This window comes from Peribacillus sedimenti (assembly GCF_046237635.1).
Taxonomy (GTDB): domain Bacteria; phylum Bacillota; class Bacilli; order Bacillales; family DSM-1321; genus Peribacillus; species Peribacillus sedimenti.
In genome coordinates, this window is the sequence record NZ_CP143547.1 from 1,925,515 (window position 1) to 2,040,857 (window position 115,343).

At 44.2% G+C, this 115,343-nt stretch carries 108 protein-coding genes and 1 other annotated feature (2 of these 109 only partly in view); of the genes, 102 read left to right on the forward strand and 6 right to left on the reverse strand.

Annotated elements, in window-relative coordinates:
- Positions 1-617 carry the 5' portion of a sporulation integral membrane protein YlbJ gene (gene ylbJ / locus V1500_RS09485; RefSeq protein ID WP_409305313.1) on the reverse strand. The gene continues 595 nt to the left of window position 1, outside the view, so 617 of the gene's 1,212 nt are visible here — the first part of the coding sequence; it begins with the start codon at positions 615-617; the stop codon falls past the left edge of the window.
- 436 nt (positions 618-1,053) lie between these two features.
- Between ylbJ and V1500_RS09490 the strand changes: the two genes are divergently transcribed.
- Together V1500_RS09490 and V1500_RS09495 are read left to right on the forward strand one after the other, a co-directional pair.
- Positions 1,054-1,851, forward strand: coding sequence for a patatin-like phospholipase family protein (locus tag V1500_RS09490; RefSeq protein WP_409305959.1), 798 nt, complete (start codon positions 1,054-1,056; stop codon positions 1,849-1,851).
- Complete coding sequence (locus V1500_RS09495; RefSeq protein WP_409305314.1) at positions 1,841-2,863, forward strand: SepM family pheromone-processing serine protease; 1,023 nt, start codon at positions 1,841-1,843, stop codon at positions 2,861-2,863. The genes V1500_RS09490 and V1500_RS09495 overlap by 11 nt, the downstream gene beginning before the upstream one ends.
- A 64-nt stretch (positions 2,864-2,927) precedes the next feature.
- On the opposite strand, the gene V1500_RS09500 is transcribed toward V1500_RS09495, so the two are convergent.
- Positions 2,928-4,139 (reverse strand): nucleotidyltransferase, encoded by a 1,212-nt coding sequence (locus V1500_RS09500; RefSeq protein WP_409305315.1) that lies wholly within the window; start codon positions 4,137-4,139, stop codon positions 2,928-2,930.
- 235 nt (positions 4,140-4,374) lie between these two features.
- On the opposite strand from V1500_RS09500, the gene V1500_RS09505 reads away from it, so the two are divergent.
- From V1500_RS09505 to V1500_RS09520, 4 genes are all read left to right on the forward strand, one after another.
- Complete coding sequence (locus tag V1500_RS09505) at positions 4,375-4,896, forward strand: YceD family protein (RefSeq protein ID WP_409305316.1); 522 nt, start codon at positions 4,375-4,377, stop codon at positions 4,894-4,896.
- Positions 4,897-4,947: 51 nt separating this feature from the next.
- Complete coding sequence (rpmF, locus tag V1500_RS09510) at positions 4,948-5,121, forward strand: 50S ribosomal protein L32 (RefSeq protein ID WP_409305317.1); 174 nt, start codon at positions 4,948-4,950, stop codon at positions 5,119-5,121.
- A 278-nt stretch (positions 5,122-5,399) separates the two neighbouring features.
- Positions 5,400-6,185 carry an enoyl-CoA hydratase/isomerase family protein gene (locus tag V1500_RS09515; protein ID WP_409305318.1) on the forward strand — a complete coding sequence of 262 codons (786 nt, stop codon included), beginning with the start codon at positions 5,400-5,402 and terminating at the stop codon, positions 6,183-6,185.
- Positions 6,186-6,339: 154 nt separating this feature from the next.
- Complete coding sequence (locus tag V1500_RS09520) at positions 6,340-7,008, forward strand: RsfA family transcriptional regulator (RefSeq protein WP_409305319.1); 669 nt, start codon at positions 6,340-6,342, stop codon at positions 7,006-7,008.
- A gap of 186 nt (positions 7,009-7,194) precedes the next feature.
- Here the strand turns inward: V1500_RS09520 and V1500_RS09525 are convergent, their stop codons facing one another.
- Positions 7,195-7,683 carry an N-acetyltransferase gene (locus V1500_RS09525; protein WP_409305320.1) on the reverse strand — a complete coding sequence of 163 codons (489 nt, stop codon included), beginning with the start codon at positions 7,681-7,683 and terminating at the stop codon, positions 7,195-7,197.
- A gap of 255 nt (positions 7,684-7,938) precedes the next feature.
- Here V1500_RS09525 and V1500_RS09530 point away from each other — a divergent pair, with 255 nt between their 5' ends.
- The 43 genes from V1500_RS09530 to pyrE all read left to right on the forward strand — a co-directional run bounded on the left by V1500_RS09530 (position 7,939) and on the right by pyrE (position 56,128).
- Complete coding sequence (locus V1500_RS09530) at positions 7,939-8,823, forward strand: 2-dehydropantoate 2-reductase (RefSeq protein WP_409305321.1); 885 nt, start codon at positions 7,939-7,941, stop codon at positions 8,821-8,823.
- 3 nt (positions 8,824-8,826) lie between these two features.
- Positions 8,827-9,219 (forward strand): DUF3397 domain-containing protein, encoded by a 393-nt coding sequence (locus V1500_RS09535; protein ID WP_409305322.1) that lies wholly within the window; start codon positions 8,827-8,829, stop codon positions 9,217-9,219.
- A gap of 116 nt (positions 9,220-9,335) precedes the next feature.
- Positions 9,336-10,964 (forward strand): bacillithiol biosynthesis cysteine-adding enzyme BshC, encoded by a 1,629-nt coding sequence (gene bshC, locus V1500_RS09540; RefSeq protein WP_409305323.1) that lies wholly within the window; start codon positions 9,336-9,338, stop codon positions 10,962-10,964.
- A gap of 535 nt (positions 10,965-11,499) precedes the next feature.
- Complete coding sequence (gene mraZ, locus V1500_RS09545) at positions 11,500-11,931, forward strand: division/cell wall cluster transcriptional repressor MraZ (RefSeq protein ID WP_409305324.1); 432 nt, start codon at positions 11,500-11,502, stop codon at positions 11,929-11,931.
- A 53-nt stretch (positions 11,932-11,984) separates the two neighbouring features.
- The gene (gene rsmH / locus V1500_RS09550) at positions 11,985-12,917 is read left to right on the forward strand and encodes a 16S rRNA (cytosine(1402)-N(4))-methyltransferase RsmH (protein WP_409305325.1); all 933 of its coding nucleotides are present in this window, start codon (positions 11,985-11,987) and stop codon (positions 12,915-12,917) included.
- 41 nt (positions 12,918-12,958) lie between these two features.
- On the forward strand, positions 12,959-13,315 hold the full coding sequence (gene ftsL / locus V1500_RS09555) for a cell division protein FtsL (protein WP_409305326.1): 357 nt from the start codon (positions 12,959-12,961) through the stop codon (positions 13,313-13,315).
- Positions 13,315-15,504, forward strand: a complete 2,190-nt coding sequence (locus V1500_RS09560) for a penicillin-binding protein (protein ID WP_409305327.1) — start codon at positions 13,315-13,317, stop codon at positions 15,502-15,504. Before ftsL ends, V1500_RS09560 begins: the two co-directional genes overlap by 1 nt.
- Positions 15,505-16,082: 578 nt before the next feature.
- The gene (locus V1500_RS09565) at positions 16,083-18,008 is read left to right on the forward strand and encodes a stage V sporulation protein D (protein ID WP_409305328.1); all 1,926 of its coding nucleotides are present in this window, start codon (positions 16,083-16,085) and stop codon (positions 18,006-18,008) included.
- 268 nt (positions 18,009-18,276) lie between these two features.
- A complete protein-coding gene (locus tag V1500_RS09570) occupies positions 18,277-19,749 on the forward strand; it encodes a UDP-N-acetylmuramoyl-L-alanyl-D-glutamate--2,6-diaminopimelate ligase (RefSeq protein ID WP_409305329.1) in 1,473 nt (490 codons plus the stop codon).
- Between the two features lie 141 nt (positions 19,750-19,890).
- Entirely contained in the window at positions 19,891-20,868 is a 978-nt protein-coding gene (gene mraY, locus V1500_RS09575; protein WP_409305330.1) for a phospho-N-acetylmuramoyl-pentapeptide-transferase, read from the forward strand.
- Positions 20,869-22,221, forward strand: coding sequence for a UDP-N-acetylmuramoyl-L-alanine--D-glutamate ligase (gene murD, locus V1500_RS09580; RefSeq protein ID WP_409305331.1), 1,353 nt, complete (start codon positions 20,869-20,871; stop codon positions 22,219-22,221).
- Positions 22,222-22,382: 161 nt separating this feature from the next.
- The gene (gene spoVE / locus V1500_RS09585) at positions 22,383-23,483 is read left to right on the forward strand and encodes a stage V sporulation protein E (RefSeq protein WP_409305332.1); all 1,101 of its coding nucleotides are present in this window, start codon (positions 22,383-22,385) and stop codon (positions 23,481-23,483) included.
- A gap of 734 nt (positions 23,484-24,217) precedes the next feature.
- The gene (murG, locus tag V1500_RS09590; protein ID WP_409305333.1) at positions 24,218-25,315 is read left to right on the forward strand and encodes an undecaprenyldiphospho-muramoylpentapeptide beta-N-acetylglucosaminyltransferase; all 1,098 of its coding nucleotides are present in this window, start codon (positions 24,218-24,220) and stop codon (positions 25,313-25,315) included.
- A gap of 59 nt (positions 25,316-25,374) precedes the next feature.
- Positions 25,375-26,283 carry a UDP-N-acetylmuramate dehydrogenase gene (gene murB, locus V1500_RS09595; RefSeq protein WP_409305334.1) on the forward strand — a complete coding sequence of 303 codons (909 nt, stop codon included), beginning with the start codon at positions 25,375-25,377 and terminating at the stop codon, positions 26,281-26,283.
- Between the two features lie 278 nt (positions 26,284-26,561).
- Positions 26,562-27,347 carry a cell division protein FtsQ/DivIB gene (locus V1500_RS09600; protein ID WP_409305335.1) on the forward strand — a complete coding sequence of 262 codons (786 nt, stop codon included), beginning with the start codon at positions 26,562-26,564 and terminating at the stop codon, positions 27,345-27,347.
- Entirely contained in the window at positions 27,347-28,042 is a 696-nt protein-coding gene (locus V1500_RS09605; protein WP_409305336.1) for a DUF881 domain-containing protein, read from the forward strand. The genes V1500_RS09600 and V1500_RS09605 overlap by 1 nt, the downstream gene beginning before the upstream one ends.
- Before the next feature lie 33 nt (positions 28,043-28,075).
- Complete coding sequence (locus V1500_RS09610; protein WP_409305337.1) at positions 28,076-28,795, forward strand: DUF881 domain-containing protein; 720 nt, start codon at positions 28,076-28,078, stop codon at positions 28,793-28,795.
- Positions 28,795-29,157 carry a small basic family protein gene (locus V1500_RS09615; RefSeq protein WP_409305960.1) on the forward strand — a complete coding sequence of 121 codons (363 nt, stop codon included), beginning with the start codon at positions 28,795-28,797 and terminating at the stop codon, positions 29,155-29,157. The genes V1500_RS09610 and V1500_RS09615 overlap by 1 nt, the downstream gene beginning before the upstream one ends.
- A 225-nt stretch (positions 29,158-29,382) precedes the next feature.
- A complete protein-coding gene (ftsA, locus tag V1500_RS09620) occupies positions 29,383-30,678 on the forward strand; it encodes a cell division protein FtsA (protein ID WP_409305338.1) in 1,296 nt (431 codons plus the stop codon).
- A gap of 42 nt (positions 30,679-30,720) precedes the next feature.
- Positions 30,721-31,860 (forward strand): cell division protein FtsZ, encoded by a 1,140-nt coding sequence (ftsZ, locus tag V1500_RS09625; RefSeq protein WP_409305339.1) that lies wholly within the window; start codon positions 30,721-30,723, stop codon positions 31,858-31,860.
- 363 nt (positions 31,861-32,223) lie between these two features.
- Positions 32,224-33,150, forward strand: a complete 927-nt coding sequence (gene spoIIGA, locus V1500_RS09630) for a sigma-E processing peptidase SpoIIGA (RefSeq protein ID WP_409305340.1) — start codon at positions 32,224-32,226, stop codon at positions 33,148-33,150.
- Positions 33,151-33,205: 55 nt separating this feature from the next.
- Positions 33,206-33,925 (forward strand): RNA polymerase sporulation sigma factor SigE, encoded by a 720-nt coding sequence (sigE, locus tag V1500_RS09635; protein ID WP_409305341.1) that lies wholly within the window; start codon positions 33,206-33,208, stop codon positions 33,923-33,925.
- A 152-nt stretch (positions 33,926-34,077) separates the two neighbouring features.
- Entirely contained in the window at positions 34,078-34,857 is a 780-nt protein-coding gene (sigG, locus tag V1500_RS09640) for an RNA polymerase sporulation sigma factor SigG (RefSeq protein ID WP_409305342.1), read from the forward strand.
- Between the two features lie 207 nt (positions 34,858-35,064).
- Positions 35,065-35,328, forward strand: a complete 264-nt coding sequence (locus V1500_RS09645; RefSeq protein ID WP_409305343.1) for a YlmC/YmxH family sporulation protein — start codon at positions 35,065-35,067, stop codon at positions 35,326-35,328.
- 257 nt (positions 35,329-35,585) lie between these two features.
- On the forward strand, positions 35,586-36,407 hold the full coding sequence (pgeF, locus tag V1500_RS09650) for a peptidoglycan editing factor PgeF (protein WP_409305344.1): 822 nt from the start codon (positions 35,586-35,588) through the stop codon (positions 36,405-36,407).
- A gap of 7 nt (positions 36,408-36,414) precedes the next feature.
- Positions 36,415-37,092: a YggS family pyridoxal phosphate-dependent enzyme gene (locus tag V1500_RS09655; protein ID WP_409305345.1), complete on the forward strand. Its 678-nt coding sequence runs from the start codon at positions 36,415-36,417 to the stop codon at positions 37,090-37,092.
- Between the two features lie 12 nt (positions 37,093-37,104).
- Entirely contained in the window at positions 37,105-37,560 is a 456-nt protein-coding gene (locus V1500_RS09660; RefSeq protein WP_409305346.1) for a cell division protein SepF, read from the forward strand.
- A gap of 6 nt (positions 37,561-37,566) precedes the next feature.
- On the forward strand, positions 37,567-37,830 hold the full coding sequence (locus tag V1500_RS09665; RefSeq protein ID WP_409305347.1) for a YggT family protein: 264 nt from the start codon (positions 37,567-37,569) through the stop codon (positions 37,828-37,830).
- Between the two features lie 201 nt (positions 37,831-38,031).
- Complete coding sequence (locus V1500_RS09670; RefSeq protein ID WP_409305348.1) at positions 38,032-38,805, forward strand: RNA-binding protein; 774 nt, start codon at positions 38,032-38,034, stop codon at positions 38,803-38,805.
- A gap of 84 nt (positions 38,806-38,889) precedes the next feature.
- On the forward strand, positions 38,890-39,384 hold the full coding sequence (locus tag V1500_RS09675) for a DivIVA domain-containing protein (RefSeq protein ID WP_409305349.1): 495 nt from the start codon (positions 38,890-38,892) through the stop codon (positions 39,382-39,384).
- Positions 39,385-39,451: 67 nt separating this feature from the next.
- Positions 39,452-39,683: a binding site (T-box leader), on the forward strand.
- A gap of 148 nt (positions 39,684-39,831) precedes the next feature.
- On the forward strand, positions 39,832-42,603 hold the full coding sequence (gene ileS / locus V1500_RS09680) for an isoleucine--tRNA ligase (protein ID WP_409305350.1): 2,772 nt from the start codon (positions 39,832-39,834) through the stop codon (positions 42,601-42,603).
- Between the two features lie 185 nt (positions 42,604-42,788).
- Complete coding sequence (gene lspA, locus V1500_RS09685) at positions 42,789-43,298, forward strand: signal peptidase II (protein WP_409305351.1); 510 nt, start codon at positions 42,789-42,791, stop codon at positions 43,296-43,298.
- Positions 43,291-44,202, forward strand: coding sequence for an RluA family pseudouridine synthase (locus V1500_RS09690; protein WP_409305352.1), 912 nt, complete (start codon positions 43,291-43,293; stop codon positions 44,200-44,202). The genes lspA and V1500_RS09690 overlap by 8 nt, the downstream gene beginning before the upstream one ends.
- 228 nt (positions 44,203-44,430) lie before the next feature.
- Positions 44,431-44,973, forward strand: a complete 543-nt coding sequence (gene pyrR / locus V1500_RS09695; protein WP_409305353.1) for a bifunctional pyr operon transcriptional regulator/uracil phosphoribosyltransferase PyrR — start codon at positions 44,431-44,433, stop codon at positions 44,971-44,973.
- A gap of 117 nt (positions 44,974-45,090) precedes the next feature.
- Positions 45,091-46,413 carry a solute carrier family 23 protein gene (locus V1500_RS09700; RefSeq protein ID WP_409305354.1) on the forward strand — a complete coding sequence of 441 codons (1,323 nt, stop codon included), beginning with the start codon at positions 45,091-45,093 and terminating at the stop codon, positions 46,411-46,413.
- A 205-nt stretch (positions 46,414-46,618) separates the two neighbouring features.
- Positions 46,619-47,554, forward strand: coding sequence for an aspartate carbamoyltransferase catalytic subunit (locus tag V1500_RS09705; RefSeq protein WP_409305355.1), 936 nt, complete (start codon positions 46,619-46,621; stop codon positions 47,552-47,554).
- Positions 47,517-48,803: a dihydroorotase gene (locus tag V1500_RS09710; RefSeq protein WP_409305356.1), complete on the forward strand. Its 1,287-nt coding sequence runs from the start codon at positions 47,517-47,519 to the stop codon at positions 48,801-48,803. The genes V1500_RS09705 and V1500_RS09710 overlap by 38 nt, the downstream gene beginning before the upstream one ends.
- Positions 48,800-49,906: a carbamoyl phosphate synthase small subunit gene (locus V1500_RS09715; RefSeq protein ID WP_409305357.1), complete on the forward strand. Its 1,107-nt coding sequence runs from the start codon at positions 48,800-48,802 to the stop codon at positions 49,904-49,906. Before V1500_RS09710 ends, V1500_RS09715 begins: the two co-directional genes overlap by 4 nt.
- On the forward strand, positions 49,885-53,091 hold the full coding sequence (gene carB, locus V1500_RS09720; RefSeq protein WP_409305358.1) for a carbamoyl-phosphate synthase large subunit: 3,207 nt from the start codon (positions 49,885-49,887) through the stop codon (positions 53,089-53,091). The genes V1500_RS09715 and carB overlap by 22 nt, the downstream gene beginning before the upstream one ends.
- A complete protein-coding gene (locus tag V1500_RS09725; RefSeq protein WP_409305359.1) occupies positions 53,088-53,867 on the forward strand; it encodes a dihydroorotate dehydrogenase electron transfer subunit in 780 nt (259 codons plus the stop codon). Before carB ends, V1500_RS09725 begins: the two co-directional genes overlap by 4 nt.
- The gene (locus V1500_RS09730) at positions 53,864-54,808 is read left to right on the forward strand and encodes a dihydroorotate dehydrogenase (protein WP_409305360.1); all 945 of its coding nucleotides are present in this window, start codon (positions 53,864-53,866) and stop codon (positions 54,806-54,808) included. The genes V1500_RS09725 and V1500_RS09730 overlap by 4 nt, the downstream gene beginning before the upstream one ends.
- Complete coding sequence (gene pyrF / locus V1500_RS09735; RefSeq protein WP_409305361.1) at positions 54,780-55,496, forward strand: orotidine-5'-phosphate decarboxylase; 717 nt, start codon at positions 54,780-54,782, stop codon at positions 55,494-55,496. The genes V1500_RS09730 and pyrF overlap by 29 nt, the downstream gene beginning before the upstream one ends.
- On the forward strand, positions 55,493-56,128 hold the full coding sequence (gene pyrE, locus V1500_RS09740) for an orotate phosphoribosyltransferase (RefSeq protein WP_409305362.1): 636 nt from the start codon (positions 55,493-55,495) through the stop codon (positions 56,126-56,128). Before pyrF ends, pyrE begins: the two co-directional genes overlap by 4 nt.
- A 465-nt stretch (positions 56,129-56,593) precedes the next feature.
- On the opposite strand, the gene V1500_RS09745 is transcribed toward pyrE, so the two are convergent.
- Complete coding sequence (locus V1500_RS09745; protein ID WP_409305363.1) at positions 56,594-58,321, reverse strand: NFACT family protein; 1,728 nt, start codon at positions 58,319-58,321, stop codon at positions 56,594-56,596.
- A 244-nt stretch (positions 58,322-58,565) separates the two neighbouring features.
- On the opposite strand from V1500_RS09745, the gene V1500_RS09750 reads away from it, so the two are divergent.
- From V1500_RS09750 to spoVM, 17 genes are all read left to right on the forward strand, one after another.
- Positions 58,566-61,244 carry a calcium-translocating P-type ATPase, SERCA-type gene (locus tag V1500_RS09750; RefSeq protein ID WP_409305364.1) on the forward strand — a complete coding sequence of 893 codons (2,679 nt, stop codon included), beginning with the start codon at positions 58,566-58,568 and terminating at the stop codon, positions 61,242-61,244.
- 267 nt (positions 61,245-61,511) lie between these two features.
- Positions 61,512-62,387 carry a YicC/YloC family endoribonuclease gene (locus V1500_RS09755; RefSeq protein WP_409305365.1) on the forward strand — a complete coding sequence of 292 codons (876 nt, stop codon included), beginning with the start codon at positions 61,512-61,514 and terminating at the stop codon, positions 62,385-62,387.
- 49 nt (positions 62,388-62,436) lie between these two features.
- A complete protein-coding gene (gene remA / locus V1500_RS09760; RefSeq protein WP_071349446.1) occupies positions 62,437-62,700 on the forward strand; it encodes an extracellular matrix/biofilm regulator RemA in 264 nt (87 codons plus the stop codon).
- 9 nt (positions 62,701-62,709) lie between these two features.
- Positions 62,710-63,324 carry a guanylate kinase gene (gene gmk, locus V1500_RS09765; protein WP_409305366.1) on the forward strand — a complete coding sequence of 205 codons (615 nt, stop codon included), beginning with the start codon at positions 62,710-62,712 and terminating at the stop codon, positions 63,322-63,324.
- Position 63,325: 1 nt separating this feature from the next.
- Positions 63,326-63,532: a DNA-directed RNA polymerase subunit omega gene (gene rpoZ / locus V1500_RS09770; RefSeq protein WP_409305367.1), complete on the forward strand. Its 207-nt coding sequence runs from the start codon at positions 63,326-63,328 to the stop codon at positions 63,530-63,532.
- 286 nt (positions 63,533-63,818) lie between these two features.
- Entirely contained in the window at positions 63,819-65,030 is a 1,212-nt protein-coding gene (gene coaBC / locus V1500_RS09775; protein ID WP_409305368.1) for a bifunctional phosphopantothenoylcysteine decarboxylase/phosphopantothenate--cysteine ligase CoaBC, read from the forward strand.
- Positions 65,027-67,438 (forward strand): primosomal protein N', encoded by a 2,412-nt coding sequence (gene priA / locus V1500_RS09780; RefSeq protein WP_409305369.1) that lies wholly within the window; start codon positions 65,027-65,029, stop codon positions 67,436-67,438. The genes coaBC and priA overlap by 4 nt, the downstream gene beginning before the upstream one ends.
- 1,291 nt (positions 67,439-68,729) lie before the next feature.
- Entirely contained in the window at positions 68,730-69,218 is a 489-nt protein-coding gene (def, locus tag V1500_RS09785; protein WP_409305370.1) for a peptide deformylase, read from the forward strand.
- Positions 69,211-70,170 carry a methionyl-tRNA formyltransferase gene (fmt, locus tag V1500_RS09790; protein ID WP_409305371.1) on the forward strand — a complete coding sequence of 320 codons (960 nt, stop codon included), beginning with the start codon at positions 69,211-69,213 and terminating at the stop codon, positions 70,168-70,170. Before def ends, fmt begins: the two co-directional genes overlap by 8 nt.
- A complete protein-coding gene (gene rsmB, locus V1500_RS09795; RefSeq protein ID WP_409305372.1) occupies positions 70,157-71,506 on the forward strand; it encodes a 16S rRNA (cytosine(967)-C(5))-methyltransferase RsmB in 1,350 nt (449 codons plus the stop codon). The genes fmt and rsmB overlap by 14 nt, the downstream gene beginning before the upstream one ends.
- On the forward strand, positions 71,506-72,597 hold the full coding sequence (gene rlmN, locus V1500_RS09800) for a 23S rRNA (adenine(2503)-C(2))-methyltransferase RlmN (protein WP_409305373.1): 1,092 nt from the start codon (positions 71,506-71,508) through the stop codon (positions 72,595-72,597). The genes rsmB and rlmN overlap by 1 nt, the downstream gene beginning before the upstream one ends.
- Before the next feature lie 5 nt (positions 72,598-72,602).
- On the forward strand, positions 72,603-73,352 hold the full coding sequence (locus tag V1500_RS09805) for a Stp1/IreP family PP2C-type Ser/Thr phosphatase (protein WP_409305374.1): 750 nt from the start codon (positions 72,603-72,605) through the stop codon (positions 73,350-73,352).
- A 5-nt stretch (positions 73,353-73,357) separates the two neighbouring features.
- Positions 73,358-75,352 carry a Stk1 family PASTA domain-containing Ser/Thr kinase gene (gene pknB / locus V1500_RS09810; RefSeq protein WP_409305375.1) on the forward strand — a complete coding sequence of 665 codons (1,995 nt, stop codon included), beginning with the start codon at positions 73,358-73,360 and terminating at the stop codon, positions 75,350-75,352.
- A gap of 20 nt (positions 75,353-75,372) precedes the next feature.
- The gene (rsgA, locus tag V1500_RS09815) at positions 75,373-76,254 is read left to right on the forward strand and encodes a ribosome small subunit-dependent GTPase A (RefSeq protein WP_409305376.1); all 882 of its coding nucleotides are present in this window, start codon (positions 75,373-75,375) and stop codon (positions 76,252-76,254) included.
- A 1-nt stretch (position 76,255) separates the two neighbouring features.
- Positions 76,256-76,900, forward strand: coding sequence for a ribulose-phosphate 3-epimerase (rpe, locus tag V1500_RS09820; protein WP_409305377.1), 645 nt, complete (start codon positions 76,256-76,258; stop codon positions 76,898-76,900).
- Positions 76,901-77,044: 144 nt separating this feature from the next.
- Positions 77,045-77,698 carry a thiamine diphosphokinase gene (locus tag V1500_RS09825; protein WP_409305378.1) on the forward strand — a complete coding sequence of 218 codons (654 nt, stop codon included), beginning with the start codon at positions 77,045-77,047 and terminating at the stop codon, positions 77,696-77,698.
- Between the two features lie 115 nt (positions 77,699-77,813).
- Positions 77,814-77,894, forward strand: coding sequence for a stage V sporulation protein SpoVM (gene spoVM, locus V1500_RS09830; RefSeq protein WP_003348972.1), 81 nt, complete (start codon positions 77,814-77,816; stop codon positions 77,892-77,894).
- Positions 77,895-78,008: 114 nt separating this feature from the next.
- Here the strand turns inward: spoVM and rpmB are convergent, their stop codons facing one another.
- Entirely contained in the window at positions 78,009-78,197 is a 189-nt protein-coding gene (gene rpmB / locus V1500_RS09835) for a 50S ribosomal protein L28 (protein ID WP_409305379.1), read from the reverse strand.
- A 255-nt stretch (positions 78,198-78,452) separates the two neighbouring features.
- On the opposite strand from rpmB, the gene V1500_RS09840 reads away from it, so the two are divergent.
- From V1500_RS09840 to V1500_RS09965, 26 genes are all read left to right on the forward strand, one after another.
- Positions 78,453-78,815, forward strand: a complete 363-nt coding sequence (locus tag V1500_RS09840) for an Asp23/Gls24 family envelope stress response protein (protein ID WP_409305380.1) — start codon at positions 78,453-78,455, stop codon at positions 78,813-78,815.
- 18 nt (positions 78,816-78,833) lie between these two features.
- Positions 78,834-80,516, forward strand: a complete 1,683-nt coding sequence (locus tag V1500_RS09845) for a DAK2 domain-containing protein (RefSeq protein ID WP_409305381.1) — start codon at positions 78,834-78,836, stop codon at positions 80,514-80,516.
- Positions 80,517-80,669: 153 nt separating this feature from the next.
- Positions 80,670-81,332, forward strand: coding sequence for an L-serine ammonia-lyase, iron-sulfur-dependent subunit beta (gene sdaAB, locus V1500_RS09850; RefSeq protein ID WP_409305382.1), 663 nt, complete (start codon positions 80,670-80,672; stop codon positions 81,330-81,332).
- A gap of 250 nt (positions 81,333-81,582) precedes the next feature.
- The gene (gene sdaAA / locus V1500_RS09855; protein ID WP_409305383.1) at positions 81,583-82,467 is read left to right on the forward strand and encodes an L-serine ammonia-lyase, iron-sulfur-dependent, subunit alpha; all 885 of its coding nucleotides are present in this window, start codon (positions 81,583-81,585) and stop codon (positions 82,465-82,467) included.
- Positions 82,464-84,512: an ATP-dependent DNA helicase RecG gene (gene recG / locus V1500_RS09860; RefSeq protein ID WP_409305384.1), complete on the forward strand. Its 2,049-nt coding sequence runs from the start codon at positions 82,464-82,466 to the stop codon at positions 84,510-84,512. Before sdaAA ends, recG begins: the two co-directional genes overlap by 4 nt.
- Before the next feature lie 131 nt (positions 84,513-84,643).
- Positions 84,644-85,240, forward strand: a complete 597-nt coding sequence (gene fapR / locus V1500_RS09865; RefSeq protein ID WP_409305385.1) for a transcription factor FapR — start codon at positions 84,644-84,646, stop codon at positions 85,238-85,240.
- Complete coding sequence (gene plsX, locus V1500_RS09870) at positions 85,224-86,213, forward strand: phosphate acyltransferase PlsX (RefSeq protein WP_409305386.1); 990 nt, start codon at positions 85,224-85,226, stop codon at positions 86,211-86,213. Before fapR ends, plsX begins: the two co-directional genes overlap by 17 nt.
- An 11-nt stretch (positions 86,214-86,224) precedes the next feature.
- The gene (fabD, locus tag V1500_RS09875; protein WP_409305387.1) at positions 86,225-87,169 is read left to right on the forward strand and encodes an ACP S-malonyltransferase; all 945 of its coding nucleotides are present in this window, start codon (positions 86,225-86,227) and stop codon (positions 87,167-87,169) included.
- Positions 87,169-87,912: a 3-oxoacyl-[acyl-carrier-protein] reductase gene (gene fabG, locus V1500_RS09880; RefSeq protein WP_409305961.1), complete on the forward strand. Its 744-nt coding sequence runs from the start codon at positions 87,169-87,171 to the stop codon at positions 87,910-87,912. The genes fabD and fabG overlap by 1 nt, the downstream gene beginning before the upstream one ends.
- Positions 87,913-88,006: 94 nt before the next feature.
- Positions 88,007-88,240: an acyl carrier protein gene (locus V1500_RS09885; protein WP_409305388.1), complete on the forward strand. Its 234-nt coding sequence runs from the start codon at positions 88,007-88,009 to the stop codon at positions 88,238-88,240.
- A 261-nt stretch (positions 88,241-88,501) separates the two neighbouring features.
- Complete coding sequence (gene rnc / locus V1500_RS09890) at positions 88,502-89,227, forward strand: ribonuclease III (RefSeq protein ID WP_409305389.1); 726 nt, start codon at positions 88,502-88,504, stop codon at positions 89,225-89,227.
- A 77-nt stretch (positions 89,228-89,304) separates the two neighbouring features.
- Positions 89,305-92,865, forward strand: a complete 3,561-nt coding sequence (gene smc / locus V1500_RS09895) for a chromosome segregation protein SMC (RefSeq protein ID WP_409305390.1) — start codon at positions 89,305-89,307, stop codon at positions 92,863-92,865.
- Between the two features lie 32 nt (positions 92,866-92,897).
- Complete coding sequence (gene ftsY / locus V1500_RS09900) at positions 92,898-93,887, forward strand: signal recognition particle-docking protein FtsY (RefSeq protein ID WP_409305391.1); 990 nt, start codon at positions 92,898-92,900, stop codon at positions 93,885-93,887.
- Between the two features lie 205 nt (positions 93,888-94,092).
- Positions 94,093-94,425: a putative DNA-binding protein gene (locus V1500_RS09905; protein WP_409305392.1), complete on the forward strand. Its 333-nt coding sequence runs from the start codon at positions 94,093-94,095 to the stop codon at positions 94,423-94,425.
- A gap of 12 nt (positions 94,426-94,437) precedes the next feature.
- Entirely contained in the window at positions 94,438-95,781 is a 1,344-nt protein-coding gene (gene ffh, locus V1500_RS09910; RefSeq protein WP_409305393.1) for a signal recognition particle protein, read from the forward strand.
- A 243-nt stretch (positions 95,782-96,024) separates the two neighbouring features.
- The gene (gene rpsP, locus V1500_RS09915) at positions 96,025-96,297 is read left to right on the forward strand and encodes a 30S ribosomal protein S16 (protein WP_409305394.1); all 273 of its coding nucleotides are present in this window, start codon (positions 96,025-96,027) and stop codon (positions 96,295-96,297) included.
- 13 nt (positions 96,298-96,310) lie between these two features.
- Positions 96,311-96,541 (forward strand): KH domain-containing protein, encoded by a 231-nt coding sequence (locus tag V1500_RS09920; RefSeq protein ID WP_409305395.1) that lies wholly within the window; start codon positions 96,311-96,313, stop codon positions 96,539-96,541.
- A gap of 374 nt (positions 96,542-96,915) precedes the next feature.
- Positions 96,916-97,302: a YlqD family protein gene (locus tag V1500_RS09925; protein WP_409305396.1), complete on the forward strand. Its 387-nt coding sequence runs from the start codon at positions 96,916-96,918 to the stop codon at positions 97,300-97,302.
- A 12-nt stretch (positions 97,303-97,314) separates the two neighbouring features.
- Positions 97,315-97,833, forward strand: coding sequence for a ribosome maturation factor RimM (rimM, locus tag V1500_RS09930; protein ID WP_409305397.1), 519 nt, complete (start codon positions 97,315-97,317; stop codon positions 97,831-97,833).
- Complete coding sequence (gene trmD / locus V1500_RS09935; protein WP_409305398.1) at positions 97,833-98,567, forward strand: tRNA (guanosine(37)-N1)-methyltransferase TrmD; 735 nt, start codon at positions 97,833-97,835, stop codon at positions 98,565-98,567. The genes rimM and trmD overlap by 1 nt, the downstream gene beginning before the upstream one ends.
- Before the next feature lie 127 nt (positions 98,568-98,694).
- A complete protein-coding gene (gene rplS / locus V1500_RS09940) occupies positions 98,695-99,042 on the forward strand; it encodes a 50S ribosomal protein L19 (protein WP_409305399.1) in 348 nt (115 codons plus the stop codon).
- 392 nt (positions 99,043-99,434) lie between these two features.
- Positions 99,435-99,989 (forward strand): signal peptidase I, encoded by a 555-nt coding sequence (gene lepB, locus V1500_RS09945; protein WP_409305400.1) that lies wholly within the window; start codon positions 99,435-99,437, stop codon positions 99,987-99,989.
- 52 nt (positions 99,990-100,041) lie between these two features.
- The gene (gene ylqF, locus V1500_RS09950) at positions 100,042-100,953 is read left to right on the forward strand and encodes a ribosome biogenesis GTPase YlqF (protein WP_409305401.1); all 912 of its coding nucleotides are present in this window, start codon (positions 100,042-100,044) and stop codon (positions 100,951-100,953) included.
- Positions 100,954-101,118: 165 nt separating this feature from the next.
- Complete coding sequence (locus tag V1500_RS09955) at positions 101,119-101,901, forward strand: ribonuclease HII (RefSeq protein WP_409305402.1); 783 nt, start codon at positions 101,119-101,121, stop codon at positions 101,899-101,901.
- Between the two features lie 9 nt (positions 101,902-101,910).
- Complete coding sequence (locus V1500_RS09960; protein WP_409305403.1) at positions 101,911-103,770, forward strand: hypothetical protein; 1,860 nt, start codon at positions 101,911-101,913, stop codon at positions 103,768-103,770.
- Positions 103,767-104,054, forward strand: a complete 288-nt coding sequence (locus tag V1500_RS09965) for an EscU/YscU/HrcU family type III secretion system export apparatus switch protein (RefSeq protein WP_409305404.1) — start codon at positions 103,767-103,769, stop codon at positions 104,052-104,054. Before V1500_RS09960 ends, V1500_RS09965 begins: the two co-directional genes overlap by 4 nt.
- A 37-nt stretch (positions 104,055-104,091) precedes the next feature.
- On the opposite strand, the gene V1500_RS09970 is transcribed toward V1500_RS09965, so the two are convergent.
- Positions 104,092-104,358: a hypothetical protein gene (locus V1500_RS09970; RefSeq protein WP_409305405.1), complete on the reverse strand. Its 267-nt coding sequence runs from the start codon at positions 104,356-104,358 to the stop codon at positions 104,092-104,094.
- A 654-nt stretch (positions 104,359-105,012) separates the two neighbouring features.
- On the opposite strand from V1500_RS09970, the gene V1500_RS09975 reads away from it, so the two are divergent.
- The 10 genes from V1500_RS09975 to hslU all read left to right on the forward strand — a co-directional run.
- The gene (locus tag V1500_RS09975) at positions 105,013-105,378 is read left to right on the forward strand and encodes an SIS domain-containing protein (RefSeq protein ID WP_409305406.1); all 366 of its coding nucleotides are present in this window, start codon (positions 105,013-105,015) and stop codon (positions 105,376-105,378) included.
- A gap of 106 nt (positions 105,379-105,484) precedes the next feature.
- Positions 105,485-105,886 carry a MupG family TIM beta-alpha barrel fold protein gene (locus tag V1500_RS09980; protein WP_409305407.1) on the forward strand — a complete coding sequence of 134 codons (402 nt, stop codon included), beginning with the start codon at positions 105,485-105,487 and terminating at the stop codon, positions 105,884-105,886.
- A gap of 255 nt (positions 105,887-106,141) precedes the next feature.
- Positions 106,142-107,302 carry an ADP-forming succinate--CoA ligase subunit beta gene (gene sucC, locus V1500_RS09985; protein ID WP_409305408.1) on the forward strand — a complete coding sequence of 387 codons (1,161 nt, stop codon included), beginning with the start codon at positions 106,142-106,144 and terminating at the stop codon, positions 107,300-107,302.
- 19 nt (positions 107,303-107,321) lie between these two features.
- Positions 107,322-108,224 (forward strand): succinate--CoA ligase subunit alpha, encoded by a 903-nt coding sequence (gene sucD / locus V1500_RS09990; RefSeq protein WP_409305409.1) that lies wholly within the window; start codon positions 107,322-107,324, stop codon positions 108,222-108,224.
- A gap of 146 nt (positions 108,225-108,370) precedes the next feature.
- Positions 108,371-109,255, forward strand: a complete 885-nt coding sequence (gene dprA, locus V1500_RS09995; protein ID WP_409305410.1) for a DNA-processing protein DprA — start codon at positions 108,371-108,373, stop codon at positions 109,253-109,255.
- Between the two features lie 243 nt (positions 109,256-109,498).
- Positions 109,499-111,577, forward strand: a complete 2,079-nt coding sequence (topA, locus tag V1500_RS10000) for a type I DNA topoisomerase (protein ID WP_409305411.1) — start codon at positions 109,499-109,501, stop codon at positions 111,575-111,577.
- 355 nt (positions 111,578-111,932) lie between these two features.
- Positions 111,933-113,243, forward strand: coding sequence for an FADH(2)-oxidizing methylenetetrahydrofolate--tRNA-(uracil(54)-C(5))-methyltransferase TrmFO (gene trmFO / locus V1500_RS10005; protein WP_409305412.1), 1,311 nt, complete (start codon positions 111,933-111,935; stop codon positions 113,241-113,243).
- Between the two features lie 61 nt (positions 113,244-113,304).
- A complete protein-coding gene (gene xerC / locus V1500_RS10010; protein ID WP_409305413.1) occupies positions 113,305-114,213 on the forward strand; it encodes a tyrosine recombinase XerC in 909 nt (302 codons plus the stop codon).
- Positions 114,214-114,296: 83 nt separating this feature from the next.
- Positions 114,297-114,839 (forward strand): ATP-dependent protease subunit HslV, encoded by a 543-nt coding sequence (gene hslV / locus V1500_RS10015; protein ID WP_409305414.1) that lies wholly within the window; start codon positions 114,297-114,299, stop codon positions 114,837-114,839.
- A 19-nt stretch (positions 114,840-114,858) separates the two neighbouring features.
- Positions 114,859-115,343, forward strand: the 5' portion of a protein-coding gene (gene hslU / locus V1500_RS10020; RefSeq protein WP_409305415.1) for an HslU--HslV peptidase ATPase subunit. Its footprint extends 925 nt past the window's final position; the window shows 485 of its 1,410 coding nt (coding positions 1-485); its start codon is at positions 114,859-114,861; the stop codon falls past the right edge of the window.

The following is a 115,343-nucleotide window of genomic DNA, read 5'->3' on the forward strand; positions in this document are numbered from 1 at the left end:
AATAGTTTTCCGATCGGTCTTTTTTCTTTCAGCCTTGTACGGTGCATTTCGGCCAGGGCCATTTTTAACGATACAGGATCCCTCTTTTGCTTTTTGGCATCCGACTTGCCATGAAAACGCATGATCAACCCTACGCAAATATTACTTAAATAATGTGACAGCGCGAGGATCACTCCAAGGTTCTTGTTATGAAAAAATCCCCATGATACGGCACCGAAAATAAATAAAGGATTTGAACAATTGGTGAAAGATACCAGTCTTTCCGCTTCGATTTGTGAAATTTGTCCTTCTTGACGTATTCTGGCAGTCAATTTAGCACCTGAAGGAAATCCGGATGCCAGCCCCATGGCCCATACAAACCCGCCTGCACCAGGTACCTTGAAGAGCGGACGCATTAGCGGTTCCAGCAAGACTCCCAGGAACCTGACTACTCCAAATCCAATCATCATTTCAGATATGATAAAAAAAGGAAGAAGAGACGGGAAAACAATTTCCCACCACATATTCAATCCGCGGATGGATGCTTCAAAGGATTGCTCAGGATATGATATAAGCGCGCCTGCCAAGACAGTTACAGAAAAGGCAAGAACAATAGATTTCACTTTGGATTTAAACAACTGTATTGCCTCCTCCTCATTCTACAAGCCCCTGAACGGCAAAGCCTTATGCAAATAGCAAGATGCCCATTATTGTTTCATGCCTGCACATTATAATCAGCCAGTTTTTTTATGGAAGCCCACTTATTCAATATTTTCTTTAGTTGATGTAAATACAAAGAATCCAGGGGAATTTATTCTTAAGTTAGGAAAATCTTAATTGGCAAGGAACAAACTTTCAATGTTGAAATAAGAAAAAGTAAAATTACTACGGCTAATATATGTTCTTGATAACGGCCAATTCATGCTTCATCCAGTCATTTGCAATCACCTGAATGGTTTCCGCGGCCTTGTCCTGCTATACCACAATATGCTCATACATTTCGCTTTTAGACCATAAGTTTATAGGAGAACATGAATCATGAATAGGACTGCTTATTTAAAAGGAGGATTTCTTTTGCAGGAGCCAAAAATAGGCCTGGCGCTAGGTTCGGGAGGAGCCAGGGGGTTTGCCCACCTCGGCGTGATCAAGGTTTTAAGGCAGGAAGGAATCTCGATTGATATGATTGCCGGGAGCAGCATGGGAGCGCTGGTAGGGGCCTTTTATGGAGCAGGGTTGGATGTAGAAAGGCTCTATAAGTTATCGTCTGTGTTTAAAAGGAAGTATTATCTTGACTTCACAGTACCCAAGATGGGATTCATTTCCGGCAAGCGAGTCAAAGATCTAATACGGGTATTCACTTATGGCAGAAAGCTGGAGGAACTGGATATTCCGGTTGCTGTCGTCGCAACAGATATAAAAAATGGGGAGAAAGTGATTTTTCGGGACGGCCCCATCTCTGATGCAGTCAGGGCAAGCATCTCGATTCCAGGAATTTTCGTGCCGGAAAAGGTAGGGGGAAGGCTTTTGGTTGATGGCGGGGTGGTTGACCGGGTGCCAGTGTCTGTCGTTAAGGATATGGGAGCTGACATTGTCATTGCTGTCGATGTAGCCCAGCTGAAACAGGACCAGGAAATTACCTCAATTTATGATGTGATCATGCAAAGTATCGATATCATGCAAATGGAGCTGATTGCAGCCAGGGAAATAGCATCTGACATCATGCTGCGTCCCAGTGTTGCTAATTTCAATTCAAAATCATTTACAAATATCAGTGAAATAATTACTATTGGTGAGGAAGAAGCTAAAAATAAAATGAGTCAGATCAAAAAATGTATCGTGAATTGGAAGGAGTCCCATATAGATGAGACGTAGAGCTTACTGGCGCTCTTTCCTTATAGCTGTAATCCTGTTAGCGGCTTCGTCCTTTTATTATCTGCCGTATTATGTAACGAAACCGGGTATGGCCAAGGAGCTTGAACCGATTGTAGATGTGGAGGGCGGCGACAAAGCCGAAGGCAGCTTTATGTTGACGACTGTAAGGATGGGCAGAGCAAATATTTATTCCTATCTTCTTGCTAAATGGAATAAGTATATGGAGTTGTATCCCGAAGATATGATCCGGAACGAAGGAGAAACAGACCAACAGTATAATGTAAGGCAGCTCCACATGATGGATGACTCAAAGAATAGTGCCATTAAGGTAGCCTACGAAAAGGCGGGAAGACCGATATCATTCCAGTACCTGGGTGTTTATGTGCTGGGTGTCGTTGAAGGCATGCCGGCCTCAGGTGTCCTTCAGCAGGGCGACGAAATCGTTCAGGTGGACAACCTTGAGTTCAAATCTTCAAAGGAATTCATAGATTATGTAGGAGCAAAAAAGGCAGGGGATAAGATCAGATTAAAATATGTAAGGGATGAAAAGAAAAAGCAAGCTGTCCTGACGCTGAAGCAATTTAAGGACGACCCGTACAAAGTGGGTATAGGCATTTCCTTGGAGGATTATAAAAAGCCGAAAATGAAACCTGCTGTTTCCGTTAACAGCGAACAAATAGGCGGACCATCTGCTGGGTTGATGTTTACGCTGGAGATCTACAACCAGCTGACCGCCGGAGATATCACCAAGGGATATGACATCGCGGGAACAGGCACAATGTCTGAAGATGGCACTGTCGGACCGATCGGCGGGATCCAGCAAAAAATTGTGGCTGCAGATCGTTCAGGGGCTGAAATCTTTTTTGCGCCAAATGAGAATGGCAAAAAAAGTTCCAATTATCAGGATGCCATGATTGCGGCTCGTGATATCGAAACAAAGATGAAGATTGTTCCTGTAGATAACGTGGATGATGCACTCGAATATCTGAAGGGTCTTAAGGAGCATGAATAATAGAAAGCCGGCATCTCATTTGAATGCCGGCTTTCCATTATTTAATCTGTGCCGAAAACTTCCTTCAAGTCATAATGATGGGTGGTTCATATTCCCGTTTCATTAATGTAGTCCGAAAAGGTTCCTTCAATCCCATTGCATACACTTGTGAAGCGCGGATGTCAGGCTGTATGGATGGAGATTGGAAGGACGCCAATCTGGATACAAGAGGCAGTGTCAATTTTTTTTTCAAATCATTCAAGTACGTTCTCCCGTTTTGCGTCATTCCGAGAAGCCGTAAATAGGAAGGGCGGTCCTGGAGCGGCTGCAATTCATTGCCGGTGGAATTGGTCAAGATATGGACACACATTCTTTGGAGCCTTGTCCAAGTGTATCGTTTCGTTTTTAATGAAAGCATGTAGTCCTGGAAGGCTGCAGATTTTATGGCTGCCTCCTTCATCCGGTGATGGATGCCTTCTTCAATATCGTAAATTTGCTCCAGCTGCTCGGCACTTGCAGATAGCAGTATAAATTTGAGATATGGCCAGTACATTTCCCACCAATGAAGGGAGCCATTCTCCCGTTTGTAGGCAGCCAGTTCCTTGCTGGTTGACTCAGGCAGGAATCCTGAAACTGTAGACAGGTTTTCTCCCTGTTCCTGCAGAGCCTTTCTTATGCCTGTAGCACTGGCGATTGAACCTGCTTTTAATTCGGTCTCATGGTACCCCGCCTGTATCCGCTTAATCGTTAGGGGTGTAATCGAAAAATGATTCGATAATGCAGTATGTACATATTCCATCCCCAAGATATTGTTAGGCTTTGACAAATCCAGGACATCAAGCCCGCTGGAAATGGACTGGAATGCCAATGAGGCAGCTTTTGGATAGCTGTTCCCTTCATTCATGTAAGTCTGGATGGCGTAGTTGTATTCTACTTTATGCGTCTGCATGTATGCGTATGTCCTGATAAAAGGTTCGATCCTTCCATTTTCACTGCCAAAGCAGAAGGACTCACATCGGAGTTCTTCCAATATGGATACCGCTCCCCTGGCGAATATTTCTGCCTTCTGGGTTGCAAATGCATACGGCAGCTCAATAACGAGGTCCGCGCCAGCTTGGAGTGCCATAGCAGTTCGTGCCCATTTACTCACTAGGGCAGGTTCTCCGCGCTGCAGGAATGGACCGCTGATCACAGCGATGACTATATCTGCCTCGGCAGCTTTCCGGCTCTCCTGCAGGTGGTGCGCGTGGCCGTTATGAAATGGATTGTATTCAACTATTACTCCGACAGCCTTCATTGTCTGCCCTCCTGTCAAATTCTTTGTATTTTTTTCTGTACATGCTAAAATAAAATTTATCCCGGTTTCGAGCCCGTCTAAAATCGTGACTGGCCACTTGGAAATAGCCTTCATGACACGGCGGATTGCCAAGTATGAAATAGGTTATAATGACTACATTATAGTGTAAAGAAAAAATATTGACAAACGGTAGATTGAAAGCTATAATTACCTTTGTTGCCTTGAGGTGATTCATTTGAAATGGACAATTAGTCAACTTCAAAAATTTCGGGATAGAGATTTACAGATTGATGAAACCGTTGATGTTTCGGGAATTAAAGAGAGAGACAAGCAAATTCGTGATGTTTCTCCCATAAATGTGACCGGCCGTGCTGATATCAGTGCTGCAAAGGTGACCTTCCATTTACATCTTGCGGGACATTTCATTCTGCCTTGTTCCCGGACACTGGTAGATGTAAAATATCCGATTGATATTGACACGACTGAAACCTTTCTACTTAAAGCGGATCAATTCGACCAGGAAGATGATGATGTAACAGTAGTTAAAGGGGATGTTGTGGATCTTATACCGGTAATACAGGAAAATTTATTGCTTGAAATTCCAATGCAGGTTTTTTGTGAGGATGTTAGCACTGATGAGGCGGCTCCTCAATCGGGGAAAGACTGGGCGGTTGTTACAGAGGAAGAAAACAAGCGTAAGGTTGATCCGAGATTGGCAAAGCTTGCGAACTTTTTTGATGACAATAAGGAATCGTAATCAGAAATGGAAGCTCACAGCTTCTGACTTATTTTTAAGGAGGTGGGAATAATGGCTGTACCTTTTAGAAGAACGTCCAAAACTGCAAAAAGAAAGCGTCGTACACACTTCAAACTTCAAGTACCAGGTATGGTAGCATGCCCAAACTGCGGTGAAATGAAATTGGCACACCGTGTATGTAAAGAATGTGGAACATACAAAGGAAAAGAAGTTGTAAGCAAGTAATTTCTTTTATACTTAGAAAAGCACAGGGACTGCGGGTCCCTGTGCTTTTTTTCATTTGAGGGGAGGAAAAGCTCGCTTTTTGCAGAATTTTTGAATATGAATCTGTCTGAATGGTGCAAGTTTAACAGGAAATAACCGTTTGTAGAAAGGTGAAAGGAGTCTATTACGTAAAGTAATTACTGGGAAATTGGCATGCAGCCTGGGGTGACCAAGAGATTATTTAACATACATATGGCAGTATTGGGCTTTTTCACTGCTTAGATTCTGGTGTGGGTCTTATGGAAAGAGAAGGTGAGATTTTGGAAGAAATCGTAAAGTCAGAAAATAAAGAGGGCTGTTTGTTGATCACACTCAACCGGCCTGATAGAAGAAATGCCATCAATTATGACACGATGGACCGGCTGAAAGAATTGCTTGAGAAAGCAGCAGCTGATGATAGGGTCAAGGCCCTTGCGATTACAGGGGCAGGGAATCATGCATTTTGTTCAGGAGGGGATTTGAAGGAGTTTCAGAATCTAAAAACAGAGCAGGAAGCATATGGGATGCTTTCGAAGATGGGAATGGTTGTCTACCAATTGGCTACTTTTCCTAAACCTACAGTTGCGGTGCTAAACGGAACTGCAATAGGCGGGGGATGTGAAATTGCGGCTGCATGTGATTTCAGGCTCGCTTACAGCCAGGCAAAGATCGGTTTCATCCAGGGCAATCTCGGGATCACGACCGGCTGGGGAGGAGCATCCATCCTTCTGGAGAAAATGCCATACCAGACAGCAATGAGGTTGCTCCTTTCAGCGCAAAAAATGACGGCCGAAGAAGCCAAGTCGGCAGGGTTTGTTGACGCGATCATAGATTCGTTCCCGGAAGGTTTGAATCAGTTTATCCAATCATTTTTGGATAAGGAAGCGCAAGTTCTTTCTGCATACAAATCGGCAGCGGTACGAAAATGGGTGAATAATAATCTTCAGGAAAGAATAAACAAGGAAATCAGGGAGTGTGCACGCCTATGGGCAACGGATTCACATGAGCAAGCGGTCCAGCGCTTCATCCAGAAAGCAGGGAAATGATTTCTTCCACCTATAGCATCCCATGTCTCTCTATTTGTCCTATGAAATGCGGCGATGGCGTTAGGAAAAATTATTTGTTCAAAGGTCTAGCTTCCCAGTCTATCTTTTCTAGCAAGTGCATATTATGAATTAAAACTTGCTTGGAGGTATAAATATGTCAATTGCCAGACAGGATGCATGGACCCAGGATGAGGATTTGCTATTGGCTGAATTGGTTTTGCGTCATATTCGTGAAGGCAGCACACAGCTAAGGGCTTTTGAAGAAGTAGGCAGAAGGCTTACCAGAACTCCAGCAGCGTGCGGATTTAGATGGAATTCTTTTGTCAGGAAGCAATATAAATCAGGAATTGAACTGGCGAAAAAACAAAGAAAAGAAAATAAGAAGGCCTCAGGCGAAGAATTCGATTTTGAGCCTGCAGAATCATACTATATAGAAGACTCCGATTTAAACATAGAGGAAACCGCGGCAGATGAAGGTGAAAACCTTAAAGACGATCAAGCTGCTGCCGCTCAAGTTTCATCTGTGACCATGGAAGAGGTCATACAATACTTAAAAAACCTTGATGAATTATCCAGAATGTTTGGCAGAGAGAGGGATAAGCTTTTAATTGATTATGAAATCATTAAAAGAGAAAATGCAAGGCTCCTCGAAGAAAACTCCCGTCTAAAGGAATCATTGCAGAATGTAGAAAGTGACTATCATGGCCTCTTGCAAATCATGGACCGGGCACGTAAGCTAGTAGTTCACGAGGAAGACTCCAAGAATCATAAGGTCAAGTTTCAAATGGATAAGAACGGTAATCTGGAAAGAGTGAAAAAGTGAAAGAAGGGTGTGCACCCAAGCGTGCACCCCCTTCATTGTTTATAGGTGCTTTTAAATGCTTGTTGTTATTATAGATAAAAAAGCTTGAAATGAGTCCTCCCTTTCGTGAGGTGCTTTTCGATATTGTAAGTTCAAGCCCTCAAGAAACGGGTGAGTCTTTTATTCAACAATGAGGTTTCAGTGTATTCATGAGGTATGGATGTTCGGAAGGTTTACCTTTGGATCTTTAGGGTTCCATATTAAAGGGTTTTCCCCAAGGTCACGTTCCATATTATATTCTACTGCCTTGAAGCCCATCTTGTACCAGAAAGCGTGGGATTGGACGCGCGGATTAGTTTTTATAGGAAGACCAAAACTTTTTGCAAAATCCACCAGGGCCCTGCCATATCCCTTTTTCTGATGGTCTGGGAGAACCTCTAATTTCCAAAGCTCCAGGAAGTCCTGGCGGGGTTCGAAATAACGGTCAAACTTTGCTTTTCTTTCGTACAGGCTCATTCTTGCTACAAGCTTATCCCCGAAATAAATCCCGTAGAACGGAGATTCGCTGTCATTTTCAATGATGTTTGCTTGCAGGTCTTCCAGCATGGATAGTTCCTGGAGGCCGTATTCCCTGAATTTTTTGAACTCCTCCAAAGTTTGATAATTAACAAGCAATCTTTCCACTTTGTATTCCATGGTTAATCCTCCTTTACAGCAGTATAACTGTTCTTGAAAAGTGAGTATTCTCACTTTTCATTATATAATAATTCATCAGCAAATTCTGATGGAAAACTCTTTTAAAACAACATATTTTTTGGAAGTTTATATGAGTTCAAGCGCTCCGTCAGCGCTTATATCAAATGAATTAAACAATATTTTACATGAAGTATTATTTAAACGTATGAAAATCTTTGTTAGAATAAAGTAATTACAGACATAGAAGAGGTAGCTATGAATATTGGAATCATTGGCGGCGGGGCAGTAGGTATGCTTTTTGCCGGTTTTTTGAGTGATAGGCATGAAGTTACATTATATACACGAACGAAAGAACAGGCATCAGCTATAAATGGGAAGGGCCTGCAAATTTTGCGCGGGCATCATAAGAAAAAAAAGAATGTAAAGGCTGTACATATTCAGGAAAGAATTGAAGAAGAAGATTTATTGATTGTGGCTGTTAAACAATACGATCTGGGCAGCGCTCTTTCATACATTCAAACAAATAAATCTCCCTTATTATTTGTGCAAAACGGGTTTGCGCATGTAGAACGGGTCAGCAGGCTCCATAATGAATATATCTATTTAGGAGTGGTGGAGCACGGTGCCAGACGACATGATCTTCATACAGTGGAACATACAGGAACCGGACTAACCAAGATTGCTGCATACAGGGGATCCATCGATAAACTTGATTTTCTTATGGAACACAGCGAGGAGTTTCCTTTTTCATTCCTGGAGGATTATCATAAAATGCTGATAGAAAAGCTTGTTGTCAATGCAGTAATCAATCCATTGACAGCAATATTGGGTGTGAAGAACGGAGATCTGCTGAGCAACCCTTATTTTCATGAGCTTTTTCAGAGGCTATTTAATGAAATCGCTATTATTCTTGAGCTTGAACCAGCTTCTCTATATCAAGAGCATATAGAACATGTGTGCAGGGCAACCTCAAACAATCAATCTTCCATGCTTAAGGATCTTGAACGCGGCAAACAAACAGAAATAGATTCAATATTGGGATACATTCTCTCAGCAGCACGAACAGAAGGGAAACCGCATCAGCTGACACATACATTATATACGATGGTGAAGGGCCGGGAAAAACGGGGGGAGGATTGAAAAGTGGGTACCATTTTTTCAGGCGTTGCTGCAACATTCATTACAGTGCCGATAGCAGCCTATATCCTATTATTTATAGCGGCGAAAGTGCTGACTAAGAATCATAGACGGTCTGTACGTCTTTCGATGGATATTAGCACAATTTTTTTTATCTTGTCCGTATATTATTTAATTCACGCCATTTGGGGTCATTTTCTGATATGGGTAATCCTGCTGGTTATGATCGCTATTGCCGCAACCGTTGTCATTGTTCATTACAAAATAAAGCAGGAAATAGACATTCGGCGTGTTTTAAAAGGCTTTTGGAGACTAAATTTTGCTTTCTTCCTTTGCGCATATTTTGTACTTCTCTTTATTGGGATGGTATGGAGGCTCACCAATGTTTTGACAGTCTGATTTGATAGCCGCGCTCATGTTAAAAGGTACTTTAACCTCCGCCGGGCAACATTTTTTGTTTTCTTCACACACAATGATATACTCAGATTGAAATAGCTGAGAAAGGGAGTACATAAATGGAGATTAAAGATCTCGAGATACCATCTTTAAATCAGTTCGCTTCAGATTATTCTCAGGGGAACCTTGAAGCGGAGGATTATTTTCATTATAGCTTGTCAGATCCTGACCTTTTTCAGAAGAGATACAGCGATTTAATGACTCGTTCTTTTATGCGTGCTGAATTGGCAGATTACATATATGGTTACATGGCTAAGTTTACTCTTAGTGATAAAGTATTAACGAATATAAAAGACCTTCAGAAGGAAGACTCTGTAGTTGTGATAGGCGGACAGCAGGCAGGGTTGCTTTCCGGGCCTTTATATACCATACACAAGGTAATTTCAATCATAAAATTGGCTAAACAACAGGAAAAGGCACTGAACAAAAAAGTTATCCCTGTTTTCTGGATAGCTGGTGAGGACCACGATTTAGCTGAGGTGAACCATGTTTATGCGTTGAAAGGGGAAAAGCCTGAAAAGGTGGCGTTCCCCTTATACCATCCATTTAAAACGATGGTAAGCGACCTGGCTTTAGACCCTGAATCGGCAGTAAAATGGATAGAGGAGATCATGGAAACCTACGGTGAGACGGATTTCACCCAGGAGCTGCTGGATAAGTCCAAATCCTTCCTGAGAAAGGGAGGATCTTTTGTTGACTTTTTTGCATCCCTCATAAATGATTGGTTCGCCGAATACGGATTATTGCTGCTTGATGCGGCAGATCCAAAACTTCGGAAAATCGAATCCGGCTACTTTTTAAAGCTGATCGATCAAGCCGGCCCTATAACGGAAGCCGTTCTGGAACAGCAGGCCTTCATGAGGGAGAAAGGCTATAAAAGGATCATTGAAATGGAAAGTGATGCAGCCAATATATTCTATTGTGATCCCGAGAAAAATGAGCGGATTCTTCTGCAGCAATCTGCATCCAATTTCAAAGGAAAAGACGGCATACCTGCGTTTTCAAAATCGGAATTGCTTGCCATTGCCGACCGGTCTCCTGAAAGGCTGAGCAATAATGTGGTGACGCGCCCAATCATGCAGGAAATGCTTTTTCCTGTCCTGGCCTTTATTTCAGGGCCTGGAGAAATCGCATACTGGGCGGAATTAAAGCGAGCGTTTGAGCTTTTTGATATCAAAATGCCTCCGATCATCCCCAGATTGAACATTTCCATCCTGGAAAGAGGGATTGCGACCGATATAGAAGAAACAGGAGTCGGACTCATTGAGGTTTTGACTGCCGGAACAGCTGAAGCGGAGAAGAGATACTTGGAGGAAGTAAAGGATGACACAGTGGAAAGCCTTTTTGCGCAAACACGGGCCAACCTTGAAGAAAATCACCTGAAATTCTCTTCTAAGGCTGGAGAATTCGATAAGGGATTGCAGCCGTTGCTTGAAAAGAACAGAAAAATATTGCTGGGGCAGCTGGATTTTGCCCATTCACGATTCATCAAGAGCACCCGGGAAAGGCATTCCATTGTACTTGAGAAATATAATCGGATTGAAACATCATTGCACCCACTTGGCTCCCCGCAGGAACGAATTTGGACTGTCTTTTATTACCTGAACAAGTACGGCCCGGATTTCATTGCAGATCTAATGCAGCTCGATTATGAATTTAACAACAAGCATAAGGTAATATATATATAGGAAGAATGTAGTCAGGCATGGGAACGATTCCCATGTCTTTTTTATTGGATAAGTATGTATAATTTCTTCACTAGACTGATGTCTATTAATTAACGTGCACGATGAAAAAGTGCCGACGTCCCTAGGCCCCAAACGCTTTAGGTCAGCCAACCTTGCCAGGCCTCACACTAAGTGGGGTCAGTCAGCGTTGCCAGGCCTCACACTAAGTGGGGTCAGTCAGCGTTGCCAGGCCCCGCACGAAGTGGGGTCAGTCAGCTTTGCCAGGCCTCACAGGAAGTGAGGTCAGTCAGCGTTGCCACAGGACGTGGCGCCCTTAGCTGACCTTCCACATGTTGCGCTTTATTGGCCAAAGGACCCATATGCAAGCAGGTTGAACCAAGTGCCCTTCAGCGGTACAAAACCTATAAGTATCAGGCGTTGCCAATGCTTATTAAATAAATTTATCATTGCCATATCATTTATATAACAAAACAAAAATTTTGTGGTGAAAAGTGGGGGATTGTGGTACATTTGAAATAGAAAGTGGGGTAGTGGCATGTTCATGGGTGAATTCCATCATAACATTGATAGTAAAGGCCGAATTATCGTACCCGCAAAATTCCGGGACAGCCTTGGAGACGAATTCGTATTGACACGAGGTCTTGATCAATGTTTATTTGGATACCCGATGGATGAGTGGAGGCAGCTGGAAGAGAAATTGAAAGCTCTGCCTTTGACCAAAAAAGATGCCCGTGCATTTACCCGATTTTTCTTTTCTGGTGCTACAGAATGTGAATTGGACAAGCAGGGGAGAATTAATATTCCTGCGCCTCTCACCTCTTACGCAGCATTGGAAAAAGAATGTGTTATTCTCGGAGTTTCCAATCGAATAGAGATTTGGAGCAAGTCCCTTTGGGAAGACTATTTCTCAACATCAGAAGATTCTTTCGCTGAAATTGCCGAAAATATGATTGGCTTTGATATTTAAGCATTGGATGCGAAAGGTATGGCATCACAAAACGATTGGAAGGATTTGTTTGCATGTTTCAGCATACGACTGTGTTATTAAAAGAAACTGTTGATGGATTAAATATTAAGCCGGATGGCATATATGTGGATTGCACCCTTGGAGGGGCAGGACATAGTGAATATCTATTATCCAAGCTATCGGAGGAAGGAAGGTTATACGCCTTTGACCAGGATGTAACAGCCATTCGCCATGCAGAAGAAAAATTAAGCAAATACGGAAACCGTGTCACCCTAATCCAAAATAATTTCAAACATATAAAGGAAGAATTGGAGATTCGCGGAATACATAAGGTAGACGGAATCCTATATGATTTAGGTGTTTCGTCCCCGCAGCTTGACACGCCGGAAAGAGGGTTCAGCTATCAGCACGATGCACCCCTTGATATGAGAATGGACCAAGATGCCGGCATTTCAGCCTTTGATGTGGTGAATAACTGGTCTTTCCAGGAATTAACCAAGATTTTCTATCAATATGGTGAAGAAAAGTTTTCAAAGCAAATTGCCAGGAAGATTGAAGCTGCAAGGGAGAAGAAACCAATAGAGACCACCTATGAATTAGTGGAGCTGATCAAGGAAGGAATCCCCGCACCTGCAAGAAGGACAGGCGGACACCCCGCCAAGAGAGTATTCCAGGCCATTAGAATTGCTGTCAACGATGAACTTGGGGTATTTGAGGACTCCTTGCATCAGGCTATCTCATTGCTTAATCCAGAAGGAAGAATATCTGTCATCACGTTCCATTCTTTAGAAGATAGAATGTGCAAAACGGTTTTTAAAAAATACAGTGACTTGCCGAACCTGCCGCCAGGACTTCCGGTCATACCAGACGAATTTAAACCTACTTTAAAGCTAATTACAAGAAAACCGATTGTTGCCAGTGAAGAAGAATTGGAAGGGAATAATCGCTCTAGATCAGCAAAATTGAGGATAGCTGAAAAAATATAAAAAATATAAAAATATAAAAAGAATTTTAGGGGGGAACTTCAGTGAGCTCTATTGCCAAACGTTTACAGGAACAGCAGGAAGCTGTCAAGCAGGAGACCGTCCAGACTACCGTCATGGTTCGAAAAGGTAAGATTACGTTCGGGGAACTCGTATTATTGTGTGTCATTGCGCTAATGGTCACAGCATTCAGTATCAAGATTGTTTCAAATCAATCGGCCATTTATGAAACAAACAAGGAAATCCAGAAGGTCGAAGCGTCTATTGACAACCAAACAAAGGTGAACAACGATCTTAGCGTTCAAGTCAGTGAACTTAGCACATATGAGAGAATATGGAAAAAAGCTGCGGAACTAGGACTAATGCTCAATGAAAATAACGTTAAGGTTGTGCAGGAATAATGCAGAAGAAGAAAAATATGAAGTCAGGAGCAGCGATATTATTTCTAATATTCGGCCTGCTCTTTTTTGTCTTAATTGGCCGCTTCTTTTATATTCAGGTATCAGGAAAAGCTGGCGGCGAGGTGCTTGCTGCGAGACTGGACAATAAATATCAAAAACAGCGGGTCCTTGAAGCGAACCGCGGCAGCATTCTTGATAGAAAGGGCGAGGTCATTGCAGAAGACACCTCTTCCTACTCGCTGGTTGCGATTTTGTCCAAAACTGTCACAACAAATCCCAAAAAACCCAATCATGTGGTAGATCCGGAAAAGACCGCCGAAAAGTTGGCCAAGTATCTGGATATGGACGAAGAGGATATCTATAAAAGGCTGACCAAAAAAGGTGCTTTCCAGGTGGAATTCGGAACAGCGGGAAGGGATTTGTCCCACGAAGTAAAACAGAAGATTGAAGAACTGAAGCTGCCTGGGCTAAAGTTTGATCGTGATACAAAGAGGTTCTATCCTAATGGAATCTTTGCCTCTCATTTGATTGGCTATGTAGAAAAGGATGGAAGCCAGACAGTAGGCAAGCTTGGGCTGGAAAGATATTTGAACAGCTACTTAAAAGAGACGGACGGCCTTTTGAAATACGATAGTGATTCTTGGGGGCTATTGCTTCCAAATACAAAAGAAAAAGTCAAACCACAGAAAAATGGAAACGATGTAATGCTTTCCCTGGATAAAAAAATACAGACCTTCCTTGAGGACTCTGTCAGCAAGGTACAGGAAAAATATGATCCAGAAGAAATCATTGCCATTGTCTCCAATCCAAAAACCGGTGAAATACTTGCAATGGCACAGCGGCCGACATTCCATCCGCAAACCAAGGAAGGCCTGACGAACACCTGGCATAACCTGGCTGTGGAAGAAAGCTTTGAACCGGGATCGACAATGAAGATTTTTACACTGGCAGCGGCGGTACAGGAGGGGAAATTTGATCCTAATGCCACCTATGTGACGGGGACATATCCTGTTGTCGGCACAAAGCCGGTAAAGGATCACAGTGGAATCGAACCTGGAAAGACAGTTACATTTCTCGAAGGCGTGCAGATGTCTTCCAATGTAGCCTTTGCGACACTTGCGATGAACCGCATCGGAGCGGACCGTTTTAGAGAATATTTAACCAGCTTTGGCTTTGAAAAGAAGACAGGCATTGACCTGCCTAATGAAGTTGTGGGTAAAATCCAATATAAATATCAGCGGGATAAAGTTTCTACCTCTTTCGGCCAAGGGAGTGCCATTACACCAATCCAGCAGATTCAAGCTGTCTCTGCGGTCGCGAATAATGGGAAAATGATGCGTCCGTATGTGGTAAGAGAAATACGGGATGCGAATACACACAAGCTGATCAAGGAAACAAAACCGCTGGTGGCCGGGCAGCCGATTTCTGCAGAGACCGCCAAAAAAGTCCGCGAGTATCTTGGAACGGTCATTACGGCGGAGCATGGAACGGGCAAAAAATATAAGATTGATGGCTATGAGGTGGCCGGAAAAACAGGGACCGCGCAAATAGCAGGGCCAGGCGGTTTCTATCTGCCGGGAGCCAAAAACAATTATCTATATTCCTTTATGGGAATGGCGCCAAAGGATGACCCGCAGCTGGTCATATATGTCGCGGTAAAACAGCCAAAGCTATCCGCTACGGAAGTGGGGGCGGATCCGTTGTCTGAAATCTTTAACCCTGTCATGAAAAGCAGCCTCCAATATTTAGACATTAAGCCGACCAACTTAAAAACGAAAGAAGTTGAACAGGTTTCAGATTATAGAGGCGAAACTGTTCAGGCTGCCGTACAGGAGCTCAAAAACCTTGGCTATAAGTCAGTTGTGATTGGAAAAGGAAGCACTGTTGCTGACCAGTCCCCGAAAACGGGCAGTGTAATGATTGCGGGTGAGCGGGTTATCATTAAAACAGACGGCGATATGACAGCACCAGATATGTCTGGCTGGTCCCTTAGAGACGTGATGAAGGCAGCTACCCTGACAGGCCTTGACCTTAATACTGCGGGCAGCGGATATGTCACAAAGCAAAATCTAAAACCAGGTAAAGTAATAAAGCCTGGTGATTACTGCATAGTTGAATTAACCGAACCTGCAGAGATTGCAAAGCAACAAAACGAGCTGAAACAAAAAGAAGAAGAAGTACACGATTGAAATATGACAATTCGAAATGACGTTTAGCAATATCATTATCAAAAAAGACTACTGAGGCTCCGGGATCCACCGGAGCCTTGTTTGGTTTGGCCTTTATCAGGCTTGACCAATAAATTTGTGAAACTATATAGCAGTCTTTATAAAATAACGATAAAACTAAAGCCTGGAATTAATGTGTAGGCGGAAGATTAAATGGAGGTAGAATATAGTGTCATTGAAAGACAGGACCGGATCATGTAGCGATCATGATTCGGAACGTTAAACTAGGTGATTATAGAAAGCGAACACATAACTAACAATCAGATAGGAATATAGTTTAATAGCCGCATACCAACGAAATCTTAGTCCCATGACGTTTCTTTTTCTGTGAAACTGCGATGTTTTTTCTTACATATCAGGGAGGGCCCGACTAAGGGGGATTGCATTTGCTACTCTACAACCGCTTTAAATGCATTAAAAATTTATGTACCAGATGAGATGCATCAATTCATTCCATGATGCCGCCTCCATCTAGAGCCATGTTCTAGCAGCGGATGTACAAGCATATAGTAGAACATGCCTAAAATGGAGGTGTCTATTTGCGTGTATCTAACGTTACTGTAAGGAAAAGGCTGGCGGTTGCTCTTCTTGCAGGGTTACTTATATTTTTTGTGATTGATATCAGGCTTGGCATCGTCCAATTTTATTTTGGCAATAAATTGACCGGGCTTGCGAAAAATTCTTGGAGCAGGGATATTCCTTTCGAGCCAAAGCGAGGCGAGATTCAGGACAGAAATGGGGTCCCCCTTGCAACAAATAAATCCGCGCCAACCGTATATGTAATCCCAAGACAGATTGAAAACCCGGCGGAGGCAGCTGAAAAAATGGCAGGAATATTGGAGATGCCCAAAGAGGATCTATATAAGGAGCTAACAAAGAAGGAAATGAATGTCCGCCTGTCAAAAGGAAGGAAAATTTCCAATGAAAAGGCACAGCAAATAAGAGCCCTTGAATTAAAAGGGGTTTATATTGCCGAGGATTCGCTTAGGCATTATCCGTTTGGAGCATATCTTTCACATGTACTTGGATTTACCGGGATCGATAATCAAGGGCTTATGGGAATTGAGCTTCAGTATGATAAAGAACTAAAAGGAAAAAAAGGCTTTGTCCAATTTTATTCTGATGCCAAGGGAAAAAGGATGAAAAATATGGCAGATGAATACAAACCCCCTCAAAACGGGCTCGATTTGAATCTGACGATCGACAGCAGGATCCAGACCATCATAGAGCGTGAGCTTGATATTGCAGAGGCAACCTATAATCCGGACGGCATCATAGCCATAGCGATGAATCCCAATGATGGTGAAATACTTGCCATGTCCAGCAGGCCATCCTTCGATCCAGCGAACTTCAGGAATGTGCCGCCCGAAATATATAATAGGAACTTACCAGTTTGGAGTTCCTATGAGCCAGGTTCTACATTTAAGATCATCACATTGGCCGCGGCCCTCGAGGAAAAAAAGGTAGACTTGAAGAATGAGCATTTTTACGATTCTGGCCATGTTGAAGTAGCAGGTTCGACACTGCATTGCTGGAAGAGGGGAGGCCACGGGTCGCAAACCTTTCTGGAGGTAGTTGAAAATTCATGCAACCCTGGCTTTGTAGAGCTAGGGAACCGGCTTGGCAAAGAAAAGCTGTTTAGCTATATTCGCAATTTTGGATTTGGGCAGAAAACCGGCATAGACCTTCAGGGAGAAGGAACGGGCATCATGTTTAATATGGCTCGTGTCGGTCCTGTTGAGCAGGCAACAACAGCGTTTGGGCAGGGGCCATCAGTAACGCCGATCCAGCAGGTGGCAGCAGTTGCTGCAGCGGTGAATGGAGGAACCCTTTATACTCCTTATATAGCGAAGGAATTGATAGATCCGGAAACAGGAAAGGTTGTTATGAAAAAGTCTCCAAACCCCAAAAGGAAGGTGATCTCAGAGGAGACGTCGAAACAGGTACGCGAAGCCCTTGAATCGGTGGTTGCCAGGGGCAGCGGCGGCGGAGCCTTTGTAGAATCCTACCGGGTAGGCGGGAAGACAGGAACAGCCCAAAAGGCCCAGAATGGAAGATATCTTGAAAATAATCATATCGTTTCCTTTATCGGATTTGCACCTGCTGATAAACCTGAAATAGTCGTATATATCGCTGTTGACAATCCGAAGGGGACTGTCCAATTCGGGGGCGTGGTTTCCGCTCCAATCGTGGGAAAGATTATGGAGGATTCCTTGCGAACACTGAATGTAAAGCCTCGGGAAAACCAAATAGAGAAGAAGAAAAAGCTCTATACCGATCCCGTGATGGTTAAAGTCCCTGATTTGGTAGGGATGACTAAAAAAGACCTGCAAACCCAGCTAGACAAGTTAAAGCTGGATGTCGCAGGCACTGGGGATATAGTCATTAAGCAGGCTCCCGGACCAGGAGTAAAGGTGAAAGAAGGCTCAACTATACGAATTTTCCTTGGCGAAAAGCAAGAATAAGTATAAAATAATACATGGCACAAAAGCGGCTGGCGAAAATCAGCCGCTTTATTTACTGGGGAAAAGCAGCACCTCTATGACTTCCAGTAAGCTTCAATTTTTAATTTTGTATGTTGAATGGCAGCACCTGGGCTCTCGTCCATGCGCTCCCTCGCTATAGGTGAATAAAGCGCGCGGCCGAAAGCTTTCTAGACCTGCCGGGTGCTTCTCCTGTAATAAAGAGCTAAATAAAAATGCCTCAAGTTAGGCCTTGAGAGGAATGGAACAAATGAAGCTACAAACATTGCTTTCCTATCTGCACACATTATCCAAAGATTTCGGAAGCGATAATCCTGAAATTACATCAATCGAGCATGATAATCGAAAGGTGAAGAAAGGCAGCCTGTTTATCTGTATAAAAGGATATACAGTAGATGGCCATGATTTTGCCGAGGCCGCAGTTCAGAAGGGGGCAAGTGCCGTTATTGCAGAAAAGCCCCTGAATCTTGATGTGCCTGTAATCATTGTAAGGGACACACAACGGGCTATGTCGGTCCTTGCGGATGCCTTTTATGGCCATCCTACCCAAAAACTGCGCTTAATCGGGATTACCGGAACTAACGGTAAAACGACGACATCCCATCTTCTGGAAAAAATCTTCCATGATGCCAATCAGAGAACAGGACTTATTGGGACCATGTATACTAAAATAGGAGATACAATCTACGAAACGAAAAATACTACTCCTGATAGTGCCACTCTACAAAAGGCTTTTCACGAAATGGTAGAAAGCAAGGTTGACACAGCGATCATGGAGGTATCTTCGCACGCGCTAGAGCAGGGACGGGTACATGGATGTGATTATGATGTGGCCGTTTTTACAAATTTGACTCAGGATCATCTTGATTTTCACGGAACGATGGAGCGCTATAAGGTTGCAAAGTCGCTGTTTTTCTCGCAATTGGGGAACGCATATGTGGAAAATCGCCCTAAATTCGCTGTGCTGAATGCAGATGACGAAGCTTCAGAGGACTACATCAAATGGACGGCTGCGCATGTCATTACCTATGGCATCGATAATGAAGCGGATCTTATGGCCAAGGACATTCACATTTCATCCAAAGGTACGGAATTTTCCCTTGTGTCCACTGCATTTTCTCGGAAGGTTACTTTAAATCTTGTCGGAAAGTTCAGCGTGTATAACGTTCTGGCAGCCATATCCGCTGCTCTTTGCAGTGGCCTTGAACTGGAGAACATCCTATCTTCCATCGAAGCGGTGGAAGGAGTTTCAGGCCGGTTCGAGCTTGTAAATGCAGGCCAGGACTTCTCCGTCATCGTCGATTATGCCCATACGCCGGACAGCCTGGAAAACGTCTTGAAGACCATTGGGGAGTTTGCCAGAAAGAAGGTTTATGTCGTGGTCGGCTGCGGGGGTGACCGGGATAAAACCAAGAGGCCGATTATGGCGAAGATTGCGTGCGAATTCGCTACGAATCCTATCTTCACTTCCGATAATCCTAGATCTGAAGACCCTGCGGAAATTCTGAAGGATATGGAACGGGGTGTCACGCACAAAGAATACAAAGTGATCCAGGACAGGAAAGAAGCCATTGAATTTGCAGTGTCACAGGCAGAGGCGGGGGATGTGGTCTTGATAGCGGGCAAAGGACATGAGACATATCAGATTGTCGGTGACAATGTTCTTGATTTCGATGACCGCCTTGCTGCAAAAGAGGCCATCGCCAATAAACTATCTTTATAGTTATTTAAAAAAACAAGCGTAAGCAATTATATGAAATAAGGTGAAAATTGCATTCTGAAACAAACATCGGTAACATATCATGAAAGTGATGAAAAAATGCTTCTGCATGCATTTCACTAGTGTCAGGACAAGGAGTAGGCTATGGAACAACAAATGATTCTCTATACTATTTTAATGGGCTTTTTAATAACTGTACTTCTTTCTCCAATTTTTATCCCTTTTTTAAGAAGGCTGAAATTTGGACAAAGTATCCGTGAAGAAGGGCCTAAATCCCATCAAAAGAAAACAGGTACGCCGACAATGGGCGGAGTCATGATTATACTGTCGATTGTCGTCACTACTTTGGTCATGATCTACAAGATTTCCAGCCCTTCCAAGGAAATCCTGCTTTTGATGCTGGTAACGGTAGGCTTTGGTATCCTTGGCTTCCTGGACGATTTTATCAAAGTCGTCATGAAACGGAACCTCGGGCTTACATCACGCCAAAAGCTGCTGGGACAGATTGTCATTTCTGTCATCTTCTATTTTGTTTATAAGAGCACGGACAATTTTGTTCCGGATATCTCAATCCCGGGCACGGATATTACTTTTAATGTAGGCTGGTTTTATATATTTATCATCATTTTCTGGCTGGTAGGCTTTTCAAATGCCGTTAACTTGACAGATGGACTCGACGGACTGGTGTCAGGAACTGCAGCAATCGCATTCGGGGCTTATGGAGTGCTTGCCTGGAATCAGGACCAGTTCGATGTTGCTATTTTCTCAGTTGCGGTTGTCGGCGCAGTATTAGGCTTCCTGGTGTTCAATGCACATCCGGCAAAAGTTTTCATGGGGGATACAGGCTCACTTGCTCTCGGTGGAGCCTTGGCGACGGTGGCTCTTTTAACCAAGCTGGAATTGCTTCTGGTGATCATCGGTCTTGTGTTTGTCATTGAAACCTTATCCGTCATCCTTCAAGTGGCCTCCTTTAAAACGACAGGGAAGCGAATTTTTAAGATGAGTCCCTTGCATCATCATTATGAGCTTGTCGGCTGGTCAGAATGGAGAGTCGTGGTGACTTTTTGGTCTGTAGGCCTTCTTAGCGCAATACTCGGAATCTATTTAGAGGTGTGGTTATAATTGAAGCAGACAACAAAATACACAAATAAAAAAATATTGGTTCTAGGGCTGGCTAAAAGCGGCGTTACCGCAGCTTCCCTTCTACATAAACTAGGGGCCTTTGTAACAGTGAACGATATGAAGCCACTGTCTGAAAATCCGGCGGCACAAGGTTTGCTGGAGCAAGGGATAAAAGTCATTTGCGGAAGCCATCCAATCGACCTGCTTGATGAAGGTTTTGAGCTGATCGTCAAAAATCCAGGTATTCCTTACCGAAACCCAATGGTACAGGGAGCAATGGAGAAGGGCATACCTGTTATAACTGAAGTGGAGCTGGCGTACCAAATAAGCGAAGCTCCATTTGTTGCGATCACTGGAACGAACGGGAAAACTACAACGACTACCTTAATCTATGAGATGCTAAAGGAAGGCGGCAAGCTTCCTTTGATTGCCGGGAACATTGGAACGGTGGCATCCGGCGTGGCCGAGGAGGCAACTGGCGATAATACGATCGTGATTGAGCTATCTTCGTTCCAGCTCATGGGAATAGATGAGTTCACACCGGAAATCGCCGTGATGACGAATCTGTTTGATGCCCATCTCGATTATCATAGTTCAAGGGATGAATATAAATGGGCCAAGGCAAACATCACCAAAAACCAGACGGAAGGCCAGTATTTCATTTACAATGCAGACCAGGAGGAAGTAGCGGATATGGCTCGCCAAAGCCGAGCCGAGCTAGTGCCGTTTTCTTCGTTGAATAAGCATGAAAGTGGTGCCTGCGTCGAGGATGGACAGGTTATGTTCCGCGGTGAGCCAATTGTGGCGACAGTGGATATAGCGCTGCCAGGCCAGCATAATCTTGAAAACATACTTGCTGCCGTGTCAGCGGCTAAGTTAAAAGGTGTATCAAATCAAGCTATCCGATCGGTTCTGGCAACCTTCCATGGTGTCAAGCATCGCCTGCAATATGTGGCCACAATTGAAAACCGAAGATTTTTTAATGATTCTAAAGCGACCAATATCCTGGCCGCATCGAAAGCCCTGTCTTCTTTTAACGAACCAGTGATCCTTCTTGCAGGCGGACTGGACCGAGGGAATGAATTCGATGAACTGAAACCATTCCTGAAAAAGGTCAAAGCACTTATATCCTTTGGCCAGACTGCAGAAAAAATTGAACGGGTTGCAAAAGAAGCAGGAATAACTCAAATAAAACGTGTCGATAATGTGGAAAAGGCAGTTCCAGAAGCGTTCGCCCTCTCTGAAGAAGGCGACTGCATTCTCCTCTCTCCGGCCTGTGCAAGCTGGGACCAGTATAAAACTTTCGAGGTAAGAGGAGACATGTTTATGGATGCTGTGCATAGACTGAAATAAGAGCTTTTTCAGACAAGCATCCCTTGCTTTTCAAGGTGAAAGGCAATGTTTCCAACGACACCCGAAAAAAGCGATAAGTTTTTTATCGCTTTTTTTGATGGCTGCACACGGGGACGGACAGGCTTTCGCAAGGCTCTAATTTCTTCCTAGAGGTGTTATACGTGCCATTAAAAAAATCCAATCCCGACCTCGTTCTCATTATCGTAACATTAAGCCTGCTTTCAATAGGCCTGATCATGGTCTATAGCGCGAGCGCCATCTGGGCAGACTATAAATTCGACGATTCCTTTTTCTTTGCCAAAAGGCAGATGCTTTTTGCCGGAGTTGGAGTAGCAGCGATGTTTTTCATCATGAATATCGATTATTGGACCTGGAGGACCTGGGCAAAGGTTTTTATCATTACCTGTTTTGTACTGCTGGTTGCCGTTCTCATTCCTGGAATAGGTCTTGAGAGGAATGGTTCGAGAAGCTGGATCGGGGTTGGCGCGTTTTCCATCCAGCCTTCGGAATTCATGAAGATTGCGATGATTATGTTTTTAGCTAAATATCTTTCAGAGCGGCAGAAGCTGATTACCTCATTCAAAAAAGGGCTGGTGCCTTCCCTTTCACTTGTCTTTCTGGCCTTTGGCATCATCATGCTCCAGCCGGATCTTGGGACGGGGACTGTAATGGTTGGCACCTGTATAGTAATGATTTTTATTTCCGGAGCAAGAATCAGCCATTTTGCAGGCCTTGGCTTACTGGGGGCAGCTGGTTTTGTCGGCCTGATCCTGTCTGCGCCATACCGGATGGAGAGGATTACATCCTTTTTGGATCCATGGGCAGATCCGCGGGGAAGCGGCTTTCAGATGATTCAATCATTATTTGCGATCGGGCCGGGAGGATTGTTTGGACTTGGACTTGGGCAGAGCCGGCAAAAATTCTTTTATCTGCCGGAACCCCAAACGGATTTCATTTTTGCTATCCTTGCTGAAGAACTTGGCTTTATCGGAGGGTCATTGGTATTGCTGCTTTTTGCGTTATTGCTCTGGAGAGGGATACGAATTGCCTTGGGAGCTCCGGATTTATACGGAAGCTTCCTGGCTGTAGGGATCATCGCCATGGTCGCCATCCAGGTCATGATTAATATAGGGGTCGTGACCGGGTTGATGCCTGTAACCGGGATCACCCTGCCATTTTTGAGCTATGGCGGTTCATCTCTTACCTTAATGCTAATGGCCATCGGGGTGTTGCTTAATATCAGCCGATACTCCAGGTACTAAAATAGAAAAAAATACTGTAACTCCCCATAGAGCAGCGGGAGCCAGACAGTCTGCAAAAAGGGTTCAGAATGGAAACATTCCGAACCCCTTTTGTTTTTGGCAAAAAGGCCCGTGAATATAAACTTTTGGGTCAAAACCATTCTGGTCCCTGTACGTCCATGGAAACCAAAACTTATTAACCAGCGATAGGGCATTTCCGGTTCACCCATTGTATGGAGAATTGCGGATGCATGGAGAGTATTACATGAAGGGAATTTTAATCAATATGGCAGGGTCTATCCGGCCGGCTCATCACCCGCTAAAAATCAATAACCCCCGTTAACAGGCCAAATAAAAAAAGCTGCAGGCGAGCTTCCTTTTTCATTGCGTTTGTCTATAGCGCCGACAGCAGGGCAAATTTTCCTGAAACTGGACGACCGGCTACAATCACTCTTTGGTAATGTCATTTGTTCGATTATAGTAAATATTGTAATTCTTTCTAAAAGGTAATAATGGCTGGCATTACGCCTCTGTTTAGAATATAGTATAAGAGGGTAAAGCGACACGGTGCTTTACTTTTTCTCATTGTAAAGGCAGGCGCATGCTTTATATGGCATTTTGGCAGTATGATCGTCAAATCTGATTTGTCTGGCCTGCATCAGGCATTCCTGGAGAGCATTAGACTAAATATGAGGTGGATGCCGCTTTTTCCACTCGCTTCAGGAATCCTAGTATAGAAATTTTGGGGTGACAGAATGAATATAGTAGTAAGCGGCGGAGGCACAGGGGGACATATCTATCCGGCTCTCGCTTTAGTACGTGAAATAAAAGAGAAACATAAAGGCACATCTTTTTTATATATTGGTACTGAAAACGGTTTGGAGAAAGAAATTGTTCCCAGAGAGAACATTCCATTTAAATCTATACATATAACAGGGTTTAAGCGTAAGATTTCCTTTGAAAATGTAAAAACTGTTGCCAGGTTTCTAAAAGGGGTCCGGGACAGCAAAAAGATGCTGAAAGAGTTTAAAGCCGATGTAGTCATTGGCACAGGAGGGTATGTGAGCGGCCCGGTCGTTTATGCCGCGGCGAAGCTGGGCATTCCCTGCATAGTCCATGAACAGAATAGTGTTCCGGGCCTGACAAACAAATTTTTAAGCAGATATGCAAACAAAGTAGCCGTCTGCTTTGAAGATGCCGTACAATATTTTCCGAAAGAGAAGACTGTTTTAACCGGCAATCCTCGCGCCTCTGAAGTGCTGCACCATGAAGGTAAGGAAGGGATTCAGAAGCTTGGATTAAATCCGTCGGTCCCAACCGTGCTCATTTTTGGTGGAAGCCGCGGAGCCAGGCCTATTAATGAAGCGGTTCTTAAGGTTATGACCGAGCTGCGCGAACGGCCCTATCAAGTGCTTTATGTCACAGGCGATGTTCATTATGAACAAGTGAAGAATGAAGCACAATTGGCCGGCAATCCTGATAATGTCATCATTAAGCCGTTTCTTCATAACATGCCGGAAATATTATCAGGTGTTGACCTTGCCATCACGCGGGCTGGAGCAACCACGCTTGCGGAATTAACAGTACTGGGCATTCCGAGCATACTCATTCCTAGCCCATATGTCACGAATAACCATCAGGAGAAGAATGCCAGATCATTGAGTGATGCAGGTGCTGCAACACTGATCATTGAAAAGGACTTGTCCGGCAATAAACTATTGGCGGCCATTGACTCCATCATTTCGGACAAAGAAAAACACACAGCCATGAAGGAAGCGGCCAGGACACTTGGTGTCCCTGATGCAGCAGAAAGGCTGTATAACGTTATCACGGAAATAACCGGAAAGAACTGATACGAAAATAGACGCATACTATGAAGTAATGTAATTTGGGAACAATCGGGAGGTTTATAATGAAGGAAGCTGTTGAGAAACTTAAAAGCATGGATGTGGGGAAGGTTATTGAAAATGAACCTCTCGCCAATCATACAACGATGAAAATCGGCGGCCCTGCAGATTTATTTATAGAGCCATCTTCTATAGAAAATCTTGAAAAGACAATGAAGGTCATCAACGAGTACGGGATAAAATGGCGTGCAATTGGCCGGGGTTCTAATCTGCTGGTTTCAGATAAGGGAATTGAAGGAGCTGTCATTAAACTGGGCAAAGGCCTGGACCATCTCTCAATCAACGGGACGGAGCTAACAGTAGGCGCCGGTTATTCCCTGGTAAGCCTGTCTGTACAAATAAGCAAACAAGGGCTTTCAGGATTGGAGTTTGCGAGCGGGATTCCTGGTTCAGTAGGAGGTGCCGTTTACATGAACGCGGGTGCCCATGGCTCGGATATCTCCAATATCCTGAAAAAAGCTCATATCCTATTTGAAGACGGGACCATCGATTGGCTGGACAAGGAACAGATGAAATTTTCTTATAGAACTTCCATCCTTCAGAATGATAGGCCTGGAATCGTATTGGAGGCAGTATTTGACCTTAAAGAAGGCAATAAACAGGATATTGTCGCACAGATGCAAAACAACAAAAATTACCGCAAGGAAACACAGCCATACAATCTGCCTTGCGCGGGGAGCATTTTCCGCAATCCTCTGCCAAATTATGCAGGTCGCCTCGTTGAAGATGCAGGGTTGAAGGGCCACACAATTGGAGGAGCGAAGATTTCGGAGATGCACGGCAACTTCATTGTCAATGCAGGCGACGGCAAGGCGGAAGATGTCCTTGCACTCATCCAGCATGTGAAAGACACCGTGTTTGAAAGATATGGAATCCACATAGAAACAGAAGTTGAAATAATCGGCAGAAAATAAGGAATAACCGCTTTTACATCCAAATATTGTGATATAATAACCAGAAAATAGATTTGATTTCTTGATTTTTTCCTTTGTCTCGGTTTATGTCTTACGTCACTTAATTTGTTTTGTACAGGCCCCGCAGATGTGGGGCTGATTATTTTGCCAGGGAGCTGCAATTAATAAAATCCCGGCAAATGGTTCAACTTGGGAAAAAATCACAGCCGCCAGGTTTTTTTATGATACATAACAGCCAGGAATTACATCCACTTTTTTGGAAAAAGAGGTGAACAGGGATGGAGAAAGGGAATGTCGTTTCCATTGAGGACCGTATACCGAAGTTGAAACAATTAAGAAAAAGAAAAGCTAATCGGCGCCTGATTCTCTTGCTTTCCTTGTTTTTTATTCTCGTCATTTGTGTCATGTATTTTCTTTCTCCCTTAAGCCGCATTAAGACAATAAAGGTAGAAGGGAATCGCTACCTCTCATCTGCACAGATCATCGGTTTAAGCGGATTAACGAGCGAGACCAGCATATGGAAGGTCAATAAAGAAGAAAGTACCCAGAATATTAAAACAAACCCGGAAATAAAGAAAGTCACGATCAAAACACAATTTCCGAATACGGTACTCATTACTGTAGAAGAAAATACCCGTACGGCATACCTTGTCAAGGAGGACCGGTTCCTGCCCATACTTGAAAATGGAAAGATTCTGCCGCCATTAAAAAAAGGCAGCATTCCGGTGTATGCCCCTGTCTTAGTCGATTTTAAGGAGGGGAATGCATTGCATCAGCTCATGTCGGAACTGGATAAGCTCCCTCCCGAAATCGTAAATTCTATATCCGAGATTCATAGAGACCCCACAAAGTCAGATGTGTACCATATCAGGCTGTTTATGAATGACGGCTTTGAAGTGAGTGCCTCCAGCAGCACTTTATCAGACAAGCTCGTCCATTATCCATCGATCATAAGCCAGCTCAATCCTAATGTAAAAGGTGTGATTGATCTGGAGGTAGGCTCATATTTTAAGGCCTATAACCCACCGAATTCCAAAAAGAAACCGGATGGAGCCGATGAGTAATGAAAGTGAGAGGCAGGCATGTTGTCTTGTCACTTGTTTGCCTGGTACTGGGATTTATTACTGCCTATTCATATAACCTGACCAAAAAGCAATACGGACATGCAGGACAATCCGAGCAGGTTTGGAACAGGGACTATCAATTAAGGCAGCAAATGATTCAGCAGGAGGAAAGGAACAGGGAGCTCCAGGAAGAGCTCTTAAACAAACAGGAGCAGGTCGCCTCCATCGAGAAGGAATTAACAGGAAACGCCAAAGTATTCTTCAACCTCGCCGAAGACGCAGAAAAATACCGTCTTTATCTAGGGAAGGTAAAGGTCAAAGGGAAAGGGCTGAAAGTCACGCTGCAGGATGGGAGCGTCTCTGATAAATCTGCTAATCCAAATGATTATTTAGTGCATGAACAGCATGTTTTAAGTGTTGTGAATGAGTTATATATATCGGGTGCTGAAGCGGTGGCCATAAACGGCCAAAGGCTTAGCCATAGCTCTTATATTGTGTGCGATGGTCCCGTCATTACTGTTGATGGCACTCCGTATCCAGCCCCTTTTGTCATTTCGGCAATCGGGGAACCTGAGACATTGGAGGCGGCATTTGATATTACTGGCGGGCTTAAGGAACGGCTCATACAGGAAAATATTTCAGTCAAGCTTGAGAAAGTGGATTCTATCGTGCTTGATCCGGTTCTTGGAAGCTAAGGCACCATCCGAACAAAAAGGGTGATGGAAGAATTGAATTTTAGAGATAAGCTGGCTTTTACCGGAGTGGCTGTAATAATAGGAATTATGGCTGCTATTCAATTTCGATCACATCAGGAACCGATTGTTCAAGAAACCAGGGATCCGTGGGAGCTGCGCCATGCCCTATTGGAACAGCAGCAAAAGCAGTCCAAGCTTTTAAAGGAAATTACCGTTATTGAAGGTCAGATTGCCGAATATGAAACCGAAAGAAGCATCAACAAGGAACAGGCATTGCGGGCGGCAGTTGCCAAGCTTAAAGAAGAGGCCGGCCTGACAGAAATAAAGGGAAAAGGAATAATTTTGACCATTACGCCATCACGCGAAGCTGCCCTGATTGGTAATATTGCCGGAAATATTCCTCCAGATCTGCTTACAAGGCTCATCAATGAATTGAATATGTACGAAGCTAAGGAAATCTCAATCAATGGCCAAAGAATTAGGAATACTACAGTCATCAGGGATATTAGCGGGCAAACGAAAATAGATGGATTGCCGCTTCGTTCATACCCAATAGAAATCAAGGTGATTGGTCCGGATGCCAATAAGCTGAAGGATAGGATGAGAGTTTCACAGTCCATGGATGATTTTTTTCTGGAAAACCTGGAAATTAAGGTTTCCGCTGTAACCCAGCTGAGCATTCCTGCGAATGAAAAATCCATGAGGATAAGATATATGGAGCCAGTAAATAAAGGAAATGGAGACAATGAATGATGTGGCTTCCTATTTTTGGACTGTTGATTGGAATAGCATTCGGCCTGCTTACCGATTTGAGGATCCCTGAAGAATATTCAAACTATTTGTCGATTGCTGTCCTTGCTGCACTGGATACTCTTTGCGGCGGAATAAGGGCCCAGCTGCAAGATGCCTATGACGAACTCGTTTTTGTCTCAGGGTTTTTCTTTAATATTGTTTTGGCTGCAAGTTTAGCTTTTCTAGGCGTCCATCTTGGTGTAGACTTGTATTTAGCCGCAGTTTTTGCATTCGGTGTAAGGCTGTTTCAGAATATAGCGGTCATAAGAAGAATATTGTTATCAAAATGGGCTGATTCGCGCAAAAAGACGGAAAAAATTTGAGTTTTTTAAAGGGAATAAGCCTTTATTGACGAATAGATTAGAAGAGTATAACGTAAAGAGAAGTCAAGCGTTTTGCTAAATGGCTAAAGATCACGCGACATTATTCGACGGCATTCTCTTCCTGCAAAAGAGATATACTTTCAATTGAAATCGTCTCTCAATATAATAAAATTAGTTTTTTAAAAAAGCTGTATTCGTTCAATTCTAAAAAGGAGGTGCCATGGAATGAACAGCAATGAAATTTACGTAAGTCTTGACATCGGTACATCCAGTGTAAAAGTTATCATTGGGGAAATGGTCAATGACACATTAAACATTATTGGCGTAGGAAATGTTAAGTCAGAAGGATTAAAAAAAGGTTCTATCGTGGATATCGATGAAACCGTTCATTCCATCCAGAAAGCTGTACAACAAGCTGAGAGAATGATCGGTATGGATATCAAGAAAGCCGTTGTAGGGATTAGCGGGAGCCATGTAATGCTACAGGCATGCCACGGAGTTGTAGCAGTGTCAAGTGAAAACAAGGAAATAACCGATCATGATGTGCAACGAGTACGCGAGGCTGCCGAATTGATTACAATCCCTTCTGACAGGGAGATCATCGATGTGCTTCCCATTCATTATAAGGTAGACGAATTGGACGGCATCAGCGATCCAAGGGGAATGATTGGAGTCCGCCTTGAGATGCGCGGCATTTTGATTACCGGCTTGCGCACCATCTTACATAATACATTGCGCTGCGTGGAACGCGCAGGGCTTGAAATTACAGATATAGCATTGCAGCCGCTGGCAGCAGGTGCGCTGGTACTTTCAAAGGACGAAAAGGAACTTGGTGTAGCGCTTCTTGACATCGGTGGAGGTTCTACTACTCTGGCAATCTTTGAAGAAGGCCATATGAAATATACCTCTGTTATACCGATAGGCGGGGAAACCATAACAAAGGACCTTTCCATTGTATTGAGAACGACTATGGATGACGCTGAAAAAATTAAGATCCAGCATGGACATGCATTTTATGATGATGCATCCGAAGATGATGTATTTAATGTTCCCATTATTGGAAGTGACCAGCAGCAGCCATGCAATCAGCTGATGATTGCCGAAATAGTGGAAGCACGGCTTATTGAGATTTTTGAACTTGTGCAGGATGACCTCAAGCGGCTTGGCTATCAGGACGTCCCTGGAGGCTTTGTCCTTACGGGCGGCGTAGTGAAGATGCCTGGCGTGCTGGAACTTGCCCAGTATATTTTCCAAAACCGTGTAAGGACTGCTGAGCCAAATTATATCGGTGTCCGCGAGCCTCAATATACGACAGCGGTCGGCTTGATTAAGCATGCCTGCAAAAAAGGCACACCGCAAATGAATGTAACACCGGCACCTGCAGCTGCTCAGCAAGGATTCACTAAAAATGAGTCCAGGAGCCAAAAGCAGCCTCAGCAGCCGAAAGAAAAACCTGAGAAAGCCCCGGCTGAAAAAGGTGAATCTAAATTTAAAAAAATCCTTGGTTACTTCTTCGAATAAGGATTGGAATATCAGGAATCTCGTCAAATTAGGAGGATTGTCATGTTAGAGTTTGATTCTAATTTAGATCAATTAGCTACAATAAAAGTCATTGGAGTCGGCGGCGGAGGCAATAACGCGGTAAACCGCATGATCGAGCACGGTGTACAGGGTGTCGAGTTCATCTCTGTCAATACTGATGCCCAGGCGTTGAACTTATCAAAAGCAGAAATTAAGATGCAAATCGGCGGCAAGCTAACCCGCGGTCTTGGTGCAGGTGCAAATCCTGAAGTGGGAAAGAAGGCTGCAGAAGAGAGCAAGGAACAGATTGAGGAAGCCCTTCGCGGAGCTGATATGGTTTTCGTTACTGCCGGCATGGGCGGCGGTACTGGTACAGGGGCTGCCCCGGTAATTGCCCAGATTGCGAAAGACCTTGGCGCACTTACAGTCGGAGTAGTCACACGTCCATTCACATTTGAAGGCAGAAAGCGTGCTACCCAGGCGCAGGGCGGAATCTCTTCAATGAAGGAAAGTGTAGATACACTGATTGTCATTCCAAATGACCGTTTGCTTGAGATTGTTGATAAAAGCACTCCAATGCTTGAAGCATTCCGTGAGGCGGATAACGTGCTTCGACAGGGTGTCCAGGGTATTTCTGACCTGATTGCCGTTCCTGGATTGATTAACCTTGACTTCGCCGATGTGAAAACAATCATGTCCAATAAAGGTTCTGCCCTTATGGGTATCGGTATTTCTTCAGGGGAAAACCGTGCGGCTGAAGCAGCTAAAAAGGCCATCTCAAGCCCATTGCTTGAGACTTCCATCGATGGGGCGCAGGGCGTGTTGATGAACATTACTGGCGGCACAAACCTGAGCTTGTTTGAGGTACAGGAAGCTGCGGATATCGTTGCAACTGCATCTGACCAGGATGTGAATATGATTTTTGGTTCTGTCATTAACGAAAGCCTGAAGGATGAAATCGTCGTGACGGTCATCGCCACCGGCTTCAATGAAGTGGAATCTTCTCAACGCCCGGCACGTCCTTCATTCGGCCAGGCAAGGCCGCAAACTCCAACCACTGGGGTGAAGAGAGAAGCAAAACGTGAGGAAGTTAGTGAGCAGCCGGTAAGAAGCAACAATAACCAGGCGGAAGAAGCATTGGATATACCTACATTCCTCAGAAACCGCAATAGAAGAAGATAATAGGAAGTCAGCCGCAATGGAAAACCCTCTCTGTCAGGCTAAAATAGCAATCAGGCGGGCAGGGGAGCTGCTAAGGAGTTCCATAGCTCCTTCTATTCCGGATTTCTGGACTTATTATATAGTTTAATAGAGTAAAAAGGCTGTCCCAGGGTGGGCAGCCTTTTTGCATGCAGAAATTAAGGCAAATGGTTTATTTTCCTTGCTAGAGAGGTCCCCATGTCAAGGAAGCCTATTCTACAAATACCTTAAAAAACACAGAAAAACTCTTAAAAATTCGATACAAAAAGTGACACACTTTCAAATGAAAGGTACGGTATACTTTTCCCTAATAGATAAATGAACAGTTATTTGGGAGGGGAGTGCTTGACGTTATATTTGGACGTTATTTGGCTCTTGAATTGGCTATTTGACTGCCTTCTCTTATATTGGACAGCAATCCTTTTAAAAAGGAGGGCCATACCCTGGAGGATTATTCTCGGCGGGCTTATGGGTTCATTGATTGTTGTGTTCGCTTTTACCCCTTATAGCCAGTTGGTTGATAATCTCTATGTAAAATTGCTTTTCTCCATTTTTATGATTCTTATTGCATTCGGATACGGGAGATGGAAGGTTTTCATTAAGAATACCGGGGCTTTATATTTTATTACATTCTTGTCGGGAGGGATATTGCTTGGGATGCATTTTTTATTCAATTATCATATTCGCTCCCTTCATCCAGGGATGGCAGCAGGAGTAAATAGATTCGGAGATCCTGTCAGCTGGCTCTATATCATGATTGGCTTTCCGCTTGCCTGGCACTTTTCCAAAAGAACACTTGATGATCTTGAAATGGCGAAGGTTACCTTCGACCAAATGGTGCTGGTATGCATAAATGTAGACCAATACCACTATAAGCTGAACGGGTTGGTCGACAGCGGCAACCAGCTGTACGACCCATTATCCAAAATGCCCGTCATGATCGTGTCTATAGCTGGCCAAGAGGACAATATCCCTCCTGATGTTCTCCCCTTGTTTAAGGACCCAGATTTAATCTTAGCGCAGAATGGACAATTTGATTACTCATGGGCGGATAAAATGAGGATCGTTCCCTGTAAGGTTGTGGGAAATGACCATCAGCTGCTAACCGCGATAAAACCTGATTCCATCATCATTTATCACGAAAGCAAGATGTTTGAGGTTGAGAGAGGACTTGTATCGTTTACCTCACAGCAGCTTTCTCCGGACAATGCCTATCACTGTATTGTCCATCCAAAAATGCTGACTGGAATACCCGTAGAATCAGCGTCATGAAATCGATTACTAAATCTATACTCAACAATAGCTCAATTTAGAAGGGAGAATCGTTTTGAAAAAACTAATCCTCCGTTTCACATACTATTGGTATAAGCTGTTAATCAAACTGGGTTTAAAATCAGATGAAGTTTTCTATATTGGCGGAAGTGAAGCATTGCCGCCGCCCCTGTCAAAAGAAGAGGAAGAAATTCTGATCAATAAGCTGCCAAAAGGTGATCAAGCCGCACGTTCTATCCTGATTGAAAGAAATCTTCGCCTGGTTGTATACATTGCACGGAAATTTGAGAACACAGGCATCAATATAGAGGATTTAATCAGCATTGGAACAATAGGATTAATCAAGGCCGTGAATACCTTTAATCCGGAAAAAAAGATCAAGCTGGCTACATACGCTTCCCGCTGTATTGAAAATGAGATTTTAATGTATTTGCGCAGAAACAATAAAATACGTTCAGAAGTATCATTTGATGAACCATTAAACATTGATTGGGATGGAAATGAGCTGCTTCTTTCCGATGTTCTGGGGACAGATGAAGACATTATTACAAAGGATTTAGAGGCAAATGTCGACAGGAAACTCCTTACTAAAGCACTTACCCAGCTGACAGACCGTGAAAAACAGATTATGGAGCTCCGTTTCGGGCTGACGGGAGGGGAAGAAAAAACACAAAAAGATGTAGCGGATATGCTTGGCATTTCTCAATCCTATATTTCCCGTCTAGAAAAGAGAATCATTAAAAGGCTCAGAAAAGAATTCAACAAGATGGTCTAAAAATTTTTTTGAAGCGACCAATCCACAGCTATCAACGATTTGATAAATTTATCCCTATGCTTTCAATGTTTTCGAAAAGACGCAGGTGCATATTTTTCCCCCTCAGGGAGATACTGTTTTTTGTACAGCAGCTCCTGTGAGGAGGGAATATTTTGTCTCGAAACAAAGTTGAAATCTGCGGTGTAGATACATCTAAATTACCGGTTTTGAAAAATGACGAAATGAGAACACTCTTTAAAGAAATGCAGGCAGGTGATATTTCAGCAAGAGAAAAACTGGTGAACGGGAACCTAAGACTCGTGTTGAGCGTGATTCAGCGTTTTAACAACCGGGGAGAATTTGTGGATGATTTGTTTCAGGTCGGCTGTATCGGCTTGATGAAGTCCATAGATAATTTTGATTTAAGCCAGAATGTTAAATTTTCTACGTATGCTGTACCCATGATTATTGGTGAAATTAGAAGGTATTTACGGGATAATAACCCGATAAGAGTATCCCGTTCGTTAAGAGACATTGCTTATAAAGCACTGCAGGTAAAGGAAAGACTCATGAGCCAGACCTCTAAAGAACCTACAGCCCAGGAAATTGCCAAAGTTATGGGAGTGGCACATGAAGAAATCGTATTCGCACTGGACGCCATTCAAGATCCAGTATCCCTCTTTGAACCGATTTATAATGATGGAGGGGACCCAATCTATGTATTGGACCAGCTCAGTGATGAGAAAAATAGGGACAGCCAGTGGATCGATGAAATAGCACTGAACGAAGGCATGAGACGCCTTAATGAACGGGAAAAAATGATTTTGCGCAAGAGGTTTTTCCAGGGCAAGACCCAAATGGAAGTTGCCGAGGAAATCGGCATATCCCAGGCGCAGGTATCAAGGCTGGAAAAAGCAGCAATTAAACAAATGAACAAAAATATTCAACAGTAAAGCTGGTTGGCGAAAAGCGGACGGAATCCTGTTTTGGTTTCCTGAAGCTATCGCGGCCAGCTTTTTTAGATTTTACAGCTCCGCTAAGTTAGAAACATCCCAATAATATACAGAGTTTTTTCGGATAGGATTTACATGGTTCTGCCTTCGTTAACATATATATGTATGGATGGAGCCTGCGCACCAAGAAAAATGGGAGATGAGAAAATGGTGAAAATATCGGAATTCCAGGTGAAGGATATTGTGAATATACATGATGGGAAAAAGCTAGGCAACATGTCAGATTTAAGCATAAATGTAACTACCGGAAATATTGAGGCAATTATCGTATCAGGAGGGGGAAGGGTCATGGGACTGTTCGGCAGGGAAGAGGAAATGATCATTCCCTGGAATAAAATCAAGAAAATTGGTGCTGATGTCATTCTTGTGGAGCACCAGACAGCTATGAAGGGGGCTTATAGTGACAAATGAAGCCTTAAAAGAAAGCGGCATCACGCATACATGGAAGTCGTACTGCAAGATGGGCTCTAATCCTTTCTAATACGTAACTGACCATATTAGGAACAACTCTATGACAATACTCGCTTGAAGTGCATGTGATAAAAGTTATCAGGAAGTATTTCAGGATGGTTCATGTATAAAAGCAAAAAATAGACGGCACGGTGGTCAAACAGGCGCTGTGCCCCTAGATGTGGTAAAATTATAAAAAAAACGAAGAGGAAACTGGAATGAAAGAAACGTTTGTCCTGAAAGAAGAACAATTTTTAGTGATAGAAGAATGGCAGAATAAATTCAGCGGTGTAACAGCAGGATTTACGACCAAAAACGGCGGAATCGGAAAGGATAGCTATGAAAGCCTAAATACAGGTTTCCATGTTGGCGATGATGCTGATATTGTGAAGGGTAACAGGGCCATCATCGCGAAGGCTCTTGGTTTTCCTCTAGACAAATGGGTCGGTGCGGAACAGACTCACGAAACAAAAATCATAAAAGCAGTAAATGAAGATATGGGAAAAGGCGCAGCGGATTACGGCTCCAGTTTCAAGGGGACTGATGGTATTTATACGAAACAAAGGGATTTGCTGATCACCCTTTGTTTTGCAGACTGTGTGCCGTTATTCTTTATCTCTCCGAAGCACGGATATATAGGTGCGGCCCATGCCGGCTGGAAGGGCACAGTTGGTGAAATAGCGCGGAAAATGATCAATAAATGGGAGAGCGAAGGAATCTCGCCGGATGAGATATACGCTGCCATCGGGCCCTCGATTTGTAAAGAATGTTATATAGTGGATGACAAAGTTATAAAAATGGTGCAGAATTTGCTGGAAGAATATGACGAAAAGCCATATAATACAATAAGTAAGGGGCAATATCAATTGGACTTGAGGCGCTTGAACGCGATGCTCATACAAAAATCAGGTGTACCTGCATCCCAAATACTTACAACCCAGCTTTGTACAAGCTGTGACAGCGATTTGTTTTTTTCACATCGGCGGGATCATGGCCGAACAGGACGTCTGATGAGCTTCATCGGCTGGAAGGAGGATTAGGACGGCAATGAAGGTATCAGAGAAATTAACAGCTATCAAAGAAAAGATATCAGAGGCCTGCGAAAGAAGCGGCCGCAACCCAGAGGATATTACCATTGTCGCCGTGACAAAATATGTCACAACTGACCGGGCCCGTGAGGCAGTTGATGCAGGCATACTTCATTTAGGCGAGAACAGGGATGAAGGATTGCTTGAAAAATACTCTTTTTTAGGGGACAAGCCAGTCTGGCATTTCATTGGAAGCCTGCAAACGAGAAAAGTAAAAAATATAATTGATAAAGTCACATACATCCATTCGCTCGATCGCATCGCACTTGCAGAAGAAATTCAAAAAAGAGCCCGTGAAACTGTTCAATGCTTTGTTCAGGTCAATGTTTCCGGGGAAGCCTCCAAGCATGGACTGGAACCAGGGGAGACACTGCAATTCATCCGGAGCATAGAAGGCCTGGATAAGATTAAAATCGTGGGACTAATGGCAATGGCGCCATTTTCCGATAATGAGGAAATTCTTCGAAACTGTTTCAGAACACTGAAAACATTACAAACGGAGATTCAACAAGCTGGCATGGGCCATGCACCGTGCAATGAGCTTTCCATGGGGATGTCAAATGATTATCCTGTTGCCATCGAAGAAGGGGCCACTATCATCAGAATAGGAACGGCACTAGTTGGCGAAGATTCATAAGGAGGCATAATTATGTCATTCGTATCAAAATTCAAATCATTTTTCGCACTGGATGATGAATATGAATACAAAGAGGAAGCAGTAGAACAGGATATTCCTGAACCTAAGTTTGTAAAGCAAAATGCCAGGCAAACACCAAGTGGACAACCGCCCCAGAATGTTGTGAGTCTTCACAGCATACAGAAATCCTCAAAAGTGGTATTATTGGAACCAAGGGTTTATGCGGAGGCACAGGAAGTGGCGGACAATTTGAAGAATCACCGGGCGGTAGTGGTGAACCTGCAGCGAATCCAGCATGACCAGGCAAAAAGGATTGTGGACTTCCTAAGCGGAACTGTCTATGCAATTAGCGGAGATATACAAAAAATAGGAACCGATATTTTCTTATGCACCCCTGAAAATGTGGATGTGTCAGGGAATATTACAGGGTTCACAGCAGATGAAGAGAATGATAATACGAGGTGGTAGGATTTAATGGCAATTTTGTTTGAGATTCTGCAAAGGCTTCTGACATATTACTCCTGGGCCTTGATTATATACATATTTATGTCTTGGTTCCCTAATGCTTACGGAACAGCAATCGGCCGGTTCTTAACCAAAATATGCGAGCCTTTTTTAGAGCCTTTTCGCAGAATTATCCCGCCACTGGGGATGATCGACATCTCCCCGATTGTGGCATTTTTAGTGCTGAGATTTGCAGGCTACGGACTGGTTTATTTGGAAAATATGTTCAGATAAAGGATGTCAGGTCCTTGAGTTTTGGCATTGGGTGATTGGTGAAATCGCATAGGTACACATTCAGTCACACCATATGCCCAATCAATTTTACGACACGTAAAAAGAGACCCGGTTAACAAAGACTTTCCGGCAATGGCAACGGATTTCTTTGCAGACCGAGTTTCTTTTATTTCTACACTAAGAAGGATAGAGGCAGGTAACATGAGCATTTATCAGCATTTCCGTCCGGAAGAGAAGGAATTTATCGACCAGTCTCTCCAATGGATTGGAAGAGTGAAAGAAACCTATTCCCAAAAGCTTACCGATTTTCTTGATCCTCGTGAACAGCAGATCCTGGTCGCTTTGCTGGGACATGACCAGGAGGTAAAGCTTGAATTATTTGGCGGCCATCCGCAGGCCGAAAGAAAAAGGGCATTGCTATACCCGGATTACATAACACCGGAGCAGGAGGATTTCTCTATCAGCCTGATTGAAATAAAATATCCTGTCAAATTCGTGACCATCGAGCATAGACAGGTACTGGGCACGTTGATGTCTCTAGGTATTAAACGCGAAAAATTCGGGGACATTCTCGTTTCCGGGCAGCGAGTTCAATTTCTTGCGGCCGGGGAAATCGAAAGCTATCTGTTTGCCAATCTCGAAAAAATTGGAAAAGCTACGGTCTCCATGAAAAAAGTTGCGCTTGAAGAGGCAATTGTTGCTGAAGAAGTCTGGGATGAATCTACCTTTACCGTAAGTTCGATGAGGTTGGACACCGTCATTTCATCCATCCTTAACCTTTCACGGCAGAAGGCTCAGACATTAATTACGTCCGGCAAAGTCAAGCTGAATCATAAGCAGACTGAACATATTTCAGAAGAGTGCCGGGAAGGGGATACCATTTCGGTTCGCGGTTTTGGAAGATGCAGTATACTGTCGATAGAAGGCAAAACAAAAAAAGAAAAATGGCGAATTACGGCAGGACGCAGAAAATAATATGACCTTAAGAAGGATTTACAAAATTCCTGTCGAAACGTAGAATAAGATATAAGAGAGTAGAAACTGTTATGGAGGTGTCTTATGCCCTTAACCCCATTAGATATACATAATAAGGAATTCAGCAAAGTTTTCCGTGGGTATGATGAAGATGAAGTAAATGAATTTCTGGACCAGATTATAAAAGATTATGAACTAATCCTTCGTGAAAAAAAGGAATTGGAAGGCAAGCTGAATGAAGTGTTTGACCGCCTTGGCCATTTCACCAATATCGAGGAGACACTGAACAAATCAATCATTGTTGCCCAAGAGGCCGCAGAGGACGTAAAAAGGAATGCTCAGAAGGAAGCGAAGCTGATTATCAGGGAGGCAGAGAAAAATGCCGACAGGATCGTCAATGATTCTTTATCGAAGGCGAGGAAAATCGCCATGGATATCGAAGAGCTGAAAAAGCAGTCCAAGGTGTTCAGGACCCGGTTTAAGATGCTTGTGGAAGCGCAGCTGGACTTATTGGACAACGATGATTGGGATAAGCTCCTTGAATACGAAGTGGATGCAACGGAGCTGGATCAGGATTAATTATCTTGGTGCCTTGACTTATTGCAATCCTTTCGCATATAATTTTCTATTATAGCAATTATACTGAAACGACACGATGAGAGGGAAAGTATATTTCTCAAGACTTTTAAAAGCGAGCCGGGGCTGGTGGAAGCCTGGCAAAAGCGGAGAAGTGGAAGATCACCCTTGAGTTCCAAGCTGAAACCTTTAGGAAATAAGCGAGGCGTTACATTCACGTTACGAATGCTTAAAGCGGATCGGGCTTTTTTAGCCTGTCTATCAGGGTGGTACCGCGGGAACCAAGCTTTCTCGTCCCTTTTTGGGATGAGGAGGCTTTTTTTATTTTCATGATGGTTTTTGTAAATCCCATATATGGCCTTTACTAATCGTCTTCGGGAAGAATTGGCGTTCAGAGGTCAGCCGGGGAACCCGCCTTGCGTTTTAAATTATAAATGGAGGAATGGAAAGATGGAGTACAAAGATACACTATTGATGCCTAAAACGGAGTTTCCAATGCGCGGAAATCTGCCGAATCGCGAGCCTGAAATTCAAGCGGCATGGGAAGAGATGAACATTTATCAAAAGGTACAGGAAAACAGTAAAGGCCGCCCTTTATTCATCCTGCATGACGGACCTCCATATGCAAATGGTGACATCCATATGGGGCACGCACTGAATAAAATTTTAAAGGACTTTATCGTCCGCTATAAATCACTAAGCGGCTTTAATGCACCGTATGTGCCAGGCTGGGATACTCACGGCCTGCCAATCGAAACTGCATTGACCAAGAATAAGAAGGTCAAGCGCAAGGAAATGTCCGTTGCCGAGTTCCGTAAACTTTGTGAGGAATATGCTTACGAGCAAGTCGATAACCAGCGTGAGCAATTCAAGCGCCTGGGTGTAAGGGGAGACTGGGAAAACCCTTATATTACATTAAAGCCTGAATACGAGGCACAGCAAATCCGTGTATTCGGCGAGATGGCCAAGAAGGGATATATCTATAAAGGCCTGAAGCCTGTATATTGGTCTCCTTCAAGCGAATCTGCGCTCGCAGAGGCTGAAATTGAATATCATGATAAACGTTCTGCATCCATCTATGTTGCGTTCGAAGTAGTCGATGGCAAAGGTGCAATAGAAGAAGGCGTCAAGATTGTCATCTGGACTACAACACCATGGACAATTCCGGCCAACCTTGGAATCTCCGTCCATCCTGACCTTAATTATGTAGTTGCTGAAGTAGATGGCACGAAATACCTTGTTGCAGAAGCGTTGCTGCAATCAGTGGCTGCAACTATGCCATGGGAAAATTACAATGTTGTAAAAACAGTAAAAGGAAGCGAACTTGAAAGAGTGATTGCAAAGCATCCATTATTCGACCGTGAATCACTGGTGATGCTGGGCGAGCATGTTACGACTGATGCTGGTACCGGCTGTGTACACACTGCTCCCGGACACGGGGAGGACGACTTCATCGTAGGGCAGAAATATGGTCTTGATGTTCTTTGCCCGGTTGATGAAAAAGGGTATATGACAAAGGAAGCTGGAGAATTTGAAGGCTTGTTCTATGATGAAGCAAATAAGCCGATTACAGAAAGGCTTGAGCAGGCTGGTGCGCTTTTAAAGCTTAATTTCATCACCCATTCCTACCCGCATGATTGGCGTACCAAGAAGCCGACAATCTTCCGTGCTACTGCACAATGGTTCGCTTCAATCAAGGATTTCCGTCAAGACTTGCTGAAAGCTGTGGAAGAAACAAAATGGGTACCGGCATGGGGAGAAACCCGCCTTCATAATATGGTCCGTGACCGTGGCGACTGGTGTATCTCACGCCAGCGGGCATGGGGAGTACCAATCCCTGTTTTCTATGGGGAAGACGGCCAGCCAATCATCACGGACGAAACAATTGATCATGTATCCAATTTGTTCCGCGAGCATGGATCAAATGTCTGGTTCGAACGCGATGCCAAGGACCTGCTGCCGGAAGGCTTTACCCATGAAAGCAGCCCGAATGGCAAGTTTACAAAAGAAACAGATATCATGGATGTATGGTTCGATTCCGGTTCCTCCCATCAGGCAGTCCTTCTGGAACGCGATGATTTACAGCGGCCGGCAGACCTCTATTTGGAAGGATCGGACCAATACCGCGGATGGTTCAATTCATCATTATCCACCAGTGTCGCTGTAACAGGAAAAGCTCCTTACAAAGGTGTCCTGAGCCATGGTTTCGCACTTGATGGAGAAGGCCGCAAGATGAGTAAATCCATTGGGAATGTAGTCGTCCCTGCCAAGGTCATGAACCAGCTGGGTGCAGACATCCTTCGCCTATGGGTGGCATCAGTGGATTATCAATCAGATGTTAGGGTATCAGACGCAATCCTTAAGCAGGTTGCAGAGGTATACCGTAAAATCCGGAACACTTTCCGCTTCTTATTGGGGAATCTTGACGGATTCAATCCTGAAACAGATAAACTTGGTTACGATGAACTTCGTGAAGTGGACCAATATATCATGATCAAGCTTAACAAGCTGATTACTAATACCAAAAAAGCTTACGATAACTATGAGTTTGCGAATATCTACCATCAGGTGAACAATTTCTGTACGCTTGACCTTAGTGCATTCTATCTGGATTACGCGAAGGATATTCTATACTGCGAAGCTCCTGACAGCCACGAAAGACGGGCTATTCAAAGCGTGCTTTATGATTCGCTTCTTGTGCTGACAAAGCTTGTCGCGCCGATTCTTGCACATACTGCGGATGAAGTATGGAAGTTTATTCCTGGCGTTACCGAAGAAAGCGTCCAGCTGACACTTATGCCGGAAGCAGCAACCTTCGAGAACGAAAAGGAAATTGAAGAGAAATGGAATGCATTCATGTCCCTTCGCGATGATGTCCTTAAGGCATTGGAGGAGGCAAGGAACAATAAAGTAATCGGTAAGTCCCTTAATGCGAAGGTTTCCGTCTATGTAGATGGCAAAACAAAGCAGCTGCTTGACAGTATTGATGAAAGCTTCGAGCAGTTGTTTATCGTCTCCGCTTTCGAGGTTGCTGGCTCAGTCGATTCAGCTCCGGCCGGTGCGCTGAAATTGGATAAAGCTGCAATCGAAGTCACCAAAGCAGAAGGGGATACGTGTGAACGCTGCTGGAATGTGACCGAGGATGTAGGCCTGGTCGAAGAACATCCAACATTATGCGTACGCTGTGCCACAGTCGTTAAAGAACACTATGTAAATCAATAATTACACCTTGAACAGGGGAGGGCCCGTATCTTGAAAGGTACGGGCTCTTTTACTTGTTGGAAATACAAATAAAGATTGATCAAATAGACTAATTTGGAAGCGGGCGCTTTCACTTTCTTATTGCCAGGGGGTAACATGATTAGTCAATCCTGACAGATTATGCTACAATTTGATAGGAATATTTTATGGCCATATCATCAGGCCGTGTTTGGGGGATTATGCTGGTGCTGTATTATGTGGTGGCAATGTTTGTATTTGCCCTTGATCAAATAACAAAATGGCTGATTGTAAAAAATATGGAGCTTGGAGAGAGTATCGAAGTCATTCAGGATTTTCTCTACATAACTTCGCATAGGAACCGCGGTGCTGCATGGGGAATCCTTCAGGGCCAGATGTGGTTTTTTTACCTGATCACAACCGCTGTGATCATAGCGCTTATTTACTATATTCAAAAAATGGGCAGGCAGAGCAAACTGCTTGGTATATCGCTTGCTTTGATGCTCGGCGGTGCGATTGGTAATTTTATCGACCGTATAGTACGTAAAGAAGTGGTCGATTTTATTAATACGTACATATTTACTTATAATTTTCCGATCTTCAACGTTGCAGATTCAGCGCTCTGCATCGGTGTTGGACTTATGATTATTTATATGCTGCTGGAAGAAAAGCTCGCTAAGGAGAAAAACAATGGATAAATACAGCTACACTATAGAAGAAGCCCAAAAAGGGGAAAGGATTGACAAGGCTCTTTCGACGCTGAATCAAGAGTGGTCACGTTCCCAGGTACAGCCATGGATCAAGGAAGGGCATGTGCTGGTTAATGGGACACCTGTTAAAACCAATTATAAATGCAGCATCGGGGATAAGGTGGAAATCCTCATACCGGAGCTGGAGGTACTTGATGCCATGCCTGAGGAAATGGACCTTGATATTTATTATGAAGACGAGGATGTCCTTGTAGTGAACAAACCGCGGGGCATGGTGGTGCATCCCGCTCCCGGCCATACTACAGGAACACTTGTAAACGGGCTGATGGCCCATTGCAAAGACTTGTCCGGAATAAATGGTGTCATGCGCCCCGGAATTGTGCATAGGATTGATAAAGATACATCAGGGCTCCTGATGGTCGCCAAGAACGATATGGCCCATGAAAACCTCGTTCAGCAGCTTGTTGATAAGACTGTAACAAGAAAATATAAAGCGATAGTCCATGGCAATATCCCTCACGATTTCGGAACGATCGATGCCCCGATTGGCAGGGACAAAAAGGATCGCCAGAGCATGACTGTTACGGAGGAGAATTCCAAGCATGCAGTTACGCATTTCAGGGTGCTGGAAAGATTTAAGGATTTTACATTCGTGGAATGTCAGCTGGAAACAGGACGGACACATCAAATCAGGGTCCATATGAAATATATAGGCTATCCGCTTGCCGGCGACCCGAAATACGGGCCCAGGAAGACGCTGGAAATAGACGGCCAGGCACTCCATGCGGGCGTCCTTGGATTCATTCACCCAAGAACCAAGGAATACAAGGAATTTGAGGCACCGCTGCCAAAGGTAATGGAAGATTTGGTAGACTATTTAAGAAAAAAATAATTGACAACAAACGACATGAAGAATAAGATTAACCTAGTTGAATAAGAGCCCTTTAAAACAGTCCAGAGAGGCTGAGAAGGAAGCGGAACAGGATCAAATATGCCTTTTGATTGTACCGAACCCTCATCCCCTCATGGATGAGGGTTTTTTTGGAAAAAATAAAACCATGCTTATAATATCTCTTAAAAATATGGCAGGTGCCAAAGATAAGAAGGAGTGATTCAACAGATGAATGAAAAAGCAGTTGTCCTGGATGAACAGGCGATCCGCAGAGCTTTGACCAGAATTGCTCATGAAATTATTGAAAAGAATAAGGGTATTGAAGATTGCGTATTGATTGGAATTAAAACAAGAGGGATCTTTATCGCAAACCGCCTTGCAGAAAGAATTAATCAGATTGAGGGCAAGGAAATTCAGGTTGGAGAATTGGATATTACGCTCTATCGCGACGATTTGTCTACCAAGACACAGGACGGAGATCCTTTGGTGAAAGGTTCGGACATTCCGGTAGCTATTACTGATAAAAAGGTAGTGCTTGTAGATGACGTCCTGTTTACAGGACGGACAGTGAGGGCTGCGATGGATGCTCTTGTGGACCTGGGCAGACCTTCTCAGATACAGCTGGCGGTTCTGGTGGATCGTGGACACAGGGAACTGCCTATCCGAGCCGATTTTGTTGGAAAAAACGTTCCTACCTCACTTTCGGAAAAGATAGCAGTTACCTTAAAGGAAGTAGACGGTTCAGACAAGGTCAGCATTTTTGAAAAATAAATGGGATTGCTTTTAACAGGATGAAGCAACAGGGAGGCAGGGGTTCCTGAAGCCAGGGACCCGCAAATATCTTCTTCTATACATAAGAAGGTATTGTCTAGACAGGGGAGGATATAAATGGAAGAAGTTAAACGAAATGTAGTACTGGATATTCAGGAGGTCCCCAAACCGTTTCAATGGTTTACACTCAGCCTCCAACACTTATTTGCAATGTTCGGGGCAACCGTTCTGGTACCGTTCCTTGTGGGGTTGAGCCCCAGTATTGCACTGATTTCAAGCGGCCTGGGAACACTTTCGTATTTATTAATCACTAAAGGACAGATACCGGCATATCTTGGTTCATCATTTGCATTCATCGCGCCGATTGGCGTAGCCAGCCAGTTTGGCGGCCCGCATGCAGCTATGATTGGCTGCTTCTTTGCCGGAATAGTATATGGTATTGTGGCTCTGATCATAAAAAAAGCAGGGTTAAGATGGCTAATGAACCTTCTGCCTCCTGTCGTGGTAGGGCCGGTGATCATTGTAATCGGGCTTAGCCTTGCAGGAACAGCAGTGAACATGGCAATGTACGAAAACCCGGGAGCACCGGCTGATAAGCTGGTATACAGTACCACGCACTTTACTATAGCTTTGATTACACTTGCCGTTACGATCATTTGTTCAGTCTTCCTTAAAGGATTCCTGGGAATCATTCCGATCTTGATAGGAATAATCGCAGGATATGTGTCAGCGGTAATCGCAGGAATAGTAGATTTCAGCGGGATTCAAAAAGCATCCTGGTTCGCCCTTCCAGATTTCATGGTGCCTTTTGTAACGTATGATCCGGTTTTCTCCTGGGAAATCATCTTCATCATGGTTCCGGTGGCAATCGTGACACTATCCGAACATATTGGCCACCAGATGGTTCTCAGTAAAGTTGTGGAAAGGAACCTGATTGAAAAGCCCGGTTTGCACCGTTCCATTACAGGGGATGGAGTTGGAATCATGATTGGTTCGATCATCGGCGGGCCGCCATTAACTTCGTATGGTGAAAACATCGGTGTACTTGCGATTACGCGAGCGTTCAGTGTCTATGTAATCGGAGGAGCCGCTGTGATTGCAACAGTATTTGGTTTTGTCGGAAAGGTAGCAGCAGTCATCAGTTCAATCCCGCAGGCGGTAATGGGGGGAATTTCCATCCTGTTATTCGGTATCATTGCCTCCAGTGGATTAAGAATGTTAATTGACAATAAAGTGGATTTTGGGAATAACCGGAATTTAATCATTTCTTCGGTCATCCTCGTAATCGGAATAGGCGGAGCATTCATCAAGCTTTCTGATAAAATCTCGCTGACCGGTATGGCGCTTGCTGCGATTATCGGTGTACTATTGAACCTTGGTTTGCCTGGCAGGAAAAAAATATCAGGCGACATGTTTGGAGAAGAAAACAACCCAGCTTAAAGTTGAAAATCATATAACCACCTTTTAAAAGAAGTCCAGAGAGGCTAATAAGGGTGAAACAGTACAGTAGGATATATGGCGAATAAGGCATTTTAGGATGCGGATAGTCGTGCATTGATCTGCTGTATTTAAAACACCCTGTTTTTCTGAACAGGGTGTTTTTTTGCCCTGAAAAATTGAAAAAATCAAAAGGGGGCATTAGCATATGCGGAATGTGTTAACCATGAATGAATTAAAAATCACTGAAATCGGAGAGATTCTTGAACAGGCAGAAGCGTTTAAAAAGGGCGAACGCTGGTATCCCGAAACACAGGTGATGGTTGCCAATCTGTTTTTCGAACCGAGCACAAGGACAAAAACGAGCTTTGAGGTGGCGGAAAGGAAACTGGGACTTGAGGTCGTACACTTTGATGCAGGCACCTCAAGCATCAAAAAGGGAGAATCCCTTTATGACACGGCTCGGACCCTGGAGGCAATTGGAATCAAGGCGCTTGTCATAAGGCATGAAGAAGAGAATTACTGGCAGGAATTAAGAGGTAGGCTCAGTATCCCGATCATTAATGCTGGTGACGGCTGCGGACAGCATCCCACTCAATCGCTTCTCGATCTTTTGACCATCAAACAGGAGTTTACAAGTTTCGAGGGTTTAAAGATTGCGATTATTGGAGATATCCGCCACAGCAGGGTGGCCCGTTCAAATGCAGATGCTTTGACAAGGCTTGGTGCAGAGGTCGTATTTTCCGGGCCGAGGGAATGGTTCGATGAAGAGATTGGCTCCTATCAGGATATAGACGGAGCAATTGAAACATCAGATGTAGTAATGCTGCTTAGAATTCAGCATGAAAGGCATATAGACGGAGAATCCCAAACTTCACATGCTGATAGCTATTTACATCTATATGGATTAACGAAGGAAAGAGAGAGAAGGATGAAGCGGAATGCAATCATCATGCATCCGGCGCCCATCAACCGCGGTATCGAAATTGACAGTGATCTTGTGGAATGCAAGCGTTCGAGAATTTTTAAGCAGATGGAAAATGGTGTCTATATAAGGATGGCCGTACTGAAAAAGGCTCTAGAACAAACTAAGGGAGGAACCAAGTATGAAAACAGTCATCAAAAATGGAGTATTGCTCGATAAAGACGGAAATCAGGTTAGCAGGGATGTTACTTTCGAAGGTGGCATAATTACTGAAATTGCAGAGAATAGCGCTGTTGATGGCTGTCAGGTAATCGACGCAGAAGGAAAGCTGGTTTCCCCTGGTTTCGTTGACTTGCATGTTCACCTCAGGGAGCCAGGCGGCGAAAAAAAAGAGACCATTGAAACAGGGACTCTGTCCGCTGCCAAAGGCGGTTTTACAACCATTGCTGCCATGCCAAATACAAGGCCAGTACCGGATACCCAGGAACAAATGGCATGGCTAATGAACAGGATTGCAGAAAAAGCAGCAGTGCGTGTCCTGCCGTATGCCTCTATTACTATAAGGGAATTGGGACGTGAATTGACAGACTTCCAAGGGTTGAAGGATGCGGGTGCGTTCGCTTTTACAGATGACGGAGTCGGCATCCAGGAGGCAGGCATGATGCTTGCTGCCATGAAAAAAGCAGCGTTAATAAATATGCCGATCGTTGCCCACTGCGAAGATAATTCATTGATCAATAAGGGTTCTGTACATGAAGGCAATTTTTCAAGAGAAATGGGTATAAACGGAATTCCTTCTGTATGTGAATCCGTTCATATCGCAAGGGATGTCCTGCTCGCTGAAGCATCAGGCTGCCATTATCATGTATGCCATATAAGCACGAAAGAATCAGTCCGGGTAGTGCGGGACGCCAAAAGAGCCGGCATAAAAGTAACGGCTGAGGTAACCCCCCACCATCTGCTGCTATGCGAGGACGATATCCCTGGACTGGACCCTAACTTTAAAATGAATCCTCCATTAAGAGGGCGTGGGGATCGGGAAGCATTGATAGAAGGACTGCTTGACGGGACAATTGATTTCATAGCGACGGACCATGCGCCGCACACACAGGCTGAAAAAGAAGCGGGAATGGAGCTTGCCCCGTTTGGGATTGTAGGCCTTGAGACAGCATTTCCGCTTCTTTATACACATTTTGTAAAAAAAGGAATCCTGTCCTTGAAACGATTAATCGAACTACTGACGATCAAGCCTGCTGAAAGTTTTTCACTGCCATACGGAGAATTGGCTCCGGGCCAGCCAGCTGATATCGTTTTACTGGATTTAGCGGCGGAACATAAAATTGACAGCAACACATTTTTGTCCAAGGGAAGAAATACTCCGTTTGATGGTGAATCATGCTTTGGATGGCCTGTTTTGACGATAAGCCAAGGAAAAGTAGTATGGGAAAAAGGACGTGTTGGAATATGAAAAGACAGCTGATACTGGAAGACGGAACGGTTTTCGTTGGAGAAGGCTTTGGCAGCGATATTGAAAGGTCTGGGGAAGTGGTATTCAATACTGGGATGACCGGATATCAGGAAATATTGTCAGATCCTTCCTACTGCGGACAAATCATAACGCTCACTTATCCGCTTATTGGAAACTATGGCATCAACCGAGACGATTTTGAATCCATAGCTCCGGCCATATCAGGTTTTGTAGTAAAGGAAGCAGCCGATTTTCCTTCCAATTGGCGAAATGAAATGTCGCTGGATGAATTTTTCAAAGAAAAGAATATTCCTGGAATCAGCGGGATTGATACAAGGAAATTAACAAGGATTATACGAAAGCATGGAACTCTAAGGGGGATGATCTGCAGCATTGAAAGGGCTGAGGAAGACGTACTGCAGCAGCTCAAGGCTACTGTGCTGCCAAACGACCAGGTAAAAAGGGTATCTACAAAAACGGCGTATCCTAGTCCTGGAAGGGGGAGAAGGGTAGTGCTTGTCGATTATGGAATGAAGCACGGTATCCTTAGGGAACTGAATGAACGGGACTGCGATGTCATTGTAGCACCTTGCAATATTACCGCTCCAGAGATTCTGAGCCTTCATCCGGATGGGGTCATGCTGTCGAATGGACCTGGCGACCCGAAGGACGTTCCGGAGGCTCTTGAGATGATCCGCGGGATACAGGGGAAAATCCCAATGTTCGGAATATGCCTTGGACACCAGCTTTTTGCGCTCGCAAACGGAGCAAACACAGAAAAAATGAAATTCGGGCATAGGGGTTCCAACCATCCTGTCAGAGATTTGCAGACAGGAAAAGTTGCACTGACGTCCCAGAATCACGGCTACACGGTTGCGGAGGGTTCTATCAATGGCACGGATCTAAAAGTCACTCACATAGCCATAAATGATGGCACGATCGAAGGGCTTAAGCACAATAAATATCCTGCATTCACAGTACAATACCATCCGGAAGCATCGCCGGGACCAGAGGATGCGAACTATTTGTTTGATCAATTCATGCAGATGATTGAAGCAGTGAAATCAGAGGGGGAAACAACATGCCAAAACGTAGAGATATAAAAAGTATCCTGGTAATCGGATCAGGTCCCATCATCATCGGCCAGGCAGCAGAGTTTGATTATGCAGGAACCCAGGCTTGCATCGCCCTGAAGGAAGAGGGCTACCGGGTCATCCTTGTCAACTCCAATCCAGCAACGATTATGACGGATACAGAAATTGCGGATGCAGTGTATATCGAACCTATAACCCTCGAATTTGTCAGCAAAATTATCCGTAAGGAGCGGCCGGATGCCCTCCTGCCGACTCTTGGAGGGCAAACCGGGCTGAATATGGCTGTTGAACTTGCCAACTCTGGTGTCCTTGAGGAATGCGGCGTACAGATTCTTGGTACGAAGCTATCGGCAATCGAACAGGCTGAAGACAGAGATTTATTCAGGACGCTTATGAATGAACTTGGTGAACCGGTTCCTGACAGCGCCATTATCCATAATATCGATGAAGCTCTTTCATTCACTGGAGAGATTGGCTATCCAATCATTGTCCGACCTGCTTTTACACTTGGGGGAACAGGAGGAGGCATCTGTGAAAACGAGGAACAGCTTCTAGAGACTGTCGCAAGCGGCTTGAAACACAGTCCGGTCCATCAGTGCCTGCTTGAGAAAAGCATTGCAGGCTTCAAAGAAATAGAATATGAGGTTATGAGGGATTCGAATGATAATGCAATCGTCGTTTGCAATATGGAGAATTTCGATCCTGTCGGTGTCCATACTGGCGACTCCATTGTGGTTGCACCAAGCCAGACATTGAGTGACCGTGAATATCAGATGCTAAGGAACACCTCCCTTAAAATCATCAGGGCTCTAAAGATCGAAGGGGGCTGTAATGTCCAGCTTGCTCTTGACCCGGACAGTTTCAGCTATTATGTGATCGAGGTCAATCCTCGCGTCAGCCGTTCCTCGGCACTTGCTTCCAAGGCAACAGGATACCCGATAGCCAAGCTTGCAGCGAAAATAGCCGTTGGACTGACCCTTGATGAAATGATGAACCCGGTAACGGGAAAAACATATGCAAGCTTTGAACCAGCGCTAGACTATGTGGTTGCCAAGATTCCGCGCTGGCCATTTGACAAGTTTGAGTCAGCCAACCGTACATTGGGAACGCAGATGAAAGCGACTGGAGAGGTAATGGCAATTGGCAGGACATTTGAAGAATCCATTCTAAAGGCTATCCGCTCGCTTGAGACCGGCCATTTCCACTTGAGCCTAGGAGAGATGGTCAGCCAGGAATTAATGGAGAAGCGTATCCGTAAAGCAGGGGATGAAAGATTGTTTTATATAGGAGAAGCCCTCCGCTCAGGAATAAGCATCGAACAGATCCATGAATGGAGCAAAATCGATTTATTCTTCCTCCATAAGCTGAAAAAAATCATAGACTTAGAAGAAAGCCTGGCAGAATCGCCCTTTGACTTAGAATTAGCTGATAAGGCAAAGAGGATGGGATTCTCAGACGCGGCACTTTCGGAATTATGGAAAGTAGAGGAAAAGGCAGTATATGATTGGCGCTCGGAAAATGGCATCATGCCAGTATATAAAATGGTGGATACTTGTGCTGCAGAATTCGAATCAGAAACACCATACTTTTACGGGACATATGAGGACGAAAATGAATCCATCGTAACTGATCGAAAGAGTGTCGTTGTTTTGGGTTCGGGGCCGATCAGGATCGGGCAGGGTGTCGAATTCGATTATGCCACTGTACATTCGGTCTGGGCGATTAAAGAAGCCGGATATGAAGCGATCATAATCAACAATAATCCGGAAACGGTCTCCACTGATTTCAGTATTTCAGACAAGCTATACTTTGAACCGCTAACGATTGAAGATGTTATGCATATCATCGACCTCGAAAAGCCTATTGGGGCAGTCGTACAATTTGGCGGGCAGACTGCCATTAATCTGGCTGGAAAACTGGTGGAAAGAGGAGTCAAGATCCTCGGAACCACTCTTGAGGATTTGGACCGTGCAGAAAACAGGGATAAATTCGAACAAGCCCTAACTGAATTGGGAATCCCGCAGCCAAAGGGAAAAACAGCTACCTCTATAGACGAGGCGGTCCGAATTGCCGAAGCAATCGGTTATCCGGTACTTGTAAGGCCTTCATATGTGCTTGGAGGCCGCGCCATGGAAATCGTTTATCAGCAGGAGGAGCTGCTCCACTACATGGAAAACGCCGTGAAAATCAATCCTGAACATCCTGTTTTGATCGATCGCTATTTGACAGGTAAAGAAATCGAAGTAGACGCAATTTCTGACGGAGAAACGGTGTTGATCCCTGGCATCATGGAACATATTGAACGCGCAGGTGTCCATTCAGGGGACTCGATTGCTGTGTATCCCCCGCAAAGCCTGTCAGCTGAACTGAAGGGCACAATCGTCGATTATACGGAAAAACTTGCTAAAGGCCTCAATATCATAGGTTTATTGAACATCCAGTATGTGGTGAGCGACAACAAGGTATATGTGATCGAGGTGAATCCACGTTCAAGCCGGACGGTGCCGTTCCTGAGCAAGATTACCAATGTCGCCATGGCCAATTTAGCCACAAAGGTGATTCTGGGCCAAACATTGAACTCAATGGGCTACCATAGCGGATTGGTGGAAGAGAGGCATGGTGTTTATGTAAAGGTTCCAGTTTTCTCATTTGCCAAGCTTAGGAGAGTTGATATCACATTGGGGCCTGAAATGAAATCAACCGGTGAAGTGATGGGCAAGGATCTTACACTTGAGAAGGCTTTATATAAAGGGCTTGTCGCTTCTGGAATAAAGATAAAGGACCATGGTTCTGTGCTCTTGACAGTTGCGGATAAAGACAAAAAAGAAGCGCTTCATATTGCACGAAGATTCCATAAGATTGGGTATCAGCTGATCGCTACAAGCGGTACGGCATCTACTCTTAAGGAAGCAGGAATCCCTGTGAAAGTTGTGGAAAAAATCGGGGACCCAGGAAAAAATCTGTTGGATGTCATTCGAAATGGGGAAGCGCAGTTCATCATTAATACATTGACAAAAGGAAAACAGCCTGAAAGAGATGGATTCCGGATCCGCAGGGAATCCGTTGAAAACGGGATTCCCTGCCTAACCTCCCTGGATACGGCGCAAGCGATCCTCTCCGTCATTGAATCCATGACCTTCTCGGCAGAAGCTATGTCCGGGCGTGGTAATGCACGAGAGGTGACTTATTCATGATTCAAAATGAAATTATGAAGGTAGTGGAGCAGCGCGAATTGACAGAGTCCATCTTTGAACTGACTCTTCAGGGCAGCCTGGCTACTGATATCAAGGAACCAGGGCAGTTCGTCCATGTAAAAACAGCAAATGGTATCGCCCCGCTACTGAGAAGGCCGATCAGCATTTCTTCTTATGATGCGTCCAATTCAACCATGACCATGATCTACCGCGCGACAGGAAAAGGAACAAAGCTTTTATCGAAAAAAAAGGCAGGCGAGCTTGTCGATATACTTGGGCCGCTTGGAAACGGATTTCCGGTTGGACAAGTGAATAAAGGGGAATCTGTTGTCATTGTGGGAGGGGGAATTGGTGTACCGCCTTTGTATCAGCTGTCAAAAAATCTGACGGAAAAAGGTGCAACTGTTACCCAAATTCTTGGATTTCAATCAAGAGAAGCTGTTTTCTATGAACAGGAGTTCGCTAGATTGGGAGACACATATGTGCTGACAGCTGATGGCAGCTATGGAAGAAAGGGATTCGTAACAGCACAGCTTGAGAAACTGAACATGGCTTATGATTTCATGTATGCTTGCGGTCCAACGCCCATGCTGAGGGCATTAGAAAAGAACTATGGCGGAGATAATCTCTATTTATCCCTCGAGGAACGAATGGGGTGCGGCATTGGAGCTTGCTTCGCATGTGTATGCCATACCGCTGACGATCCTTCCGGTAGCAGCTATAGAAAGGTTTGCAGTGACGGACCGGTATTTAGGTCAGGGGAGGTAATCATATGACGGATTCTTTATCATTACAATTGCCCGGCCTGGACTTAAAAAATCCGATTATGCCGGCATCGGGCTGTTTTGGTTTCGGCCGCGAGTTCAGCCAGTTTTATGACCTGGGCGTTCTGGGAGCAATCATGATTAAGGCAACAACTGCAGAGCCAAGGTTTGGAAACCCTACTCCAAGGGTGGCAGAGACTCCTGCGGGGATGTTAAATGCCATTGGTTTGCAAAATCCCGGGCTTACAAGTGTCATGAGCAATGAATTGCCTTGGCTTAAACAGTTCGATGTACCGATCATTGCCAATGTAGCAGGATCGCAGATTGAGGATTATGTTACGGTTGCCAAAGAAATCAGCAAGGTTTCAAATGTTTCTGCTCTTGAATTGAATATTTCCTGTCCTAACGTCAAGGAAGGCGGCATTGCATTTGGAACAGACCCACAGACTGCAAAAAATGTGACTAGGGCTGTTAAGGAGGTATCCTCAGTCCCTGTCTATGTAAAGTTGTCCCCGAATGTTTCGGATATCGTACAAATAGCCCAGGCTGTGGAAGAAGGCGGTGCAGACGGACTGACGATGATCAATACTCTGCTCGGGATGAATATTGATCTTATGACAGCAAAACCTGTCCTGGCCAACAGGACAGGGGGGCTGTCAGGCCCATCAATAAAGCCCGTCGCACTCCGCATGATTTATGAAGTAAGCCGGAAGGTTTCTCTTCCGATCATAGGTATGGGCGGGATTTCTTCGGCAGAGGATGTCATTGAATTTTTCTACGCAGGCGCACACGCAGTGGCTGTTGGGACTGCAAACTTTGTGGACCCGTTTGTATGTCCAAAGATTATTGCTGAACTTCCTGAATTACTCCACAAATTGGGCTATAGCCATATTTCAGAATGTACGGGAAGGAGTTGGCGCAAACATGAAAAATTCGCTGGTCATCGCCTGTGATTTTCCTGGCCGCAAAGAGCTTGAGGGTTTTATGGATTTTTTCGGAAATGAAAAATTGTTTCTCAAAATAGGAATGGAGATGTTTTATCAAGAGGGTCCGGGAATCATCCATACAATTAAGGATGCCGGACATGATATTTTCCTTGATTTAAAGCTTCATGACATACCGAATACAGTAAAGTCTGCGATGAAAGGTTTGGCAAAGCTTGACGTCAACATGGTAAACGTCCATGCTGCAGGAGGAAGGGCCATGATGGAAGCAGCACTGGAAGGACTTGAAGCTGGAACAGCATCAGGCAATAAAAGGCCGGCATGCATTGCTGTTACACAACTGACAAGCACGTCCACCAGCCAAATGAACCTGGAACAGCTGATTCCGGGCGAGGTAAGGAACTCTGTTCTTCATTATGCAGCGCTAACTCGTCACGCTGGGCTTGATGGAGTGGTCTGTTCCAGCCACGAAGCCCGGGATATACACAAAAAATTAGGCCAGGGCTTCCTTACTGTGACACCTGGGATCAGACCATCCGGAAGCGACTTGCATGACCAAAAGAGAGTAGCGACACCATCCAATGCAAGGATGCTGGGATCAGATATCATTGTGGTCGGAAGGGCAATCACCTCAAATCCTGACCCATACAAGGCATACATGTCTATACGAAAAGAATGGGAGGGAGCAGCAGTATGAAATACGAGATTGCTGAAAGTTTATTGGAGATAAATGCTGTTTTCTTGAGGCCAAACGAACCTTTTACCTGGTCTTCAGGCATAAAGTCGCCTATCTATTGCGATAACCGGCTGACTTTATCCTATCCCCAGCTGAGGAAGAAAATTGCCAAAGGCCTTCAGGCGTTGGTTCAGCAGCATTTTCCGGAAGCTGAAGTCATTGCCGGGACTGCAACAGCTGGCATCCCGCATGCAGCTTGGGTCAGTGACCTGATGGAACTACCGATGTGCTATGTCCGCAGTAAAGCTAAGGGGCATGGAAAAGGAAACCAGATTGAAGGGAAGGCTTTACCTGGACAAAAGGTGGTAGTGATAGAAGATTTAATTTCAACCGGAGGAAGCTCCATTGCAGCTGTCAAGGCCCTCCGAGAGCAAGCCTGTGAGGTTCTCGGGATTGTGTCAATCTTCACCTATGGGCTCACGAAGGCAAGTCGACAGCTCCAGGAGGAGGGAATAAACGCCTTCTCTTTGAGTGATTATTCGGCTTTGATCGATGTAGCAAGCGAAAAAGGATACATTGAAAAAAGTGATCTTGCCAAGCTCGAGAAGTGGAAGCAGGATCCATCCGATGAGTCGTGGATGGCGGAGGAATAAATAACACCTTGGGGGTATCACTGCATAATCTACAATATGCCGCGAGGAGGATGCCTTGTCTACGCATAAAAAAAGCGATGCAGCATCGCTTTTTTACTTCCCCTCATTTCTCTGCGGCGAAAAGCCGCTGTAAACGCATCCCTGGAAAACAAAGAGTGCATCATAGAAGACTATGATAAAAAAATCCCTTCAGACGATTAAGGAAAATGGAAGTTTAAGATGTAATGGATTTCCATCATATTCTGCCGGCGAATATGATGGAAATCCAGAGATTCAGGTTCGACATCTGCTTTTTTATGAATCGAAATTTTTCGATATTAATGCCGACTTTTTTGACCATATTCTGGTAGAAGCAGGCAACCATTGCCGCCACGCCCCTATAAGCGTTATGAATAGCCTAAAACAAAAAAGCCATTGTCTGGAGGCCAGCTCCCTTACAATGGCTTTTATTAAATAGAACTAAATTTATTTTACTTCAGCTGCAGCTTCCTTTAAGCGGATCACAACGTCAGCATCTGGTGTAACGTACACGGTTTGCTGGTTTTCATAAATAACAAATCCAGGCTTAGAACCGCTTGGTTTCTTGACATGGCGTACTTTTGTGAAATCTACCGGAACGGAACTGGAGTCTTTTGCTTTACTGAAGTAGGCGGCAATCATGGCAGCCTCTTTAATAGTTTGTTCACTGGGATTCTCGTTGCGGATGACCACATGTGATCCAGGAATGTCCTTAGTGTGAAACCATATATCATCACGTCTGGCGAATTTATTAGTCAGATAGTCATTCTGTTTATTATTTTTGCCTACCAATATTTCATCACCGTCAGAAGAAAAATAGCTTTCGAGTTTTGGCTTTTCGTTCGCAGGCTTTTTCATGCCCCTACGCTGCTTTTGTTTCAAATAGCCTTCATCCTGGAGCTCTTCCCTTATTTCTTCAATGTCACGCGGTGATGCGGAATTCAGCTGCTGCAGCAGCCCTTCGAAATATATCACCTCAAGGTTTGCCCGGTGTATCTGATCCTGGACGATTCCTATCGCATTTTTTGCTTTCTGGTATCTCGAGAAATATTTCTGGGCATTTTCAGAAGGGTTCAGTCTTGTGTCAAGAGGGATGGTGACTGTAGCTCCGGATTCATCGTAATAATTGGTGACCTCAATTTCCTTCATCCCTTTATTCATGGCATAAAGATTGGCTGTCAGCAATTCTCCATACAGCTGATGCTGATCACTTTTTTCACTTTCAGCAAGAGTGTTTTCGAGCTTGATTATTTTCTTTTTGTTCTTGTCTATTTCATTGGCTATAAACCTTTCAAGGTCATTTCCCTGCTGTTTAACACGATCGCGTTCCGCTTTGCCAAAATAATAACGGTCCAGCATGCTGCTTAACGTATCGAACTGCCTTGCTTCTCCCCCTAGATGCGCCAGTGTGATCATATAGAATGCTTCTTTACTGCCATGGCGGATAATGACAGGCTCATAGTTCTTCAGCCTGATTGTTTCCATCAGCTTGATAAAAGCCGCAGGCAGAGTTACACGATTGGCAATGCCTGCCCGATGGACCGCTTCCTTCGCCACGAGAGGCGATATTCCTGCAAATTGGGCCACCAGCTGCTTATCTAATTGCCCCGCATTAAAATCCAGTCTCCTCTGTACATCATTTTCGTCCGCCGTCAGAGGGTTCGCTTTATCCTGTGCTGGGGGCTGGATATATTCATGGCCTGGAAGGACTGTCCGATAACTGCTTACAGCATGTGATACATGCTTGATGCTGTCCAGGATCATGTTCCTTGATTTATCAACGAGGATAATATTGCTGTGCCGCCCCATTATTTCTACAATTAACTGCTTGTGCGATATGTCCCCAAGCTCATTTCTCCCTTTTACCTCGAGGACAATCACCCGGTCCATTCCCGTCTGATATACATCCTCCACCACATAGCCTTCCAAATGCTTGCGCAGAAGCATGCAGAACATTGGAGGTTCCTTTGGGTTTTCGTAATTTTCTAATGTAATCTGTGCCCGTGCATAGCTTGGATGGGCCGACAGGAGCAGCTTATGATTCTTTCCTCCAGCCCGGATGACCAAAATTAATTCATTTTTATAAGGCTGATGTATTTTATTGATTCGGCCGCCTTTAATGGCAGAACATAATTCCTCAGTCATCGCTTTAGTAAATAATCCATCAAAAGACATATTAGTACTTCCTTTTCATTTATTTCAATCAACCATGCAGGCGATGGTTCATAGCTGCCATCCGCCATTACAAAAAGGGATCATGCACTTTAAAGTATAGCATTTTTTTGGACGAGTCTGAATAAGCATGATTGTGAGAAGGAAATCTTCTTTGGCATGAATGGCGGGGAAGGAGTGGTTTGGGGCTATGGCACAAAAGCTAGCGGTGCCGGCTGGATACTATGTATGGGGGATGTGTGATTAAATGAGTTACCGTGAAATGAATATCCAGGAGATCGAGAACGCTCTTCAGACCAGCATGGAGCTGGGACTGAGAGAGGATGAAGCAAAAAACAGGCAGACAAAGCACGGTTTCAATGAGCTTGAAGAAGGAGACAAGCAGTCCGCGCTGCTGCTGTTTTTTGCTCAATTTAAGGACTTTATGGTAATAGTGCTGCTTGCGGCTACATTAATATCAGGACTGCTTGGTGAATATATTGATGCCATTGCCATCATTGCAATAATTTTCATTAATGGCATATTAGGTTTTTACCAGGAACGAAGGGCGGAAAAATCACTGGATGCCCTCAAACAGATGGCCGCTCCCCAGGTCCAGGTCATCAGAGACGGGAAGTCCGTGAAGGTACCTTCAAGGGAAGTAGTCGTGGGCGATATCCTTCATTTTTCCAGCGGTGACAGAATCGGTGCCGATATGCGTATTGTCAAGGCAGTTAGCCTCGAAATCGAAGAATCTGCGCTTACTGGTGAATCCGTTCCGGCAGTCAAGCGTGATGACGCCCTTGCATTTCCTTCTGCGAGTATAGGAGATGAAGAGAATATGGCCTTCATGGGGACCATGGTTACCCGTGGGAGTGGCATTGGCATCGTTACGGCAATAGGCATGGATACCGCGATGGGAAAAATCGCAGATATGCTCCAATCGGCGGAAGCGGTAAAAACTCCTCTCCAAAGAAGGCTTGAACAGCTCGGGAAAATACTTATTATTACTGCCTTGTTTCTGACCATGCTAGTAGTGGCGGTAGGGGTTCTTCAGGGCAATGATTTATATACGATGTTTCTTGCAGGCGTATCCCTTGCTGTTGCTGCGATTCCGGAGGGACTCCCAGCCATAGTGACGGTCGCCCTGTCTCTAGGTGTACAAAGGATGATTAAGCAAAAATCAATCGTCAGGAAGCTTCCGGCAGTAGAAACGCTTGGCTGCGCATCTGTCATATGTTCGGATAAAACAGGTACGATGACACAAAACAAAATGACCGTTACCCATCTGTGGGGTTCAGGTAAGACCTGGAGTGTTACCGGGACCGGTTATGATCCGGTTGGCCGGTTTTCAGATAGCCAAAAGGATATTGATCCAGCAAGGGAAAAAACACTTCAGCAGCTGCTAACCTTTGGAATGCTGTGCAATAACGCCGAATTGTTAACCAAAAATGAACAATTTGTCCTCAACGGGGATCCAACTGATGGAGCTTTGCTTGTAGCGGCCATGAAGGCGGATTTATCACGTGAAAAGCTGCTGCGTAAATATTCCATTGTAAAAGAATTTCCCTTTGATTCCACAAGGAAAATGATGAGTGTGGTTGTCCGTGACGAAAGCGGCAAACAATTCGTGGTAACCAAAGGTGCGCCGGATGTATTACTATCACATTGCCCATCCATTTTATGGCAGGAAAAGAACCAGCTGTTAAATAAAGATTTGAAGCAGGAAGTTCAGGGAGCCGTTGACCGACTTGCTGCACAGGCTTTGAGGACTATTGCTGTAGGCTACAAACAAATCGGGCCTAACACCATGCTGATGCATGAAAGTGAGGCAGAAAAGGAGCTTACTTTTATCGGGCTGCATGGGATTATAGATCCGCCCCGCCCGGAGGTGAAGGATGCTGTAAAAGAGTGCAGGGAAGCGGGAATCAAAACGGTCATGATTACAGGTGATCATTTGACGACAGCTAAGGCGATTGCAAAGCAGCTGGGCATTCTTAAGCCAAAGGACAAGGTGCTTGACGGGAAATCTCTTTCCGAAATGTCCGTAAATGAGCTTGAAGATGTAGTTGAGAAGGTGTCCGTGTTCGCCAGGGTGTCCCCGGAACATAAGTTAAAAATAGTCAAAGCGCTTCAGAATAAAGGGCATGTAGTTGCGATGACAGGGGATGGAGTAAATGATGCACCTGCCATCAAATCGGCTGACATAGGGATTTCAATGGGGATTACCGGGACCGATGTCGCAAAGGAAGCCTCATCCCTGATCCTCCTCGATGATAACTTTGCGACTATTAAGTCCGCAATCAAGGAAGGCAGGAACATTTATGAAAACATCCGTAAATTTATCAGATACCTGCTCGCTTCAAATGTCGGGGAAATACTGGTCATGTTATTTGCGATGTTATTTGCCCTGCCGCTTCCGCTCATCCCAATTCAGATTTTATGGGTAAATCTTGTGACGGACGGCCTGCCTGCAATGGCCCTTGGCCTTGATAAACCAGAAGGTGATGTAATGAAGCGGAAACCGAGAAACCCTAAGGAGGGGGTGTTTGCGCGAGGGCTTGGATGGAAGATTATATCAAGGGGATTTCTCATTGGTGCCTCTACCTTAATCGCCTTTATGATCGTATACAAATCCAACCCGCAAAACCTGCAGTACGCACAGACCATTGCTTTTGCTACACTGGTTTTGGCTCAGCTCATCCATGTTTTTGACTGCCGCAGCGAGCAGTCCATCTTTTCCCGCAACCCATTTGGAAACCCGTATTTAGTGTGGGCAGTTATTTCATCCCTCGCTGCAGTTCTTGTGGTAATTTATTTTCCGCCGCTGCAGGACATTTTCCACACCGTGCCAATAGTGCCAAGAGATTGGCTGCTGGTTGCGGGCATGGCCGCTATTCCGACTTTTTTACTGGCAGGGTCTTTATTGGCAAGTAAAACAAAATAATGTATGATATAATTCGTAAGGTAGTAGAGACGACTCTATTACCTTTTTATTTTTTGGGATTAGGGTAAAATTACGGCCTTGCCTACTAAAAAAATTCATATTCTCATCAGGACTATCTTTTTTCATAGCTTACATTTTATGATGTTTCTGGTAAAATAGATTGTTAGTGTATAAAGTATATTGAAATACATACCAGTATGTGATTGCTGATGTTTTTCCCGCCGCCTATAGCAGGGAAACTTTGCCGGATAGGATGTGAGTCAAGTAATGGTAATGAGTATGACCGGATACGGAAGGGGAACTGCCGAAGGTACTTCTATAAGAGTGACTGTGGAAGTGAAAACCGTAAATCACCGTTTTTGCGAATATCATATTCGGATTCCCCGCCAGTTCATGATTCTAGAAGAGAAAATAAAGAAAATTGCCAGTGCATACATACATAGGGGACGTACCGAAATTTTCGTCTCAGTAGAAGGTGACGGGCTCGTTGACAAGAAGCTTACATTTGATTGGGAGCTAGCGAGCCAGTATCTAACCATATTAAAGGAAGCAAAAGAACGCTTTGCCCTTGATGAAGAGCCCAAGCTTCAGGACCTTCTTAATGTGGAGGATATTTTTAATGTCCATGAACAAGAGAAGCAGGACGAAGAGCTTGAAAGCATCATCCTGAAAGCGGCGAAATTTGCTTTTTATGGAGTTCACGATATGCGCAAGCATGAAGGGCTTGAATTAAAGAGTGACCTTCTGCACCAACTGCGGGGACTCCAGGATATCGTGAGGCAAGTTAAGCCTTATGCCCCGCTTGTGGTGGAGCAATACAGAGCGAGGCTTTCCCAAAAAATGGCCGACATAGCTTCCGGGCTGTCGGATGAAAGCCGTTTGCTGACAGAGGTTGCTATATTTGCGGACAAATCTGATATAAATGAAGAATTGACAAGGCTTGATAGCCATTTTCATCAATTTGAAGCAGCTCTTGATAAACAGGGGCCGATAGGAAGGAAATTGGATTTCCTTATTCAGGAAATGAATCGGGAAGTCAATACCATCGGTTCCAAGGCTAATGATGCCAATATAACACAGCAGGTGGTGGAAATGAAAAGCCTGCTTGAAAAGATGAACGAACAGGTTCAAAATATCGAGTAGCCTGTTTATCAAATATATTTCAAGGCCACAATAGAATTGGGGGACTAAAATGTCGATCAAGCTTATTAATATCGGCTTCGGGAACATTGTTTCCGCAAACCGCATAGTTTCAATTGTGAGTCCGGAGTCGGCTCCGATCAAAAGAATCATTCAAGATGCACGTGATCGTGGATCTCTAATAGATGCTACTTATGGCAGGAGGACACGTGCCGTCATCATAACAGACAGCGACCACGTGATTTTATCCGCTGTACAGCCGGAAACAGTCGCTGCCCGTCTTCATGACAGGGATGACAGCGTGGAAGAGGGGTAAAAAAGATTTATGAGAGAAAAGGGTTTATTGATTGTTTTATCAGGTCCATCTGGTGTTGGAAAAGGCACAGTCAGAAAGCAAATATTTTCACAGCCAGATACTGCATTTGAATATTCTATTTCGATGACGACGAGGAAGCCGCGTGAAGGTGAAATTGACGGAGTCGATTATTTTTTCAAAAGCCGCCAAGAATTCGAAGAGCTGATCGAGCAGGGGAAACTGCTGGAATACGCGGAGTTTGTGGGCAATTATTATGGTACTCCGGTGGATTACGTAAGGGAAACACTGGATGCTGGCAAGGATGTTTTCCTCGAAATCGAAGTGCAGGGTGCCAGGCAGGTCCGCGAGAAATTTCCAGAGGGCTTGTTTATCTTTCTAGCTCCTCCTAGTCTGTCCGAGCTGAAGAGCCGGATCATAACCAGGGGCACGGAAACAGAAGAGGTCATAAAGCAGAGAATGAACGCTGCAAAAGAGGAAATTGAATTAATGGACTTATATGATTATGTAGTGGAAAATGATACTGTGGAAGCAGCATGTGCACGCATTAATGCCATCGTTGTTGCAGAGCATTGCCGCCGTGAAAGAGTATCCATTCGCTATAAAAAAATGCTGGAGGTTGAATAATATGCTATATCCATCTATCGATTCTCTACTACAAAAAATAGATTCTAAATATTCCCTTGTGACTGTTGCGGCAAAGCGTGCCCGCCAAATGCAGGTCAAGGATGATTCTAAGCTTGAGAAACCGGTTTCGCATAAGCAAGTAGGCCGCGCGCTCGAGGAAATTCACACTGGTCAGCTTACTTATAATAATAATTATGAAGAAAGCTAATCTAACAATAAAGATTCCGAAGAGGGTCAGGTCCTTCAGTTTACGATGAGGCATTAACAAGGCTATCATCAGTTGAGGGGTCCAGGCCCTTTCTTTTGTGGCAGAAATGTTGTCTTGCATTCTTTGAACAGAAGAAAGATCGAAGGGTGTTGATATTTTTAATCACCCTTTGTCTTTTGAATATGGGTCCGTATGGAAAAAAGTAACCTGAATCCATTTAAGGTGAAAAAAACGTTATAATCAGTCATAATAGGAAAAGAGAACGCACATTTGGGGGAATTTGAGCATGCTTTTAAATAAAAATATTCTGCTTTGTGTAACAGGAGGCATTGCGGTTTTTAAAGCAGCGGCATTAACAAGCAAGCTGACACAGGAAGGTGCAAGGGTAAAGGTAATCATGAGCGAATCAGCTTGTAAATTTGTCACACCGCTTACATTTCAGGCCCTTTCAAGACATGATGTGTATACTGATACATTTGACGAGAAGAATCCAGAAGTGATTGCGCATATCGATCTGGCTGACTGGGCTGACCTTGTGCTTGTCGCGCCTGCCACTGCAAGCGTCATTGGCCGTCTGGCAAACGGCATTGCCGACGATATGATCACAACTACACTGCTGGCCGTGACAGCTCCTGTCTGGATTGCACCCGCGATGAACGTAAATATGTATGCGAATCCTGCAGTTCAGAAGAATATGGAAACGCTTAGAAGCTATGGCTATCATTTCATTGAACCTTCAGAAGGCTATCTTGCCTGCGGTTATGTAGGGAAGGGAAGACTGGAAGAGCCTCAGACAATAATTGAACACTTGAACAACTTTTTTAGCGGGCAGGAAAATCTGCCTCTTAAAGGAAAAAAGTTTATCATAACAGCAGGACCCACCAGGGAGAAAATAGATCCGGTACGTTACTTGACTAACCATTCTTCAGGAAAAATGGGCTATGCCCTGGCCGGAGAGGCAGTAAGAATGGGGGCAGAAGTGACCCTGATTTCCGGACCGGTCACGTTATCTCCACCGCCCGGAGTCAACCTCATTCATGTAGAGAGTGCTGCAGATATGCATGATGCGGTACTAAACTCATATGGTGAGGCCGATGTGGTGATCAAAACAGCAGCAGTCGCAGATTACACCCCGAAATTCGTATATGATCAAAAAATGAAGAAGCAGCCAGGAGATCAGCATATAGAGCTTAAACGGACAGTGGACATACTTCAGGAGCTGGGGAGGAAAAAGCAGCATCAGATTCTGGTAGGCTTTGCTGCTGAAACGGAAGAAGTAGAACAGTACGCTTTGGGAAAGCTTGAAAAGAAAAATGCAGATATAATTGTAGCCAATGATGTGACTTCAGAAGGAGCGGGATTTGGCACCGAAACCAATATTGTTACCATTTTCAAAAAAGATGGTTCTAAGCTTTCTCTCCCGCTGATGAGCAAGACTGAGGTCGCCAGACAAATTTTGTCCGAAATTTTGGTGATGATAAGGAATGATGTGACATGAGCGTAGCCTCCGTGATCGTTGATGTTCCTGCAAAACAGACAGACAGGGAGTTTGATTATGCCATCCCAAAAAAATGGGAGAATGTCATCCAGCGCGGAATGAGAGTAATCGTCCCATTCGGCCCAAGAATGGTCCAGGGGTTTGTTGCCGGCCTCAAAGAAAAGAGTGACTTTGGGAAACTACGTAATATTAAGGAAATACTTGATATCGAACCTGTTTTAAATGAAGAATTATTAAATTTGGGAAATTGGCTCACAGAAGAAACGATGTGTTTCAAAATCCAGGCCCTGCAGTCCATGCTGCCTTCAGCCCTAAAGGCAAAGTATGATAAAGGGCTGAGGATTGTGGAAGGAAAAGACACCCTGATTGCAGCAGAATTGCTTGATTCTTTTCATAACAAAGATGTTATCCCGTGGAAAGAAGCAACGGAAGGCAATCAGGCCTCCTTGTTCCAGAAGGAAGTTCAGAAAGGGAATCTCGAAGTTGTCTACTTTGTTAAAGACCAGTTGAATAAAAAGACAGCGCGCTTCGTTTCGCCAAATGTTTCTCTGACAGAGCTTGAGCGCCATTTAAGCACGATTCCTGATAGAGCAAGGAAACAGCGTGAACTAATTTCATACTTTATCGAAAATTATGGGAAGGTCCAGCTCAAGGACTTGCTGGCTGCTGTAGAAACCACGCATAGTACAGTTAAATCGCTTGCGGCTAAGGGACTTCTGATGGAAAGCGATGAGGAAGTGTATCGTGATCCATACAAGGATAGAACTTTCGATAAAACAAGCCCATTTATACTTACAGAAGAACAGCAGGCGGCGATAGAGCCGGTCAGGAAATCAATAGAAAAGGATTTGCATGACGTATTCCTGCTATACGGTGTAACCGGCAGCGGAAAAACCGAAATTTACCTGCAGGCGATTGATGCTGTCATTAAAAAGGGCGGGGAAGCGATCATGCTTGTCCCGGAGATTTCTTTGACCCCACAAACTGTCAAACGTTTCAAAGAGCGTTTTGGCGAACAGGTAGCCGTGATGCACAGCGGCCTTTCAATAGGGGAAAGATATGACGAGTGGCGCAAAATTCACCGAAAAGAAGTAAAACTAGTGGTGGGAGCACGCTCAGCCATCTTTGCGCCTTTTGAAAACCTGGGCATCATAGTCATAGATGAAGAGCATGAATCGAGTTATAAGCAGGAAGAAACACCACGTTACCATGCAAGGGACGTAGCCATTCGCCGTGCGCAATCACACAAATGCCCGGTTATTCTGGGAAGTGCCACACCAACCCTTGAGTCATTTGCCAGAGCCAAGAAAGATGTCTATAAGCTTCTCACTCTGGAAAAACGTATGAATAACAGGGCTTTGCCTGGCGTCAGCATCATTGACATGAGGGAAGAGCTGCGTGCGGGAAACCGCTCTATGTTTTCCGGGATGCTTTTTACAAAATTGAAGGAGCGGCTGGATAGGGATGAGCAGACGGTGCTTTTATTAAATAAAAGAGGGCACTCTTCCTTCGTAATGTGCAGAAATTGCGGTCTGGTCACCGATTGTCCAAATTGTGATATTTCTCTGACCTACCACCGATACAATCACTCCCTAAAATGCCATTATTGTGCACACGAAGAACCAATGCCGGCGGTCTGCCCGGATTGTGGCAGCGACCATATTCGATTCTTCGGGACTGGAACCCAAAAGGTAGAAGAAGAGCTCGGCAAAATCCTTCCTGAAGCAAGAGTGATCCGCATGGACGTCGATACAACAAGCAGAAAGGGTTCGCATGAAAGACTATTGAATGCTTTTCAGGAGGGGCAGGCGGACATACTCCTCGGAACCCAGATGATTGCAAAAGGCCTTGATTTTCCTAATATTACCCTTGTGGGAGTACTGACTGCAGATACAATGCTGCATCTCCCTGATTTTCGCTCATCGGAAAAGACTTTTCAATTGCTGACACAGGTAAGCGGCAGGGCAGGAAGGCATGAAAAAGCAGGCGAAGTGGTAATACAGACGTATACACCTGAGCATTACAGCATTGAGCTTTCAGGCTTTCAGGATTACGATGCTTTTTACGAGCGCGAAATGTATATCAGGAGGATGAATAACTATCCGCCCTATTATTATATGGCTCTAGTAACAGTCTCCCATGAGGATTTGATGGAAACGGTCGCTGCAACTGAAAAAATTACAAGCTATCTAAAGTCCGGACTGAGTCCTGCAGCTATTGTCCTCGGGCCGGTAGCTTCGCCAATAAGCCGGATCAAAAATAGATATCGCTACCAATGTTTGATAAAATACAAACGGGAACCGAAGCTGAAAAAGATGCTGAGGACCATCCTTGAAAATTATCAGCAAGGAACAGCAAAAAACGATCTGCAAATTAACATCGACTTAAACCCGCAAATTATGATGTGAATAGGCTATTGAGCTTGTATCTATATAATAAACGCAGCAGTCTTTCTTGGGACTCTGCGCTTTTTGAATACATTATTTGCATTTAAGGTTAGACTGTTGTTCGGCACGGCAATTAGCTTACTGTTCACAAGACGCTTGCCAGCAGGCAAAAAGCATGTACAGGTTCGAGCTCTATTTGCCTGACAAGCAAAGCAAGTCACATGCGTTTTCTTTAATTATATTTTTACATCATTACTATTTGGACTGATGCCCAGCTCCGGCGAACAGCTCCTCGGGGTCATAAGCTGTCCCCCTCCAGAGGTTAGTATCTCTTGCGGGTTACATCTTATGCCTGGCGGAGCTAAACGGGCGCCCCTGCTTTTAATTGGAATAACTTTACATCTTTAGAAATTGGATTGGTGTCTAGCTGCGGCGCCTAGTCCCTCGGGGTCATAAGTCATCCCCCTCCGGAGGTCAGGACCTCTTGCGGGTTCCTTATGCCTGACGGGGCTGAGCAAGGCGCCTCCGCTTTTCGTTGAAATTAATTTTACATCTTTAGATTTGGACTGGTGTCTAGCTGCGGCGCCTAGCCCCTCGGGGTCATGAGTCATCCCCCTCCAGAGGTCAGGACCTCTTGCGGGTTACATCTTATGCTTGACGGAGCTAAACGGGCGCCTTCGCTTTTCGTTGAATAAAAACATACATCTTTGGATTTGGACTGGTGTCTAGCTGCGGCGCCTAGCCCCTCGGGGTCATAAGTCATCCCCCTCCAGAGGTCAGGACCTCTTGCGGGTTATGCCTTTTGCCTGACGGGGCTGAGCAAGGCGCCTCCGCTTTTCGTTGAAATTAATTTTACATCTTTAGATTTGGACTGGTGTCTAGCTGCGGCGCCCAGCTCCTCAGGGTCATAAGCTGTCCCCCTCCAGAGGTCAGGACCTCTTGCGGGTTACATCTTATGCCTGACGGAGCTAAACGGGCGCCTCCGCTTTTCGTGAATAAAAACATACATCTTTGGATTTGGACTGGTGTCTAGCTGCGGCGCCTAGCCCCTCGGGGTCATAGGTCATCCCCCTCCAGAGGTCAGGACCTTTTGCGGGTTATGCCTTATGCCTGACGGGGCAGAGCAAGGCGCCTTCGCTTTTCGTTGAAATTAATTTTACATCTTTAGATTTGGACTGGTGTCTAGCTGCGGCGCCCAGCTCCTCGGGGTCATAAGCTGCCCCCCTCCAGAGGTCAGGACCTCTTGCGGGTTACATCTTATGCCTGACGGAGCTAAACGGGCGCCTCCGCTTTTCGTATTAGGAGGTTTATTTTGGCTATTTTACCTATTGTTATGTTTCCGGATAAGATTCTGAAACAAAAATGTTCTAAGGTTACAACTTTTGATAGAAATTTGGCAAAGCTGTTAAATAATATGCATGAAACGATGCTGGAGGCAGATGGCGTTGGGCTTGCTGCACCGCAGGTTGGTGTGAAGAAGCAGATTGCCGTGGTCGACATCGGAGAGGGTGGAGACATCATTGAAATGGTCAATCCCGAGGTCATCGAAACTTCAGGAAGCCAGACAGGACCGGAAGGCTGTCTAAGTTTCCCGGGTATTTTCGGGGAGGTAATCAGGCCGTATAGGGTGAAAATAAGGGCCCAGGACCGCCGGGGACAAACATATGAGCTGGAAGCTGAGGACTTCCTAGCCAGGGCGATCCAGCATGAGATTGACCATTTGAACGGTGTACTATTTACTAGTAAGATTACAAAGTATTTGACGGAAGAAGAATTGGAAAGGTATGAAGTGAATGACTAAGATTATTTTTATGGGAACGCCGGACTTTTCGGTGCCGGTATTGCAGAGATTAGTGGACGATGGCTATGATGTAATAGCGGCGGTTACGCAGCCTGACAGGCCTGTCGGCAGGAAGAGGGTGATGACTCCTCCGCCTGTCAAGGTCGAAGCTGAAAGGCATGGCATTCCAGTGTATCAGCCCGAAAAAATTAAGGTGAGAGAGGAAATGGACAAGATCATTGCTTTGAATGCCGATTTGATCGTAACGGCGGCTTTTGGGCAGATTCTCCCGAATGAATTGCTCGAAGCTCCACGATACGGCTGTATTAATGTCCATGCTTCACTCCTGCCTGAATTAAGGGGCGGCGCACCCATTCATTATTCCATTCTTCAAGGCAAGGAAAAAACAGGAATTACCATCATGTATATGGTTGAGAAATTGGATGCGGGTGATATTTTAACAAAGGCAGAGGTTCCGATAGAAGAAACTGATAACGTCGGGACACTGCATGATAAACTAAGTGCTGCAGGTGCAGAACTTTTGTCAGAAACCATTCCAAAGCTGTTGAAGGGTGAAATCATCCCGATTAAGCAAGATGATTCCAAAGCCACCTTTGCTCCAAATATCAAGCGGGAACAAGAAAAAATCGATTGGACAAGGAAAGGCGAGGATATATACAATCATATTCGCGGCCTTAATCCATGGCCGGTTGCTTACACAACCTTAAATGGTGACATTATAAAGGTATGGGAGTCGAAGAAAGAGCAAGTAAAGCAAGATGCATCTCCCGGTGAAATCCTGGCTGCAGATGGTGAAGGTTTATTGGTTTCGACAGGCAATCAGACAGCTATCCGCATTACAGAGCTGCAGCCTTCCGGAAAGAAACGGATGAGCGCGAAGGATTATCTGAGGGGAGCAGGCTCTTTCATTGAGAAAGGCCTGAAGTTAGGAGACAGCAATGAAGGCAGGTAAAAAAGGTGTTCGTGATATCGCACTGGATATAATCGAGTCCGTCGAAAAAAATCAGTCTTACAGCAACCTTTTGATCAATTCCATGATTTCGAAGCACCAGCTATCTGCAGCTGACAGCGGCTTGTTAACAGAAATCACCTATGGCACGATCCAGCGGAAAATGACATTGGATTTTTATCTTAAGCCGTTTGTGAAGGATCCGAAAAAGACAATGTCCTGGGTTATGAATCTTTTACGATTATCATTATATCAAATGGTGTACCTTGATAAGGTGCCGGACCATGCCATACTTTTTGAGGCTGTTGAAATCGCAAAAAAGCGAGGCCACAAAGGAATTACCTCCATGGTCAACGGCGTATTGAGAAATATTCAGCGAAAAGGCATACCATCGCTGGATTCTATCGAGGATAAGGCAGAACGGCTGGCAATCGCTACAAGCCATCCTTTATGGCTTGTACAAAGGTGGGTCGAGCAATATGGATTCACTAAAACAGAAGAAATGTGTCAAATCAATCTGACAGCCCCCCTGCAAACAGCCAGGGTCAACCTAAAGAAAATGACCCGCAATGAATTGGTCAGCGCTTTAACCGAGGAAGGCTTTAAGGTGGAGAAAAGTAAGATAGTTCCCGAAGCGATCCATAGCCTAGGAGGGAACCTTGCGCATTCCGAAAGCTTTAAAATGGGATTCATGACCATTCAGGATGAGAGCTCGATGCTTGTGGCGCATGCTTTGGGAGCCAGTGAAAATGATATGGTTCTCGACTGCTGTGCGGCACCTGGCGGGAAGACGACACATATAGCAGAAGGATTGACTTATGGGCAGGTCACAGCTTTGGACCTTCATGAGCATAAGGTGAAGCTGATTGATGAGACCGCCAAGCGTTTGGGATTAAGAAATATTAAAACCCTGACATCAGACAGCAGGAAAGCAGGAGAACACTTCCATAATGAGGGATTCGACAGGATATTAGTCGATGCCCCGTGCTCCGGGCTCGGTGTTATGCGCCGTAAGCCTGATGTTAAATACACAAAGTCAAAAGATGATATAATAAAGCTTTCTTCTATCCAGCAGGAGCTTTTGGCGGCAGCAGCTCCCTTGTTGAAGAAAGGCGGAACCCTGGTATACAGTACATGTACGGTGGACCGTGAAGAAAATGATAAGGTTGCGGAAGCATTTTTAAATAATCATCCTGAATTTGAAGCAGATCACACTCTTGAGGATAGGATTCCTTTGGAAATCAGGAACTATGTCGAGGGCAATAAACTTCAGATATTCCCTCAATATTTTGGCAGCGATGGATTCTTCATTGCTAGTTTTAGGAAGAAGGTGCAGTAATGGCAGTAAGCACAGCAAAAGCAAAAAGAGAGACGACACCGGCAAAGCCTTCGATTTATTCTTTGGAGCTCCATGAGCTTAAAGGCTGGTTGACTGAAAATGGAGAAAAGGCATTCCGTGCAGACCAGATCTTTGATTGGCTTTACAAAAAAAGGGTAACAACCTTTGAAGATATGTCCAACCTTTCTAAAGGCCTGCGGGATAAAATGACCGAACAGTTCACCATAACCACTTTGAATACATTGATTCAGCAGACCTCCAGTGACGGAAACACAATGAAGTTTCTTTTCGAGCTCCATGATGGATTCTCTATAGAAACGGTATTAATGAGGCATGATTATGGGAACTCCGTCTGCGTAACCACGCAGGTCGGCTGCAGGATTGGCTGTACATTCTGCGCTTCCACGCTTGGAGGGCTAAAACGAAACCTGGAAGCAGGAGAAATCGTCGCTCAGGTCGTAAAAGTACAACAGGCATTGGATGAAACGGATGACCGTGTCAGCTCGGTGGTTATCATGGGGATTGGAGAACCTTTTGACAATTATGATGAGATGATGTCATTTTTGAAAAATATTAATAACGAAAAGGGCTTGAATATTGGCTCACGCCATATTACGGTATCTACAAGCGGCATCATCCCTAAAATCTATAAGTTTGCGGATGAACAGCTCCAAATTAATTTTGCGATATCACTCCATGCGCCAAATACGGAACTAAGAAGTAAATTGATGCCGATTAACAGGGCATATAAGCTTCCTGATTTAATCGAGGCAGTTAAGTATTACACAGAAAAAACAGGCAGAAGGGTCAGCTTCGAATACGGGCTATTCGGGGGAGAGAATGACCAGGTGGAACATGCGGAAGAACTGGCGGATCTTATTAAAGATTTAAAATGTCACGTAAACCTGATCCCGGTAAACTACGTACCGGAACGCAACTATGTAAGAACACCTCGTGAGCAAATCTTTGAATTTGAAAGAACATTGAAAAAGCGCGGCATCAATGTGACAATTCGAAGAGAACAGGGACATGACATTGATGCAGCCTGCGGCCAGCTTCGTGCAAAGGAGCGTAAAGAAGAGACGAGGTGATCCTTTTGAAGGCAGTATTTATGACAGACCGCGGGAAAGTCCGCCAGCATAATGAGGACAGCGGTGGAATTTTCTTTAATTCCCGGGGGATCCGCCTTGCCATTGTAGCAGATGGCATGGGCGGGCACCGGGCCGGTGATGTGGCGAGCAAGATGACCATTGATACCTTAAGTGAAAGATGGAAGCAAGTCGAAGATTTGGCGACTCCGCATGATGCGGAAAGCTGGCTGAAAACGAATATTGAAGATGTAAATCGTCTCCTGTACCAGCATTCGGAAAATAATCCAGAATGCCAGGGAATGGGAACCACCATCGTGGCGGCCATTTGTACGGATCTTTTTGCGACGATTGCAAATATTGGTGACAGCAGAGGTTATCTCTGTAACGAAAGCGGATTTAAACAGGTGACTGAGGACCATTCGTTAGTGAATGAGCTTGTCAGGTCTGGTCAAATCTCAAAGGAAGATGCTGAGTTCCATCCTCGCAAAAATGTCCTTCTTCGTGCATTGGGCACAGAATTAAATGTGGAGATGGACTTAACTACCATCACATTTGAAGAGGGAGATATGCTGATGCTTTGTTCGGATGGTTTATCCAATAAAGTGTCTGAGCAAGAAATGTATGATATAGTGACCGATCACAATAACCTTGAGCAAAAGGCAGGTTCTTTGATTGAATTGGCTAATGAACATGGCGGGGAAGATAATATCACTCTAGTACTTGTCCAATTTCACGATGAAAGTGAAAGCGGGTGAACGGAATGTTGATTGGCAAAAGGATAAATGGCCGATATAAACTATTAGATATGGTTGGCGGCGGGGGAATGGCGAATGTATATCTTGCCATGGACATGATCCTTGAGCGTGAGGTGGCTTTGAAAATTCTCAGGATGGAATTTTCAAATGATGACGAGTTCATTAAACGGTTTAACCGCGAAGCCCAATCTGCAACGAGCCTAGCACATCCTAACATTGTCTCTATATATGATGTCGGAGAAGAAGACGATATATACTATATTGTCATGGAATATGTTAAGGGGCATACCCTTAAACAATACATACAAAAGAATTACCCTATTCCAATCGAGAAAGCCATCGATATCATGAAACAAATCACGTCGGCAATATCCCATGCCCATCAAAATGGCATCATCCATCGGGATATAAAACCCCAAAACATATTGATAGATGATGGGGGAACGGTCAAGATCACCGATTTTGGGATCGCCATGGCATTGAGCGCGACAAATATTACCCAAACAAATGCTGTTCTTGGATCTGTCCATTACTTGTCTCCTGAACAGGCAAGGGGCGGAATGGCAAATAAGAAATCAGATATTTATTCTCTGGGTATTGTCATGTTTGAACTTTTGACAGGAAGACTTCCATTTTCGGGTGAATCGGCCGTCTCTATAGCGCTTAAGCATCTTCAGTCGGAAACTCCCTCACCGAAACGGTGGAATCCGGAGATTCCTCAAAGTGTGGAAAACATTATTTTAAAGGCGACCGCCAAAGATTCTTTCTATAGATATGATAGTGTAGACGATATGTACATGGATATCAGCACTGCGTTGAATTCAGACCGGATCAATGAGGCACGATTCCTCATACCCGAGGACGATGAGGCAACAAAAGCAATCCCGATCATTACCAAAGATAGCGGCATTTCCAAATTTGATGAAACCATCGTCCGGGGGCCCGAGAACACTCCTGTCCAAACGGATGATACGACAGTTGTTGCCGGAAAGAAAAGTAAAAAAGAAAAGAAAAAGGGCAACGCCAAAAAGAAAAAGAACAGGTGGCCTGCAATTCTGATAACTACCTTTATTTTGCTTATGGCACTAGGAGTTTTAACGGTAACCGTGCTTCCTAAAATGATGGCTCCAAAGGAAATCACTGTGCCGGATGTCAGGGGGGAGACACAGGATAACGCGATATCAAAGCTTTTGTCGGCAGGCCTTGAATATGGCGAAACCATAGAGGTGGACGATGAAGGGGTTGAGAAAGGGAAGGTCATCAAAACAGATCCCGAACAAGGAACGAAAATAAAGGAAGGTTCCCGTGTGGATATCTATGAAAGTGCGGGTAAAGAAACCATAACAATCCCCGATTATATTGGAAGAGATATAGATGCCTATCAAAGTATTATTGAAGGCATGGGCTTCAAAGATTTCGAAATCAACACAAAAACAAGTGATAATGACCCGGAAGGTACGATCATCGATCAGAATCCACTGCCGGGGAGCGATGTAGTTCCGTCTGATACTAATTTCACAGTGACCGTAAGTCAAGGGCCGGAAAAAGTGAACGTAGAAGATCTGTCAGGATATACTGAATCCCAATTGAAAGACTATGAAGACAGAACAGATTTAAATATTGATATTTCATCAGAAAATCATGAATCCATACCCAAGGGTAAGGTAATTTCACAGGATCCAGGCGCTGGTACAAAAGTGGATAAAAATAGTACCGTGCAAGTTGTACTTTCTAAAGGTCCAAATGCGGCTGTACCGAAATTGGTTACCCGTGATGTCACAGTAAGATACGAACCCGAAGAAGAAGGAAAACCTCAGGAAGTTTCAATTTTTATTGAAGATATGAATCACGATTATAATACACCGGTGAGGACTGAATCAATCAGCCAGGACTACAAGTTCACGCTAAATGTACAGGTACAGAAGGATAGGCCGGCCAGGTATAAAATCATGAGGGACAATGTTGTATATGATGAGCAGGAAGTTCCATACCCTGAATAATTTTAAAAAGGAGTGACGCAATGCCTGAAGGCAAAATCATTAAAGCGTTAAGCGGTTTCTATTATGTGCTGGACGGTGAACAGGTTGTACAGTGCAGGGGAAGAGGGGTTTTCCGAAAAAATAAGGTCACTCCTCTTGTCGGGGACAGTGTCGTTTATCAGGCTGAAAAGATCACTGATGGCTATATCATGGATATAAAGGAGCGCAAAAATGAATTGCTGAGGCCTCCGATAGCCAATATAGATCAGGCCATTCTTGTTTTTTCCGCAGTTGAGCCTGACTTCAGCACGGCTTTGCTTGACCGCTTCTTAGTATTAATCGAGGATAATGAGATAGATCCCGTCATTTGCATCAGCAAGATGGATTTGGTTCCTGAATCGTCGAGGAATGAAATGGATCAGTATGTAAAGGATTATATGGATATTGGCTATACCGTATTGACAACTTCTTCTGTAACAACAGAGGGTACCGAACAATTATTGCCGTTCCTTGATGAGAAGGTAAGTGTTTTTGCAGGGCAGTCGGGAGTCGGGAAATCATCGCTGCTAAATGCCATTAATCCTGAATTGGAACTAAAGACGAATGATATTTCGTCCCATCTTGGGAGAGGGAAGCATACTACCAGGCATGTGGAGCTGATCCATGTTGGGACTGGCCTTGTTGCCGATACTCCTGGATTCAGTTCATTAGAATTTCTGGAACTGGAGGCGGACAGGCTGTCGTATTGCTTCCCAGAAATATATAAAACAGGGCAGCAGTGTAAATTCAGAGGCTGCCTCCATGACCGTGAACCGAAATGCGCGGTAAAGGGCGCTGTTGATAAGGGTGACATCCGAAAATACCGGTATGATCATTATTTGCAGTTTCTTGAGGAAATAAAAGATAGGAAACCGAGGTATTAATATGGTAAAAATAGCTCCATCTATTTTATCGGCAGACTTTTCCAGGCTTGCCGAGGAAATCCTTGATGTGGAAAGAGGGGGGGCCGATATGATTCATATCGATGTCATGGATGGCCATTTTGTCCCTAACATCACCATGGGCCCTATAGTTGTGGAAGCCGTACGTCCCGTGACCAAGCTCCCATTGGACGTTCATTTGATGTTAGAATCGCCTGACGAGTATATTGAGGCATTTGCAAAAGCGGGAGCAGATTTTATTACTGTCCATGTAGAGGCATGCCGCCATCTCCACCGTACTATCCAATTAATAAAGTCATATGGCGCAAAGGCAGGTGTCGTCCTGAATCCCGCAACGCCTGTTTCCGCCATCAAGCACATCATAACTGATGTGGATATGGTTTTATTAATGACTGTCAATCCAGGATTCGGCGGCCAGACATTTATTGAAAATGTTCTGTCTAAGATTTCAGAAGTCAAACAATTGGCACAAGAGCATGGATCAGATATCGAGATCGAGGTGGATGGCGGAGTAAACGAAATGACGGCAAAATTATGCGTGGAACAGGGCGCTACTGTCCTCGTAGCCGGCTCTGCTGTGTTTAACGAAATGGATAGGAAAAAAGCGATTCAAAAACTAAGAAGCTAACAAACATGAAGCGGTAATATCGACCGGAAAGTGTCGCCTGTATGAGGGGCAGGTCGTATGATCCGCTTCTTTTTATTAGGTTTTGTTCTCGTTACAGCGACTTTTACATTTTACAAGGGCTTTTTAAGGAGTGGAGAAAAAACTGTGAACATTAATATTTTGGCAGGCGGTCCGGAACAATACTTACCAAAACAAGAGGAGCTTGATTTTACAAACGAGTGGTGGGTTGGCGTTGATCGGGGCGTGCACACTCTCCTTAAGTTCGGTATTGTACCAATGGCGGCTTTTGGAGACTTTGATTCGGTTTCAGAATCTGAATTGATTGAAATTCAAAAGAAATTACAAAAACTGCATATATTCCCTTCCGAAAAAAATGAAACCGATTTGGAAATAGCGTTTAACTGGGCACTTACTCAAAAACCCCGCACAATCAATATATATGGTGCGACAGGGGGCAGGATTGACCATCTTATGGGTAACATTCAGCTTTTGGCCGCGAACGACTTCCTGGAGCGGGAAGAGAGGCCTGAAGTATACATAATCGATAACAAAAATAAGTTAACTGTCCTGCCTCCCGGTTCATATGATGTAAAACAGGAGCCCGGGATGAAGTATATCTCGTTTGTTCCGGTCACTGAAGAGGTGAAAGGCCTGACTCTGACTGGATTTAAATATCCTTTGGAAAACAGTCATATTAAAAGAGGTTCCACACTATGTATTAGTAATGAACTAATTTCTGATTATGGTAATTTTTCCTATTCAGATGGCATATTAATGGTGATAAGCAGCAGTGACTGACTAAAGAGCTGCCCGCTGATGACGGACTGTAAGACCTTATTCCGCTAAAAAGCTTATCTCGTAATATGAGGCTTCACTTTCAGAGAAAGAGTGAGATGTGCAGAGGAGGGGCAATATGAAATTTTATACAATTAAGCTTCCAAAGTTTTTAGGAGGCCTGGTACGTGCTATGCTTGGGGCGTTTAAGAAAGGCTGATAAAATAAGAGATTATGCAGACACCCCTGTTTGTGGGTGTTTTTTTATTTTTATAGATCCGTATAAATAACGAGAGAAATATAAAAGGCATCCCCATTCGAGGATGCCATCATATTATACGCGTTCTACTTTGCCTGATTTAAGAGCTCTTGCAGATACGTATACACGCTTAGGTTTACCATTCACCAAGATACGCACTTTTTGAAGGTTAGCGCCCCATGTACGCTTGTTTGCATTCATAGCGTGTGAGCGTTTGTTTCCAGAACGAGTTTTTCTTCCAGTTACTACACATACTTTTGCCATCGTTTAATTCCCTCCCAACTACAGCAAGCTTAAGGTTCAAATATTAATCTTAAGTCTTTTTGAAAATACTATAATAATTTACCACACCTCCATAGAGAATGCAACCAGTTCTATGGATTACTTTCAAGAAAAAAACCTTGACATATACTATATTCAATTGATTTATAATAATACAGTTGATAATTCCTTTTAAAACATAGGACAATATAGTAAAATGTCTTTAGCTAAGGAGATTATTCCTAAGGGGGAACGTTTATGTCCATCGAAATGCAAACCAAACTAGGTCAAATTGATATATCCAATGATGTCATTGCGACAGTTGCCGGGGGTGCGGCTGTTGATTGTTACGGAATCGTCGGCATGGCATCAAAAAAGCAATTGAAGGACGGGATTGCTGAGATATTAAGAAGAGAAAACTTCACTAAGGGTGTAATTGTCCGCCAGGAAAATGATGAAGTTCATATCGATATGTTCATTATCGTCAGTTATGGAACAAAGATTTCTGAAGTGGCGCACAATGTACAATCAAAGGTTAAATACACCCTGGACAAAACGGTCGGATTAGCTGTAGATTCCGTAAACATTTTTGTACAGGGAGTTCGTGTAACGAACCCTTAAGTCGAGGAGGAAGTTTTTGTGTCGATTACGAGGTTAAATGGAAAGCACTTTGCCGAAATGATCATCCAGGGAGCCAATCACCTAGCGGCCAATGCTAAGATGGTTGACGCATTGAATGTCTTTCCGGTACCGGATGGAGATACCGGCACCAATATGAATCTATCTATGTCTTCCGGTGCAAAGGAAGTAAAGAATAACGTTCAGGAGCATATCGGCAAGGTAGGCATATCACTGTCACGTGGATTGTTGATGGGTGCTCGTGGCAACTCCGGCGTCATCCTTTCCCAGCTATTTCGCGGATTTTCTAAATCAATCGAGTCTAAAGCCGATATTGGCAGCGAGGACTTTGCCAATGCATTCGAGGCAGGTGTCCAAACCGCTTATAAGGCGGTAATGAAGCCTGTAGAAGGAACGATCCTGACTGTTGCAAAAGATGCGGCAAAGCAAGCAGTAGCATCCGCCAAGAAAAATGAAGATATCGTGAAAGTTATGGAGGATGTCCTGAAGGAAGCGCGTGCATCCTTGAACAGGACACCGGACCTTCTGCCAGTACTTAAGGAAGTAGGAGTAGTAGACAGCGGCGGGCAGGGGCTTGTCCTTGTATATGAAGGCTTCCTCGCTGAATTGAAAGGTGAAGAGCTGCCTGGGAGCCCGGCAAATGTGCCGACCATGGAAGATCTCGTGAGTGCTGAGCATCACATGAATGTTTCAGGCCATATAAATTCGGAAGATATCGAATTTGGGTATTGTACGGAATTTATGGTCCGATTGGAAAAAGAAAAGACAGCCAGCCATCCTTTCGATGAGCAGAAATTCAGGGAAGATCTTAATGAATTAGGGGACTCTTTGCTCGTTATTTCGGATGATGAAATTGTCAAAGTACATATCCATTCCGAACAGCCTGGCGTGTGCTTGAATTACGGGCAGCAATATGGAACCCTGATCAAAATAAAGATTGATAATATGCGTGAACAGCATTCTGCCATTGTGAGTGAAACCCATTCAACATTGCAAACTGAAACGAAAACTGAAACGAAGCCAAAAGAGGAATATGGCATCGTGGCCGTTGCCATGGGATCCGGAATCAGCGAGCTGTTCAAAAGCATTGGGGCCAGTGTGGTAATTGAGGGCGGCCAGACGATGAACCCAAGCACTGAAGATATTGTCAAAGCGATTGAAGAAACCAATGCAAATAATATTATAATTTTGCCTAATAACAAGAATATAATCATGGCAGCCCAACAGGCAGCTGAAGTAGTGGGAGAAAACGTAACAGTCGTGCCTTCCAAAACCGTGCCGCAGGGTATGTCTGCTCTATTGGCATTTAATCCGTCAGCAAGTGCAGAGCACAATGGTTCTTTGATGACAGATGCACTTTCCCATGTCAAAACAGGGCAGATTACCTTTGCTGTCCGCGATACCAGTATTGATGGACTGGAAATCGAAAGCGGTGATTTTATGGGGCTGTCAGAGGGCAAAATCATTGTTAAAAGCAAAGATAAGCTGGAAGCAGCAAAACAATTATTGTCGGAAATGATGGATGAGGATTCAGAAATCCTTACCATCCTTTATGGTGAAGAGGCCACGCAGGAAGAAGTAGATGAATTAGTTTCATTCTGCAACGAGAATTTTGAGGATGCCGAGGTGGAGGTCCATAACGGGAACCAGCCTCTGTACGCATTTATTTTCTCAATAGAATAAAAAACACGATCGGCGAAACTCGGTCACATCCATGGCATGTACTTGGTTGTAGACCGGGTTTTTATTATTGTGTATCATAGTAAGAGGAGAGCATTTTTCCTGAAATGAGACTGTTTTTCAGAAAAATACAGCCTAGCTCTCTAGGAGGAAGCTATGAAATATAAGAGTGTATTTGATATCATTGGCCCCATAATGATTGGTCCCTCAAGCTCCCATACCGCAGGCGCGGCAAGGATAGGGCGGGTTGCGAGAAACCTGTTCGGGAGAGAACCGAAATGGGCGGTCATTTCTTTATACGGATCCTTTGCTAAAACTTACAAGGGGCATGGCACTGATGTGGCAATTGTCGGCGGCCTGCTCGATTTTGATACATTTGATGAGAGAATAAAAGAGTCGCTTGAAATTGCCAGGAAGAAGAAAATCCGAATTAAGTTTCAGGAAGAACAGGCTGTCACAGACCACCCAAATACTGCGAAAATACAATTGGGGGACGAGAATGGAGAACTGGAGCTTGTGGGCATTTCAATCGGCGGAGGAAAGATAGAAATCATTGAACTTAATGGCTTCGTATTGAAATTATCCGGGCACAATCCAGCAATCCTTGTAGTGCACGATGACCGATTTGGTGCAATAGCCAGTGTTTCCAATGTACTTGCGAAACATCGGATCAATATTGGCCAGATGGATGTGTCGCGCAAGGAAAAAGGCAAAATGGCATTGATGACAATCGAAGTGGACCAAAACATAGAAGATCACATAATATCAGAAATTGCATGCCTGCCAAACATTACGCAGGTTACAAGGATAGTAGATTAAAAAACAGGGAAATAACGGAAAGCGTTTGCAATGAAAACAGGGATCAAGCCCCACTAATGTGGGGCTGTTCAGTGTGTCGGGGTTCTAACCTTACTGTAACGGATAATGAGAGGTTTGCAGATTCCCCGCCTCGGGAGAGAATTTGAATTTTACTGCTGCTGTACATGCCAGTGCTGGTATGTGCGATTGCTATAGGAAATGAACTGTAACATTATGTGAGAATTACCGTTTTTAAAAGGGAGGAACATACATGTTTCGTAATGTAGCTGAATTAGTCGAATTAGCAGAAACAAGAAACGTTAAAATATCTCAAATCATGATTGAGCAGGAGGTAGAAGTAACAGGACGCAGCCGCGAACAGGTCATGTCTTTGATGGAGAGAAACCTTAAGGTTATGGAGGATGCGGTCGAACGCGGCCTGCAAGGTGTCAGGTCCCATTCCGGGCTTACCGGAGGCGATGCTGTACTCCTGCAGGAATACATTAAAAAAGGAAATTTCCTTTCAGGGGAATTTCTTCTCGATGCTGTGAGCAAGGCGGTAGCGACAAATGAAGTAAATGCCGCCATGGGCACGATTTGTGCGACACCTACTGCGGGCTCTGCCGGGGTTGTTCCGGGAACACTATTTGCGGTACAAAGGAAACTGAATCCTACCAGGGAACAAAAAATTGAATTTTTATTTACTGCCGGTGCATTTGGATTTGTCGTAGCAAACAACGCATCGATTTCCGGTGCAGCCGGCGGCTGTCAGGCAGAGGTTGGTTCTGCGGCAGGAATGGCTGCGGCTGCAATCGTGGAGATGGCAGGGGGTACTCCGTCACAGAGTGCTGAAGCGATGGCCATCACCTTGAAAAATATGCTTGGCCTCGTTTGTGACCCAGTTGCCGGATTAGTAGAGGTTCCATGCGTCAAGCGAAATGCGATGGGGGCGGCCAATGCAATGGTTGCGGCAGATATGGCGCTTGCCGGGATTACCAGCCGTATTCCGTGCGATGAGGTAATCGATGCAATGTTCAAGATTGGACAGACAATGCCAGTCGCTTTGAGAGAAACTGCACAAGGAGGGTTGGCGGCCACACCGACCGGTAGGGAGCTGGAAGCAAAAATCTTCGGTTTGCCGCTCAATAAGAATTGATTTCAGAACTTAATGATTCAGTAACCGTCATTAAAGGAGTGGGAGAGGAAACAGCTCAATCATTAAATGAAATGGGTATTTACACCGTTTCCGACCTGATGGAACACCTGCCATTCCGCTATGAAGATTACCGGCTGAAGGATTTGGAAAAAGTAGAGCATGATGAGAGAGTAACTATCGAGGGGAAGGTTCATAGCCAGCCTTCCTTGGGATACTTCGGCAAAAAAAAATCAAGACTTACGTTGAAATTGCTTGTAGGGAGATATTTAATCTCCGTAGTATTCTTCAATCAACCGTACCTTAAGGGGAAAATTAATATTGGTGATACCGTGACTGTTACAGGTAAATGGGACAGGCACCGGCAAACGATAACAGGAAGCGAATGCCAAATCGGACCATATAAAAAAGCGGTGGAATTTGAACCGGTATATGCTACCCGGGGCAGCATAACCGTAAAAGGGCTAAGGCGCTATATCACGAATGCCTTTTCACAATATGGGACACTGATACGGGAAAATCTCCCCCAGCGTTTTTTAAACGAATATAAGCTGATGTCCCGGAAGGATGCTTTGCATGTCATGCATTTCCCAGCTTCGGCGGGGGATTTGAAGCAAGCGCGGCGCCGGTTTGTATATGAAGAGTTTTTGCTGTTCCAGCTGCAAATGCAGGCAATCCGAAAGGTGCAGCGTGAACAATCCTTGGGCATACAGCAAAGCTATAATCTTGATTCATTAATGGCCTTCATCGATACACTTCCTTTTCCATTGACTGGCGCCCAAAAAAGGGTAGTAAATGAAATCCTGGCAGATATGAAATCGCCATACAGGATGAACCGCCTGCTTCAGGGGGATGTTGGCTCAGGGAAAACGGTGGTATCCGCAATCGCCTTGTTCGCTTCTGTTTCAGCAGGCTATCAGGGAGCGCTTATGGTCCCTACGGAAATTCTCGCTGAACAGCATGCCCAATCATTGAAGGCAATGTTTGCGCCAGTGAACATAAAAAGTGCCCTGCTCACCAGCTCTGTAAAAGGAAAGAGGAGACGTGAATTGCTGGAGCAGCTAAAAGCAGGAGAAATAGATGTCCTTATCGGAACTCATGCCCTTATTCAGGATGAAGTGAATTTTCATAACCTGGGACTAGTGATCACAGATGAACAGCATCGATTTGGGGTGGAACAACGACGGATTCTAAGGGAAAAAGGCGAGAATCCGGATGTCCTGTTTATGACCGCCACCCCTATTCCTAGAACGCTTGCCATCACCGTGTTTGGTGAAATGGATGTCTCCACCATTGATGAAATGCCAGCAGGCAGAAAAGCGATTGAAACATATTGGGCAAAACACGACATGCTGGACAGGATTCTTGCTTTCATGGAAAAAGAACTGAAAAAGGGACGCCAGGCTTATGTAATCTGTCCGTTAATTGAAGAATCCGAAAAGCTTGACCTTCAGAATGTTCTGGATGTCCATGCAACGCTGACCCATTATTTCCATGGAAGATACAAGGTCGGACTAATGCATGGAAAGCTTCCGGCAGACGAAAAAGATGAGGTTATGAAGCAATTCAGTACCAATGAAGTACAGGTCCTTGTATCAACCACTGTTGTAGAGGTCGGAGTAAATGTTCCGAATGCAACAACCATGGTCATTTATGATGCGGAACGTTTCGGACTTGCCCAGCTTCACCAGCTTCGCGGCCGGGTAGGCCGCGGCAGTGACCAGTCGTATTGTATTTTGCTTGCCGACCCTAAGTCAGAAACGGGGAAGGAACGTATGAAAATCATGACTGAGACCAATGATGGCTTTGTCCTCTCAGAAAAGGATCTGGAGCTTAGGGGCCCTGGTGACTTTTTCGGCAAAAAGCAAAGCGGTCTTCCCGAATTCAAGGTTGCGGATATGGTACATGACTATCGGGCATTAGAGGTCGCAAGGGAGGATGCTGCAAAACTGATTGCGTCTAAAGAATTTTGGGCAGGCAGCGAGTATCTTCCGCTGCGCCGATATCTTGAGAGTACGGGAGTATTGAATGGGGAAAAGCTGGATTAGCAGAAGTTTAAAAAGAAATGATATGGATTGCTGGCAGATTGCGGGAATTATTCTTATTCTTGCAATCTGTTTTTGTTATATATATACTACTATTAGTACCTAGTCATAATACTATGGATGGTGACCTTCAAATGCGAAGAAGTAAGAAGGAACGCCAGCATTTACTGATAGAAACGATTAAGAATAATCCGTTTATAACAGATGACGAGCTGGCTGCGAAATTTTATGTGAGCGTTCAGACTGTGAGGCTTGATCGTCTGGAATTATCCATACCAGAGCTTCGTGAACGCATTAAAAATGTTGCCGAAAAAAATTTCGGTGATGAAATACGGGCTTTGCCTTTGGAAGAGGTAATCGGAGAAGTTATAGACATTAACCTAGACCAAAATGCCATTTCTATTTTGGATATCAGAAAAGAACATGTTTTTAAACGGAACGGTATCGCAAGGGGACACCATTTATTTGCACAGGCTAATTCGCTGGCAGTTGCAGTGATTAATGATGAGCTCGCTCTTACTGCTAAGGCTAATATTAAATTTTCCCGGTCCGTCAAAGAAAATGAAAGAGTCATAGCAAAAGCAAGAGTAGTCGAAACGGACACAGCATCCAGAAGGTCATTAGTCGAAGTCAATAGTTATGTCGGCAATGAACTTGTTTTCAAGGGTGAATTCGATATGTACCGATCTAACCACCAGGAAAAGGATGAAGAATATGAAAATAGCTATTGATGCCATGGGAGGAGACCACGCCCCAAAGGAACAGGTGTTGGGAGCGGTAAGAGCGATCCAGGAATTTGAAGATATCGAAATACTTCTGGTTGGAAATGAAAAAGAAATTAATAAATACTTAACCAATTCTGAAAGAATAGGCATATTACATACAGAAGAAGTCATCCTGGGAACGGATGAACCGGTGAGGGCGGTACGCCGCAAAAAAAATGCATCAATGGTGCTGGCGGCACAGCAGGTTGCGGACGGACTTGCCGATGCATGCATATCTGCAGGCAATACGGGCGCATTAATGGCTTCCGGATTATTTGTTGTAGGAAGAATCGAAGGAATCGAAAGGCCGGCGTTATCACCAACCCTGCCAACTATCGATGGACGGGGCTTTGTATTTTTGGACGTGGGGGCCAATGCGGATGCAAAGGCAGAACATCTTGTTCAATATGCGATAATGGGCTCCATCTATGCGGAAAAGGTGAGGGGTATCGAAAATCCTCGAGTAGGCCTTTTGAATATCGGAACTGAAGAGAAAAAAGGAAATGAATTGACAAAGCAGGCATTCTCGCTGCTAAAGGAAGCAAATATTAATTTTATTGGGAATGTGGAAGCTCGCGAATTGCTTGAAGGGCCAGCTGATGTAGTTGTTACAGACGGATTTACAGGGAATATGGTGCTTAAAACGATTGAAGGAACGGCCATGTCTGTATTTTCGATGCTTAAAACCGCCCTGATGAGCAACCTGAAATCAAAGCTTGCCGCAGGGATTCTCAAGCCTGAGCTTAGAACGATCAAGAACCAAATGGATTATTCCGAATATGGGGGCGCCGGGCTGTTCGGTTTAAAGGCTCCTGTCATTAAAGCACATGGTTCATCTGATTCAACGGCCGTTTACAATGCCATCCGGCAGACGCGGGAAATGGTACAGCATGATGTTGTAAGTTCAATCGCAACACTGATCGAAAAAAAGGATAGATAGGAGATGTACATATGGGTAAGATAGCTTTTGTCTTTCCTGGGCAAGGATCTCAGACTGTTGGGATGGGAATGGATCTGTTTGATAAATCCGAAGCTGCAAAGGAAATCTTTGCATCCGCCGACAAAAAGCTTGGTACGGCTTTAAGCGAGCTAATGTTTAAGGGACCACAGGAAAAGCTAACACTGACTGTGAATGCACAGCCAGCATTGGTTACAGCCAGTTATGTCCTTTATGATGGATTAAAGGATGCGGGAATTTCACCTGATTACACGGCTGGTCACAGCCTTGGCGAATACTCTGCATTGGTGGCCTCTGGTGCCGTCAGCTTTGAGGATGCAGTTTATACCGTAAGAAAAAGAGGGGAATTCATGGAAGATGCTGTGCCAAATGGCGAAGGGACAATGGCCGCCATATTGGGAATGGACCGGAATGATCTGAGTGAAGTAACGGCAGAGATTACTGCAGCAGGTACTCCTGTTCAGCTGGCTAACATTAATTGTCCTGGCCAAATAGTCATTTCCGGCAGCGCAGAAGGTGTTGCCAAAGCTAGTGAACTCGCAAAGGAACGGGGAGCCAAGCGGGCGATCCCATTGGATGTGAGCGGTCCTTTCCATTCATCGTTAATGGAACCTGCGGCTGAACGGCTTCGTGCAGAGCTGGATGGGATTTCGATAAGCAGTGCAGCAGTTCCGGTCATTGCAAATGTCGATGCGAAGCCGGTGCAATCTCCAGAAGAAATCAAGGAAAAACTTATAAAACAGCTGTATTCACCGGTGCTTTGGGAAGACACTGTTAAAACCCTCCTTTCCTTAGGGGTGGATACATTTATTGAAGTGGGGCCAGGAAAGGTGTTAAGCGGTCTGATTAAAAAAATCGAAAGATCGGCTAAAGTATATGCTGTCTCCGATGAAGACAGCCTTTTGAAGACAGTACAGGAGATCAGGGGGGACAAATGATGACTCTAGCTGGAAAAGTAGCATTGGTTACTGGTGCCTCCAGGGGAATTGGACGCGAAATCGCCCTTGAACTGGCAAGACAAGGTGCGAATGTTGCGGTAAACTATTCGGGCAATGAGGCTAAAGCAAATGAGGTAGTTAATGAAATAAAATCCTTTGGCCGTGACGCAATCGCCATTCAGTGCAATGTGTCTGAATCCGAATCAGTAACTGAAATGGTCAAAAAAGTGATAGAAACATTCGGTTCTCTTGATATCCTGGTAAATAACGCAGGCATAACCCGGGATAATCTTTTGATGCGAATGAAGGAAGAAGAATGGGATGACGTAATCAACACTAATTTAAAAGGTGTGTTCCTCTGTACAAAAGCTGCAACTAGGCAAATGATGAAGCAGAGAAGCGGCCGCATTATAAACATTGCCTCCATTGTCGGCGTCAGTGGAAATCCCGGCCAGGCAAATTACGTAGCTGCAAAAGCAGGAGTAATCGGATTGACCAAGACTGCGGCGAAGGAGCTCGCTTCCAGAGGAATTACTGTAAATGCCGTTGCTCCAGGTTTTATAGCCACCGACATGACAGAAAAATTGACTGAAGAAGTCAAGGAAGGCATGCTGTCGCAAATTCCATTGGCGAGGCTTGGAGACCCTAAGGATATTGCAGGTGTCGCAGTATTTCTTGCTTCCGATGCAAGCAGATACATGACCGGCCAGACACTGCATGTGGACGGCGGAATGGTGATGTAACCAGGAAAGCCCTGGCTTTCTTGCGAAAAGTATATTCCACCCATTTATTAATTGGGTCAAATACAATATAATGACTTGAGGGGAGGTGAATGCAGTGGCAGATGTATTAGAGCGCGTTACAAAAATCGTCGTGGATCGATTAGGCGTTGAAGAGTCAGAAGTGAAACTTGAAGCTTCATTCAAAGAAGATTTAGGTGCTGACTCCCTAGACGTAGTGGAACTTGTCATGGAACTTGAAGATGAGTTCGGTATGGAGATTTCCGACGATGATGCAGAAAAAATCGTCACAGTTGGAGATGCTGTGAATTACATAAACAGTACTATGTAATTAAATTTTCTCTTAGAAAAGCTCCGTTTTTTAAACGGGGCTTTCTCTTATGCCGACATTTAGGTATTATAGTAACTAGGCAAAAAAAGATAAGAATGGGATTTCCCCATTTCTTCGCTATTATAAAAATGAACAGATTGCTGAGGCTCCTGTTTTTACGGGCAGCATGTTTTTTTAGACAATGCAAAATAGGCGGGACTATATAATTTTCTTTTAACTTAACTATATGTTGAAAGTACTGAATTACTAGTGGAGGGTATTATGCGAAGGAATGTGAACAATCGCAGGCCAACAAACAAAGATCAAAAATTTGCTGAATTTCAAAAAAGAATCGGTTTTGTTTTTAATGATGAGACTCTGCTTAAACAAGCATTTACCCATTCATCTTATGTGAATGAGCATCGCCGAAAGCCATATGAGGACAATGAAAGGCTTGAATTTCTCGGGGACGCCGTTCTTGAGCTCACCATCTCCAGATATTTGTTCAACAAGTATCCTATGATGAGTGAAGGCGAATTGACTAAAATGAGGGCAGCCATTGTATGCGAGCCATCACTCGTCGAATTTGCCAATGAGCTGTCCTTCGGGGAACTGGTCCTGCTTGGAAAGGGTGAAGAAATGACAGGGGGAAGAGAGCGTCCGGCGCTGCTTGCGGATGTTTTTGAAGCCTTCATCGGTGCGATGTATCTGGATTTGGGCATTGATACCGTCGTTCAATTTCTAAACGCTGTCGTCTTCCCGAAGATAAACGAGGGTGCTTTTTCTCATGTGATGGATTATAAGAGTCAACTGCAGGAATTAGTTCAGCGCGACGGGGCAGGGCAACTGGAATATAAAATCCAGCATGAACGAGGTCCTGCCCATAACAGGGAATTTGTATCCCAGGTGTCTTTAAATGGAGAGCCATTGGGTACAGGGACAGGGAAATCGAAGAAAGAAGCGGAACAGAGGGCTGCACAGCTTGCGCTGGCTTCCCTGAAGCAATAATAAAAGCTCAAGTACGTTTTTGTTAAAACTTTTTAACTAGATAAACAACTAGGGTGTGAAAAAAAGGGTGAAATAAAATGTTCCTTAAACGCTTGGACGTTGTAGGATTTAAATCGTTTGCTGAAAGAATTTCTGTGGACTTCGTTCCTGGTGTAACTGCTGTAGTAGGGCCGAATGGAAGCGGAAAGAGCAATATTACCGACGCGATCCGCTGGGTTCTTGGAGAGCAGTCTGCCAAATCCCTTCGCGGCGCTAAAATGGAGGATATCATATTTTCGGGAAGTGACTCTCGCAAAGCCTTGAATTTTGCCGAGGTGTCCCTGACGCTCGATAACGAAACAAACTCACTGCCTATCGATTTTCTTGAAGTGACGGTTACAAGGAGGGTTTATAGGTCAGGGGAGAGTGAATTCTTCATTAACAAACAGTCGTGCCGGTTAAAGGATATCGTAGACCTGTTTATGGACTCGGGGCTGGGCCGCGAAGCATTCTCCATCATCAGCCAGGGAAAAGTCGAAGAAATTTTAAGCAGCAAGGCGGAAGAAAGAAGAGTGATCTTCGAAGAGGCAGCCGGTGTATTGAAGTATAAAACGCGTAAGAGGAAAGCTGAGAGCAAGCTTTCTGAAACCCAGGAAAATCTTAACAGGGTCAATGATATCCTTCATGAGTTGGAAGGCCAGGTTGAACCTCTTAAAATCCAATCCTCCTTGGCGCAGGAATACCTGCAAAAAAGAGAAGAGCTGGAAAAATTCGAGGTTGCCCTGACCGTTCATGAAATAGAGGTTTTGCATGAGAAGTGGGAAAAGCTTTCCAAGGATGTTAAGCTTCATAATGGCCAGGAAGCGAAAATGGCTGCTGAACTTCAAAATAAAGAAGAACATCTGGATAAGACCAGAGGAACAATCGCAGCCATAGATCTATCACTTAACGAATTGCAGGGGATATTGCTGCAATCGAGTGAAGAGCTTGAAAAGCTGGAGGGGCGTAAGGAAGTCCTGAAAGAGCGCAGGAAGAACTATAGCCAGAATAAACACCAGCTGGAGAAAGCCATAGAAGAGACTTCAGAAAAAATCGCATTTTTAAGCAAGCAAAAAAAGCAGGAATCGGACCTTCTTGAAAAACTTAAAAGAGAAGTAAAAACACTGCAGTCAGACCTGGCAGTAAACCAGAAAAATCTCAGCATGTTTGATGGGGATCTTGAAGAAACGATTGAGGCATTGAAGAGTGATTATATTGAATGGCTTAATAAGCAGACGTCTGCAAAAAATGAGCTCCATTACCTCAGCCAGCAGATGGAGCAGCAGGCCCATCGAAATCAAAGGCTGGACCAGGATAACTCGAAATTTTTGGACGAACGGAAGAAAATAGAAGCCAAAAAGGCAGAGCTCCAAAATTTGCTCAGCATGACAGAGAAGCAAGTGGAGGAACAGGTCCATTTCTTCCGTGAACAGCAAAGAAAACTGGAGAACGTTAAAAGTTCCTATCAAAAACAGGAAACAACCTTGTACCAGGCTTATCAATATTTGCAGCAGGCCAAATCCCGGAAGGAAATGCTGGAGGAAATGGCAGATGATTATTCAGGCTTCTTCCAGGGAGTCAAGGAAGTGCTCAAGGCCAAAAACAAGGACCTTTCAGGCGTAGAAGGTGCTGTAGCAGAATTGATCACTGTGCCCAAGGAGTATCAGGTGGCCATTGAAACTGCACTCGGCGGAGCCATGCAGCATATCGTGATGGATGATGAGCAAAACGCAAGGCTCGCCATTTCCTTCCTGAAGAAAAATGGATATGGAAGGGCAACGTTTTTACCTCTTTCTGTTATAAAGGGAAGGGATATTCCGGAGAGCAGCATAGCTTTGCTGAATAATCACCCTTCCTTTATAGGAGCCGCTTCCCATCTGATTGCTTATGATAAAAAACACAGTGCCATTGCCTCCAATCTTCTTGGTGCCGTCATTGTGACGCGGGATTTAAAAGGGGCTAACGAATTGGCAAAGCTTGTCCAGCATAGATACAGATTTGTTACGCTGGAGGGCGATGTGGTCAATCCGGGCGGCTCAATGACAGGTGGAGCCCTTAAGCAGAAAAATTCTTCCCTTCTGTCAAGGAAGAATGAGCTGGAAGAATTAAAGCAAAAGCTTACAGGCATGGAAGAACAGACGGCTGCACTTGAGAATCATGTAAAACGGCTGAAAGCAGATGTTTCCAAACAAGAACAATTGGTTGAAGAAGCAAGGAAGTCCGGGGAATCCCTCCGATTCAAGGAGCAGTCGATCAAGGCAGACATTCGCGAAGTGGAAATGAAAGAAAAGAATATTAATGAACGCCTCCATCTCTACGATCTTGATAAAAAGTCACTCCTGGAAGAGCAGGAGGGTAAAAATCAAAGAATCACTGAATTGGAATCCCTGATGGAAGCTTGTAAGGCTGAGCTTGAAAAGCTTGACAAGGAAATCAAGGAGCTGACAAACCAAAAGCAATTCCAGCAATCCTCCAGGGAGACACTTGCAGAACAATCAAATGAACTGAAGATCGTTCTTGCTTCAAAGCGTACACAGCTTCAAAACCAGCAGGAAAAGTATAGCAGGATCGAGAGTGAGCTTTCAGTCGAGCAGCAAAGGCTGTCAGATCATAGCGAAGAGCTGTCCCTCTTGCAAGCCGAAATGACCGAAGGCGTCAACGGTGAGGAAGTGCTGGAGGATGCGGCACGCAAGAAGCTGGATGATAAAACAGAGACCATCAACTTAATTTCTGGAAAAAGGACTCAAAGAGTGGCCCTTCAACAGGAGCTAGAGGCATTAGAGGCGGAAGTTAAAGAAGAAAAACGCCTATATAAAGGGATTGTAGAAGTTCTGAAAGATGAGGAAGTCAAGCTTAACAGGCTTGATGTGGATCTGGAAAACCGCTTGAATCATTTGCGTGAAGAGTATTTTCTTACTTTTGCCGGCGCTCAGGAGAAATATCCTCTTTCCCTCCCTGCAGAAGAGGCAAGAAAAAAGGTTAAGCTGATCAAAATGGCCATCGAAGAACTGGGTACTGTTAATTTAGGTGCCATTGATGAATACGAGAGGGTTTCGGAACGTTATGCCTTCCTTATGGAGCAAAAGGATGATCTGCAGCAGGCTAAGGATACACTTTTCCAGGTAATCGAAGAGATGGATGATGAAATGAAACGACGTTTTGCGGATTCATTCTATGCGATTCGAAACGAATTTGAGCATGTGTTTCAATCGCTGTTTGGCGGAGGAAGGGCGGAATTAAAGCTGACAGACCCTGATAATCTGCTTGAGACAGGCGTAGAAATCATTGCCCAGCCCCCTGGAAAAAAACTGCAGAACCTGGGGCTTCTTTCGGGCGGGGAAAGGGCACTTACAGCCATAGCCCTATTATTCTCAATATTAAGGGTACGGCCTGTGCCATTCTGTGTGCTCGATGAAGTGGAAGCGGCGTTAGATGAAGCGAATGTACTCCGCTTCAGCCAGTACTTAAAGAGCTTCAGCAGTGAAACACAATTTATAGTGATTACCCATCGTAAGGGGACTATGGAGGAAGCTGATGTGCTTTATGGCGTAACGATGCAGGAATCCGGAGTTTCGAAACTTGTCTCTGTGAGAATGGAAGAAACAGCTGAAATGGCTTAAGCATAATATAGGTAGCTAAGGACGTGAAAAGGATGAGTTTTTTTAAAAAGCTTAAAGAAAAATTCACGACTCAATCTGATGCGGTATCTGAAAAATTCAAGCAGGGTTTAACTAAAACCCGTGACTCATTTTCAGGACGGGTCAATGATCTTGTCGCCAGATATCGGAAGATTGATGAAGATTTCTTTGAGGAACTGGAAGAAATCCTGATTCAGGCAGACGTGGGCTTCGACACTGTCATGGAGCTTGTCGATGAATTGAAGATGGAAGTGAAGAGACGCAATATCTCGGACGCGAAGGAAGTACAGTCGGTCATTTCCGAAAAGCTTGTCGATATCTATAGGGGCGGCAGTGATGGAGATGATGCCAAGCTCCATATTCAAGAAGAAGGCCTTACAGTCATCTTGTTCGTCGGGGTGAACGGAGTCGGGAAAACAACCACCATCGGGAAATTGGCTCATAAATTTAAATCCGAAGGTAAGAAGGTCATCCTGGCAGCAGGAGACACCTTCCGTGCCGGTGCGATTGAGCAGCTTGAGGTATGGGGTGACCGTGTCGGAGTGGAAGTGATCAAACAGGGGGAAGGTTCTGACCCGGCGGCCGTCATGTATGACGCCATTCAGTCGGCCAAGGCACGAAAAGCGGATATCCTGATTTGTGATACTGCAGGAAGGCTTCAGAACAAAGTTAACCTTATGAAGGAGCTGGAAAAGGTTAAGCGTGTGATTGAAAGGGAAATCCCAGGTGCGCCGCATGAGGTCCTCTTGGTTCTGGATGCCACAACGGGACAAAACGCGCTGATTCAGGCCAAGACCTTCAAGGAAGCTACCGACGTTTCGGGGATCGTGCTGACAAAGCTTGATGGAACTGCAAAGGGAGGCATTGTAATCGCCATCCGGAATGAATTGTCCATACCGGTAAAATATGTAGGTTTGGGTGAGAAGATGGATGATTTGCAGGAGTTCGATGCTGAAACATACGTTTATGGCCTATTTGCCAATCTTGTCGAAGAAGAAGCTTAAAAACCGGAGGCTACCTCCGGTTTTTCTAATAATTTTGCATTGGCTTACAGAAAAGCTGGATATTGCAGACATATCAGGCATAGGCTTGCTTATGGTGTAAAGGTTTTACCTTGACATCTTCAAGAAAACTGTGTAAACTAACAAATGTAAAGGGGTTTCACTTAACACGCAGCTTTTTCTATTGGAAAAGCAGGGGGGTGGCGACATGCTTGAAAAAACGATGCGTATAAATTATTTATATGATTTTTATCAATCGTTATTGACTGAAAAGCAAAAGAGCTACATGTCCCTATATTATCTGGATGATTATTCCCTAGGGGAGATTGCCGAAGAATTTGATGTCAGCAGACAGGCAGTCTATGACAATATTAAGCGGACTGAAGCTATGCTCGAGGAATATGAAGCAAAGCTTTTATTATTTCAAAAATTTCAAGAGCGAAACAATCTGATAGCGGAGATCAAGGAGCTTATCACGAGGGAGCCAATCCCGAAGGATACAGTTCTTGGAGCTGTCAAGAAGCTTGAGAAGCTAGATTAGGAGGCGGCAATAATGGCATTTGAAGGATTAGCCGACCGACTGCAAAATACACTCCAAAAAATCCGCGGCAAGGGGAAGGTTAACGAATCGGACGTCAAGGAAATGATGCGTGAAGTTCGTCTTGCGCTACTAGAAGCTGACGTCAACTTCAAGGTCGTGAAGGATTTTGTAAAACGTGTAAATGAACGTGCTGTTGGTCAGGAAGTGCTTAAAAGCTTAACGCCCGGTCAACAGGTCATCAAAGTCGTGCAGGAAGAACTGACCGAGCTTATGGGTGGAGAACAGAGCAAGATTGCGGTCTCCAATCGCCCTCCGACTGTCATCATGATGGTTGGTCTGCAAGGTGCAGGTAAGACGACGACAACCGGGAAACTTGCAAATCTTCTAAGGAAAAAATTCAACAGGAAACCATTGCTGGTTGCGGCCGACATTTATCGTCCTGCTGCAATCAAACAGCTTGAAACACTTGGAAAACAGCTTTCGCTGCCCGTATTTTCTTTAGGTGACCAAGTATCCCCTGTAGAGATAGCCAGACAGGCAATCGAAAAGGCGAAGCAGGATCATCATGATTATGTGCTTATCGATACAGCCGGCCGATTGCATGTGGATGAAAATCTGATGGGGGAGCTTGACCAAATCAAGGAATTAGCGAAGCCGGATGAAATATTCCTTGTTGTGGATGCAATGACAGGACAGGATGCGGTAAATGTTGCTCAAAGTTTCAACGATCAGCTGGGATTGACCGGTGTCGTACTGACCAAGCTTGATGGCGATACCCGCGGCGGTGCAGCGCTGTCAATCCGTGCAGTGACAAACACCCCTATCAAGTTTGTGGGTATGGGTGAAAAAATGGATGCGCTCGAAACCTTTCATCCAGAGCGCATGGCATCGCGAATACTCGGTATGGGTGATGTCCTGACACTGATTGAAAAGGCTCAGGCAAATGTTGACGAAGAAAAGGCGAAAGAGCTTGAGAAAAAGATGCGGACAGCGACATTTACATTCGATGACTTCCTTGACCAGCTTGGACAAGTACGGAGCATGGGGCCGCTGGGCGATCTGATTAAAATGCTTCCAGGGGCCAACAAAATTAAAGGCATCGATAATGTGGCCATTGACGAGAAGCAAATTGGCCATGTAGAAGCCATTATCCGTTCAATGACCAAGCAGGAAAAGGAAACACCTGAAATAATGAATGCAAGCCGCAGAAAACGGATCGCAAAGGGCAGCGGCACTTCCATCCAGGAAGTAAACAGGCTGATCAAGCAATTCGATGAAATGAAAAAGATGATGAAGCAAGTCACAAACATGCAAAAAGGAAAGAAAAAAGGCGGATTCAAATTCCCTTTCATGTAAAGGATATTTCAGGCGTCTAGTTTATGGTGCAGGATGTACCGATCTTGGCGCTGACATAGGCCGGACTTGGACAGGATGACTGGCGGTGCCGTTTCCACAAAATATGGAGAAAGTTAGCCGACAGTACATGCTTGCGGTGCACTTGAACTTTTCTGGACTGTTAAGAAAAAAACCTTTACAAACCTATATAACATTTGATATTATACTATCTTGTGTGAAACTATTCGGAGGTGCTTATTTAAAATGGCAGTAAAAATTCGTTTAAAGCGTATGGGAGCTAAAAAGACTCCTTTCTATCGTATCGTAGTTGCAGATTCTCGTTCACCACGTGACGGCCGTTTCATCGAAGTGGTTGGAACTTATAACCCTGTTGCTGAACCAGCTAAAGTTGAAATCAATGAAGAATTGGCTCTTAAGTGGTTACAGGATGGTGCAAAGCCATCAGACACAGTTCGCAACTTGTTCTCTAAAGAAGGCATTTTGGAAAAATTCCACAATGCTAAAAACAGCAAGTAATCGTAAATAATCAATGAAAGAACTCATTGAAACGATTGTTTCTGCCCTTGTTGATCATCCCGAAGAAGTACAAGTGACTTCGAAGGAAGAGGATGACAGAATTATATATATCCTTTCTGTAAGCAAGGATGATATGGGAAAGGTCATCGGCAAGCAGGGGCGTGTTGCTAAGGCGATTCGGACTGTAGTATATGCAGCAGGATCCTCACAGCATAAGAAAATCTATTTGGAGATTTCCGAATAAGGGAGGGCTAACACCCTCCCTTTTTTGACCTTTAAATTTAATACGAAAACGAAAGAAATGGTAGCGATGTCCCTGCCGTTTTTTTATATCAGCTTCTTGAAAAATGATAACTTTGTGAATGAAGCATTGGAAAATATCGGTGTATTATAGTGATGTAAACATATCCGCAGGCGCCGGATAGCCAGCCAGCTGGCTTAAGGGTCATAGGCAAGCCATCGAATTTACTTGCATATAAATAGATGCATACTATTAAATGATTGCGCTGGGATTTAGTTATAATAGGATTAGAGCCAGCATGCAGCGGCCATGGTAAGTACAAACCCGCCATACATATATGAACGCCCAGCTTGAATGAAAAAGAAGGAGGCGCTGGAATGAAAATTCTACAGAATGTTATCGTCAGTCAGGTTTTGACAGAATCCAGCAAGAATCAGCTCCTCGACAGGTATAAAACAAGACGGGCCCAGCTTCAAAAGGAAGGAGACCAGCTTCGCTTTGAACTAAGGAAACTGGAGAAAACCAAAAAATTTCAGCCTGCCAGTCTGCGCACTCATTTTGAAAAAGAAATCAACAGCCGGAAAGAGAAAATTAAGCTGCTGGAGTTCCAAATCGAGCAGCTTGAAATACTGCCGATTGGAAGTGAACTGAAAGAGCGTGAGGTCCAAAGTATTGTCGATGTCGAAGTGGGAGCCAATTGGGACGAGCTCATCCAAACGAAGACTATTGTAATCAAAGATGGAATCGTATCAGAAATTCGTTAGGGGTGAAACACTGTGGAAAAATGGTTTAATGTAGGAAAAATAGTTAATACACATGGAATAAGAGGAGAGGTACGGGTTATTTCAAGGACCGATTTTCCGGAAGAACGATATAAAATCGGAAATACGTTATACCTGTTCAGGGAAGGGCATAAGGAACCGCTTGAACTTAAGGTCGAATCTCATCGGAAGCATAAAAATTTTGACCTGCTGACATTTGAAAATTACACGAATGTAAATATGGTGGAGCCTTTCAGGGACGGCATCCTGAAAGTGGACGAATCACAGCTCGGAGAACTGGAAGAAGATGAGTTTTATTTTCATGAAATCCTCGGCTGTACCGTTTTTACCGACGAGGGTGAAGAAATAGGAAAAATCCGAGAAATCCTTACTCCTGGGGCGAATGATGTCTGGGTGGTTAAAGGCAAGGGTGGAAAGGATATACTAATCCCGTATATTGAGCCAGTTGTCAAAGAAATAGATATCAGCGAGAAAAAGATAATAATAACTCCTATGGAGGGATTACTGGATTAATGAAAATCGATGTGCTTTCTATATTCCCGGAGATGTTTCAAGGAGTATTTGGGTCATCCATATTAAAAAAGGCGGCTGAAAAGGGGGCTGTCTCCTATTCAGTGACGAATTTCCGCGACTATGCCGACAATAAGCATAATACGGTGGACGATTACCCCTATGGCGGCGGTGCTGGAATGGTCCTTAAGCCCCAGCCTATATTTGATGCGGTAACGGTACTTGGTAAAGGGCGGGAGAAGAAGCCCAGGGTGATCCTGCTATGTCCGCAGGGTGAACGTTTCACCCAAAAGAAAGCGGAAGAGCTCGCCCGTGAAGATCACTTAATTTTTGTTTGTGGGCATTATGAGGGTTATGATGAACGAATCAGAGAGAACCTGATCACTGATGAGATATCGATTGGCGACTATGTGCTAACCGGAGGGGAGCTTGGGGCAATGGTGGTGATCGACAGTGTTGTCCGACTATTGCCTGGTGTCTTAGGAAATGAGGATTCTCCTGTACTAGATTCATTTTCATCCGGTCTCCTCGAGCACCCGCATTACACCCGTCCTGCAGACTTCAGAGGGATGAAGGTGCCTGAGACCCTTCTTTCGGGGAACCATAAGAAGATAGAGGAATGGAGAATGAAGGAATCGCTTCGCAGGACCTGGAAGCGGAGACCTGATCTGCTGGATGCCTATGAACTGACCGAGCAAGAAAAAAAGCTCCTGGAAGAAGTAAAAAAAGAAGGCTGATGCTATTGCACCAGCCTTCTAAATATGCTAAGATACTTTTTGTGGCTTAGGCGAAGCTTAAGCTTTAAAACGATGTTCCGCTGCAAAGAGATAAGTTTGTAAGAGCATCCGGGAGGAGATGAAAACGATGCAAAATATTATTGATGAAATTACAAAAGAACAACTTCGCACTGATCTTCCTGCGTTCCGTCCTGGTGACACTGTACGTGTACACGTTAAGGTTGTTGAGGGAACTCGTGAGCGTATTCAGGTATTCGAAGGTGTTGTAATCAAGCGTCGTGGTGGTGGAATCAGCGAAACTTTCACAGTGCGTAAGGTTTCTTACGGTGTTGGAGTTGAGCGTACATTCCCTGTACACACACCAAAAATCGCGAACCTTGAAGTAGTACGCCACGGTAAAGTACGCCGTGCTAAGCTTTACTACCTACGTGAACTTCGCGGTAAAAAAGCACGTATCAAAGAAATCCGCCGCTAATAGCAGGCTTTCTGCGATTACAGCTGAGATTGCAATATTACATGTAAAAAAGGAGCTTGGTAACCAAGCTCCTTTTTTAATGCCTGGGAATTTGAACTAAAGCGCAATGTGACCCTCTAGTATTACTTTTAGTGAAAGCCCTCCCGATTCAGCGGAAGGTGCTTAGAATACACTGAAAAATTGAATTGGTTCCATCGTTCTGCTCACCTACGGCTCTCTAAAACTTATGTTTATTGCAAGTGTTATTATTCTAGGATGATAAGTACACTGCCGACTATACATCTTTGTCAGCATTTTGTACTCTTAATTAGCGAGGAAGGTTTATTTTCCTTTATATTTGTAAAAGAAAATTGTAAGATGTTATTATGCTTATTTTTTGAAGGGTGATAGAAATGGCAAAAAAGAAAAATGAAGTTTGGGAATGGACAAAGGCACTTATCATTGCGGTTTTATTGGCAGTTGTGATCCGGTACTTTTTGTTTGCGCCAATTGTAGTCGACGGTTTGTCAATGTCGCCGACACTGCATGACCAGGACCGTATGATTGTCAACAAAATTGGCTATACTCTTGGAAAACCAAAGAGATTTGATATCATAGTCTTCCATGCACCAGAACAGAAAGACTACATAAAACGGATTATCGGGTTGCCGGGCGACCGGGTGGAGTATAAGGACGATGTGTTATATATCAATGGAAAGCCATATGAAGAGCCTTATTTGGATGCTCAAAAAGCCAAAGTACAGGATGGCCCGCTTACTGATGATTTCACCCTGGAAGACACGCCAGTAGGGCAAAAGACCGTTCCGGAAGGACAATTATTTGTAATGGGTGATAACAGGCGATTCAGCAAGGACAGCCGCCATATCGGCGCAGTCCCTATGGGGAAGGTCCTAGGCAAGACAAAAATGGTGTACTGGCCCGTGAAAGATTTCCGAATGGTAAAATAACGGACCATCAAGGCAGAAAAGACAACCTTTGTAAGAGGAAAGGTGGATTCCATTGACTATACAGTGGTTCCCGGGCCATATGGCCAAAGCTAGAAGGGAAGTAACAGAAAAACTAAAACTCATTGATATCGTATATGAGTTGGTGGATGCGCGCCTGCCAATGTCTTCGCGCAATCCTATGATCGACGAAATTATCCAGCATAAACCGAGGATTATATTATTAAACAAAGCTGATATGGCCGATCCAATCAAGACAAAGCAATGGCTTTCTTATTTCCGGTCACAGGGGAAAACAGCCGTGGCCATTAATTCCCAGGCAGGCAGCGGCCTGGGTCAGATTACGGCTGCCTCAAAAGACCTCCTGAAGGAAAAATTCGACAGAATGAAGGCGAAGGGGATTAACCCAAGGGCAATTCGCGCGATGATAGTTGGCATACCAAACGTAGGAAAATCCACTCTCATAAACCGGCTCGCCAAAAAGAACATCGCAAAAACAGGGAATATGCCTGGTGTCACAAAGGCCCAGCAGTGGATAAAGGTTGGGAAAGAGCTTGAGCTTCTTGATACCCCTGGAATTCTCTGGCCTAAATTCGAAGATCAGGAAGTCGGCTTGAAGCTTGCGCTGTCAGGAGCCATTAAGGATGCGATATTGAATTTACACGATGTTTCTCTATACGGCTTAAGGTTCCTGGAAAAGGAATACCCTGAGCGCTTAAAGGAAAGATACAATCTAAACGAGATTCCACAGGAAACTGTAGAACTCTTTGATACGATTGGCACTTTCAGGGGATGCCTGATGGGAGGCGGGATGATAGACTATGACAAGACCTCCGAACTGGTTGTGAGGGAAATTCGTTCGGAAAAGTTTGGACCGCTGACATTTGAAGTTCCTGGTGATAGGCCTATTGATGAATCCGAAGGCCCTGATCAGGGGAAAAATCGTGAAAACGGAACAGAAGAATAAATGACAAACAAGGCTCGCAGGTTGTACTAAAGAGTGCTGCAGACCCATTTGATGGTTAGCTGCCCCTCTGTACACAATGCGGGCCTGGCTTTTTTAGCGATGCTGTAAGTGAATCGCCTATAAAGCTTTAGGAAAAATATACGATATTATTAATGGTGAATAAATATGAACAAGACAATGAGCATCAGAGAAATAGAAGAAAAGCTTAGAGAAATAGACAGCCTCAATCATCCTTTTATCCGTAAATGCAAGACGGATGAAAGAAAGGGTGTTGCCGATCTTCTGGAAAAATGGCGCAATCGAATAAATAAACAGCTCGCTTTGAAGGAACAATTCATGCAAATGTCGGTTTATGAACAGGATCTTCACAGCCAGGGCTTTGAGTTAGTGGCTGGCATTGATGAAGTCGGTCGGGGGCCTTTAGCCGGTCCTGTAGTGGCCGCGTCCGTCATTTTACCGGAAGATTTCTACCTGCCAGGATTGAATGATTCTAAAAAAATACCAGAGGCAAAACGAGAGATATTTTACGACATTATCCTGAAAGAGTCCACTTCCATTGGCATTGGAATCATCCATAGTGAAGAAATTGACAGGCTGAATATATATCAAGCAACCAAAAAAGCGATGCTGTCAGCAATCAGAGAACTCGAAGCTACACCGGATTATCTGCTTATAGACGCCATGTCTCTTGAAGTCCCAATGCCTCAGCTCTCTATTATAAAAGGAGACTCCAAAAGCATTTCAATCTCTGCAGCTTCCATCATAGCAAAAGTTACGAGAGATAGAATGATGAAGCAATATGCCGAAGCATTTCCTCAATATGGTTTTGAAAATAACATGGGATATGGTACAAAGGAGCATCTTAAGGCACTAAATTTATATGGTCCTACCCCGTGGCACAGAAGAAGCTTTGCACCGGTAAAAGATGCAGGCAATAAGATTGAATAAGGACGTGAGATGACCATGCAACGAATTGGCGGCCAAGGCATTCAGCAGCTAAATATGCAGAACAAATCATATTCGAGCTTTAAAGCAGGCCAGATATTGTATGGCAAAATAGTAAAAATATACCCGCACCAGATTGCTGAAGTGCACATCGGCAGCCAAAAACTATTTGCCCAGCTGGATGCGCCGCTGGCCGCGGGTGGGAGGTATTGGCTGCAGGTACAGCCGGGTGAAGGAAAGCTTCAGCTAAAGGTGCTTCCTTCCGACGCTGTTGCTGGCAAGGATGGGCTCGATCATTCGGCACAGCAGATTTTAACACACTTATCGCTTGGTTCCACAAAAGAATCTGTGGAATTGGCCAAATTTTTATTTCAAAATCAGCTTCCCATCACAAAAGAATCTTTTATAAAAGCTTTGGAATGGCTAAAAAGCTCGGACAACCTGGATGGAACCCGGCAAACCATTCAAAACATGCATGCCAAAAACCTTCCTTTTATCGATGATGTTTACTTTGCCCTTCATTCGGTACAGAAGGAAGAACCCTTGCATGCTCTGCTTGCTGATTTATACAAGAAAATGAGTGAAGGGGACAATGAAACAGATGTTGCTGGAAAGCTTCGGGCTCTGATTGGGAAATTGCTGGGGAATAATGAAGCATCAGAAATTAAAATCAATTTTAGATATGTATTATCCTCCTGGCTTGACGAAAAATCTACCCCAGGGAATCAAGCGGCAGCATTTACCCAAATCCAGCGAGCCGGATTTATACCTGCTGCGATGACGGAAGATGTATTTTTTGAGAGGCTGATGTATGCCTCCGGCTTAAAAGGTGAGACCTTTATAGGCAGCGAGGCCCGGACTGCCCTGCATAATATGTTGCAAAAAACGGAAATCTCAAGCTCCTTATTGCAGGCAAGCCAAACGGACCAAAAGCCGACAGACACATCAATGCAGCCAAACGCTGAATCGACTCCAATGTCACCGAAGCAGGGTACAGCCTTGCCGCAAGTGAAAAATATATTATATAACATGCTGATCGATAATCAGGGCAGCAAACTGGAACAGCGTGCTCTGGTAAACTTGTTTTCAGCGGGAAGCGGGCAAAAATTGGATCCTGGGACAGATGCAAGGCTTGCTATGCTTGTGTCTATGGATAAAGTAAATAATGAAAGTGGAGATCAGGTACAGCTTCCTCTTCAAAAATTGGAAGCAGAACTGGTTTTTGACCCGGGAAAGTCTTCATCTTTTGCAAAATTGCTGCGGGACATTCCAAATTTGCTCGGGATGAGTTTAGAATCTATGTTAACAAAGCCGGAAATTAACAGTGGACAGCTGGATACTCTCAAGCCGTTGCTAATGCAGCTAATGCATGAAAATCAGCCGAATGCAGTAAAGGACATAGCGGCGCAAGTGATTCACAGGATCAATGGCCACCAAATATTATCCCAGGAGGCAGGCCCGCTCCAAAATATTTTTATGCAATTGCCTCTGGTTTTAGGAAGTCACCACACCGACATGACCATCCAATGGTCGGGAAGGAAAAAGAAAGATGGCAGCATTGACCCGTCTTTTTGCCGCATTTTATTTTATCTGGAATTAGAGCAAATGGACATAACAGTCGTTGACATGGTTGTCCAAAACCGGGTTTTGAAGGTGGCAGTCATAAACGACAGGGCCGCCCAGTATGATATAAACGTACAGCCTTTCATTAGCATGCTGAAAGAGAATTTGCTTTCATTGGACTATAAGTTATCTTCCGTTTCATTTAAGAGCTCTGAAGAGGCTAAAAATGCTGAGAACCGAATGAAAGCCCAAAGGTCTAAGATGCCTGTTCCCGACAAATCCTATAGCGGGGTGGATTTACGAATATGAAAGATCAAAAGAGACTCGAAGCCGTAGCTCTTAGGTATGAAAATGATGCAGATGATGCCCCAACAATCATTGCAAAGGGAAAGGGAAAGGTCGCAGAGAATATCCTGGCTTCCGCGGCTGAACATAATATCCCTGTGCAGCAGGATCCAACCCTGACAGAGCTTCTGGGGAAACTTGACATCAATAAGGCCATTCCTGAAGAACTTTATCAGGCTGTAGCAGAAGTGTTTGCTTTTATTTATAAAATAGATAAAACGATAAAAGATCATCCTAAAAAGGAATGATCTTTTTTGCATTCTTTGCTCAGTGTAAATGCCACACCTATCGGTAATTGTCCGCATCGAAATATTCATTGTTACTATTATCGTAAATAGCTTCATTTAACGAGGTGGCTTCCGGATCATTAATCAAGATTGGGCCGCGACCCCCTGATCCAATTTCCGGATGTTGTTTCCTATTGGTATCCAGGCCTTTTACATTAACTGCTGCAGATTCTTCTGAGTGTTCATATGGGTCAGCGGTACCGTGCTTGCTGCTGGCATCATTCCCTGCATTTCGGTTATCGGCATATTGATCTTTTACAGGCATTTCAATCCCTCCTATTCTTGATGGCTTTATTAGTTTATCTGTAATATTCAAATAGATACAGATAGAACACATTAATCGGGGAAAATGGTAAACTAAGCGGGCAAACTTATCGGTAAAAGGAAAAGGGGTTTCCAGGTTGAATGAATTGAGCATCCTAACAAAAATAAAAAATAATCTTTCCAGTTTTACAAGTGCGGAGCAGAAATAGCACAAAACATACTGCAGCATCCAGAGTTCATCCCTACCATGACAACACAGGAACTGGCCAACCAGGCTGGAGCAAGTGAAGCGAGTATCGTCCGTTTTTGATTGGTGTTGGAAGCTTTAAAATGCTTAAGGCTGTACTGACAAAGGAAACTACAGCTTCAGAATCCAAATCAATGATTTTTCACCGTTTGAAACACAGGACACATCATACAGCTTATTCCACAAAGTTACATTTTTCAATAAATCCGCCATTTAGCTCTCACTGAACACACTGGATAAAAAAGATTTTGTAATGGCGGTAGACAAGGTCCGCCATGCAGGGAAGAAAGCACTTTTTAGCGTAGGAGAATCCTATCCACCGGCAATAGATGCCCAATATAAAATAATGAATCTGGGTATTCTGCAATTGCCTCATCTGATTTTTATTACTTGGTTTCGCTGGTATCCATGATGAAATCTGGGGATGTCCTATTTCTTATCAGCAATTCAGGGAAAGCCAGGGAAGCGCTGGAAATCGCTTCATGTGCAAAAGAACAGTCTGTAACTGCGGTGGCCATTACGACGCTGCAAAAGTCACCTCTTTATAAGACGGCGGACCTTAAACTTTGCATTCCGAAAGTAGAAGAGGAACACCGCATTGGGACGATTGCATCGCGCATGGCCCAGTTAAATATTATTGATGCTCTTTATTTAAGCTTATTCATAAAATGGGCAAAGATATTGTTGGCTCCATTCAATCAAATCCAGGGAAAACGAGACTGTAAAAAAACATTAAAATTTTTGGTATTTATGAAATTTAAATTCATATTTTAATAATTTAATTGAGGTTAAATTTCGTACTTACTATAATGAGAGCGTATTCAAAAACTAACCGTTTATGCCAATTAAGCATAGAAAGAAATGATTAGGTGCTTAAAATATGCTGGGAATCCCCGTTTTTCTAGGAAATCAAACTGAAGCCATGCAGGATGAATATTTGAAGAACATGAAGGAAGCCGGATGCCAGTCCATTTTTACATCACTCCATATCCCAGAGGATGATGCCTCCGGATATAAACATTTTTTGGAAGTCCTTGGGCGACAGGCATTAAAGCATGATATGGAACTGATGGCGGATGTCTCGCCGATGAGCCTGAATAATTTGCCGAAGAATGATTGGGTGAATGTCGTAGGGAAAATTATAGATAAAGACCTTTCTTTACTGCAGTTCATTGGACCTGGAAGTGAATTTAGAATTATAGAGGTATTGAAGGCCATAAAGGCCTTTTTTTGTTATACTAGAAAACAATTTATCTGCTCTATATATACTTTATTTATCTAACTTTATAGCTATTTATTGAAAGCAATTCCCAGAATTTTATATTACTAGAAAATTAAAATTAGTTATAAGTATTTTGCATGTAATAGTGGACAAGTATTTTTACTTTTTATACAATTAGGAAGCAGTCAAATAATAATAGGCTCGACATAATCTGATGTATTGTGTAAATGGGCTGAAAAATGGCGTAAAATGGTTATATGAACCAGCACTCTACTCATTTTTCAATATTGCTAGAGTTAACAAGGAGGATGGGAAATGAATATCCATGAGTATCAAGGGAAAGAGATCCTCAGAAGCTACGGGGTAGCTGTTCCAAACGGACGTGTTGCATTCACTGTAGAGGAAGCGGTTGAAGCTGCGAAGGAACTGGGCACTGAGGTAGTTGTCGTTAAGGCACAAATCCATGCTGGCGGACGCGGAAAAGCCGGCGGCGTTAAGGTTGCCAAAAACCTTGATGAGGCACGTACATATGCTCAAGAAATATTGGGTAAGACGCTTGTTACACATCAAACTGGCCCAGAAGGCAAAGAAGTTAAGCGCTTACTGATTGAAGAAGGCTGCGACATTAAGAAAGAATATTATATTGGTCTAGTATTGGATCGTGCGACTTCCCGTGTTGTTCTTATGGCCTCTGAAGAAGGCGGAACAGAAATCGAGGAAGTGGCAGAAAAGACTCCTGAAAAAATCTTCAAGGAAGTAATCGATCCTGTTGTCGGCCTTACAGGCTATCAAGCTAGAAGAATCGCATTTAATATCAATATTCCAAAAGAATTGGTAAATAAAGCTGTCAAATTCATGACTGGGCTATACAATGCATTCATCGAGAAGGATTGCTCCATTGCTGAAATCAACCCGTTGGTTGTAACAGGCGATGGCAATGTTATGGCACTTGATGCGAAATTGAATTTCGATTCCAATGCCTTATATCGCCACAAGGACATTTTGGAGTACCGCGACCTTGAAGAAGAAGATCCAAAAGAAATCGAAGCTTCCAAATATGACCTTAGCTACATCGCCTTGGATGGAAACATCGGATGTATGGTAAATGGTGCAGGACTTGCGATGGCAACAATGGATATCATTAAGCATTATGGCGGCGACCCAGCCAACTTCCTTGATGTTGGGGGCGGTGCTACAGCCGAGAAAGTAACAGAAGCATTCAAGATCATCCTATCAGATGAAAAAGTAAAAGGAATCTTTGTAAACATTTTCGGCGGGATCATGAAGTGTGATGTAATCGCTGAAGGTGTTGTTGAAGCTGCCAACCAATTAGGTCTTCAAGTTCCGCTTGTTGTGCGTCTGGAAGGTACAAACGTAGACCTTGGCAAAAAGATCTTGAAGGAATCCGGTTTGAATATTACGCCTGCTGAATCTATGGCAGACGGTGCACAAAAAATCGTAGAGCTTGTAGGATAATAGGCAGGGGGGACCACAAATGAGCGTATTTATTAATAAAGATACAAAAGTCATTGTACAGGGTATCACTGGTTCAACGGCTTTATTTCATACAAAACAAATGCTGGAATACGGTACAAAAATCGTTGCGGGTGTAACACCTGGAAAAGGCGGAACTGAAGTAGAGGGAGTACCTGTCTTCAATACGGTAAGAGAAGCTGTAGAAGCTACAGGTGCCAATGCATCAGTTAACTATGTGCCTGCTCCATTCGCGGCAGACGCAATCATGGAAGCAGTGGATGCAGAACTTGATATTACAATCTGTATCACAGAGCATATCCCTGTCCTTGACATGGTAAAGGTAAAGCGTTACATGGAAGGGAAAAAGACTCGCCTTGTTGGGCCGAACTGCCCTGGTGTAATCACTCCTGATGAGTGCAAAATCGGTATTATGCCTGGGTATATTCATACAAAGGGCCATGTTGGAGTTGTTTCCCGTTCTGGAACATTGACTTATGAGGCAGTACACCAATTATCGCAGGCTGGTATCGGACAGTCTTCAGCTGTCGGAATCGGTGGGGACCCAGTAAATGGTACAGATTTCATTGACGTTTTGAAAGCCTTCAACGAAGATCCAGAAACTTATGCGGTCATCATGATCGGTGAGATTGGCGGAACTGCCGAAGAAGAGGCTGCACAATGGGTCAAAGCCAATATGACAAAGCCTGTAGTAGGTTTTATCGGAGGCCGTACGGCACCTCCAGGAAAGCGCATGGGCCATGCTGGTGCGATCATTTCCGGAGGGAAAGGCACAGCTGACGAAAAGATCCGTGTCATGAATGAAAGCGGCATAAAAGTAGCAGATACTCCATCTGTTATGGGTGAAACCCTGATTTCCGTACTTAAGGAAAAAGGTATTTACGACAAGTGTAAAACTCATTGATTAACTGACACAATACGTCCCTCATTATTAGATGAGGGACGATTTTTATACGATTGGCAGTTTGATTTTTTACTATTCATTCCCCGCTCTTCCCTTATTAGAATGTCCCTTATATAAATATTTACCTACAAAAGGAGTGACTCCGCTTGAACATCCGCGAAAAACTAATCCATTTGCACCATTGCAGGGGCATTGGCTGGAAATCAATCCATGCTATATTGAAGGCAGACCCTGCCCTCCAGAATATCTATAATTGGCCTGGTGAAGACTGGCGCAAATTCCTTCCATTATCCCCCATACAGCATCACCAATTTTTCCACGACCTCCATTCTATTGATATCATTGCGCTGATAAAGCAATATAATAATAATCAAATAAGCTGCATAACAATTATGGACGAGGGATATCCCTCCAAGCTGAAAAGTATTACTGACCCGCCATGGGTAATTTACGTAAAGGGAAATCATAGTTTGCTTAATGATTCTCCGTCACTTGGTGTCGTTGGTTCACGTAACCCGTCATCCTATGGCAAGGATGCCATACAGCTTATCCTGCCCCCCTTGGTACAGCAGGGGTATGTCATTGTCAGCGGGCTGGCATCCGGAATTGATTCGTTGGCGCATAAAATGACCTTGAATGGCAAAGGAAAGACAATTGGAGTCCTTGGAGGCGGGCTATTTCATATTTATCCTAAAGAAAATATACAGCTGGCTGATGTAATGATGAAGCGGGGATTGGTCCTTTCCGAAGCTGTCCCAAACAGGCGGGCGGAAGCATGGATGTTCCCAATGCGAAACCGTATCATCAGCGGGTTGTCAAATGGGGTATTTATAATAGAAGCAAAACGAAACAGCGGTTCTCTCATCACTGCCCAATATGCGCTGGAACAAGGCAGGGACGTGTTTGCGCTACCGGGAAACATAACCAGCGAATTATCTGAAGGAACGAATAAAATGATACAGGATGGGGCTAAGCTGGTTATGGAGGCCAGCGATATATCGGACGAAATTTTTTCTTTGAATTATCTTTAATATAAGTTAATATATAAATCACAGTTTGAAGAATGTTCCGATAATTTTTAGGTCCAGGAACAAAAAGCTTGAAATAAACATAAATCTGTTATAAATTTTGCAACAGACAGCATTTTTTTATTATGCCGCACCATGTCGATTACACTAAAATGAAACCGAATAAATGAAATAAGATTGACAAAGTGATTTTTAATGATAATAATAGTGAAGATTTATATTACCTCTTGAGGGGGATTTACCTGAATGTCTGATTACTTAGTAATTGTGGAATCTCCGGCTAAGGCAAAGACAATAGAGCGCTATCTTGGGAAAAAATATAAAGTGAAAGCCTCTATGGGTCATGTGCGTGATTTGCCAAAGAGCCAGATGGGCGTTGATGTTGACCACAATTTTGAACCCAAATATATAACAATCCGCGGAAAAGGTCCCGTGTTAAAGGAATTAAAGACCGCTGCCAAGAAAGCCAAGAAAATATATCTGGCGGCTGACCCCGACCGAGAAGGGGAGGCGATTGCCTGGCATCTGGCCCACAGTCTTGATGTGGATGTCAATTCGGATTGCCGGGTGGTGTTTAATGAAATTACAAAGGATGCCATAAAGGAATCCTTCAAGACACCAAGGCCCATCAATATGAACCTTGTGGATGCTCAGCAGGCAAGGCGCGTTCTTGACCGACTTGTAGGCTACAATATCTCTCCATTGCTATGGAAAAAGGTGAAAAAGGGATTGAGTGCTGGACGCGTACAATCCGTCGCACTTCGAATGATCATTGAACGCGAAAAAGAAATTAAGGACTTTGTACCAGAGGAATACTGGACTATCAAAAGTGAATTTCTTAAAGACAAGCAACATTTTGAAGGTTCTTTCTGGAGTATGAATGGAGAACGGATTGAGCTTCATTCCGAAGAAGAAGTTCATAATGTACTTTCTTCTATCAAAGGGAATACCTTCGAAGTTGTTTCTGTTTCGAAAAAAGAAAGGAAAAGACACCCAGCTGTCCCATTCATCACTTCCTCACTTCAACAGGAGGCAGCAAGAAAGCTGAACTTCCGAGCGAAAAAGACGATGATGCTTGCCCAGCAGCTATATGAAGGAATCGAACTTGGCAAGGAAGGAACAGTAGGTTTAATCACTTATATGAGAACAGATTCCACCAGGATATCTGATGTGGCAAAGGCTGAGTCTGCTTCCTACATTGAAGAGATCTTTGGCAAGGATTACCTTCCAGGGGATGATAGGAAAGAAAAGAAGCAGCCTGGCAATGCCCAGGATGCCCATGAAGCAATCAGGCCTACCAGTACCCTTCGGGATCCCAACTCGGTTAAAGAATTTCTATCAAGGGATCAGTTCAGGTTATACAAGCTGATATGGGAACGATTTGTGGCAAGCCAGATGGCCTCTGCAATAATGGATACGATGAGCGTGGATGTAAAGAACGGACCCGTGGTATTTCGCGCCAACGGGTCGAAAATCAAGTTTCCCGGCTTTATGAAGGTATACGTGGAAGGTTCGGATGACAGCGTAGAAGAAAAGGATAACCTGCTGCCCGAAATGACAGAAGGTGATCAAATTCTTTCAAAGGACATTGAGCCCGCACAGCATTTCACGCAGCCGCCGCCTAGGTACACAGAGGCCCGTCTTGTCAGAACGCTTGAAGAAATGGGAATAGGAAGACCATCCACTTACGCTCCTACACTTGATACGATCCAAAAGCGTGGTTACGTGTCCCTGGATAATAAACGTTTTGTTCCTACTGAACTGGGGGAAATCGTTTTTGAGCTTATTGAGGAATTCTTTCCAGATATTATCGACCTTGAATTCACTGCCAAAATGGAGCATGAATTGGATAATGTCGAAGAAGGAAGTATTGAATGGATCAAGGTGATTGACGGCTTTTATAGAGATTTTGAGTCATATCTTGAAAAGGCCGAAGCTGAAATGGAAAAGGTCGAAATAAAGGATGAGCCGGCTGGGGAAGATTGTGAAAACTGCGGCAGTCCAATGGTCTTTAAAATGGGACGCTACGGCAAATTCATGGCATGCAGCAACTTCCCTGATTGCCGCAATACCAAGCCGATTGTAAAAGAAATCGGAGTCACCTGCCCATCCTGTAAAAAGGGTAATGTCATTGAAAGAAAGAGCAAAAAGAAAAGGATTTTCTACGGCTGTGACCGATATCCTGAATGTGATTTCCTTTCATGGGATAAACCTCTGCCGCGTTCCTGCCCTAAGTGTGATCATGTCCTGGTAGAGAAGAAGCTGAAAAAAGGCGTACAGGTTCAATGTGTCAACTGCGACTACAAGGAAGCGCCGCAAAGCTAAAAGGGTGAGCATATGCTCCCCTTTTTCGTTTGCCAGTTTCGGGAACGCGTTTTTAGGATTTTTATGGGAGAATATTGAGCTCACCAGAACTGCAGACATGGCGTTTTACAAACTCCATTATGCAAAATTCTTTTATCCTTTAATGCTTGAAACTTTTATCTTTCCAAAACGTATTGTAAAATGCAGTGGACAAGCAATATCGTTAGCTATATAATCTTTCTTTGTGCAAAGTGTTACGTTACATATGCAATGGAAAGAATATGGATAGTCCGTAATAAAGCTTAGGACCATGTAAATGAAATATAAATTGGTAAACTATCATGTTTTGTCATATCTTTACATGGAGGTTCGTAAAATGAGAGAAGAAGTAACAGTCAATGTAATTGGCGCCGGATTAGCAGGAAGTGAAGCTGCATGGCAGATTGCAAAAAGAGGGGCCAAAGTAAAGCTATATGAAATGCGTCCGGTTAAACAGACTCCTGCCCACCATACGGATAAGTTTGCTGAATTGGTGTGCAGCAATTCTTTGCGTGCCAATACGTTGACCAATGCCGTAGGTGTCTTAAAAGAAGAAATGAGGATTCTGGATTCCGTAATTATTTCGTCAGCAGATGCATGTGCCGTTCCTGCAGGAGGTGCCCTGGCAGTAGACCGCCACGAATTTGCGGGAAGAGTAACGGAAAGTGTAAAGAATCATCCGAATGTGACCGTTATTAACGAAGAGGTTACTGAAATTCCGGAAGGCCCCACAGTCATTGCTACAGGCCCGCTAACCAGCCAGGCCCTTTCTGAAAAGCTAAAAGCCATTATGGAAGAGGAGTATTTGTATTTTTATGATGCTGCGGCACCAATTATCGAAAAAGACAGCATAGATATGAATAAGGTGTATTTAAAGTCACGATATGATAAAGGCGAGGCAGCCTATCTGAACTGCCCTATGACAGAAGAAGAATTCAACCGATTTTATGATGCCTTAGTATCAGCGGAAACAGTACCGTTGAAGGAATTTGAAAAGGAAATATTTTTTGAGGGCTGTATGCCGATAGAAGTGATGGCGGCACGCGGCAAGAAAACCATGCTGTTTGGACCCTTGAAGCCGGTTGGCCTTGAACATCCAAAGACAGGAAAAAGGCCTTTTGCCGTTGTTCAGCTTCGTCAGGATGATGCAGCAGGAACTCTTTATAATATTGTTGGATTTCAGACTCATCTAAAATGGGGGCCTCAAAAAGAAGTATTGCAATTGATTCCTGGGCTTGAGAATGCCGAAATTGTACGATATGGGGTCATGCATAGAAATACGTTTATAAATTCACCTAAAGTGCTAGATGCGACATATCAGTTTAAAAACCGAAAAGATTTGTTATTTGCCGGCCAGATGACAGGAGTAGAGGGGTATGTAGAGTCTGCAGCTTCCGGGTTAATCGCGGGAATCAATGCAGTAAGGCTTGCCATAGGAGAGGATCCAGTTATCTTCCCTGCAGAAACTGCAATGGGTAGCATGGCTCGCTATATTACGGAGACAAATGCAAAGACTTTCCAGCCGATGAATGCAAACTTTGGGTTATTTCCTGAGTTAGGTCATAAGATTAAGGGTAAAAAGGAAAGAAATGAAATGCACGCTAAGCGGGCGTTGGGAACAATTCAGAACTTTGTGAAAAATTTGTAAAATTGTTTGATACTGATTTTAAAGTATGTTACTATTTAGTAGCCTTTCGTGAGGTGTGTCAATGTTGGTTAATGAAGAAGCTGCCTTACAGCTATTTGTTGAATATCTTCAAATAGAAAAAAATTGCTCTCAATATACCATTGATCATTATAAACACGATATCGCTGATTTTTATTTGTTCATGTCTGAACAAATAATCAAGAGCCTATCAGATGTTCAATATTTCGATGCAAGGCTGTATTTGACAAGACTGCTGAATGATAAAAGCTACTCAAAACGTTCTGTCGCTCGGAAAACCTCCTGTCTTAGAAGTTTTTTTAAGTTTTTGAAACGGGAGGAAGTGGTAAACGAAAATCCGTTTGCACTCGTTTCCTTGCCCAAGCAGGATCGGATGCTTCCAAGGTTCCTCTATGAAGAGGAAATAGGGGAAATATTCGATTCACTTGAACAGCAAACACCTAAAGGCCAGCGTGACTCTGCGTTATTAGAGCTGTTGTATGCAACAGGCATTCGAGTCAGTGAATGCTGCAAAGTTAAGATTACAGACATTGATTTTTCATTAGGAACCGTTCTCGTTCACGGGAAAGGACAGAAGGATCGATATGTTCCAATCGGTAGTTTTGCCTTAGACGCTATTAAAACTTACATAAACCAAAGCAGGAGCCGTTTAACGAAGGAACAGGGAAAAGCACACCCCTTTCTTTTTGTTAATTTGAGGGGAGAGCCGCTGACAGCAAGAGGTGTCCGCCATATTCTCGATGGCCTTATAACTAAGGCTTCAGCCGGAAAAAAACTTCATCCTCATATGCTTAGGCATTCTTTCGCTACCCACCTGCTTAATAATGGAGCAGATCTTAGGTCAGTCCAGGAATTGCTTGGCCACTCTAAAATATCTTCCACTCAAATCTATACTCATGTTACCAGTGAACAATTGAGGAAGGTTTACAATGCTTCTCACCCCAGGGCATAAGAATGGAAGTATGTTAGGGAGATGTTGTCGAAGTCGTTTTTGTATCTTTTTTTGATACTTCTTTTGATTGGAAAGGAGAAAAAATGAGCAATTTTCATGCAACTACTATATTTGCAGTCCACCATAAAGGCGAATGTGCGATGTCAGGCGACGGGCAGGTCACACTTGGTAATGCAGTAGTAATGAAACACACTGCACGTAAAGTGAGAAGGATTTTTAACGGCAAAGTGCTTGCCGGTTTTGCCGGATCTGTAGCTGATGCTTTTACGCTGTTTGAACTTTTTGAAGCCAAGCTGGAAGAATATAATGGAAATCTTCAGCGAGCCGCTGTAGAGCTGGCTAAACAATGGCGAAGTGATAATATCCTACGCAAGCTTGAAGCGATGCTGATAGTTATGGATAAGGAAGATCTTCTGCTTGTATCTGGGACAGGAGAAGTTATTCAGCCTGATGACGGCATCCTTGCAATTGGTTCTGGCGGAAACTATGCGCTTTCGGCGGGCCGGGCATTGAAGAGGTTCTCCGGGGAACATTTGAATGCGAAACAAATTGCAGAGGCGTCTCTTCAAATAGCAGCCGAGATCTGTGTTTATACAAATTCCAATATTATTGTGGAAGAGCTTTGATTTAAAGGGAGTGACAGGCATGCAAAATAATAAGTCTAATTTGACTCCAAGGCAAATTGTGGAGAGGCTTGATCAGTTCATTGTCGGCCAGAAGGATGCGAAGAGGGCTGTGGCAATCGCACTTCGTAATAGATATCGCCGCAGCTTGCTGGATGAACAGCTGCGCGATGAAGTGGTGCCGAAAAACATCCTGATGATTGGCCCAACAGGTGTCGGAAAAACTGAAATCGCCCGAAGAATGGCTAAAATAGTGGGTGCTCCCTTTATAAAGGTGGAAGCAACCAAATTTACCGAGGTAGGATATGTAGGGCGTGACGTAGAATCAATGGTCAGGGATCTTGTCGAAACCTCCGTAAGGCTTGTAAAAGAGGAAAAGATGGGAAGCGTCAGGGAGAGGGCAGAGCAGAACGCCAATGCACGCCTTGTAGAGCTTCTGGTTCCTTCTGGAAAAAAGCAAAACAATTTCAAGAATCCGCTTGAAGCGCTTTTCGGAGGCGGAGGTTC

What these genes read in the sequence shown, in the direction of transcription:
- V1500_RS09495 (WP_409305314.1), top strand. Translation starts at nt 1,841, where the DNA reads ATGAGACGTAGAGCTTACTGGCGCTCTTTCCTTATAGCTGTAATCCTG.
- V1500_RS09500 (WP_409305315.1), bottom strand. Translation starts at nt 4,139, where the DNA reads ATGAAGGCTGTCGGAGTAATAGTTGAATACAATCCATTTCATAACGGC.
- rpmF (WP_409305317.1), top strand. Translation starts at nt 4,948, where the DNA reads ATGGCTGTACCTTTTAGAAGAACGTCCAAAACTGCAAAAAGAAAGCGT.
- V1500_RS09515 (WP_409305318.1), top strand. Translation starts at nt 5,400, where the DNA reads ATGGAAAGAGAAGGTGAGATTTTGGAAGAAATCGTAAAGTCAGAAAAT.
- V1500_RS09520 (WP_409305319.1), top strand. Translation starts at nt 6,340, where the DNA reads ATGTCAATTGCCAGACAGGATGCATGGACCCAGGATGAGGATTTGCTA.
- V1500_RS09525 (WP_409305320.1), bottom strand. Translation starts at nt 7,683, where the DNA reads ATGGAATACAAAGTGGAAAGATTGCTTGTTAATTATCAAACTTTGGAG.
- V1500_RS09530 (WP_409305321.1), top strand. Translation starts at nt 7,939, where the DNA reads ATGAATATTGGAATCATTGGCGGCGGGGCAGTAGGTATGCTTTTTGCC.
- bshC (WP_409305323.1), top strand. Translation starts at nt 9,336, where the DNA reads ATGGAGATTAAAGATCTCGAGATACCATCTTTAAATCAGTTCGCTTCA.
- mraZ (WP_409305324.1), top strand. Translation starts at nt 11,500, where the DNA reads ATGTTCATGGGTGAATTCCATCATAACATTGATAGTAAAGGCCGAATT.
- rsmH (WP_409305325.1), top strand. Translation starts at nt 11,985, where the DNA reads ATGTTTCAGCATACGACTGTGTTATTAAAAGAAACTGTTGATGGATTA.
- V1500_RS09560 (WP_409305327.1), top strand. Translation starts at nt 13,315, where the DNA reads ATGCAGAAGAAGAAAAATATGAAGTCAGGAGCAGCGATATTATTTCTA.
- V1500_RS09570 (WP_409305329.1), top strand. Translation starts at nt 18,277, where the DNA reads ATGAAGCTACAAACATTGCTTTCCTATCTGCACACATTATCCAAAGAT.
- mraY (WP_409305330.1), top strand. Translation starts at nt 19,891, where the DNA reads ATGGAACAACAAATGATTCTCTATACTATTTTAATGGGCTTTTTAATA.
- murG (WP_409305333.1), top strand. Translation starts at nt 24,218, where the DNA reads ATGAATATAGTAGTAAGCGGCGGAGGCACAGGGGGACATATCTATCCG.
- murB (WP_409305334.1), top strand. Translation starts at nt 25,375, where the DNA reads ATGAAGGAAGCTGTTGAGAAACTTAAAAGCATGGATGTGGGGAAGGTT.
- V1500_RS09600 (WP_409305335.1), top strand. Translation starts at nt 26,562, where the DNA reads ATGGAGAAAGGGAATGTCGTTTCCATTGAGGACCGTATACCGAAGTTG.
- V1500_RS09605 (WP_409305336.1), top strand. Translation starts at nt 27,347, where the DNA reads ATGAAAGTGAGAGGCAGGCATGTTGTCTTGTCACTTGTTTGCCTGGTA.
- V1500_RS09615 (WP_409305960.1), top strand. Translation starts at nt 28,795, where the DNA reads ATGTGGCTTCCTATTTTTGGACTGTTGATTGGAATAGCATTCGGCCTG.
- ftsA (WP_409305338.1), top strand. Translation starts at nt 29,383, where the DNA reads ATGAACAGCAATGAAATTTACGTAAGTCTTGACATCGGTACATCCAGT.
- ftsZ (WP_409305339.1), top strand. Translation starts at nt 30,721, where the DNA reads ATGTTAGAGTTTGATTCTAATTTAGATCAATTAGCTACAATAAAAGTC.
- V1500_RS09645 (WP_409305343.1), top strand. Translation starts at nt 35,065, where the DNA reads ATGGTGAAAATATCGGAATTCCAGGTGAAGGATATTGTGAATATACAT.
- pgeF (WP_409305344.1), top strand. Translation starts at nt 35,586, where the DNA reads ATGAAAGAAACGTTTGTCCTGAAAGAAGAACAATTTTTAGTGATAGAA.
- V1500_RS09655 (WP_409305345.1), top strand. Translation starts at nt 36,415, where the DNA reads ATGAAGGTATCAGAGAAATTAACAGCTATCAAAGAAAAGATATCAGAG.
- V1500_RS09660 (WP_409305346.1), top strand. Translation starts at nt 37,105, where the DNA reads ATGTCATTCGTATCAAAATTCAAATCATTTTTCGCACTGGATGATGAA.
- V1500_RS09665 (WP_409305347.1), top strand. Translation starts at nt 37,567, where the DNA reads ATGGCAATTTTGTTTGAGATTCTGCAAAGGCTTCTGACATATTACTCC.
- V1500_RS09670 (WP_409305348.1), top strand. Translation starts at nt 38,032, where the DNA reads ATGAGCATTTATCAGCATTTCCGTCCGGAAGAGAAGGAATTTATCGAC.
- V1500_RS09675 (WP_409305349.1), top strand. Translation starts at nt 38,890, where the DNA reads ATGCCCTTAACCCCATTAGATATACATAATAAGGAATTCAGCAAAGTT.
- ileS (WP_409305350.1), top strand. Translation starts at nt 39,832, where the DNA reads ATGGAGTACAAAGATACACTATTGATGCCTAAAACGGAGTTTCCAATG.
- lspA (WP_409305351.1), top strand. Translation starts at nt 42,789, where the DNA reads ATGGCCATATCATCAGGCCGTGTTTGGGGGATTATGCTGGTGCTGTAT.
- V1500_RS09690 (WP_409305352.1), top strand. Translation starts at nt 43,291, where the DNA reads ATGGATAAATACAGCTACACTATAGAAGAAGCCCAAAAAGGGGAAAGG.
- pyrR (WP_409305353.1), top strand. Translation starts at nt 44,431, where the DNA reads ATGAATGAAAAAGCAGTTGTCCTGGATGAACAGGCGATCCGCAGAGCT.
- V1500_RS09700 (WP_409305354.1), top strand. Translation starts at nt 45,091, where the DNA reads ATGGAAGAAGTTAAACGAAATGTAGTACTGGATATTCAGGAGGTCCCC.
- V1500_RS09705 (WP_409305355.1), top strand. Translation starts at nt 46,619, where the DNA reads ATGCGGAATGTGTTAACCATGAATGAATTAAAAATCACTGAAATCGGA.
- V1500_RS09710 (WP_409305356.1), top strand. Translation starts at nt 47,517, where the DNA reads ATGAAAACAGTCATCAAAAATGGAGTATTGCTCGATAAAGACGGAAAT.
- V1500_RS09715 (WP_409305357.1), top strand. Translation starts at nt 48,800, where the DNA reads ATGAAAAGACAGCTGATACTGGAAGACGGAACGGTTTTCGTTGGAGAA.
- carB (WP_409305358.1), top strand. Translation starts at nt 49,885, where the DNA reads ATGCCAAAACGTAGAGATATAAAAAGTATCCTGGTAATCGGATCAGGT.
- V1500_RS09725 (WP_409305359.1), top strand. Translation starts at nt 53,088, where the DNA reads ATGATTCAAAATGAAATTATGAAGGTAGTGGAGCAGCGCGAATTGACA.
- V1500_RS09730 (WP_409305360.1), top strand. Translation starts at nt 53,864, where the DNA reads ATGACGGATTCTTTATCATTACAATTGCCCGGCCTGGACTTAAAAAAT.
- pyrF (WP_409305361.1), top strand. Translation starts at nt 54,780, where the DNA reads ATGAAAAATTCGCTGGTCATCGCCTGTGATTTTCCTGGCCGCAAAGAG.
- pyrE (WP_409305362.1), top strand. Translation starts at nt 55,493, where the DNA reads ATGAAATACGAGATTGCTGAAAGTTTATTGGAGATAAATGCTGTTTTC.
- V1500_RS09745 (WP_409305363.1), bottom strand. Translation starts at nt 58,321, where the DNA reads ATGTCTTTTGATGGATTATTTACTAAAGCGATGACTGAGGAATTATGT.
- V1500_RS09750 (WP_409305364.1), top strand. Translation starts at nt 58,566, where the DNA reads ATGAGTTACCGTGAAATGAATATCCAGGAGATCGAGAACGCTCTTCAG.
- V1500_RS09755 (WP_409305365.1), top strand. Translation starts at nt 61,512, where the DNA reads ATGGTAATGAGTATGACCGGATACGGAAGGGGAACTGCCGAAGGTACT.
- remA (WP_071349446.1), top strand. Translation starts at nt 62,437, where the DNA reads ATGTCGATCAAGCTTATTAATATCGGCTTCGGGAACATTGTTTCCGCA.
- gmk (WP_409305366.1), top strand. Translation starts at nt 62,710, where the DNA reads ATGAGAGAAAAGGGTTTATTGATTGTTTTATCAGGTCCATCTGGTGTT.
- rpoZ (WP_409305367.1), top strand. Translation starts at nt 63,326, where the DNA reads ATGCTATATCCATCTATCGATTCTCTACTACAAAAAATAGATTCTAAA.
- coaBC (WP_409305368.1), top strand. Translation starts at nt 63,819, where the DNA reads ATGCTTTTAAATAAAAATATTCTGCTTTGTGTAACAGGAGGCATTGCG.
- priA (WP_409305369.1), top strand. Translation starts at nt 65,027, where the DNA reads ATGAGCGTAGCCTCCGTGATCGTTGATGTTCCTGCAAAACAGACAGAC.
- fmt (WP_409305371.1), top strand. Translation starts at nt 69,211, where the DNA reads ATGACTAAGATTATTTTTATGGGAACGCCGGACTTTTCGGTGCCGGTA.
- rsmB (WP_409305372.1), top strand. Translation starts at nt 70,157, where the DNA reads ATGAAGGCAGGTAAAAAAGGTGTTCGTGATATCGCACTGGATATAATC.
- rlmN (WP_409305373.1), top strand. Translation starts at nt 71,506, where the DNA reads ATGGCAGTAAGCACAGCAAAAGCAAAAAGAGAGACGACACCGGCAAAG.
- pknB (WP_409305375.1), top strand. Translation starts at nt 73,358, where the DNA reads ATGTTGATTGGCAAAAGGATAAATGGCCGATATAAACTATTAGATATG.
- rsgA (WP_409305376.1), top strand. Translation starts at nt 75,373, where the DNA reads ATGCCTGAAGGCAAAATCATTAAAGCGTTAAGCGGTTTCTATTATGTG.
- rpe (WP_409305377.1), top strand. Translation starts at nt 76,256, where the DNA reads ATGGTAAAAATAGCTCCATCTATTTTATCGGCAGACTTTTCCAGGCTT.
- spoVM (WP_003348972.1), top strand. Translation starts at nt 77,814, where the DNA reads ATGAAATTTTATACAATTAAGCTTCCAAAGTTTTTAGGAGGCCTGGTA.
- rpmB (WP_409305379.1), bottom strand. Translation starts at nt 78,197, where the DNA reads ATGGCAAAAGTATGTGTAGTAACTGGAAGAAAAACTCGTTCTGGAAAC.
- V1500_RS09840 (WP_409305380.1), top strand. Translation starts at nt 78,453, where the DNA reads ATGTCCATCGAAATGCAAACCAAACTAGGTCAAATTGATATATCCAAT.
- sdaAB (WP_409305382.1), top strand. Translation starts at nt 80,670, where the DNA reads ATGAAATATAAGAGTGTATTTGATATCATTGGCCCCATAATGATTGGT.
- sdaAA (WP_409305383.1), top strand. Translation starts at nt 81,583, where the DNA reads ATGTTTCGTAATGTAGCTGAATTAGTCGAATTAGCAGAAACAAGAAAC.
- fapR (WP_409305385.1), top strand. Translation starts at nt 84,644, where the DNA reads ATGCGAAGAAGTAAGAAGGAACGCCAGCATTTACTGATAGAAACGATT.
- plsX (WP_409305386.1), top strand. Translation starts at nt 85,224, where the DNA reads ATGAAAATAGCTATTGATGCCATGGGAGGAGACCACGCCCCAAAGGAA.
- fabD (WP_409305387.1), top strand. Translation starts at nt 86,225, where the DNA reads ATGGGTAAGATAGCTTTTGTCTTTCCTGGGCAAGGATCTCAGACTGTT.
- fabG (WP_409305961.1), top strand. Translation starts at nt 87,169, where the DNA reads ATGACTCTAGCTGGAAAAGTAGCATTGGTTACTGGTGCCTCCAGGGGA.
- rnc (WP_409305389.1), top strand. Translation starts at nt 88,502, where the DNA reads ATGCGAAGGAATGTGAACAATCGCAGGCCAACAAACAAAGATCAAAAA.
- smc (WP_409305390.1), top strand. Translation starts at nt 89,305, where the DNA reads ATGTTCCTTAAACGCTTGGACGTTGTAGGATTTAAATCGTTTGCTGAA.
- ftsY (WP_409305391.1), top strand. Translation starts at nt 92,898, where the DNA reads ATGAGTTTTTTTAAAAAGCTTAAAGAAAAATTCACGACTCAATCTGAT.
- V1500_RS09905 (WP_409305392.1), top strand. Translation starts at nt 94,093, where the DNA reads ATGCTTGAAAAAACGATGCGTATAAATTATTTATATGATTTTTATCAA.
- ffh (WP_409305393.1), top strand. Translation starts at nt 94,438, where the DNA reads ATGGCATTTGAAGGATTAGCCGACCGACTGCAAAATACACTCCAAAAA.
- rpsP (WP_409305394.1), top strand. Translation starts at nt 96,025, where the DNA reads ATGGCAGTAAAAATTCGTTTAAAGCGTATGGGAGCTAAAAAGACTCCT.
- V1500_RS09920 (WP_409305395.1), top strand. Translation starts at nt 96,311, where the DNA reads ATGAAAGAACTCATTGAAACGATTGTTTCTGCCCTTGTTGATCATCCC.
- V1500_RS09925 (WP_409305396.1), top strand. Translation starts at nt 96,916, where the DNA reads ATGAAAATTCTACAGAATGTTATCGTCAGTCAGGTTTTGACAGAATCC.
- trmD (WP_409305398.1), top strand. Translation starts at nt 97,833, where the DNA reads ATGAAAATCGATGTGCTTTCTATATTCCCGGAGATGTTTCAAGGAGTA.
- rplS (WP_409305399.1), top strand. Translation starts at nt 98,695, where the DNA reads ATGCAAAATATTATTGATGAAATTACAAAAGAACAACTTCGCACTGAT.
- lepB (WP_409305400.1), top strand. Translation starts at nt 99,435, where the DNA reads ATGGCAAAAAAGAAAAATGAAGTTTGGGAATGGACAAAGGCACTTATC.
- V1500_RS09955 (WP_409305402.1), top strand. Translation starts at nt 101,119, where the DNA reads ATGAACAAGACAATGAGCATCAGAGAAATAGAAGAAAAGCTTAGAGAA.
- V1500_RS09960 (WP_409305403.1), top strand. Translation starts at nt 101,911, where the DNA reads ATGACCATGCAACGAATTGGCGGCCAAGGCATTCAGCAGCTAAATATG.
- V1500_RS09965 (WP_409305404.1), top strand. Translation starts at nt 103,767, where the DNA reads ATGAAAGATCAAAAGAGACTCGAAGCCGTAGCTCTTAGGTATGAAAAT.
- V1500_RS09970 (WP_409305405.1), bottom strand. Translation starts at nt 104,358, where the DNA reads ATGCCTGTAAAAGATCAATATGCCGATAACCGAAATGCAGGGAATGAT.
- V1500_RS09975 (WP_409305406.1), top strand. Translation starts at nt 105,013, where the DNA reads ATGATGAAATCTGGGGATGTCCTATTTCTTATCAGCAATTCAGGGAAA.
- V1500_RS09980 (WP_409305407.1), top strand. Translation starts at nt 105,485, where the DNA reads ATGCTGGGAATCCCCGTTTTTCTAGGAAATCAAACTGAAGCCATGCAG.
- sucC (WP_409305408.1), top strand. Translation starts at nt 106,142, where the DNA reads ATGAATATCCATGAGTATCAAGGGAAAGAGATCCTCAGAAGCTACGGG.
- sucD (WP_409305409.1), top strand. Translation starts at nt 107,322, where the DNA reads ATGAGCGTATTTATTAATAAAGATACAAAAGTCATTGTACAGGGTATC.
- topA (WP_409305411.1), top strand. Translation starts at nt 109,499, where the DNA reads ATGTCTGATTACTTAGTAATTGTGGAATCTCCGGCTAAGGCAAAGACA.
- trmFO (WP_409305412.1), top strand. Translation starts at nt 111,933, where the DNA reads ATGAGAGAAGAAGTAACAGTCAATGTAATTGGCGCCGGATTAGCAGGA.
- xerC (WP_409305413.1), top strand. Translation starts at nt 113,305, where the DNA reads ATGTTGGTTAATGAAGAAGCTGCCTTACAGCTATTTGTTGAATATCTT.
- hslV (WP_409305414.1), top strand. Translation starts at nt 114,297, where the DNA reads ATGAGCAATTTTCATGCAACTACTATATTTGCAGTCCACCATAAAGGC.